Origin of the sequence: Curtobacterium sp. PhB146 (assembly GCF_004342995.1) — a bacterium.
Classification (GTDB): domain Bacteria; phylum Actinomycetota; class Actinomycetes; order Actinomycetales; family Microbacteriaceae; genus Curtobacterium.
The window spans coordinates 450,105-561,039 of record NZ_SMBN01000002.1; the positions used below are offsets into that span (position 1 = coordinate 450,105).

Below are 110,935 nucleotides of genomic sequence, written 5' to 3' on the forward strand. Positions count from 1 at the left end.
ACTACCCCTGGTTCCAGACGAACCTGCGTCGGAAGATCGAGCAGGGCGGGTTCGCACTGTCGCTGTCCGACCAGCCGACGTACCTGCGGTACCGCAAGTTCACGGGCCACTTCGACTTCGCGACGAGCGTCGGGCTGCACATCGCCGGCGTCGAGACCCTGCCAGCGGGCATCTCCGACCACCGTCCGATCCTGGTGCGCGCGCACTACGAGCACCCCGGAGCGACCGGCACGATCGAGACCGTGGAGTCCCCGGCCGCCTGACCCGCGGGCATGTCGTCGACTGGTCAGCAAGTGTCGGCCGGCGGTCCGGCAGACGACACGTCGTGACCACTCGGCGGGCGACGGCGGGAAGTCGTGACTGCTCGGCGGGCGACGCTGGGCGCGCCGGTGGAGCCGGCAACGCACTGGAGGCCTGGTGCCGGTCTCGTGTACCGGCGCCGGGCCTCCAGTCGGTTGCGGCCACAGCACGTGGCGAGGCGGCGAAACGCGCCGCGCCCGCCGTCGCGTGGTCACGAACTGTCGGCCAGCGTTCCGCCGAGCGACACGTCGTGACCACTCGGCGGACGTGAGCGGGGAGTCGCGACCCGTCAGCGACGCAGGGTCGCGCGCGCCAGCCGGTTGCCGACGAACTGGCCGAGCTGCACGATGACGACGATCGCCGCCACCGACACGTACACGATCCACCAGTCGTACCGCTGCGATCCGTAGGTGATCGCGTACTCACCGAGTCCACCGCCACCGATCAACGCACCCTGCGCCGTCATGTCGACGATGCCGATGTAGATGAACGTGTAGCCGAGGATGAGCGGCCCGAGGCCCTCGGGGATCAGGACGGTCAGCAGGATCGAGATCGGGTGAGCGCCCGACGCGCGAGCCGCCTCGACGACGCCGGGGTCGACCGCGAGCAGGTTCTGCTCGACGATGCGCGACACCGCGAAGGCCGCTGCCAACGAGATCGCGAAGGTCACCGCGGGCACGCCGATCGTGGTCTGCACCACGACGCGCGACAGCGGGGCGATCGCGGCGAGGAAGATCACGAACGGGATCGGCCGGACCAGGTTCACGACGACGTTGATGATCGTGTACGCGGTGCGGTTGCCGAGCAGGTTGCCCGGCCGGGTCGCGTAGAGCAGCAGCCCGAGGGCGAGCCCGATGACGCCGGCGATGACGAGTGACACGAGCGACATCACGATGGTGTCGCGCATGGCGGCGAGGAAGACGTCGAACGTGTCGATCAGGCTCTGGAACGAGTTGTTCACGCTGCTGCCTCCTCGTCGGTCGTGACGCCGTCGGCGCGCAGGGCGGCGACGGCGCGATCGATGGCGTCCGGTGCACCAGCACCAGCACCAGCACCAGCACCGGCGTCGGCGACCCCGCCGGCCGTCAGCTCGTACGTGAGCGAACCGATCCGGCGCTCGCGGATCTCGCCGACCCCGCCGTAGACGAGCTCGGCGGTGACCCCTGCGGACCGGAACACCGCGTCGATCCGGTTCTGCAGCCCGGCCTCGTCGGTGATCTGCACGGTCACCAGACGACCGGGGTGGCGTTCGCGCAGGCGAGCGAGCGTGTCGACCGAGGGGCGGTCGTGCAGCGCGGTGCGGACGAACCGCTGCGCAGCGCCCGTCTTCGGCGCGGAGAACACGTCGTAGACGTCCCCGACCTCGACGACGCGTCCCTGCTCCATCACGGCGACGCGGTCGGCGATCTGCCGGACGGCGTCCATCTCGTGCGTGATGACGATGATCGTCACGCCGAGTTCCTTGTTCACCCGGCGGAGCAGCCCGAGCACCTCGGACGTGGTCTCCGGGTCGAGGGCGCTGGTGGCCTCGTCGGCGAGCAGCAGGTCGGGCGACGCCGCGAGGGCCCGCGCGATGCCGACGCGCTGCTTCTGACCGCCGGACAGCTGCTCCGGGTAGGCGTGGGCGCGCTCGAGCAGCCCGACGAAGTCGAGCAGCTCGGCCACGCGACGGTCCCGCTCCTCCTTCGGCACACCAGCGACCTTGAGCGGGTACGCGACGTTGCCGGCGATGGTGCGGGACCGGAACAGGTTGAACTGCTGGAAGATCATCCCGATGTTGCGACGCGCCAGACGGCGATCCCGCTCGGGGATCGCCGTCAGTTCCTTGCCCGCCACGGTGACGGTCCCGGAGCTGGGGAGCTCGAGGGCGTTCACCAGACGGACCAGGGTGGACTTGCCGGCACCGGAGTACCCGATGACGCCGAGGACCTCTCCCTGGTGCACGTCCAGGGAGACGTCCTCGACGGCCACCACGGTCTCGCCGGTGTCGGCGCGGCGGTAGTGCTTCGAGACGCCGCGGAGTTCGACGAGGACCGGCACTACTCCGCTGCCGCCTTCGCGTCGGACTCGACCGTGGTGAGCTCCTTCTGCAGCGAGGCGGCGCTCTCGTCGCTCGGGACGGCGTCCGGGTAGTCCTTCGCGAAGACCTTCTGCACGGCGTCGTCCTGGAACAGCTTCGCCAGGTCGAGGTACGTCTTGTTGGTCTTGTCGGCGTCGCGGACGGCGAAGACGTTCACGTACGGGGCAGCCGAGGCGCTCTTCGGGTCGTCCTGGAAGATCGCGTCCTTGGTGTCGAGCCCGGCCGAGGTGGCGTAGTTCACGTTGACGATCGCGCCCTCGACGGAACCCTGCTGCAGGGCGTTCGCGGTCTGCGAGGCGTCGAGCGTCTGCACGTCGACCTTGTGCGAGGTGATGTCGGCCGTGGTCGAGAAGGCGTTGCCGCCGTCCTTGAGCTCGAGCAGGTCGGCGGCCTGCAGGACCAGGAGCGCACGGGCCTCGTTGATGGCGTCGTTCGGGATCGCGACCTTCGCGCCGTCCTCGAAGTCCGCGACGTCGGAGACCTTCGTCGAGTACAGCGGCAGCGGGTAGACGGCCGTCGCGCCGATCGGCTGCAGGTCGTCGTCCGAGGTGACGTTGTAGTTCGCCAGGTACTGGATGTGCTGGAACTGGTTGATGTCGATCTGCTTGTCCTTGAGCGCAGGGTTCGGCAGCGAGTAGTCCGAGAAGTTCTGGAGCTTCACGGTGACGTTGAGCTGCTCCTTGGCGGCCTTCACGTACGTGTTCCAGTAGGGCAGCGACTTGTCCGAGACACCGATGGTGACGGTCTTCGGCGCAGCGTCACCGGCGGCAGCGCCACCGCTGTCGCCACCGGAGCGCACGACTCCGACGATGACGGCGACGACGATCGCCACGACGACGATGACGGCGGCGATGATCCAGCCGATCGGGCGCTTGCCCTTCGGCTTCTCGGGCAGTGCGGGGGCTGCGGACATGCTGGTGCTCCTCGTGGGCCGTGCTGTGCGGGGGAGCCGCGGTGGTCCGCGGCGTGGAGTCGAGTGTGACGGGAGCGGGTCCCCGGTGCGAGTTCCGTTCCGCCGTGTTACATCGCCGTCACGGGGTGCATTGGTTCACTCGGTACGTGCGCAGCATCGAACTCGTCCTCGACGGCCCCTCGGACGCGGCGGTACGGGCACTCTGGCAGACCCTCGTCGCCGCGGAGCTGCCGAGCCTCGGCCACTCGGGGACGAACGACCCGCACGTCACCCTCGTGGCCGGCGAGACCCTGCCCGTCCCGACAGACCTCGACGTCGCGGTGCCCGAGGCCCTGCGCGTCGCCGGTGTCCTGCTCTTCCCCGCCGGCCCCGGTCGGCACGTGCTCGGCCTCGGCGTGGTCGTCGACGAGCCACTGGCCCGCTTCCACCGCGCGGTCGACGCCGCCGCTCCGGGCTCGGTCGACTCGTCGCTGCCCGGTCGGTGGGCGCCGCACGTCACCCTCGCTCGGCGGATCCGCGACGTCGACCTGCCGGCGGCGCTCCGGGTCCTCGCTGCGGACGGGCCCCTGCCCGAGGTGCTCACCGTGGGCGGTCTCCGGCACTGGGACGGGGGTGCGAAGGTGGTCACCCGCCTGCGCTGACGCACGCTGCGGACCGGCACCGGGCCTCCCGGACGCGAGGTCGGCAGGGTCGGCAAGGTCGGCAGGGTCGGCAAGGGCCCGCGGAACCAGGTTCCGGACACGGAACTGCGCGATCGCGGGGTGCTGTGTCCGGAACCTGGTTCCGGGGCGCGGGGTGCGCGCGTGCGCGGGTGCGGGTGCGGGGCGCGGGGGCGTCGGACTGGAGGCGCGGGTCAGGCCCGCAGCACCCGCTCGCCGAACGCGGATGCGAACGTCCGGTCCGGGTCGGCTCGTGCGATCAGCTCACGGACGTCCGCCACCCGCGGGTACAGCTCCGCGATCGCGTCGCCGTCGAGCGAGCTCATCTTGCCCCAGTGCGGTCGCCCGTCGAACGGAGCGAGCCGCGCCTCGAGGTCGGGCAGCAGCGCAGCGACCGCCTCCGGGTGCTTCTGCCAGGTGAACGCGATGCAGAGCACGTCCTCGCCCTGGGTCGGGCTCAGCCAGAGGTCATCGGCCGCCATCGTCCGGAGCTCGCACACGTGCAGGTGCGGCTGGATGCGGTCGGCCAGCCCGCGCAGGGCGTCGAGCGCCGCCGCCGCGTGCCGGAGCGGGACGAAGTGCTCGCTCTGCACCTCGGACCCGTGGCTCGGCACGGACTCGATGGGGAAGTGCGGCAGCCGGTCCCACCAGGGGCCCACCGACCCGTCGCGGGCCGTGTGGTGGCCGTCGCCGGGGGAGCCGGGCAGCCGGGGAGCGCCGAACAGGTCGTCCGGCACGGCGGTGTCGTCGGCGCCGTCGGGGACCCGGGACTTCACGAGCGCCTCGCTGATCTCGTCGCCGAACACCGTGTAGGCGCACACCGAGTACCCGGCCGCGTGGACCGCGGCGACGTGGTCGGTGAACGTGCTCCACGGGAACGGCCCGTACGAGTCCTGCCGCATCCGGTACGTGGGTTCGAGGTCGAGCGTGACCCGGGCCACGATGCCGAACAGCCCGAGGTGCAGGGCGGTGCCGGGGAACGCCGGGTCGGTGCGGTCGACGGTCCGGAGCGAACCGTCCGGGCCGAGCAGTTCGAGGGACCGGACCGCGGTGGTCAACGAGCCGAGGGTGGTGCCGGAGCCGTGGGTGCCGGTGGCGACCGCGCCGCCGACGGAGATGTGCGGGAGCGACCCCATGTTGTGCAGCGCGAACCCGGCGCGGTCGAGGTCGGGCGCGACGACGCCGTACCGGGTGCCGGCTCCGAGGGTCGCCGTCCGCCGCTCGGGGTCGACGACCAGGTCGGTGGGGACCGCGGTCAGGTCGAGCAGGACCCCCGGGGCGTCGGCGGAGTCGTTGAACGAGTGCCGGGTGCCGAGCCCGTGCACCCGCGGGGAGCGTGCGACGACCTCGGCTGCCTCGTCGATCGAGCCCGGTCGGAGCACCTGCTCGGCCGTGTAGGTGACCGTGCCGGACCAGTTCAGTTCGCTCGCCGTCGACCGCATGCCGCCCACGATGCCACGTGGACCCGTGGGCGGCACCGCGGTCAGTGCGCGGGCGGGGGCGTCGGCGCGCCCTCGGGCACCGCCGGACGGGTGACGAAGACCGATGCCAGGATGCCGAACAGCGAGATCACCGCGCCGACCATGAACGCGGTCTTCACGCCCGAGGCGGTCGCTGCGGCCACGGCGTCCGCACCCGCGCCGGTCGCTGCCGTGGCGGCGCCGATCGTGAGCAGGGTGACGAACAGGGCGGTGCCGGCGGCTCCGGCGAGTTGCTGCGCCGTGCCGAGGACCGCGCTGCCGTGCGAGTAGAGCTTCGGGGGCAGGCCACCGAGCGCCGCCGTGAACAGCGGGGTGAAGGTGAGCGCCAGGCCGATGCTCAGCACGACGTGCGCCCCGAGGACGAACCACACGCTGGTGTCCACGCCGACCGTGGAGAGCGCCCAGAGCACCGCGCTGACGATGATCGAGCCGGGGATGAGCAGCACGCGCGGTCCGCGACGGTCGTAGATGCGTCCGACGATGGGGGAGAGGAGCCCCATGAGCAGCCCGCCGGGGAGCAGCAGCAGTCCGACGTTCAGGACCTCGAGCCCGAGGACGCGCTCCAGGTAGATCGGCAGCAGGATGAGCGTGCCGAACATCGCCATGAAGCTCAACGCCATCGCGACGATCGGGACGGTGAAGCCGCGGGTCTGGAAGGTGCGCAGGTCGAGCAGGGCGCTGTCGGTGCGCTGCAGTCGGGTCTGACGGAGGATGAAGACCGTCAGGGCGACGGCACCGACGACGAGCGCGGTGACCGGGACGAACAGCCCGGTGGTGCCGGCCTCGCCGATGCTGGACAGGCCGTAGACGATCCCACCGAACGCGAACGCGGACAGGATCACCGAGACGACGTCGAGCGGTGCCCGGCGGGGCGTCGAGACGTTGCGGACCTTCACCATGCCGAGGATGAGCGCGGCGATCGCGATCGGCAGGACGAAGCCGAACAGCCAGCGCCACGAGAACGCGTTGAGGATGAGCCCGGAGATCGTCGGGCCGATGGCCGGCGCGACCGAGATGACGATCGAGATGTTGCCCATGATGCGGCCGCGGTGGGCCGGGTCGACGAGGGTGAGCACCGTCGTCATCAGGAGCGGCATCATGATCGCGGTGCCGCTGGCCTGGACGATGCGGCCGACGAGCAGCAGCGTGAACCCGGGTGCGAGCAGGGCGATCAGGGTGCCGGCCGAGAACAGGCCCATCGCCCAGACGAAGACGGGGCGGGTGTTGAACCGCTGCAGCAGGAACCCGGTGATCGGGATGACGACCGCCATGGTGAGCAGGAAGCCCGTGGTCAGCCACTGCCCGGTCGCCGCACTGATGTCGAGGTCGTCCATGAGCCGCGGCAGCGCCACGCCCATGATCGTCTCGTTGAGGATGACGACGAACGCGGAGACGAGCAGCAGCCCGATCACGAGACGGGTCTCGGCAGCGGTCGGTTGCGAGACGCTTGCCGTGCGGGGGGCGGAATCGACGGCCTGGGTCATGCGGGAGCTCCTGGTGGATCACGACTGGTGGAACGAGGTGGCGCAGAACGCGCAGACAGGGCAACCGCCTGAGTGGATTCGATTATTCCGCTCCGCACCGACATCCGCACGTGAACGGTCGGTGCGACCGGGTCAGTGCAGGATCGCGAACCCGTCGGCGTCGCCGTGCGGCACGACCGGCCGGAACTCGACGTCCGTCACGGTGGCCGACGGCGGCCCGCTCCGCAGGCACTCCATCAACGTCTCGACCGCGACCGACGGCCCCTCGGCCTCGACCTCGACGGTGCCGTCCCAGAGGTTCCTGGCGTACCCGACGAGGTCGAGCCCGTCGGCCTTCCGTGCCGTCCAGTACCGGAACCCGACCCCCTGGACGGTCCCCGACACCACGGCATGCATCCTCGTCACCGTCGTCATGATCCTCACCGTATCCACGCGGGGCCTCCCGGAGTTTTCGGCCTCGTGACGATCTGTTTCCGGTTCGTGACGACCCGGAGGCCCTCACGGGCGCAACACACCGCGAAGCGGTGATAGTGTCATCGCAACCCGAACACTTCGAGTCAGAATGACATTAAGGCCCACCATGGACGAAGCAGGCACCCGCGTCGCGGTCTCGACCGTGATCGTCGCGCTGCGCCCGCACCCCGACACCGGGGCGCCGGCGCTGTGGATGCCGCTGGTGCGCCGGGTCGCCGAACCGTTCGAGGGGTCGTGGGCGCTGCCCGGCGGCTGGGTCGGCGTCGACGAGGGACTCGAGGACTCCGCCGCGGCCCGACTGCGCGAGACGACGAACGTGCAGCCCCGCTACCTCGAACAGCTCTACGCGTTCGGCGACGTCGGCCGCTCACCGAGCCGGGTGGTGTCGATCGTGTACTGGGCGCTCGTGCACCCGGACGAGGCGAACGTCGTGCCGGACGACTGGAACGTCCGCTGGTTCCTCGCCGACGAGCACCCGCCGCTCGCCTTCGACCACGACCGGATCGTGGAGTACGCGCTCTGGCGGCTCCGCACCAAGATGTCGTACTCCCGCATCGCCCAGGCCTTCCTGGGGGACCGGTTCACCCTCGCCGAGCTGCGCGGGGTGTACGAGGCGGTGCTCGGGCGCGCGCTCGACCCCGCGAACTTCCGTCGGCAGGTCGAGAAGACCGACGCGATCCTGCCGACCGACGAGACCACGAGCGGGGGTCGGCACCGTCCGGCCCGGCTGTACCGCTCGAACCCCGACCTGGCCTACGCGGACAACGGCCCGCTGCAGCAGGGCACACGACCGCAGAACCGATAGGAACCACCGTGTCCATCGCGACGACCATCGACCTCATCTCGAACGGCAAGGCCGGCGGCAGCACCTGCACGCCCGACCTCGCCATGCCCACGTGGGACTTCGACTCCCGGCCCGGGTACGGCCCGGGCTCGTCGATGACCGACGTCATCCCGACGAGCGCACCGCGGCAGGGCGTGCTGCCGGACGAGTACAAGACCGCGCCGACCGACGAGCTGCACGAGCGCATCGAGCGGGCGAAGGCGACGCTCGGCGACCGGGTCGTCGTCCTCGGGCACTTCTACCAGCGCGACGAGGTCGTCCGGCACGCGGACTTCCTCGGCGACTCGTTCCAGCTCGCCAACGCGGCGCTGACGAAGCCCGACGCCGAGGCCATCGTGTTCTGCGGCGTCCACTTCATGGCCGAGACCGCCGACATCCTGGCCCGCGACGACCAGCGCGTCATCCTGCCGAACCTCGCGGCCGGCTGCTCGATGGCGGACATGGCCGACATCGACAGCGTCGAGGCCGCCTGGGCCGAGCTGACCGCCGTCTACGGCACCGAGCCCGACGCCGACGGCCGGGTGCCCGTCATCCCCGTCACCTACATGAACTCCGCTGCCGACCTCAAGGCGTTCTGCGGGCGCAACGGCGGCATCGTCTGCACCAGCTCGAACGCCGCGACGGTGCTCGAGTGGGCGTTCGAGCGCGGGCAGCGCGTGCTGTTCTTCCCCGACCAGCACCTCGGTCGCAACACCGCCAAGGCCATGGGGATCAGCACCGACCTGATGCCGATGTGGAACCCCCGGAAGCCCCTCGGTGGCAACGAGCAGAGCGACCTCGAAGCGGCGAAGGTCATCCTCTGGCACGGCTTCTGCTCGGTGCACCGCCGCTTCACCGTGGACCAGATCGACCAGGCCCGACGCGAGCACCCCGGTGTCCAGGTCATCGTCCACCCGGAGTGCCCGATGGCCGTCGTCGACGCCGCCGACCACGCCGGCAGCACCGACCTGATCCGGAAGACCGTCGCCGCGGCCACCGAACCGACCACGTTCGCGATCGGCACCGAGATCAACATGGTGAACCGGCTCGCCGCTGAGTACCCGCAGCACACGATCTTCTGCCTCGACCCGGTCGTCTGCCCGTGCTCGACGATGTACCGGATCCACCCGGGCTACCTCGCCTGGGTGCTCGAGGCCCTGGTGCGCGGCGAGGTGCTCAACGAGATCGTCGTGCCCGCCGAGGTCCAGACCGACGCCAAGGTCGCGCTCGAGCGCATGCTCGCGGCCAAGCCCCGCGGCTGAGCCCGAACCCGAGCCCGAGCCCGAACCCGAACCCGAACGACCGAGGGAGACCACCGTGCACGTCGTCATCGTCGGCTCCGGCATCGCCGGACTGACCGCAGCGATCCGTGCCAGCGCCGTCCACGACGTCACGCTGGTGACGAAGGGCGCGCTCGCCGACAGTGCCACCGCGTACGCCCAGGGCGGGGTGGCGGTGGCGCTCGGTGCCGACGACTCGCCGGCACTGCACCAGGCCGACACCCACGTCGCGGCGGCCGGCAGCGCGGACGCGCGCGCCGTCGAGGTCGTCTGCACCGACGGGCCGGCCCGGGTCCGCGACCTGCTCGCCCTCGGTGTGCCGTTCGACCGCTCGACCGACCCGTCGGCCCTCGACCGGTACGGCGACGACCTGGCCCGCGGGCGCGAAGCCGCGCACGGACGCTGGCGCGTGGTGCACGCCGCCGGCGACGCGACCGGCGCGGCGATCGAGCGCACGCTCATCGACGCGCTGCACCGTCAGCACGTCACGATCCTCGAGCGCACCTGCCTCACCGACCTCGTCGTCCGCGACGGCACCGTCGTCGGCATCGACGTCCTCGACCTGCTCGGCGAACCCCGACGGATCGACGCCGACGCCGTCGTGCTCGCCTCCGGGGGAGCGGGACACCTGTACCGCGAGACCACCAACCCGCTCGTGGCGACGGGGGACGGCGTGGCCGCCGCGTGGCGTGCCGGAGCGGTGGTCGCCGACCTTGAGTTCGTCCAGTTCCACCCGACCCGCCTCGCCGTGCCGGACGGCGGGCTCGTCTCCGAGGCCGTCCGTGGCGAGGGAGCCGTCCTCCGCGACGCGCGCGGACGCCGCTTCATGACGGCGGTGCACCCGGACGCCGAGCTCGCTCCGCGCGACGTCGTCGCCCGCGGCATCGCCGCCGCCGTCCGCGACCAGGGCGGCGCACCCGTGCTCCTCGACGCCACCGGACTCGGCGCGGACTTCCTGACCGGACGGTTCCCCGGACTCACCCGGGCCACCCGTGCGGCCGGTTTCGACTGGACCCGACAGGGTGTGCCGGTGTCCCCGGCGGCCCACTACTCGATGGGCGGCATCGCCACCGACGCCGAGGGGCGCACCAGCCTCCCGGGGTTGCTGGCCATCGGCGAGGCTGCCTGCACCGGGGTCCACGGCGCGAACCGACTGGCCTCGAACTCCCTGCTCGAGGGACTCGTCTTCGCGGTCCGCGCAGCGGACGCGGTCGCCGGACCCCGGCCCGGCCTGCTCCGCCTGCGGGGGAACGCAGACCTGCGCGTCACCAGCGTTCCCCGAGCGGCGGACGTGATCCGCGCCTCCCGTCAGACCCTGCCTGGAGGCGCGACCCACCTCCACGACGTCGGTGCCGTCCGGCAGGCGGTCCAGGCCGTCATGACCGACCGCGTCGGGCTGCTGCGCGACGCCGACGGACTGGCGAGCGCCCGGCGGGACCTCGACGCGCTCACCGCGCCCGCCACCGGCGGCGTGCGCGAGCACGAAGACCGCGCACTGCTCGACCTGGCACGGCTGGTGGCGCTCGCCGCCGAGACCCGCACGGAGTCCCGCGGCGCCCACGCCCGCACCGACCACCCCGACACCGATCCAGCAGCCCCGGCCTCGTACGCCTGGGTCGCCGAGACGGTCACTCGACACATCGCCGTTCCGCAGGAGGTTCCCGCATGACCATCGACCCCGGCACCATCCCGCCGCACGCCCTGCGCCGCGTCATCGAGACCGCGCTGGAAGAGGACGCGCCCTGGGGCGACGTCACCAGCGAGACGCTCATCCCGGCCGACGCGACCGCGACGGCGACGCTCGCGGCCCGTGAACCCGGAGCACTGAGCGGCGGGACCGTCTTCGTGGCGGTCATGCACGCGGTCGACCCGTCGATCCGGGCGACCCTGCACGCCGACGAGGGGTCCGCGTTCACCGCCGGCGACACGCTCGCCACCGTGACGGGGTCGGCGCGTTCGGTGCTCCGCGCCGAGCGGGTCGCGCTGAACCTGGTGCAGCGCATGTCGGGCATCGCCACCGCCACCGCGGCCCACGTCGCGGCCGCTGCGGGCACCTCGGCGCGGATCGTCGACACCCGGAAGACCACGCCAGGGCTCCGTGCGCTCGAGCGGTACGCCGTGCGCTGCGGCGGCGGGCACAACCACCGCACGTCGCTGTCCGACGCCGTGCTGGCCAAGGACAACCACCTGGCCGTGCTGCTCGCCGGCGGCATCGGCATCGGTGACGCGATCACCGCAGCACGGCAGCGACTCGGGCACACCGTGCACGTCGAGGTCGAGGTGGACCGCATCGACCAGATCGAGCCCGTCGTCGCGGCGGGCGTCGACACGATCATGCTCGACAACTTCACGCCGGCCGAGCTCGAGACGGGTGTCGGCATCGTCGCGGGTCGCGCACTCGTCGAGGCGTCGGGCGGAGTGTCCCTCGACACCGTCGCGGCCATCGCCGCGACCGGGGTCGACGTCATCTCGGTGGGGGCGCTCACGCACTCGGCCCGGGCGCTCGACCTCGGGCTCGACATCGCGGTGGCGGCCGGGGACTGACCGTGTTCTACCTGGACCGGGCGGCCACGACCCCCGTCCGCCGCGAGGTCCTCGAGGCGATGTGGCCGTACCTGACTGGGGTGTTCGGCAACCCGTCGTCGACGCACGGTGTCGGGGACGAGGCCGCGCGCGGGCTCGCGGCCGCACGGACCACGGTCGCCGGCGTGCTCGGCTGCCGACCGGCCGAGGTCGTCTTCACCACGGGTGGGACCGAGGGTGCGAACACCGCGGTCAAGGGGATCGCGCTCGCCGCCCCACGCGGACGCCACGTCGTCACCAGCGCGATCGAGCACGAGGCCGTGCTCGAGAGCTGCGCGTACCTGGCACGCTTCCACGGCTTCGACGTCACGGTGCTGCCGGTCGCGTCGGACGGCCTGGTCGACCCGTCGGTGCTGCGCGCGGCGCTCCGGCCGGACACGACCCTCGTGTCGATCGCGCACGCCGACAACGAGATCGGCACCGTGCAGGACGTCCCGGCGCTCGCCGCCGAGGCCCACGCGGTCGGCGCGCGCTTCCACACCGACGCCGTGCAGTCCGCGCCGTGGCTGCCGGTCGGGCTCGACGTCCTGGGCGTCGACGCACTGTCGCTGTCCGGGCACAAGCTCGGGGCGCCGAAGGGGACCGGCGTGCTCGCGGTCCGGTCGGGGGTGTCCGTCGAACCGTTGCTGCACGGCGGGGGACAGGAGCGGGGCCGACGCTCCGGCACCGAGGACGTCGCCGGCGCGGTGGCGGTCGCGACGGCGCTCGGGCTGGTGGCTGCCGGCGGTGCTGCTGCCGCCGGTGGTTCTGCTGCCTCCGGTGGTTCTGCTGCCTCTGGTGCTGCTGCTGCCTCCGCCGCCGCGACGACCGTCCGTGACGCCGTGCTCGACGGGGTGCTCGCCGCCGTCCCCGGCGCGTTCGTGACCGGGTCGCGCGCGCACCGGCTGCCCGGGCACGCGTCGTTCTGCTTCCCCGGGGTCAACGGCGAGACCGTGCTGCTCGAGCTGGAACAGCGCGACGTCGTGTCCTCGTCCGGCAGTGCCTGCGCCGCCGGCAGCACCGAGGCGTCGCACGTGCTCACCGCGCTCGGGATCCCGGACGAGGTCGCTCGCACCGCGCTCCGACTCACCTTCGACGGTTCCCTCGGCGCCGAGGACGTACCGGTCGTCGTCGGAGCCGTCGCGGACGCCGTGGCCACCGTCCGCGCACTCGGCTGACGTGTCGAACGTACGGTGTACTAGACGTTCTACTCCATGAGTGGGGTCGTGTCCCCCCTTATGCGGACACGGAATCTGCGCCAGAGTGTCCACATGGCAAACGTGATGATGACCCGGACACGACGGGACGACCGCTTCCGAGCGGTGCAGCTCCTGCCTGCACCGGCGACCCTCGTCGCGCTCGCCCTGGCTGCGCAGCACGACCTCGGCACCGCCCCCCTCGGGCTGATCGCCGCCGTCGGAGCCCTCGCGACCGTCGGGAGCGCCCTGCTCCCCATGATCCGACCCGCCGCCGCTCGACGGTCGATGCCCGCACCGATCGAGACGGACCGGTACCGAGAGGACACCGAACACCCTTGAGGTCCGACACCGCCCGGCTCCTCCCGTGACCCGGCCGGTGCCCCAGACCGGATGCCGATACCCCTGATCGACATCCGGAGCGGGGCGCGACGTTCCCCCTGTCGTCGCGTCCCGCCACACACCGCGACCCGCCGTGGGCCGACGTCGACCCCCTGAACGACGTCAGTTCCCCTGCAGCCCACGGCGGGCTCCCGGTGTCTCCCGCTCCCGCTACCGTCGGAGCATGCCCTCGTACCGTGTGACCCTGGCGATCGGCGCGCTCGCCGCCGGCACCGCGCCCGACGCCGTCCTGCCCGCTGCGGCCCGGCTGGTCGCCGAGCACGCCGTGGTCGAGGCGCAGGACGTCCGCCTGCTGCGCGGTGTGCCGTGCGCGGTCGTCCGGTTCGAGTCCGACGACGACGCCACGGCAGCGGTCGTGCGCGACCGGGCCGTGCACGGCCTCCGCGACGTGGTCGAGATCCGCTCCGACGTCGTCACGCGACGCGACGGTGCGCGGTGGATCCCGGTGGCGTGACGGCTGCGGCCGTGCTGCCCGGGGCGTGCGGCGCGCCCGGTGCGTCCCGCGTGCCCGGTGCGTCCGGCGTGCCCGGCCAGACGTAGTCGAGGTCGTCGGGCGCGTCCGGGAACAGTGCGCGGTAGTGCTCCGGCGCCTTCTGCACCAACTTCGAGCGGTGTGACGCGTGCAGGGCCTCGTCGTCGTTCCACGGCGGGATCGGGACGTCGCCGCGCTCGTACGCCGCCAGGTCCTCCGGGACCCGCCCGAGGTCCAGCAGCGTCTTCTCCAGGCAGGTGTCCACGTGCCCGCGGTCGAGCCAGACGCGGCACGTCGCCTCCTGGTACGCCATCAGCGCCGGACGGTAGCCGCGCCACATCGCGGTGACCGGGTGGTGCTGCCAGCCGTACCCCGGCAGTGTCAGCGCCCGCATCACCTGCAGGGTCTCCACGCGCTGCTTGCCGAGACGTCGGTCGTCGAGGACCTCGGCAGAGGCCCGGAAGTCGGCGTACGGCAAGAACGTCTGCATGCCGCGGGACGGTACCCGTGGGGCCTGGCACCCGACACATGTCGTCACACGCGGACCGCCCCGGCGGCAGGCGTGTGAGCATCGACCGCATGAGTGGAGAACTGGTCGTCGGCGTCAGCGGTAGCCCTTCGGACCCCTCGAGGACGTCCACCCTGGTCGCGGCCACGGTGGCGCGCCTCGGGCAGGAGATCGAGGGAGCCCGCACCGAGACCATCGAGATCGGCCCGCTCCTGGCCGACCTCGGTGCCGCGTCCTCGCGCGAGGCGATGTCCGAGCGCACCCGGGCGGCACTCGAGACCGTCGAGGCCGCCGACGTGCTCGTCGTCGGCAGCCCGGCGTTCCGCGCCGCCTACTCCGGCGCGTTCAAGCTGTTCTTCGACTGGATCGGGCAGTACGACCTCGTCGACACCCCGGTCCTGCTGACCGCGACGGGCGGCAGCGACCGTCACGCCCTGCTCGTCGAGCACCAGATGCGCCCGCTGTTCGGCTTCTTCCAGTCGACGACGCTGCCGATCGGGGTGTTCGGCAACGAGCGCGACTTCACCAAGCGCGAAGGTGGCTACGACATCGGCAACGTCGACCTCGAACTCCGCATCGACCAGGCCGTGCGCCGGGCGATCCCGATCATCCGCGGGGGCTTCGCCACCGCCGGCCTGGCCGACGTGCGGCGCCCCGCGGACTTCTGACACGGGGCCGCCGCTCTCCCGCGCGTTCCTGGTCGATTCGGGCGTACCTGGTCTGGAGTTCTCACCAGGTACGCCCGAATCGACCTCGCATCGCAGATGTCGTGGGAAAGAACGCCTACGGAGCGGGGACGGTGACCGTCTCGCCCGACACCGCCGACCGGCGCGCCGCGTCGAGCACCTCGACCACGTGCACCGCGTCGTCGACGGGCACCGGCACCGGACCGAGCCCGCGGACGGCACGCGCGAACCGCTCGTAGTAGTCCGTGTAGGAGCTCTGCGCCGACGGGACGTCGACCGTGCCGGACTCCGTCGTGAGGGTCCCGGGCGAGGGCTCGACTCCCCAGGTCGACCGGTCGTCGGCAGGTGACGCACCCGCCACGGCTGCCTGTGCCTGCACGTCGGTGCTCGTGGCCTCGTACGTCCCGTCGACGCCGTCGAGGCGGAGCTGCCGTGCACCCAGCCACCCGGCCTTGTTCGACGTCAGGACGGACTCGACACCGGACACGTGCGTCGCTGCGAGCGTGAAGCCGGCGTCGATCTGGCCGTCCTGGTCACGGCCGAGCGAGCGGGCATCGCGAACGTCGAGCGTGCAGGACACCCGGGCGATCGGTCCGAACAACGACACGGCCTGGTCGACCAGGTGCGAGCCGATGTCGGAGAGCACGCCGCCGCCGATGCCGGTCGCGATGCCGTGCCGCTCGACCATGTCGAAGCGGGACCAGAAGCGCAGTGGCGTCCCGACCCGTCCGGCGTCCAGCACGCTCCGGAGGGTCGTGAGGTCGGTGTCCCAGCGGCGGTTGTGGAAGGGCGTGATCACGACGCCGGCGTCGGCCGCGGCCTGCCGGATCTCGCGCGCGGTGGCCGGGTCCGGGGCGAACGGCTTGTCCGCGACGACGGCGACCTCGGCGGCGATCGCCTGCAGGACGAGTTCGCGGCGGGTGGACGGGGGAGTGGTGACGACGACGGCGTCGACGCCTGCGGCGATCAGGTCACCGAGGGAGTCGTGCACGGTGACGCCGGGCAGGTCGGTCGCGAGCTGCTCGCGCTTGGCGGCCGAGCGGGCGACGACGCCGACGAGGTCGATGCCTGCCGCGTCCAGCAGGAACGGGCGGTGGAATGCCCGCCCTCCGATGCCGTAGCCGACGAGTCCGATGCGCACTTTGTCCATACATGTGAACCTAGCGCGTCCAGCCAGCGTTGGGAACGTTCCAACGAGGCGGACGGGAGGCCCGTGACGGCCCCGCCACGGGCCTCCCGTCCGCCTTTTGCGCACGTGTCGGGCGCGACGTGCGCGCGCGACGGGCGCGACGTGCGCGACCGCCAGGTTCCACGACTTGCCGTCCGCGTGACGCCGAGGTTCCACTCCGAGGCGGCAGCGGCGCCGAGGTTCCGAGATCTCGGAACCTCGGCGGGGCGAGAGACGCCCGTGCGGCGTGACGGGCGTCAGGCGATGAGGGACGCGACGTGTGCGACCGCCAGGCGGTAGCCGTCGGCGCCCGCGCCGGCGATGACCGCCGTCGCAGCGGTGGCGACGTGGTCGACGTGCCGGAAGGGCTCGCGCTTCCACGTGTTCGACAGGTGCACCTCGACGACCGGGACGGACAGCGCCTCGACCGCATCGTGCAGCGCGACCGAGGTGTGTGCGTAGGCCGCGGGGTTGATCACGACCGCGGCGAAGTCGTCGAGGGCCTCGTGCAGCCACTCGACCAGTTCGCCCTCGCGGTTCGTCTGGCGGAAGTCCGCGTCCAGCCCGTGCACGGCTGACTCGGTGTGCACGATCGCCTCGAGCTCGGCGAGCGTCACGGTGCCGTACTGCTCCGGGTCGCGCCGCCCGAGGATGTCGAGGTTCGGTCCGTTGAGGACGAGGATGCGCGCCTGGTCGGTCATGGGGCGAGCCTAGCGATCGCGGGCCACGGGGTACCGCCGGCAGACACATGCCTCGGCTATGTGAACGGTCACAATTCGGTGTAACGTCTCCGTCCGGGTCGGCGGAGTTGTCGACTGCAACACACTGACGTGGAGATGTTGAATGGTTCTCGCTGCAGCGAACGAAGGGATCCGGCTCGACTTGGGCTGGGTCGACTACCTGATGGTCATCGTGTACTTCGCGGTCGTCATCGGGATCGGGTTCACCGCCCGCAAACAGGTCCGGACGAGCATGGACTTCTTCCTGTCCGGGCGCTCGATGCCGGCGTGGATCACGGGCCTGGCCTTCGTGTCCGCGAACCTCGGTGCGACCGAGATCCTCGGCATGGCCGCCAACGGTGCCCAGATCGGCATGGCGACCCTGCACTACTACCTGGTCGGCGCGGTGCCGGCCATGGTGTTCCTCGGGCTCGTGATGATGCCCTTCTACTACGGCTCCAAGGTCCGGTCGGTGCCGGAGTTCATGCTCCGCCGGTTCGGCAAGGCCCCGCACCTCGTGAACTCGATCGCGTTCGCGGTGTCGAACGTGCTCATCGCTGGCATCAACCTCTACGCCATGGCCATCGTCATCGAGGCGATGCTCGGCTGGCCGGAGTGGCTGGCCATCGTCGTGTCCGCCGGCTTCGTGCTCGTCTACATCACCCTCGGCGGGCTCTCCAGCGCGATCTACAACGAGGTCATGCAGTTCTTCGTGATCATCGCCGGGCTCATCCCGCTGACGATCGTCGGTCTGCACCGCGTCGGTGGCTGGGACGGACTGTCGTCTGCCATCGTGAAGACCCAGGGCGTGCAGCACCTGCAGGCGTGGGCCGGCACCGGCTTCGGTGATGTGACCAACCCGATCGGCGCCAACTGGCTCGCGATCGTGCTCGGCCTGGGCTTCGTCCTCGGCTTCGGCTACTGGACCACCAACTTCACCGAGGTGCAACGCGCGTTCTCGGCGAAGAACATGTCCGCGGCACGCCGGACCCCGCTCATCGCCGCGATCCCGAAGCTGTTCATCCCGGCCATCGTCGTGATCCCCGGTCTCATCGCCGCGGCGGTCGTCGGCAACCAGTTCGCCGACGGCTCGCTCACCTACAACGACGCGATCCCGAAGCTCATCCAGATGTACCTGCCGACCGGTGTCCTCGGCGTCGCGGTGACCGGCCTGCTCGCGTCCTTCATGGCCGGCATGGCGGCCAACGTCTCGTCGTTCAACACCGTCTTCACGTACGACATCTGGCAGCGCTACATCAAGCCGAACATGCCGGACATCCACTACCTGAAGACCGGTCGCTGGGTCACCGTCGTCGGCGTCCTGGTGGGCATCGCGACCGCGTTCATCGCGGCCCAGGCGTCGAACATCATGACGTACATGCAGACGCTGTTCTCGTTCTTCAACGCGCCGCTGTTCGCCGTCTTCATCCTCGGTCTGCTCTGGAAGCGGATGACCACGCAGGGTGCGCTCTGGGGCTACGTGCTCGGCATCGTCACGCCGACGATCACCTGGATCGCGTACCTCGTGAACCCGGACCTGTTCGCCACGGCGACCGCCGAGACCCTGTACGGCGCGATCATCTCGTTCGTGACCGTCCTGATCGTCGGGTTCGTCGTCTCGATGTTCACCACGCCCAAGGACGAGAAGGAGCTCGGCGGTCTGGTCTACGGCATCGGCAAGATCGACCTGCACGGCGACTCCGTCGCGACCGACACCGCCTGGTACCGCTCGCCCGCACTGCTCGGCACCGTCGCACTGATCCTGTGCGTCGTCCTGTACCTGCCGTTCCTCTGATCCGCGAAGGAGATCACCGACCATGAGTGACACCACCACCCCCGGCGCGCTGACCGAGGAGCAGAAGGCCGCCCTCGTCCGCTCGACCCGTCGTCTCGACCTGCGCCGCATCCTCGGCGGCCTGTTCGTGCTCTACGGCGTCATCGTGACGATCGTCGGCATCGTCCACTGGGACACCGACCCCGAGAAGACCGGCGGCATCCACATCAACCTGTGGGTCGGACTGTCGATGCTCGTCGGCGGCCTGCTGTTCTTCCTCTGGGACCGCCTGAACCCGGTGCCGGCCGAGGACATCATCGGCCAGGCCGAGGCCGAGGCCGACCAGAAGGCCGCAGGCGAGGGCCGCGCGTCCGCCTGACCTCGGTCGCGCGCCACTGAGCCGACCCGGGGCGACGAAGCCGCTGTCGCACGACAGCGGCTTCGTCGTTCCGAGTCGATGAACGCGGGCGGTTGACGCCCTCGCGGAGCGGCAGTAGTATTGATATGTCGATCGGGTGCTGCTCGGTCGAAAGTGATCCCCGGATGTCCTGCAGCCAGCGCGGGCCCGGGGATTTGCGTTTTCCCGACGGTGCCGCAAGCGCGTCACGACACGATGAGCGCGCTCGACAGGTCGTGGGGTGCAGGCATCGCCGCGACATGGCCGCCGCACGCTACGTCGGCCAGCGCGAGGAGCGGTTCATCAGACGGAGAAGCGTGCTCGAACCGGAGCTCCTTGCCGATGCCCCGGTCTCGCAGAGCGTCGAACATCGCTCTGTCGTCGGCATCGCGAGCCGGCCCCCGAGTCTCGAGGATCACCTGGTGGACCTGTCGGAGTTCGAGCTCGTGCGCGAGTCGTTCGATGCAGCGCCGTCGTCGGCGTTCGGTACGTGCCACCGCGCCGTCGTAGCGCACGACCAGGACCGAGACGGCGTGTCGGAGGAGGTCGAGCCACGAGAGCCGCTGACCGGGGAGGGCTTCGTACCAGTGCAGCTTCCGCATCCGCCGCGGTGTCGCTGCCCGCACGTCCAGACGTGCCGCTTCGCAGGCGGATGCCGTGATGACCACGGCCGCCATGACGTACGTCGTGTGATCGCGCCCGCCGCCCGGCTCCGATTCATCGACGTACGCCCGCATCGGTCCAGAATATCGCGTATCAGTCCGTACCGCGACGGAACGGTTGCGCATCACCGCGCCACGGGCCAGGTTGAGCGTGACGAAAGGAACCTCCCTATGGACACGATGGTCTTCATCAACCTGCCCGTCACCGACCTCGACCGTTCGAAGGCGTTCTACGAAGCCCTCGGCTACTCGATCAACCCGATGTTCAGCGACGACACCGCTGCGTGCATCGTCATCAGCGACACGATCTACGTCATGGTGCTCACCCACGCGAAGTTCGCCGACTTCACCGACAAGACGATCGCCGACGCCGGCACCGTCGAGGTCATCAACTCGCTCACCGCCGGGTCGAAGGACGAGGTGCACCGCATCGTCGACGCCGCCGTCGCGGCCGGCGGGAGCGAGGACCGCGCGCCGATGGACCTCGGCTTCATGTTCCAGCGGAGCTTCACCGACCCGGACGGCCACCGGTGGGAGTACGTGTGGATGGACCCGCAGGCCGCCCAGGACGGCCCGCCGGCCGAGTGACCACACGGTCGGCAACGAGGGTATCGGCGGCGCACGCCAGGATGGTGCGATGAGCACCGAGCCCGCAGCCACCGAGCCCGCGCCCCACTCCGACCTGGTGATCGGCGACGACGGACTCGCCCGGCCGGTGTGGGCATCGACGGACGAGCTGCTCCGCGACTACTACGACACCGAATGGGGCATGCCCGTCCGGGACGAGCGCGGGGTGTTCGAGCGGCTGTCACTCGAGGCATTCCAGTCCGGCCTGTCCTGGCGCACGATCCTGGCGAAGCGTCCGGCGTTCCGTGCGGCGTTCGCGGACTTCGCCCCCGACACCGTCGCGGGCTTCGGCGAGGACGACGTCGCTCGGCTGATGGCCGACGCCGGCATCGTCCGGAACCGGGCGAAGATCCTCGCGACCATCACGAACGCGAACGCGACGGTCGCCCTGCGGCAGGACGGCGGGCTGTCCGACTTCGTCTGGTCGTTCCGTCCGGCGACGACGCCCGAACCGGAGTCGTACGCCCAGGTCCCGACGACCTCCGACGAGTCCGTCGCACTGTCGAAGGCACTGCGGAAGCGCGGCTTCGCGTTCGTCGGTCCGACCACGATGCACGCCCTGATGGAGGCGCTCGGCATCGTCGACACGCACCTGCTCGGCAGCCACCGGCGCGGGACCTCGGGCGTCTGGAACTGACCAGGACGCCGACCCCACCGCCGGCGAGGGCACCGGGCTAGGGTCGCGGCATGAGCACCGACCAGCCGAACCCGCGCGTGCGTCCTGTCCACCCGGTCGACGCCGACGTCGTCGACGTGCCCGTCGACGTGCCCGCCCCCGCGCCGGACACGGCCGGGGACGCGGCGACGGCGCCGGGTCACGACCCCGCCGAGGTTCGGATCGCCTTCCTGCTCTTCCCGGACCTGACGCAGCTCGACTTCACCGGCCCGGCGCAGGTGCTCTCCCGGGTGCCCGGCGCACGCGTCGAGTACGTGGCGGCGACGCTCAACCCGGTGCCGACCGACTGCGGGTTCGCGCTGGTCCCGACGACGACCATCGCCGACGCGGGTCCGGCGGACGTCCTCGTGGTCCCCGGCGGTGACGGTGCCTTCGACGCGATGCTCGACCCCGAGGTCATCGGGTTCGTCCGGCGCGAGGCCGAGCGCGCCACCTGGGTGACCTCGGTCTGCACGGGCGCGTTCGTCCTCGGTGCCGCGGGACTCCTCGCCGGCAAGCGTGCGACGACCCACTGGGCGTCGAAGCCGATGCTCGAGGCGTTCGGTGCGCAACCGGTCGACGAGCGGATCGTCGACGACGGTGCCGTCGTCACGGCGGCCGGCGTCAGTGCGGGCATCGACATGGCGCTGTGGCTGGCGGCCGAGCTCGCGGGGCAGGCAGCGGCCGAGGCGATCCAGCTGCAGATCGAGTACGACCCGCAGCCGCCGTTCGACGCGGGCTCCGCGGAGCGCGCCGACGCCGTCGTGGTCGCCCGTGCACGGGCTGCGGCCGAGGCAGCGCGCGGGGACCGGGTCACCCGCGCAGCGGCTGCCGTCCTGCCGTGACGACGCAGCTGCCCTGACGAAGCACCTGCCGCGACGACGCGGCTGAACCCAGCGGCAGAACCCTCAGGCCAGCGGCTTCTGCATCTGCGTCGCCGTGACCTCGTACCCGAGCGAGGCGTACAGGTCCTGCGCGCCGGTGTTGTAGCCGAACACGTTGAGCCCGATGCTCGTCGCGCCGTGCTCCGCTGCGGCCTGGTGGCCGAGCTCGAGCGCACGTCGGGCGTATCCGCGACGACGGTGCGGTTCGTCGATCTCGACGTCGAACACCCACCAGTCGGTCCCGCCCGGAGCCAACGGCCCGATCCAGAGGTACCCGACCGTGGTGTCGTCCTGGTCGAGGACGTCCCACACCAGGTGCCCGTCGGCCGGGGACCCGCCCGGGAACCACTGGTCGAGCGACTTCTGCTTGTTCGCCTCGGCCTGTTCGCGGGTCTCGCCCGCCTGCATCCGTGACGCCACGTACTCGGCCATGGTCCGGTCGAGCCAGGCCGGGAGGCGCGTGGCCGGCATCTCCTGCAGGCGCGTGTCCGTCATCGGTTGCCCTTCGAACCCCGGCTCGGCTTGCCGCGCATCTTCCCGCGGCCGGGGGTTGGGCCCTTGCCGGTGTTCGACTTCTTGCCGCTGCCGGACTTGCCGCTGCCGGGCGACTTGGCCTTCGCCTTGCCGCCGGCGCCTCCGGCACCCGCTCCGCCCTTGGCCGACCCGCCCTTGCCTGCTGCGCCCTTGCCCGACCCGTCGGAGCCGCCACCGGCCTTGGAACCGCCGCCTGCCGCACGCAGGGCCTCTTCGACGTCGCGATCGGTGCCGGTCGGCTGGTTCCGCGAACTGTTGGCGGTGCGTCCGCGCACCACGCCGATGAACTCCTCGGTGGTCTCGGTGGCGTCCTCGTCACGCCAGACCAGCGCGATCTGCGTGCCGGGGGCGCCGAAGAGCGGGCGCGCGACGAGGTCCTTGCGGCTCGCCGCGCGGAAGAGCGACTGGGGGAGCACGACCACGCCGACGTTCGCCTCGACCAGGTCGAGCGCGGCGGCGATGTCGGCCGGCACCGGACCGGCGTCGACGACGTGCACCTCGGCGTCGGCGAGGTCCACCTCGGCCAGGTCGGCGAGGGGGGAGTCCTTCGGCATCGCGACCACGGCGGTCTCAGTCCAGAGCGGGATGGCGTTGTGCTGGTCGGAGACGGGCATGCGTGCGAAGACCATGTCGACCTCGCCGGCGAGCGTGTCGTCGACGTCGTCGGACCCGATCGGCCGCAGTCGCAGCTCGATCGAGGGGTGTCGATCCCGCCAGACACGGGCCCACTTGGCCGGGGAGACCCCGGGCACGAATGCGATGGTGAGTGCCGCGGTCATGCAGACGAGCATAGGGGCCGTACTCTAGGGGGCATGGCGCAGGAACAGACCATGAAGCCCGAAACGGCTGCGAAGAAGCTCGGCATCTTGCTGGCGGCCGCTCCGGAGTCCTTCCAGGGCGCTCCCGTCACACGGACCGCCTTCGACGAGCTCCGGACCGAACCCCCGACGTGGCTCGAGGACCTCCGACGCGACGGCCCGCACCCGCGACCCGTCGTGGCGCAGAAGCTCGGCATCTCGATCTCGGGGCTGACCCGTGCGGGGATCGACGACGCGCTCACCACGGCGGAGATCAAGACGCTGCTCGAGCAGAAGCCCGAGTGGCTCGTCCGTGAGCGCGAGACGCAGGCCGCCGTGCACGTCGAGAACGCCCGTGTGAAGCAGGAGCGCGCCGCCAAGGCCGCTGCCCGCGCCGAGGACTGACCCGCCCGGCACCGCGCCGCCGCAGCTGAGGACCCGCCGTGCACGAGACCGTCGCCGACGCCATGCTCGTCGTGCCGCAGTTCGCGTCGGTGTGCTGCATCGTCGGTGACCGCTACCGACCGCGCCCCGGCGTGATCGTGCCGGCTGCGGTGATGCTCGTCGCGATGCTCATGCCCGTGGTGCACGCGGGTGCGGTGTGGACGCTCTTCGCGGCGACGCTCCTGCTGTTGCTCGCACCGCTGCCGGTGATGCGCCGACGCCGTGCCGACGGCCGCCGCGCCGAGCCGATGGACGTGCACCGCGCGCTGTCGGCGGTCGTGATGGCCGGCATGCTCCTGATGGGCCACGCGACCGGCGTCGCCGACGGGCACGCGGGACACGGCATCGCGTTGTCCGCGGTGCTCGGTGCCGGCGTGATCGGCTACTGCGCGTTCAGCGGGTGGCTCCTGCGGTACGAGTGGGCGCAGGAGGACCGCCGGGCCGTGCGCAGCGGCGAGGTCTTCGCGATGACGGTCGCCGTCGTCGGCATGACCCTCGCGATGTAGCGCTCGAGCGCTGTCGGGGCTCAGTCGGTCGTGGGCGACGCGTCGCCCGTGTGCGTGACACGGTCCTTCGCTGCGCGGAGGGTGTCCTTCGGCACCGGCGGCACGCCCCGTCGGATGCCTCGGAGTCCGACGACGAACAGGATCGCGGTTACGACGGCGAACACGATGAACGTGATCCCCGTCGCGGCCCAGATCGGCAGTGCCAGGGCCAGGAGCGCCACCACGAGGCCGGCAAGCAGCACGAGTGTGGTCAGTGCGAAGGCCACCGCGGCGCCGGTGAGCACCAGCCCGGTCTTCGCGCCGTTCGCCCGTTCGCTGATCTCCCGCCGAGCCGAGGCCACCTCGTCACGGACGGCGCGCAGCACGGGTTCCAGCGCCTTCTGCACCAGGCCGGCGGTGACCGTGTCGCGGAAGGACGGCTTGCTGCTGGTCGTGGTGTCGTCGTGGTCCGTGGTGCTCATGGGTCTCCTGTCCGGGGCGCGGTGATCGCGTCCACCTGCTGTGACGCGTCCGGTCCGATGATCGTCACGTCGGCGGCGGCGTGCTCGGTCGCTTCCCAGCTTGCGGAGCCGCCGGTGGCGGTGGGCGCGACCGCCGGGAGGCCCGCCCCGCGTCGACGACGCAGGACGGGCCTCCCGGGGTGGTCGGGCCGAGAGCCCTACTCGGCGATCTCCTCGAGGTCGTCGATGCCACGGGCCGCCGCCGCTGCGCGGCGCGCGCGCATCGACGGGGCCGCGAGCGCGGCGAGCACGGCGAGGACCGCCACGCCGGTGCACGCCCAGAACCCGATGGTGAAGGCGTCGTCCGTCGGCAGACCCTGCGGGGTGCTGTGCGAGGTGATGAGCGCCGCGATGACCGCGGTGCCGACGCTCGAGCCGATCGTACGGACGACGGTGTTGGCGCTGATGGCCTCGCCGGTCTGGTTCGCGGGGACGCTCTCGATGATGGCGTTCGAGCACGCGGCGAGGGCCAGGCCGATGCCGATGCCGGTCAGGACGCCGGAGACGACGACCTGCCAGAGCTCACCGTGCGCGATCGCGGGCAGCAGGAACGCCGCGACGATGGCGATCCCGCCGAGCAGCATGGGCGGCTTCGGACCGACCTTGCGGACGAGGATGCCGGCGATCGGCCCGGCGACGATCATCATCAGGACGGTCGGCAGCAGGAAGAGACCGGCCTGGGTGACGTCCTTGCCGAAGCCGTAGCCGAGTGCGCTCGGCAGCTGCAGCAGGGTCGGCACGAGCACGAAGGTGCCGAACATCGCGAAGCCGAAGACGAGCGCGACGACGTGGGCCGTCCAGACGCCGCGGACGGCGAACAGGCGGACGTCGATGAGCGGTTCGGCGACGCGGAGCTCGACCAGGACGAACGCGACCAGTGCCACGGCGCCGAGGACCAGCAGGCCGATGGTCTTGCCGTCACCCCAGCCCCAGGTCTCGCCCTCGCTGACGGCCAGCAGGATCGACACGAGCGAGACGGCGAGGACGAACGTGCCGACCATGTCGAGGCGGCCGGGCTTGCGGACCGGCGACTCCGGCATGCCGAAGATCGCGCCGAGCAGGGCGATGACGACGAGCACGGCGGGCAGCCAGAACAGCCAGTGCCACGACAGATGCTCGACGATCGGGCCGGCGGCGACGATGCCGACGCCAGCGCCGATGCCGAAGATCGCGGAGAGCAGACCGATCGTGACGCTGACCTTCTCCTTCGGCAGCTCGTCGCGGACGATGCCGATCGACAGCGGCATCACCGCGCCGGCGGCGCCCTGCAGCGCACGGCCGACGATGAGGACGCCGAGGTTCGGTGCCAGCGCGGCCAGCACGGCGCCGACGAGCAGGATCGACAGCACGACGATCAGGACCTTGCGCTTGCCGATCATGTCGCCGAGGCGACCGAGGATCGGCGTGAGCACCGACGCGGAGAGCAGGTAGGCGGTGAGCACCCAGCTCGTCGCGCTCGTCGAGGCGCCGAGGTCCTGTCCGATGGTCGACAGCGCCGGGGCGACGAGCGACTGCAGGACCGCGAACGACAGACCGCCGAGGGACAGGTAGACGATGATCGCCGTGCTGTTCGGCCGGTGTCCGGCGGTGGTGGGGTGCGAGCCCGTGCGGGGGCTCTGCATGGTGTCGGTCATCGTGCTCCGTGTCTCGGGTGATGTAAACAATTGCTGACTCGACGAGGGTACGCAGTTCTCACGCGATGTCAACACTTGCTTACATCCCGGTTCTGGCCGGTACGCTTCGACCCATGAGCAAGGACGCCGCCGCCACCCGACTGCTGCTCGTGCGTGCGGCGCGGCACCGGTTCGCGTTCGACGGGTACAAGGCGACGACGGTGCGGGACATCGCCGCCGACGCCGGGGTCAACGTCGCGCTGATCAACCGCTACTTCGGGTCGAAGGAGGGGCTGTTCCGCGCCTGCCTCGACCGGGTGGTGCAGGACCTCGGGGCCGAGCAGCCCGTCGAGCGCGGCCTCGAGCGCGCGCTGGCCGGCCTGGTCTCGCACGTGGTCCGCGCGCCGACCGACGACGACTCCCTCCAGCTCATGCTGCTGCTCCGGTCCTCCGGCGACGACGGTGCCGACGCCATCCGCCGCGAGACCCTCCGCCGGTACGCGGAACGGCTCGCCACGGCCGTCGGCGGCGAGGTCACCGAGGAACTGCTCGTCCGGGCCGAGATCGCGCTGTCGGTGGTGCTCGGGATGACGATGCTCCGGCGGTCCACCGCGGTGGAGCCGCTCGCGTCGGCCGACGACGACGTCGTGGCCGGGGCACTCGACGACGCGCTCCGCGCCCTGCTCGCACCGTCGCGGTAGCGTCGAGCCGTGTCCGACCGACCAGCCCGCCGTCCCGACCCCGCCCCGCGCCTCGACGAGGTCGACGAGCGCATCCTCTGGACCCTGGCCGGCGACGCCCGGATCCCGAACAACCGGCTCGCCGCCGCGGTGGGCATCGCGCCGTCGACGTGCCTGACCCGGGTCCGGGCCCTCGAGGACGCCGGGGTGATCCGCGGCTACCGGGCCGAGGTCGACATCGCGCGCCTCGGCTTCTCGATCGAGGCGATGGTCTCCGTCCGGGTCCACGCTGCGGCCCGCCACGAACTCCGGGACTTCGCGAAGCGACTGCTCCGGGTGCCCGTCGTGCAGGACGTCTCGTTCCTGGCCGGCGACAAGGACTTCCTCGTGCACATCGCGTGCGAGTCGACCGAGCAGCTGCGGGACTTCGTCGCCGACGAGCTCAGCGGCGACCCGTCGGTGGCGACGACCCAGACGAACATCGTGTTCGAGCGGCTCGTCGCCGACCGGTCCACGCAGGGCCGCTCGTTCGACGAGCTCCGCCGCTGGCGCGCCTGACGAGCCCGCCCACGCGGACGCGCCTGACGCGCCGGTCCGGTCAGCGCTGCCGGGTCATCGGGACGTGCGGGATCCGGTCCTCGAGGTACTCGTCCCCGGAGCGCACGAACCCGAAGCGGGCGTACCACTGCTCGAGGTGCGACTGGGCGCCGAGGGCGATGCTCGCGGAGCGGGACTCGGCGATCGCGGCCTCGATCAGCTGCCCCGACAGACCCTGCCCGCGGGCGTGCGCCGCCGTGACGACCCGGCCGATGCGCTCGGTGCCGTCGGGTTCGCGCAGGAGCCGGAGCGTGGCGTCCACCGAGCCCTGACCCGCCCAGAACTGCACGGTGCCGGGCTCGAGGTCACGCCCGTCGATGTCGCCGTACGCGGCCCCCTGCTCGACGACGAAGACGTCCTGTCGCAGGCGGAGGATCTCGTGCAGCGTGACGATGTCCAGGTTGCGGGTCGGGGCGGAGAAGATCGAGACCACGGACGGCCTTTCCTGAGAATTTCTTCCAGAACGGGGTGCGTTCCGGAGCGGACCGGCGTACATTGCCGGTCAACCACTCTACGTGCGCAGCCGAGTTCAGGAGGTGAGCGCATGGACACGACGTCGCGCGCCCCCTGGCTCGCGGTGCTCCGGATCGCCCTGCTGGGCGTCGGGACCCTCGCTGCCCTCGTGCTGCTGTCCCTGGCGTTCGGGGCCCGTCCGGCCTCGGCTGCCGAGGCCGCGTCCACTCCGCCCGCCCAGACGCAGCAGCGCGGGATCGTCAGCGGTGTGGTCGACGGGCTCGGCGAGACCGTGCACGACGTGTCCGGCGGTGTCGGACAGGTCGTCGGCGGCGTCGTGGACCCCGTCCGCGCAGCGGTTGCGCCAGCTCCGAAGCAGGCACCAGCACCAGCACCGGCACCGGCACCGGCACCCCCGAAGCCGGCCCCGGCACCCCCGGCAGCGCCCGCGCCCGCGCCGGCTCCCGTCGCCCCCGCCCCAGCAGCTCCGGCTCCCGCAGCTCCGGCCCCCGCCGCTCCGGCGACCGCGCCCGCGGTGCCGGCCACGACCGCCCCTGCGGCCGAGCCGGCCACGCACCTGGTGCAGGGCGTCGTCGAGCACGTGGGCACCGCCTCCCGGCCCGTCACCGACACCGTCGCGACGGCACTGCGCCCCGTCACCGGGACCGTGCAGACGATCGCCGACGCGCGACCCGTGACCACGGTCGTCGACACTGTCGACCACGTGGTCGGCAGCGTCCCGGTGGTCGGCCCCGTCGTCGGCGGCGACACCCTCGGCACGGTCACCGCTCCGGTCACCGGCCTGGTCGACGACACCCTCGGCGGTGTCGGCACGATCGTCGGACAGGTCCCCGACGTCGTCGCGGGCGTGGTCCCGTCGGTCGGTGGCGTCCTGCCAGGAGGCACGGATCCCGTCATCGACGTCCCCGCACCTCCGGTCGTCGTCGGCACCACCCCGTCCGGCGTGCCCGGCTCAGCTGTCCCGTCCGCGCGACCGCCGCTGGCGGCCGCCCCGGCGAGGACCCCGTCCGTGCCCACGGTCGCGTCGACGGGCGCGGACGGAGCGTCCGTTCCTGACGCCGGACGCCGGTCGGGCGTGACCACGCCGTCCACCTTCGTGACCGGACCGCTCGCCGGCCCCGTCGCTGGTGCCGTGCAGGACGCGACGCTGGGCGGCACCGCCCTGCTCGTCCCCGAGCCGGGCGACGGCCACGGAGCGCCGTCCGACCGCCAGGGCGGCGCGGGCGTCCTCGGGGGCAGTGCCACCTCGACTCCCGGCGGCGTCGCAGCCGTCGGCATCGTCGGCTCGACCGACGACATCGTCTCCCTCGCCGCGGGGTCTCGCGGCACGCTCTCCGACGACGCGGTCCCCGCATCGGTCGTCGGCGAGCACGACGTCGCCCCTGACTGAGATCGGTGCGCCTGTCCGGCACGGCAGGCACGCACACACACCGACCCGCGACCGCGGTCGGCCAACGATCTCGATCAGGGAGTACGACCATGAACAAGTACGTCTCGAGAGGGCTCTGGTTCGCCCTCTTCGTCGGCGGCCTCACGCTCGGAGGGGCGGCAGCGGCGAACGCTGCCACGACCTCCGGAGCGGACGGCGCCGTGTCCGGAACCCAGGTGGTTCCGTCGGTGGACGCTCCGGTGTCCCTCACCGGCAACGCCCTCGGGGTGCTCGGCGACGCGGTGTCGTCGGTGACCTCGCCCGCCGCGGCGCCCGCGGCTCCTGCAGCTCCAGCCGCCGCTCCTGCACCGGCCCCAGCTCCCGCGCCGACGACCTCGGGCGCCGACGGCACGGCCTCCGGCACCCAGGTGGCGCCGGCGGTGACCGCCCCGGTCTCCGTCGGTGGCAACGCCGTCGCCGTCGGTGGCGACGCGGTGTCGGCCCCGGCTGCTGCTCCGGCTGCGCCTGCTCCGGCTGCTCCGGTTCCGGCTGCCGCCGCTGCTCCGACCACGTCCGGTTCGGACGGCACCGGCTCGGGGACCCAGATCGCCGGCGCCGTGACCGTCCCCGTCACGGTCGGTGGCAACGCGGTCGCCGTCGGCGGTGACGCGGCGTCGACCACGACGCCGCCCACCCCGGCGGCCTCCACCCCGGCAGCACCGGCCGAGCCCGCTGCTCCGGCACCGGTCACCTCGGGTGAGGACGGCACAGCCTCGGGGACCCAGGTCGCCCCGGTCGTGTCGGTCCCGGTGACGGTGTCCGGCAACGGCATCGGGGTGCTCGGGGACGGCACCGCTGCGGGGTCCGGCCCGGCGGCGACGCCGGCACCGGCCGCTCCGGCCACGACCACGCCGAGCACGTCCGGCGACGACGGGCTGCTCTCCGGCACGCAGGTCGGCGGACTGGTCGACGTCCCGGTCACGATCGGCGGCAACGGCATCGGGCTACTCGGTGACGGCACCTCGGCGGGCACGACGCCCGCCGCGGGCACCGGCACGGCTGCCGGTCCGGCTCCGGCTGCCGGTGGCACGACGGACGGGGCGGACGGCACCGCCTCGGGCACCCAGGTGGCCCCGGTGGTCGCGGTCCCGATCACCATCGGCGGGAACGGCATCGGCGTGGTCGGCGACGGCACCAGCACCGGCGGGGCGACCCCGGCGGGCACCACCCCGAGCAGCACGACCCCGTCCGCCGGGGGTGCGACCTCCGGTGACGGTGGCCTGCTCTCCGGCACCCAGGTGGTCCCGGTGATCAGCCTGCCGATCACCATCGGTGGGAACGGCATCGGCGTCGTCGGCGACGGTACCGCCACCACGCCGGGCACCGGCACGACGCCCGGCGACGGCACAGACCCGGGTACGGACCCGGGCACGACCCCGGGCGACGGCACGGACCCCGGTACGGACCCGGGCACCGACCCCGGTACGGACCCGGGCACGACCCCCGGTGACGGGACGGACGCCGGCGACGGCACCGTGCCCGGAACCGTGACCACCCCGGCCGGTGCCACCGGCGCGGACGGGCCGACCCGGGCCTCCACGGAGGGTGTGGTGACCACCACGGCCGCCGCGACCAGCGGGATCTCGGCCGTCACTCGGACGGTGGCCGACACGGTGAGTGCCGCCGGTGACGGCGCGACCGCGCTCGCCTACACGGGAGCGACCTCGCCGGTCGTCCCCGTCGGGTTCGCGCTCCTGCTGCTGCTCGCCGGGGCGGGCACGCTCGTGCTCCGTCGCCGGCACTCGGCGGTCGACACCGACGGGACGCGCTGACAGCAGGTGACCGAGGGGCGTCGCACCGCCGGCGCCCCTCGTCACCGTGCCCGGAGTTGTCCGAACGGCCGGCCGGCACCACCATGAGGGGGTGCGCTCCGCCCTCGTCCGGCATCCGGTGACGGCCGCCATCACGTTCCTCGTGGTCGCGACCGCGGTCTTCGGCATCGTCGTCCGGGTGCTGCACGGTGCCGACCCGGCCTCGTACGGGCCCTTCCGGATCTTCGCGGCGTCCACCGGCGCGGTCGCGTTGCTCACCACGATCGCCGGCGTCGTCGTCCTCGTCGGTGCCGCCGAGCGGCTGATGGGGTCGTGGCGGACCGCCCTGGCGTTCGTCGTCACCACGGTCGTCGGCACCGCGGCCGGCGCGCTCACCGCGTTCGTCGACACGGACGGCCGCGACCTCACCGGCCTGCTGCTCGGGCGGGCGACGGCCTTCGACCCCTGGACCGCGATCGTCGGGACGATCGTCACCGCGAGCGCGTTCGCCGGACCGCTCTGGCGACGACGCATCCGGGTGAACGCGCTCGCCGTCGTGGCCGCGCTCCTGCTCTACGCCGGACACGCCTCCGACCTGTACGCGGTGCTCGCCGCCGCCGCGGGGTGGGTGCTCGGTGAGCTGCTCCGCCGCACCCCGGAGCGCGGCGGATGGGTGCGCAGCTCGCACCGCGAGACCCGGGTCCTGCTCGGGACGGTCGTGCTGGTGTCGGCGATCGGCCCCGTGGTGGCGCTCGTCTCCCGCGCACGGATCGGATTGCTCGCGCCGATCGCCGCGGTGCTCGGCACCGGGCCGGTCACCCCCGTGAGCGGCTGCGGCACCGACGGGGCCGCTGGGCAGTGCCTCCGCGCGCTGCTCGCGTACCGGGCGACGGACCCGTGGACGCTGCTGCTCGCCATCGCGCCGCTGCTCGTCCTCGTGGTGGGCGGCCTCGGGCTCTTCCGGGGCAGCCGGTTCGCCGTCTGGCTCGTGGTGGCGGTCGACGTGGTGACGGCGGTCGCGGCCGCGGTGACCTACGGGGTGCTGCCGGCGCGGGCCGGTGGGCTGCAGGGCACCGCCGACGAGTTCGTCACGGCGCTGTCGGTCGGTGCGTCGATCGTGGTGCCCCTCGCGACCGCGGCCGTCCTCGTGCTCCGGCGCCGGTCGTTCACCGTGCTGCCCTCACGGCGGCGTGTGGTCGCCTTCGCGGTGACCGTCGTCGCGGCGGTCGCCGTCGTGGTCGGCACCGTCGCGGTGTTCGCGGCGTCGGCCCCGGAGCACGTCGAGGACCCGCTCCGGCTCGCCGTCGCCGCCCTCGGCCCCCTCTCGCCGCTGACCTTCTGGGAGCAACTGCCCTCACTCGGCACGGCGCTGCGCATCGTGATCGGACTCGCCGGCCCCGTGCTCTGGTTCGTCGTCGCGCTCGCCGCGGTCCGGCCCACCGGCGCAGTGGAACCCGACACCGACGCGGACGGCTCCCGGTCCGACCGCGAACGGGCCCGGGCGCTGGTGCTCGCCGGCGGCGGCGACACCTTCGGGTGGATGACGACCTGGCGCGGCAACGCCTACTGGTTCGCGGCCGACGGGCGCGCCGGGGTGGCGTTCCGGCGCAACGGTGGGGTGGCCGTCACCGTGGGTGGCCCGTTCGGCTACCCGGATGCCCGCGCCGCCGCGATGACGGACTTCGCCCGGTACTGCGACGACAACGGGTGGACGACGGTCTTCTACGGCATCGACGCCGGGACGGCCGAGCTGCTCACGACGCAGGGGTGGTCGACGTTGCCGGTCGCCGAGGACGCCGACCTCGACCCCCGCACGTGGACGACGACGGGCAAGCGCAAGCAGGACGTCCGCACCGCCGTGAACCGGGCCCGCCGCGAGGGCATCACCGCCACCTGGTCGTCCTGGCAGGACCTGCCGCCGTCGACGGCACGGCAGATCGAGGCGATCTCGGAGGAGTGGGTCTCCGAGCGCGAGCTCCCCGAGATGGGCTTCACGCTCGGCGGGGTGGACGAGATGCGCGACCCCGCCGTCCGGACGCTCGTCGCGCAGGACGCCACCGGGCGGGTGCTCGCCGTGACGAGCTGGTTGCCGAGCCACCGCGAGGGGCGGGTCGTCGGCTGGACCCTCGACGTCATGCGCCGGACCGAGGCCGCGCCGAACGGCGTGATGGAGTTCCTCGTCGCGAGCGCCGCCGAACGGATGCGCGACGACGGCGTCGAACGACTCAGCCTGTCGGCGGCACCGCTCGCGCAGGCGGGCGAGAACGCTGCACCGAGCGACGGCGTGCAGAGCCTGCTCGAGCTCGTCGGGGGAGTCCTCGAACCGGTCTACGGCTTCCGGTCGCTGCTCCGGTTCAAGCAGAAGTTCGGCCCCGACTTGCACCCGCTCGTCCTCGCCTACCCCGACCCGGTCGCGCTGCCGTCGATCGGCCTCGCGGTCGTCCGGGCGTACCTGCCGGACCTGTCCCTGCGGCAGGCGGTCGCGCTCGCGCGCGGACGCGGCTGAGGCGGCACGGTCGACGGGCCGGTGCGGTGGACGCGACCGGGCGGCGGACGGGAGGCGCGGTGCGGGCCCGCCCCGGGCTCCCGGTCGTGCGCCGCGTCGCCCCGTTACGTGCCCCGCTCCGGCCCGACGCGTCGGTCACCGGTCTGGGGTATCGTTCCGACTACGCAAGCGCTCCGGGGTCGGTGCAATTCCGAACCGGTGGTGACAGTCCACGAACTGATGACGGGTGCGAACCCGGCAGAGGTTGACTCGGTGAAACTCCGGGACCGACGGTGAGAGTCCGGATGGGAGGCGCGCTGGCGGACGAGACGACCCATCCTGCGTGGGACGACCCGTCCGTCGATGCCGACGATCGTCGAACACCCCCGGAGTCCCGTTGAGAGGACACCAGTGTTCACCGGCATCATCGAGGAACTCGGCACCGTCACCGCCGTCGAGCAGCACGGCGACTCCGTCGCGCTCACCGTCCGCGGGCCGATCGTGGTCGCGGACGCCAGCCACGGCGACTCCATCGCCACCAGCGGCGTCTGCCTCACCGTGGTCGAGCAGACCCCCGACTCCTTCACCGCGTTCGTCATGAAGCAGACGCTCGACATGAGCGCGCACGGAGCGTTGCGGGTGGGCGACCGCCTGAACCTCGAGCGCGCGGCGTCGGTCGGCGACCGGCTCGGCGGCCACATCGTGCAGGGCCACATCGACGGCACCGCCACCGTGCTCGAGACCGCGGACGGCGACGGCTGGCGGCGGGTGCGGTTCTCGCTCGCGCCGGCGCTCAGCCCGCTCGTCGTCGACAAGGGGTCGATCGCGCTCGACGGCGTCTCGCTCACCGTCAGCGCCGTCTCGCCCGAGGACACCGCGCCGGACGCCGCCTGGTTCGAGGTCAGCCTGATCCCGGAGACGCTCGAGGCCACGACCCTCGGCCTGCGCGTGCCGGGGGACCGGGTGAACGTGGAGACCGATGTGCTCGCGCGGCACGTGCGCCGGATGCTGCGGCTCGACGCCGCGGTCGGTTCGCTCGAGCCCGCGGGCTCGCTCGAGCCCGCGGGCTCGTCCGAGCCCGTCGGCTCGTTCGAGCCCGTCGGATCGGAGGCCCGGTGATGGTCGCCTCGGTCCCGCAGACGCTCGGCTCGTCGAGCATCGAACTCGCGATCGCGTCGGTCGCGGCCGGCCGCCCGGTGATCGTCGTCGACGACGAGGACCGCGAGAACGAGGGCGACGTCATCCTGTCCGCCGAGCTCGCGACGCCGGAGTGGATCGCCTGGACCGTGGCGCACTCGTCGGGGTTCATCTGCGCGCCCGTCAGCGTCGAGATCGCCGACGCCCTCGACCTGCCGCCGATGGTCCAGCACAACGAGGACGTCCGCGGCACCGCGTACACCGTCACCGTCGACGCAGCCGTCGGGGTCACCACGGGCATCAGCGCCCACGACCGAGCGCGCACGCTGCGGGTCCTCGCCGACCCGACCTCCGTGCGCGACGACCTGCACCGCCCCGGCCACGTCGTCCCCCTGCGGGCACGACCGGGCGGGGTCCGCGAACGTGCGGGACACACCGAAGCCGCGATCGAGCTCGTCACCGCAGCCGGGCTCCGGCCTGCCGCGGCGATCTGCGAGATCGTCGACGAGGACGGCAGCATGATGCGGCTGCCGGCGCTCGTCGCACTCGGGGCGCGCGAGGGCGTACCCGTCATCACCATCGCCGCGCTCGTCGAGTGGCTGGACGCGGCAGACCGGACAACGGCAGCAGCTGCCCTGTCCACGGAAGGAACAGCACGATGAGCGGAGCAGGCGCGGCGGACCGCGACCACGTCGACGGCACCGGGATCCGGGTGGCCATCGTCGCCGGGCAGTGGCACGACACGATCGCGGCGGGCCTCCTCGCCGGGGCGCAGCGCGAGGTCGAACGGCTCGGCGCCACCGCGTCGGTGTTCCCGGTCCCGGGGAGCTTCGAGCTGCCCGTCGTCGCGAAGACCGCCCTCGAGGCCGGGTTCGACGCCGCGGTCGCGCTCGGCGTGATCATCCGGGGCGGCACCCCGCACTTCGAGTACGTGTCCGACGCCGCCACGAGTGGGCTCACCCGCGTGGCGATCGACACCGGCAAGCCCGTCGGGTTCGGCGTGCTGACCCTGGACGACGAGCAGCAGGGCATCGACCGGGCCGGGCTGCCCGGCTCGAAGGAGGACAAGGGCGCCGAGGCCGTGCACGCCGCCGTCGCGACCGCGGTGACGCTGCGCTCGCTGCGCGTGCTCGCCTAGCGCGGCTGGTTCACACGGCGCCCGCACTCGGAACGGCCCCGCACCTCGAGAGGTGCGGGGCCGTTCTGCGTCGGCGGAGTGGTTACCGCTTGCCGAACACGTGGATCGGCAGGAAGAAGGAGAGGGTCATCAGGATGAGGCCACCCATGAAGATGAACGCCTGGCCTGAGTCGACCTGGAACGCGAACCCGAACAGGTACATCGACACCAGCAGCAGCAGGATCGAGAAAACAGCGGCGATGACGCGGCCCACGGGATACCTCCGGGTGTCGACGAGTGGAACGTCGCCAAGTCTATCCCCAGGAACGGGGATGGTCGTTCACGCGCCGGGCTTCGTCGCGATCAGACGGTCCACGACGGCGAGGAGCGCCTCCATGTCGACGGTGCTGCGCTTCGGTCGACCGTCGCTCGCGGCACCGAGGGAGGCCTGGTGGTACAGGCCGTCGCCGAGGAGCTTGACCGCCTGGGCGGTGGGCTCGTCGTGGAGGGCGTCGACGAGGGTCACGAGCCACGCGTTCTCGGTGTCGTCGAGGGTCCGGCCCGCTTCTTCGTAGCCGGCCTGCTGCAGGCGGCTCGCGGCGAGGAGCGCGAGGTCGAGCTCGCTGCCGACGAACAGGCAGTTTCGGACGAAGTAGCGGGCGGCACCGTCCTCGGCCTCGGCCATGCGCTCGACGTCGATCGCGGACAGGTCGGAGAGACGCTCGCACAGCCCCTCGACCAGGGCCGCCTTGGAGCCGAAGTGGTACAGCAGCCCGCCCTTGGAGACACCGGCGCGGGCGGCGACGGCGTCGAGCGTCGCGGGACGTTCGCCGTCTTCGCACACGATGGCGACGAAGCTGTCGAGGACGCGGTCGCGGGCACTGGCCATGGGCACGAGTCTAGGAGGAGTTGTGCACGAGCAGGTGCAGGCGTCGCGGGCCGTCCCGCGACGCCTGCACCCTGCCGGTCGGGGCACTCGGCCCGTCAGCCCTTCAGCGCTCCGGCGGCGATGTTGGCGATGAAGTGGCGCGAGCCGATGATGAACACGCCGATGAGCGGGAACACGCTGATCACGGCGCCGGCCATCACCGCCCCGAGGTCGGTCGCGTTCACCGAGCTCAGTCCGGCCAGGGCCACCTGCAGGGTCTGTCCCTTCGGGTCGATGAGGACGATGAGCGGCCAGACGTAGTCGTTCCAGGCGGTGATGAAGGTGAAGATGCCGAGGAACGCGAGCCCGCCGCGGAGCATCGGGACCGCCACCGACCACCAGGTGCGGAAGAAACCCGCTCCGTCCACCCGGGCCGAGTCGATGACCTCGTTCGGGATCGACGAGGTGGCGAACTGCCGGAGCAGGAAGATGCCGAACGCGTTCGCCGCCCCCGGGATGATGAGCGCCTGCAGACCACCGATCCACCCGAGGTTCGCCATGAGCACGAAGCTCGGCACCAGCGACAGGCTGCCGGGCACCAGGAACGTGGCGAGCATGACGGTGAAGAGCGTGCGCTTGAACGGGAACTCGTACTTCGCGAACGCGAACGCAGCGAGCGAGTCGAACAGCATGACCAGGACGGCGGTGCTGCCGGCCACGAGCACGGTGTTCAGGAGTGCCCGCAGCATGTCCACGTTGCTGAAGACGGACGCCACGTTCGCGAGGGCGTTGTCCCCGAACCAGAGCGACGGCGGGTAGCCGAAGATCTCGGCGTTCGTCGACGTCGACATCACGAGGAGCCACCAGAACGGGAAGATCGACAGCAGCACCCCGATGATCAGGCAGAGGTGCGTGACGGCGGTCCCGAGCCAGCCGCGGCGGAACCCGCGGCCGCGGTCGTTCCCTGCGGCCCCCGGTCGGCCGAGTGCCGCGGCGGTGTTGGTCGTCGTCGTGGTCGGTGTCGCGGTCATGCGTCGACCCCCTTCGTGCTGGTGCGGACCGTGCGGGCCACGCGGAGTCGTCGTGGGGTCTTCAGGCCGTCGCGTTCACTGAGCAGACGCCAGTTGATGATCGCGAACACCACGGAGAACAGGAACAGCACCCAGGCGATCGCCGAGCCGTACCCGAAGTCGAACTGGTTGAACGCCTGCTCGTACTGGTAGAGCACGATCGTCATGCCGGCCTCGTCGGGGCCGCCCACCGCTTGTCCGTTGAACAGGATCTGCGGCTCCGTGAAGAGCCCGAGCCCACCGATCGTCGACGTGATGAGGGTGAACAGGATCACCGGGCGCAGCAGCGGCACGGTGATGCGCGAGAAGATCTGCCACGCGTTCGCGCCGTCCACCTTGGCGGCGTCGTACAACTCGGTCGAGATGGACTGCAGTCCGGCCAGGTAGATGATCGCGTTGTAGCCCGTCCAGCGCCAGATCACCATCACCGAGATGGTGACCTTGATGCCCCAGTACGACGACAGCCACCCGACCGGGTCCGCGCCGAGTGCGCGCAGTGCCGCGTTCACCAGGCCGAAGCCGTCGGAGAACACCGAGCCGAACACGATCGCCATCGCGACCATGCTCGTGACGTTCGGCACGAAGAACGCGACGCGGTAGAAGCCCTTCGCCCGGATGTTGCCGTGCAGCAGGAACGCGAGCACGAGCGCGAGGAACAGCATCGGGATCGTCGACATGACCCAGATGAGGAACGTGTTGCCGACGGCGTTCCAGAACCGCGGGTCGCCGAGCAGGTACTGGTACTGGGCCAGACCGACGAACGCGGGGGAGCCGACCCCGTCCCAGTCGGTGAACGACAGCACGATCGAGAACACGATCGGGAACAGCCCGAACACCAGGAAGAGCACGTAGAACGGCGCGATCGCGACGTACTGCGGCCAGAACCGGCGGAACCCGTACCGTTTGCCGGTCGCTGCGGTGGTGATGGAGGACGTCGGGGTCCCGACGACCGCGGGGATGCTCGTGGTCGGTGGTGCCTGCTTGGTGCTCATGCGCGGACCCCCCGCTTGTCGAGGACCCGGTTGGTCTGGTCGACGGCGTCCTGCCAGGCGCGGTCCGGGTCCTTGCCCCCGGCTTCGACGTTCGTGATCTCGGTCGCGAACGCACCGATGAACCGTTCGGAGTTGGAGATGTACGTCACCGGGACGTCCATCGCCGAGGCGTTGAAGAACGCCAGCGGGTCCTGGTCGCCGAAGTAGTCGCCGGGCTTCCGCATGATCCCGTTATCGAACGACGCCGGGGTGGAGGGGAACAGCTGGATGTCGTTGTACGTGTGCGACTGCACCTCGGGCGAGGTGATCCACTGCGCGAACGCGGCGGCCGCGGCCGGGTCCTTCGAGGTCTTCGGGACGGCGAGGAACGACCCGCCGCTGTTGCCCGGGCGATCCGGTTGCCGGGCGACCCGCCACGTACCGGCGGCGTCGGGAGCAGTGTCGTGGATGACCTGCGTCCACCACGCTCCCTCGATCTGTCCTGCGACCCGGCCGGACACCCACCCGGCGTTCTGGTCAGTGCCGGACTGCAGGTTGCCGGTGAGGCCGGAACGGACGCAGGCGACGGCGTTCTCCCACGCCTGCCGCACCGAGCTGTCGTCCTGCTCGAAGACCGGCTGGTCGTCGCGGTCGAAGTACCGCGTGGGGCTGGCGTAGATGTACTGGTTGAAGAGCTGGTTTGCGGTGATGACCGTCGCGGCGTCCGCACCCTTCCGGATCTTCGCGCCGAAGGAGCGGAACCCGTCCCACGTCGCGATCGCGTCGGAGACCTCGTCCGGGTCGGTCGGCAGCCCGGCCTTCGCCAGGACGTCCTGCCGGTAGAAGAGGCCGGTCGGTCCGGTGTCGACGGGCCAGAAGCACTGCCGGCCGCTCGGCGTCCGGCCGAGCGCGCTCTTCCAGTCGTAGTACTCGTCCCGCTTCGCCGCGCCGCCGTGGTCGTCGAAGTCGGTGAACAGGTCTTCGTCGGGGAAGTACAGCCAGCAGTTCGAGTTGACCATGAGGACGTCGGGGATGAACGCGTTCCCGGCGAGTGCCGTCCGGAACTTGGTGTCGTACGAGGCGCCGCCGATCAGGTCGGGGCGGAGCCGCTTGGACCCCTGCCCGGCGATCCCCCCGGCGGCCTGCCGCAGGAACTTCGGGTCGAGCGACCGGTTCCAGTACCAGAGGACGAGTTCGTCAGGGTCCTTGGAGATGGCGGTGCTCGTGGAGCACCCGGCCAACAAGGCGGTGGTGGCGAGGGCTCCGAGGGCACCTGCGCCGGCGAGGAACCCCCGCCTGCTGAGACTGATCGATGGAGATGACGTCACGAAACTACCTGCTCTCGTCGTTGAGATCGGGTTGGAAACAGCGATACCGGGTCCCCGGAGCGTTCGACCGTGAACGCTCACGAAGTGGTCCAGAGCATCCTCTGTGAGACACGCCGTGTCAAGCACTTCCGCATTGATCCGCCGGGCGTGTGGCACTAGCGTCGTCGTGACCGTGAAGGTTCACGAGACGACAAGGATCCGCATGTCAGCGCAGACCGCGAACACCGCCAGCACCCCGACTCCGACGGTCGCCGACCGCCCCGGCTGGGCCGTCCTCGGCCCCGGGGGCATCGCCCGCCGCTTCCTCTCCCAGCTGCCCGCGAGCGGTGGTGCCCTGGTGGCCGCCGGCAGCTCGTCCACCGAGCGGGCGCAGACCTTCGCCGACGAAGCCGCGCAGCTCGGGTTCGCCGACGTCTCCGCTGCGACCTACGACGAGGTCCTCGCCGACCCGCGCGTCGACGCCGTCTACGTCTCGACCGTGCACACCGGGCACGCGCGGCTCGTCCTCGCCGCGCTCGAGGCCGGCAAGGCCGTCCTGTGCGAGAAGCCCCTCGCCCCGAACCACGGCACCGCCATGGCGCTCGCCGACGCCGCACGGCAGGCCGGTCTGCCGCTGGTCGAGGCGTTCATGTACCGCTTCCACCCGCAGACCGCCGCACTGCTCGACCTCGTGCGGGACGGCGTGATCGGCGAGGTCACGCACATCGACGCCTCGTTCGCGTTCCGGACCGGTGAGCGGACCGGCCGACTGTTCGACGTCGACACGGCCGGCGGCGGGATCCTCGACGTCGGCGGGTACCCGGTGACGATGGCTGCCGCGATCGTGCAGGCCGCGACCGGGGTCGCCGTCGCCGAGCCGACGGAGCTCACCGCCACCGGCACCCTCGGGCCGACCGGTGTCGACGAGTGGACCGTCGCGCAGCTGACCTACCGCGGCGGCATCACGGCGTCCGTCCGCACCGGGGTTTTCGTGCAGGACGACAACGCGGTCGCGGTGTACGGCACGCGCGGTCGCCTCCTGCTCGCCGACCCGTGGACCCTCGGCGCCGACCCGACGATCGAGGTGCACACCGTCGACGAGGATCCGCGCACGCTGTCCTTCGCCGGCGAGCACCCCTACGCACGTGAGGCCGACGCCACCACCGACGCCCTGCGTGCCGGTGCGGTCGAGGCAGCACAGATGACGATCGACGAGTCGCTCGCGACCGCCCGCACCCTCGACAAGTGGCGCGCCGCGATCGGCCTGCGCTACCCGTTCGAGGCTGAGTCCGCCGACATCCCCACCGTGAGCGGTCGGCCGCTCCGGGTGCAGGACGGCAACCCCATGCAGTACGGCGAGATCCCGGGTGTCGGCAAGCGGCTGTCGCGCCTGGTGATGGGCGTCGACAACCAGCCCGACCTCGCCCACGCCAGCGCGATCTTCGACCTGTTCGTCGAGCAGGGCGGCAACGTCTTCGACACCGGCTACATCTACGGCGGCGGTGTGCTCGAGGGTCGGCTCGGCAAGTGGATCCAGAACCGCGGCATCCGCGAGGACGTTGTCGTCATCACGAAGGGTGCGCACACGCCGTTCTGCGACCCGGAGTCCCTGACGAAGCAGCTGCTCGAGAGCCTCGAGCGCCAGGGCACCGACTACGCGGACATCTACATGATGCACCGCGACAACCCGGACATCCCGGTGGGGGAGTTCGTCGACGTCCTCGACGAGCACCGCCGCGCTGGCCGCATCCGCGTGTACGGCGGGTCGAACTGGACGCCGGCACGCTTCGACGAGGCCAACGCCTACGCACGGGCGAACGGGAAGCACGAGTTCGAGGTCCTCAGCAACCACTTCGGCCTGGCCGAGGCCTACGACGTGCCGTGGGACGGCTGCGAGCACGCGACCGACGCCGCGTCGAAGGCGTGGCTCGAGGAGCGTCAGGTCCCGCTGCTGCCGTGGTCGTCGCAGGCCCGCGGCTTCTTCACCGGCCGTGCGACGCCGGAGGACACCAGCGATGCCGAGCTCGTCCGCTGCTACTACAGCGACGAGAACTTCGAGCGGCTCCGTCGCGCGCGGGAGCTCGGCGACCGGTTCGGCGTCCCCGCCACGGCGATCGCCCTGGCGTACGTGCTCAACCAGCCGTTCCCGACGTTCCCGCTCTTCGGACCGCGTACGATCGCGGAAGCCCGATCGTCCATGACGGGCCTCTCCGTCGACCTCACCCCGGAACAGGTGGCATGGCTGGACCTCCGCGACTGACCCAGTCGCCACCGGACGGCCCGCACTCCGGCGGCCGCGCGACGATCATCGACGTCGCCGCGGCCGCCGGGGTGTCCCGGCAGACCGTCACCCGCGCGATGAACGGCATGTCCGGCATCAGCGCGACCACGAAGGAACGGGTGCTCGCCGTCGCAGCGTCGCTCGACTACCGGCCGTCGCGGTTCGGCCGCGGGCTGGTGACCGGCGGCGACCACCAGCTCGGGCTCGTCGTGAACGACCTGCGGAACCCGTACACGCCCCAGCTCGCGTCCGCCGTGTTCCGGCTCGCCGCCGAGCAGGGGTGGAACGTCATGCTCGCCGACGTCGACCTGGCGAGCGACGCCGACCGGATGGTCCAGGCGCTCGGTGCGCAGACCGACGTGGTCATCGGTTACCTCGGCTCGCGCCGGCACCGGTGGAGCGAGCTCCTCGGCAACGTGCCGATGGTCGAGCTCGACCCGTCCTCCGACCCGCCCACGGCAGCGGTGTGGATCGACCCCGCCGACGCGATCGAGGCCCTTGCCGACCACCTGGTGGCGACCGGGGTGCGGCACCCCGTCGTGCTCGACAACTCGTCGCCGGACCACACGAGCGCGCGCGGCCTGCTCATGCTGGACGCGCTGCGCCGCCGCGGCTACCTGCCGGAGCTCGTGCACGCGCCGCACGGCACCGCCGAGTGCGGTGCCGACGAGACGGTGCGGATCCTGGCTCGGAAGCGCCGACTCGACGCGATCCTGGCCTTCAACGACGTGATGGCGCTCGGCGTGCTGCAGGCCTGCCGCCGCGCGGGCGTCGACGTCCCCGGTGAGGTCCGGGTCGTCGGCGTCGACGGCCTGCCGCTCGGCGCTCTGGTGTCGCCGATGCTGACGACCCTGGCGGTCGACCTCGACGCCGTCGCGCGCGAGGCCCTCACGCTCGCGCTCGGCATGCTCGCCGGTGAGCTGCCACGGCACGGCGCCGCAGTGCAGCGCACCGTGCGCCACAGCCTGCTGGTCCGCGACTCCGCCTGACGACGGCCGGCCCGCACGCCCCGCCCGCCCGCCCAGCCCCGCCCCGCCGGCCCAGCCTGCCCCCGAGGTTCCGAAATCTCGGCATGTCGGCGCTCAGGCCGCCCGACATCGGAACCCGGGCGGAGACCACGCGGCGTGTTGTGGAACCCCGGCACCGGAACCCCGGCACCGGAACCCCGGCACCGGAACCCCGGCACCGGACGCAGGTCGTGCCGTCGCCCCAGCCTCCCGCCCTGGGCGGGACCAGCCGTCGGACGGGAGGCCCGTGGCGCGCCCGCCACGGGCCTCCCGTCCGCTTGATGGTTGCATTTGCAACCATCACCGTCCAGACGGTACACTGACGGAGTCCTGACGGGGCGCGTGTCCATCCCGCGTCCCGTCTCGTCTGCCCCACGCACCGCCCGCCGTCGACCAGGTCCGGCTCGAAGTCCCAGGAGTCCGCCGTGTCCGCACTGCTCACCAGCCCCATCGCCACCCGCGTCACCGGCAGCCGCGCCCGACGGTTCCTCGCGCTCGCCGTGCTGATGCTGCCGGTCCTGCTCATCTCGGTGGACAACACCGTGCTGAGCTTCGCGCTGCCGTCGATCAGTCGTGCGCTCAACCCGGACGCCACCACGCAGCTCTGGATCGTCGACGCGTACCCGCTCGTCCTGGCCGGGCTGCTCGTCGTGATGGGCAGCATCGGTGACCGCATCGGCCGCCGTCGGATCCTGGTGATCGGGGCCACCGGCTTCGCGCTGTTCTCCGTCGCCGCGGCCTTCGCGACCGACGCCTGGATGCTCGTCGCCGCACGGATCGCGATGGGGGTGTTCGGGGCGATGCTCATGCCCGCGACGCTCTCGATCATCCGCAACGTCTTCGTCGACGCGGGGGAGCGGCGGATGGCGCTGGCCGTCTGGTCGACCATGTTCGCGGCCGGCAACGCCCTCGGTCCGCTCGTCGGTGGCACGCTGCTCGCGCACTTCCACTGGGGCAGCGTCTTCCTGGTCGCGGTGCCGATCCTCGTGCTCATGCTCGTCGGCGTCCCGTTCTGCGTGCCGGAGTCGCGCGACCCGATGCCCGGGCCGGTCGACGTGCCGAGCATGTTCCTGTCCCTCGGTGCGCTGGCGCCGATCGCCTGGGCGATCAAGTCGTTCGTGCACCCGGAGGAGCGCGGGTTCGCCGTCGCGATGCTCGCCGTCGGCGTCGTGTGCGGTATCGCGTTCGTCCGCCGACAGCTGCGGTCCCGTACGCCGATGCTCGACCTGCGCCTGTTCCGCAGCACGGCGTTCACCGGCAGCGTGCTCATGAACCTGATGGCGATGTTCTCGCTGACCGGCTTCCTGTTCTTCATCGCGCAGCACCTGCAGCTCGTGGCGGGGCTCGACCCGTTCGCCTCCGGCGTCGTGCTGATCCCCGGATCGGTGCTCACGATCGTCGCCGGCCTCGCGGTGGTGCCGGTCGTCGCACGGGTCGCACCGCGCTGGGTCGTGTCGGTGTCCCTGCTGTTCTCGGCCGCGGCGTACGCCCTCGTGGCGGTCCTCGGACACCACGCGTCGATCGCGGCACTGGCGTTCGCGTTCGTGCTGCTCGGCATCGGGATCGGCGCGTCCGAGACCGTCACGAACGACCTCATCATCTCGACCGCTCCGGCGGACAAGGCCGGTGCGGCGTCCGCGATGTCCGAGACGGCGTACGAGATCGGTGCGGTCCTCGGCACGGCCGTCCTCGGCACGATCCTGGCGAGCACCTACCGGGCGCACGTCGTGGTGCCGGGCGGCCTGAGCTCGACGGCGCACACCGCTGCCCAGGAGACGCTCGGCGGTGCGGTGTCCGCCGCGTCGTCCCTCGGCGGCGGCGCCGGCCAGGCGCTCCTCGAGTCGGCGCGGGCGGCGTTCGACTCCGGCGTGACGATCACGGCCGGCGTCGCCGCGGTGCTCATGGTGATCGCTGCCGCGGGTGCCGTCGTCATGCTCAAGCGTCGCTGACGCGCGCCGCTTCGTGAGCCGCTGACGCGCGCCGCTTCGTGAGCGGAAATGGTCGGGTTGCGCCACGCGACCCGACCATTTCTGCTCACGAAGTCATCGCCACGGCGCGCCCGGGAGCCGTCGAACCTGTGAATCGTTGACCTCAACCATGGTTCAGGTCATACGTTGGGACATGCCCGCCCAGTGACGGCACACCCCCGCGCGAAGGAACGACGACGAACACCATGCCCGACGAAGCCCCGGCGAACATCGCCGAAGCGTACAAGTCCGCGTTCCGCGGGCACCCGGCCGGCGTCGCCGTCATCACCGCCGAGGGGCCGGACGGTCCGACCGGACTCACCGCCTCGAGCGTCGCGAGCGTGGCTGTGGACCCGCCGGTCCTCGTCTTCTCGCTGTCCACGAACTCCGGGTCCGCCGGGGTCGTGCTCGGCGCTCCGGTCTTCGTCGTGCACCTGGTCGACTCGCTCAGCGTGGCGCTCGCCCGGCGGTTCGCCTCGACCGGCAGCCCGACCGCTGACGACCCGATCTGGGGCACCCTGCCCTCGGGTGACCGCTACCTGCCCAGTGCCGCGAGCGCGCTGCGGTGCCGCCCGCTCTCCACGACCCCGATCGGCAGCTCGACCGTCGTCGTCGCCGAGGTCCTCGACATCGTCGTCGGCCTCGAGCACGGCGAGCCGCTGGTCTACCACAACCGGGAATTCCACTCCCTCACCGATCGTTCCCGGCTCTCGTGAGCCGCGGAATCCCATCCGCAACCCACTGATCGAAAGGACCTCACATGGCTGAGTACACCCTGCCGGAGCTGCCGTACGACTACGCCGCACTCGAGCCGCACATCAGCGGCAAGATCATGCAGCTGCACCACGACAAGCACCACCAGGCCTACGTGACCGGAGCGAACACCGCGCTGCAGCAGCTCGGTGAAGCGCGCGAGTCGGGCAACTTCGGTGCGATCAACAAGCTCGAGAAGGACCTGGCGTTCCACCTCGGTGGCCACGTCAACCACTCGATCTTCTGGACCAACCTCGGCCCGGACACGAAGGTCCCCGAGGGTGAGCTCGCCGCGGCGATCGACGAGTTCTTCGGCTCGTTCGACACCTTCAAGGCGCAGTTCGCCGCCGTCGCGAACGGCATCCAGGGCTCCGGCTGGGCCGTCCTGGCCTGGGACACCGTCGGCCAGAAGCTGACCACGTTCCAGCTGTTCGACCAGCAGGCCAACGTGCCGTTCGGCCTCGTGCCGATCTTCCTGCTCGACATGTGGGAGCACGCCTTCTACCTCGACTACCTCAACGTCAAGGCGGACTACGTGAAGGCCGTCTGGAACATCGTCGACTGGGAGAACGTCGCGGCGCGCTTCGCCAACGCGAAGTCGCAGTCGTTCGTGACGCTCTGATCCACCGATCGCGGGTCGCGTGACGCGACCGACGGACGAACGGGAGGCACGGTGCCAGCTGGCACCGTGCCTCCCGTTCGTGCATCACGCCGCGGTGACTGCCGCGCCGGCGGCGAGCCGGTCGGCGATCGCCCGGAGCGCGGCGTCGGTGTCGGCGCGCTCGCGGTCGACGATCGCGGTCCACTGGGCACCGCGGGCAGTCGTCACGGCGTCGCGTGCGACGCGCTCGGCGGCCTCGGCGTCGTAGCCGTGTGCGAGGCACCACGCGGCGACCGCTGCCACGTGGTCCCGGTGCAGACCGCGTTGCTGGACCCGGCCGTCCATCGCCTCGACGGACCCGAGCTCGAAGGTGAGCCGGGCCGCGAGTGCTCGGTGCGGGTCGTCGAGGCGACCGAAGCTGGTCACCAAGTAGTCAGCGAGGGCGGAGCGGTCTGCAGCGGGATCGAGCGCAGCGTGGCAGACCGTGTCCGCCAGGTGCACGACGACCGAGTCGATGAGGGCGTCGCGGGAGCCGAAGTGGTAGACGATCGGGTACGCACTGGTGCCCAGGATGCGCCCGAGGCTGCGGACCGAGACGTCCTCGAGCTTGGTGTCCAGCAGGTGCAGGGTGACCTTCTCGAGGATCGCCGGCTTGAGCGTCGGGTCGGGCTTCCGGGGCATGGCATCTCCGTCGGATCGTCGGCGGCGGGCACAGGACCCGCCACATGGTGGCATTGCGTATGTTACCGGTCGGGCAGTGCGATTGGCCACCACGACGAGGGTCCGTGCGGTCCCGAAAACGGAGCTTTACTCGGTTCCCCGTACACTGGGGCAGATGTCCATGCCGCAAGAGGCCTCCGTGCCCGTGTCGCAGCCCGAGGGGACCCGTGCCGGACGGGTGGTCGCGGGCCGCCGTCGTGGCGCCGGAAAACGGTTCCTGGTCATCGGCGACGTCCTGGACGGGGTGCTCGTGCAGACGACCGCGCACACCATCGGGGTGCACGACCCCGCCGCCGTGATCCGCCACCGACCGACGGGTGCCGCCGGCAACACCGCCGCCTGGCTCGGCTGGCTCGGTGCCGAGGTGGACCTCGTCGCGCGGGTCGGCGTCGACGACGTCTACCGGCACGAGCGCTCGTTGGAGGACGCCGGTGTCCGCCCGCACCTGCGCTACGACGCGATGACCTCCACCGGGGTCGTGGTGTCCGTGCGCAACGACAGCGGCCGCACGGCGATGTCCGACCCGGCCGCGAGCGGGAAGCTCACGGCTGCCGACGTCCCCGAGGCCGTGGCCCGACGCGCGGACATCGTGCACCTGACCGGGCACGCGATGCTCGGTGGTGGCGCCGACCGCATCGCGTCCCTGGTCGCCCGCGCCCGGACGGGATCTGCCCGGGTGTCGCTCGACCCGTCCTCGGCAGCGATCGTCCGGTCGGTCGGTGCCCCCGCCTTCCTCGAGGCCCTCGTCGGCGTCGACGTCCTCTTCCCCGGCCGGCAGGAGGCCCTCGAACTGACCGGGACGACCGACCTCGACGACGCGGTGCGGCGACTCACCGAGCACGTGCCGCTCGTGGTGGTCACGGTGGGCGCCGACGGCGTGCTGGTGGGGCGACGCGGACGGAGCGTGCACCGCGTCCCCGCGACGCCGGCCACGGTCGTCGACACGGTCGGCGCCGGTGACGCGTTCGCCGCGGGCTTCGTGCGTGCCTGGGCGACCGATCCCGTGCGCGTCGGAGCGGCTGCACGTGAGGGCACCCGCGTCGCGGCCCGAGCACTCGGGTTCGTGGGTGGTCGTCCACCGGTGTGACGGGCAGTCGCCAGACCGGCACCGACACGGACTTGGCCGGCCCGTCGCGTGGGGTCCGGTGTGTCAGTGCTCGGCGGGCTCCGCCACGACGGTGAGGGTCTGGACCCGTCCTGCCGCTCCAGGGGCGAGCCGGATCTCGACGCGCAACCGCCCGCAGGTGCCGGGCAGCCACCACCGCAGGTGCGACGGCGTCGACGACTGCTCCGCGACGGGAGCGGCGGTCAGGTCGGCACCCACCTCGGCCACCGCCGCCGCGATCGCCCGCCGGCGTCGGTCGTAGGGGACGTCCATCGCCACGTTCGGCGTGCAGACCACGTCCGCTCCGTCGTCCTGCCAGTCGGCCAGGAGGCCCGTCACGGCAACCTGCGCGGCTCGCGTCGCCCGGATGGTCGGCTCGGCGCCGGGGCGGCGCACCGGTCCGGTCGTCGTGTCGCCGTGCCCGTCGGACGCCGCCGGACGCGTTGCGTCCAGGAGCAGGTCGTGTGCCTGCTGGGCAGCGGTGGAGACCTTCGCCTGCGTGGCGTTCTCGAACGCGACGACACCGAGACCCGTCTGCGCGGACCAGCGCATGTGTGCCGAGAACCCCGGGTAGCCGCCGGAGTGCGAGACGAGTTCGCCGAACCGGTCGTCCTGTTCGACGAACAGTCCGAAGCCGTAGGCCGTGGCGCGTGACGAGCCGGGGACGACGGACGACGGCACGACCCGCATCGCCTGCTGCATGAGCCGGCGGTCGGCGGGGGAGACCGGGCCGGGTTCCGGAGCATCGGAGGACGCCGACCCGAGGTGCGTGGCCCACCGTGCGAGGTCGCGGACGGTGGAGAACAGTCCGCCGATCGACGAGAACGCACCCGGGCCGGTCATCGGCAGGGGCTCCCAGTCGCCGTCGTGCGGGCGGAACCCGGTGACGACCGGTCCCTGCGCCTCGGCCGCGCTGAACACCGTGTGGTCGAGACCGAGCGGTCGGAGCACGGTGTCATGTGCTGCCTGGGTGAACGGACGGCCGGTGACGACGGCGACGACCCGACCGAGCAGCGCGTAGCCGAGGTTCGAGTACGCGAACCGGGTGCCGGGCACGGAGTCGAACAGCAGACCGCCGCGCAGGACGTCGTCGAGCTCGGCGTCGCTGATCGACTCCTGCCGGTCCGCCCAGGGGTCGTCGGTGGGGAAGCCGGCCGACATGGTCAGCAGCATCCGCACGGTCGGCACGGGGGAGTCCGGTGTGGGCAGGGGCACCGCGCCGAACGCCGGGACGAACGCGGTGATCGGCGCGTCGAGGTCCAGTCGGCCGTCGGACACCAGCGTCAGCAGCGTCGCCGCGGTGACGCTCTTCGTGCACGATGCGATCCGGTAGACGGTGTCGGCGTCCGGCCGCTGCCCGTCGCCGCGGTCGCCGTGGCCCCCGGAAGTGACGAGACCCGTCCGGTCGAACACACCCCACGCACTGCTCGGCGCGACGCCACGGTCGACACGGTCACAGAAGAGCGCGTCGACCTGCGCGACGGCGGTGTCCCACGGGCTCATGACCGACGCATCTCGGCGTACGCGTCGAGCGCGCGCTGCCGGGTCGCCTTGAGGTCGACCATCGGCTCGGGCCGGAGCTCCTCCGACGGCACCCACCGGTGCACGTACTCGCGGTGCGGGTCGAAGCGCTCGAGCTGCCGGTCGGGGTTGAACACCCGGAAGTACGGCGCCGCGTCGAAGCCCGACCCGGCGACCCACTGCCAGTTCGCGGCGTTGTTGGCGGAGTCGGCGTCGACGAGGGTGTCCCAGAACCACTGCTCGCCCACCCGCCAGTCGACGAGCAGGTTCTTGACGAGGAAGCTCGCGGTCGCCAACCGGACACGGTTGTGCATGGCGCCGGAGTGCCACAGCTCGCGCATACCGGCGTCGACGAGGTCGAACCCGGTCGTCCCGGTGCGCCACCGGTCGACCTCGGCATCGGGGGCGTCCCGCCACGGGAACGCGTCGAACTCACGACGCACGTTCACCGTCGTGATGTCCTCGCAGTGGAAGTACTCGTTCCAGTTGAACTCGCGCCAGGCCAGCTGTCGCAGGAAGGCGGAGGCGTTCTGGCGCTGCTCGGGCTCGAGCGCTCCGTGCAGCCGGTGCCACACCTGGTACGGGCTGACCTCGCCCCAGCGCAGGTGCGGGGACAGGTCGCTCGTGGCGGCCATGGCGGGTTCGTCGCGCTGGTCGTAGTCCTCGAGCGCATGGGTGACGAAGTGCTCGAGCCGCTGGTGTGCGCCGTGCTCGCCGGGCTCCCAGGCATCGCGGAGTCCGCCGGCCCAGTCGGGGCGGGTCGGCAGGAGGTCCCACTGGCTCAGGTCGTCGCTCGCGACGCGGGCAGGGGCGGGCAGGTCGCGGGGCTTCGGGAGCGGGTGCCGTGGTTCCGGCATCGCCTGGGCAGCGCGCCAGAACGGGGTGAACACCTTGTACGGCTCGCCCTGTCCGGTGCGGACGGTCCACGGTTCCCAGAGCAGGCTCGCCGCGAAGCTGTGCGCCTCGATGCCGCGGTCGTGCAGGGCGCTCTTGATGCCGGCGTCGACCTCGCGCTCGGCCGGACCGTACCGACGGTTCCAGAACACGGCGTCGGCACCGGTGTCGGCGACGAGGGTGTCGATCACCGCGGCGGCCGCACCCCGTCGCAGCACCAGCCGCGAGTCACGGTCACGCAGTTCGCCGTCCAGCGCGGTGAGCGAGTGGTGGAGCCACCAACGGCTCGCCGCGCCCGCGGGACGGATGCCGGGGGATTCGTCGTCGAGGACGTAGACCACCGTGACGTCGCCGCCGTGGTCGATCGCGGCACGAAGTGCGGGGTTGTCGGCCAGCCGCAGGTCGTCGCGGAGCCAGACCAGTGCGCCGGTCACACCGCTGCCGGGTCCGACTCGGAGACCGACCGCGCGACGGCCCGTCGGCCCGGGGCGGTGCCGACCGCGAGGCGCAGCTTCGTGCAGAGCTCGGTGAGCGTGCGGAGTTCGGCGTCGGACAGTCCGGCGCCGACCTGCTGCGCGATGCTCGCCGCGTGCTGCACGGCCACCTGGCGGTAGACGTCGAACCCGTGCGGGGTGAGGGCCACGATGACGCCGCGGGCATCGGACGGATCCGGCTGCTTCTCGACGATCCCGCGGGCGAGCAGGCGATCGACCAGACGGCTCACGCTCGGCTGGGTGAGGAGCAGGTGGCCGGTGAGGTCACGCATGCGGCAGCGTCGACCGGGCTGCGTCGACAGGTTGAAGCAGACGTCGTACTCGTTGAAGGAGATCTCGCCGCCGGGGAAGTCCGCGTTGAGGCTCCGCATCACGGTGACCTGGGCGCGGAACAGTGATTCCCAGGCAGCGACGGCGGTCGCCTTCTCGCTGCGGCGTGACTCGCTCACGATGGCGCTCCCCTCTGGTCGGACGGTCCGTCCACACTACCGACGGCCCCCGACAGGCGCGGGTTCGACATGCATGCGCTCCGACATGCACGAGGGCCGGCCGCTCTTCCGAGCGACCGGCCCTCTCCCTTGCACCAAGAGTTTCCTGCAATCACATTCCGCAGGCGGTGCCACAGCAAACACCGTCTGCACCACCGACTGTATAACGAAGCGGTAACGGCGCGCTAGCCTCCCCGTGCGTCGTTCGCTGCGAGTTCACCAAGAGCGACCGATCAGGATCAGAAGAGGTCGGGCGACGGCGTCGAGGCGTAGCGCACGGCCACGTCGGCGTGCCGGTCGAACCGGTAGCCCACGCCGCGGACGGTGCGGACGATCTCCTCGAACGCGCCGAGCTTGGAGCGGAGACGACGCACGTGCACGTCGATGGTGCGCTCGTTCGGGGTCTCGTCCTCGCCGTCCGACCACAGGCCGTCGATGATGGCCGAGCGGTCCACCGTCTGGCCCTCGCGCAGCACCAGGAACTGCAGGAGTTCGAACTCCTTGTAGGTCAGGGGTGCTGCGTCGCCGTCGAGCGTGACGCGCTTGCGGGAGATGTCGATGACGACCCCGGTCTCCTCCGGCTCGGGCTTCTCGGCCTGCTTGCGGGCGGCGACCGCGGACCGGTCCTGCAGGGCCAGTCGGACGACGTCGACGTCACGGCCACCGGACTGCTCCGCGGCGACGGCGACGGCCGCGTAGGTCTCCGAGTTCGGCACCAGCTGCGCGGTCAGTGCCTTCAGCTGCTCGACGACGGCTGCGAGCGTCGTGCCGGCCGCTGCCGCCTTCGCCTCGTCGATCCCGACGTAGAGCGCGAAGCCACGGGCCTCGGTGCCCTCGGGCAGGGAGCGGTTGCGCTGCGGTGCGACGACCGGGCTGGTCGGCACGCTCGTCTGTCCGGTCGTGGCCGGTGTCGCGGGACGCGGACGGATCGGGGTGACCGTCCCGAGGTCGGTCGGCGCCGGAGCGGCGGTGCGGAGCGCGGTGCGGGGCTGGGCGATGGTGAGCGACATGGTGGTTCTCCGGGCGATGTGGCCGGTGCGCGTGTGGCGCTGGCGGCGGTGTCGAATGCGTCGACCCGGGTACGGCTGGATGCCGATGTGCCCTGCGGTCCTGCTGCGGACCGGGGCGGACCCGGGGGAACGGGAGACAGACCTCGTGACGTGGTGCGCGTCGCCGACGGTGTCCGTCACCCGGGGATCACACGCTCGCGACCGGGGTGGTGTCGCGGGGGATCCGGCTGGAACGGGTGCCGATCAGGCACACATTCGACAACGCATGACGGCGACCGGCATCATCATGCCGGCAGTCCCCTGGACCTCGGAGAGGACGCGGGTGGACACGGTTGCAGTCATGGGACGAGTATCGGCGGTATACCAAGGTGGTGTCAACCGTCCGAGCAGACGGTGCGTTCCGCGCACCGGTGGCGGTGGACCGGGCTGACGGACGACGGGAGGCCCGTGGCGGTGTCGCCACGGGCCTCCCGTCGATCGTCGGTGACGTCGACTGCCTACTCGGCCAGACCGTAGAGGCGGTCGCCGGCGTCGCCGAGACCGGGGACGATGTACCCGTTCTCGTCGAGCTTCTCGTCGAGGGCACCGAGGACGATCGAGACGTTGCGGTCGCCGACGGCCTCTTCGACCATGGCGAGCCCCTCCGGCGCACCGAGGATGCACACGCAGGTGATCTCCTCGGCACCGCGTGCGAACAGGAAGTCGATGGCAGCGGCGAGGGTCCCGCCGGTGGCCAGCATCGGGTCGAGCACGAAGCACTGACGGCCGGACAGGTCGTCGGGCAGGCGCTCGGCGTAGGTCTGCGGCTCGAGCGTCTCCTCGTTGCGGGCCATGCCGAGGAACCCGACCTCGGCCGTCGGCACGAGCTTGACCATGCCCTCGAGCATGCCGAGGCCGGCACGCAGGATCGGGACGACGAGCGGACGCGGCTTGGCGATCGAGACGCCCATGGTGTGCGCCACGGGGGTGTCGATCGGCGTCGCGGTGACTCGGACGTTCCGCGTGGCCTCGTACGCGAGGAGCGTGACGAGCTCTTCGGTCAGGGCGCGGAACGTGGGGGAGGGTGTGGTCCGGTCGCGGAGCACCGAGAGCTTGTGGGTGATGAGCGGGTGGTCGGCGACGTGGACTCGCATAGGGTCGAGCCTACCGTGCTGCCGACCACCTGGAGGTCCCGTGGAAGCGCCCGCTGCCCGTCCGTTCGTCCCGGCGATGGAGCGCGCGCTCGACGAGGCCCGGGCCTGCCTGGCGACCGGCGACGTGCCCGTGGGCGCGGTGGTGCTCGACCGCGACGGCGTCGTCGTCGCCGTCGGCCGGAACGAGCGCGAGGCGCTGCAGGACCCGACCGCCCACGCCGAGGTGCTCGCGCTCCGCGCGGCCGCCGCGGTCACGGGGGACTGGCACCTCGACGAGCACACGCTCGTCGTGACCCTCGAGCCGTGCCCGATGTGCGCCGGGGCGATCCTGGCCGCGCGTGTGCCGCGCGTCGTGTTCGGCGCCTGGGACCCGAAGGCGGGCGCGACCGGCAGCGTCTACGACATCGCCAGGGACCGTCGGCTGCCGCATCGTTCCGAGGTCGTCGGCGGCGTGCTCGAACGCGAGTGCGCCGCGCTGCTCGACGCGTTCTTCAGTCAGCGGCGAGGATGACGATCGCCTCGGTCGGCGGGCGCGGACCGGTGCGGAGCACGTCGGGCTCGACGTAGATGACCCGGGCGATCGGCACCGCGGAGCGCACCCGCTGCTCGACCGTGTCGATGCCCGCGGCGACGTCCCCCAGGCGGCGGTCGCCGTCGACGGCGACCTTCACGCCGACCATCAGCTCGTCCGGGCCCAGGTACAGGGTCTTGATGTGGATGATCGAGTCGACCTCCGGGCCGTCGAGCACCGCGTGCTTGATCCGCTCGACGTCGGCGGCGGTCGCGCCTTCCCCGACGAGGAGGCTCTTCGTCTCGATGCCCAGGACGACCGCGACGGCGATGAGCAGGGCGGCGATGAAGATCGTGCCGATCGCGTCGAAGACGCCGTTGCCGGTGATCGCGGTCAGCCCGACGCCGAAGAGTGCGAACACCAGGCCGAGCAGTGCCGCGGTGTCCTCGAGCATGACGACGGGCAGCTCCGGGGCCTTGGCGCGGCGGACGAACTGGACCCAGCTGAGCGTGCCCTTCTGCGGCCGGGCCTCCTTCAGCGCGGTGCGGAGCGAGAAGCCCTCGAGCCCGATCGCGATGACGAGCACGACGAGCGGCAGCCACCAGTTCTCGAGCGGGTGCGGGTGGGCGAGCTTCTCGATGCCCTCGTAGAGCGAGAAGACGCCGCCGACGGAGAACAGGATGATCGAGACGACGAAGGCGTAGACGTAGCGCTCGCGGCCGTAGCCGAACGGGTGCTCCTCGTCGGCGGCGCGGCGCGCCCGGCGACCACCGAGCAGCAGGAGGAGCTGGTTCGCGGAGTCGGCCAGGGAGTGCACGCCCTCGGCCAGCATCGACGCGGACCCGCTGATCGCCGCCGCGACGAACTTCACGATCGCGATGCCGACGTTCGCACCGAGTGCGGCGAGGATCGCCTTCGTGCCTCCTGAAGCGCTCACAGCTGTACCCTTCTCCCGATCTGGAAGACGATCCTAGGCGAGGCCGGTCGGTAGGGTCGGGAGCATGACGATCGACCTGCCCCGTACCGCCCTGCTCGGCGTCGGCTCCATGTCCGGCTCGGTCCTCGACGGCCTGCTCGCCGCCGGACTCGACCCGGCGACCGTGACCCTCACGACGAAGTCCGAGGCGTCGGCGGCCGCCCACCGGGAGCGCGGGCTCGACGCCACCGCGAGCGACACCGACCCCGACGCGAACCGCTCGGCCGTCCGTGGCGCGGCACTCGTCGTCGTCGGTGTGAAGCCGTACGTGATCGCGGACCTGCTCGACGAGGTCGCCGCCGACCTGGAGCCCGGTGCGGTGCTGGTCAGCGTGGCGGTCGGCACCACCACCGCGAGCATGGAGGCGCGGGTGCCGGCCGGGGTCCGCGTCGTCCGAGCGCTGCCGAACACGCCGATCGGCGTCGGCCACGGCGTCACCGGGATCAGCGCCGGGGCATCGGCGGACGCCGAGGCCGTCGCGCTCGCGTCGTCGGTGTTCACGGCGTCAGGACGGGTGCTCGAGGTGCCCGAGGCGCAGCTCGACGCCCTGTCGGCGGTGTCCGGCTCGGGCCCGGCCTACGTCTTCCTGCTCGTCGAGGAGTGGCAGCGTGCCGCGGAGGCGCTGGGCTTCGCCCCCGAGCAGGCGGCCGCGATGGTGCAGGGCACGCTCCGGGGTGCCGTCGAGCTGCTCGACCGGTCGGATCGCGGACCCGCAGACCTGCGGCGTGCCGTCACGAGCCCGAAGGGCACCACCGAGCGGGCCGTCGCGGTGCTGCAGGACGCCGACCTGGCCGACACGTTCCTGCGCGCGTCGCGCGCGGCGATCGCTCGCGCGGAGGAGATCGCGGCGTCGTAGCCGCGGTCGGGACTACTCGTAGGCGGCGAAGCGCTCCAGGTCCGTCTCGGACCCCGAGACGATGATCACGTCGTTCTCGCCGATGATGCTCTCCGGCGTCGCAGGCACGAACGGGCTGCCCGGCGGCTTGATGCCGAGCACCGTCAGGCCGAACCGCGTGCGGATCACCGTGGTCGCGAGGTCCTTGCCGCGCACCGCCCGCGGCGGGAACATCTTCACCACCGCGAAGTCGTCGTCGAACTCGATGAAGTCGAGCATGCGCCCGGACACCAGGTGCGCCGTGCGCTCGCCGGCCTCGCGCTCCGGGTAGACGACGTGGTTCGCGCCGATGCGGGACAGGATCGTGCCGTGCGACCGGCTGATGGCCTTCGCCCAGATCTGTGGGATACCGAGGTCGACCAGGTTCGCGGTGATCAGCACGCTCGACTCCAGGTCGCTGCCCGTGCCGACGACCGCGATCGCGAAGTCCTGCGCACCGATCTGGCGCAGGGCGTCGATGTCCGTCGCATCGGCCTGCACGGCGTGCGTGACCCGGTCCGACCACTTCTGCACCAGGCCCGGGTCGGTGTCGACGACCAGCACCTCGCGGTCCTGCCGTTCGAGCTGACCGGCGGTGGCGGCGCCGAACCGGCCGAGGCCGATGACGAGCACGGGTGCGTCGTGACTGATCGCACCCATCGGGTGCGGGGGACGGGTTCGGTCAGCCAACGATCGGCCTCTCCTCGGGACGGCGGAACAGTTGCCGGCTCTGACTCGCGGCCAGGGCTGCGGCGATGGTCACTGTACCGACCCGGCCGAGGAACATGGTGGCGGCCAGGACGTACTTGCCGGACTCGGGCAGGTTCGCGGAGACACCCGAGGACAGCCCACTGGTGGAGAACGCCGAGATCACCTCGAACAGGACACGGTCGAGCGAATCGTCCGTGATCTGCAGGAGCACCACGGTCGCGACGGCCACGATCGTCGCCCCCCAGAGCACGATGGCGACCGCGACCCGCAGCACGTCGCTCGGGATGCGGCGGCCGAACGCCTCCATGCTCTGCCGCCCCCGGGCCTCGGCGACCGCGGCGAGGAACAGCACGGCGAGCGTCGTGACCTTGATGCCGCCGGCGGTCGAGGCCGACCCGCCGCCGATGAACATGAGCATGTCGGTGACGAGCAGGCTCGAGCCGTTCAGCTGGTCGAAGTCGACGAGCGAGAAGCCACCGGACCGCGTCATCGTCGACAGGAAGAGGGCCTGGAACGCGGTCCGGCCGGCCCCTTCCTCGCCGAAGGTCGTCGGGTTCGACGCCTCGAGCGCGGTGTAGACGATCGCACCGCCGATGAGCAGGACGGCGCTCGTGGCCAGCGTGAGCTTGACGTGGATGGGCCAGCGGCGCGGCGTGCGGAGCTGCTTCGTCAGGGTGCGGATGACCGGGAAGCCGATCGACCCCGCGACGACACCGATCATCAGGAGCGTCAGGAACCAGTAGTCGTGGGCGAACGGGTCGAGGCCGTCCGCGTTCGGTGAGAAGCCGGTGTTCGTGAACGCCATGGCGGCGTAGTAGAAGGAGTCACCGACCGCGGTCCAGAACGGGATGCCGGCGATCAGCACGGACGGCAGCAGCAGCAAGCCGAGGACGATCTCGATCGACAGGGTGCTCACCGCGACCGTGGCGAGCAGGGTGCCGACCTCGCCGAGGCGGACGGCCTGCCCCTCGGGGACCGCCCCGTGGTGGGTGCGGAGCGGGTTCGAGTCGCCGGCGGCCATCAGCTTCGCGCGGAGCCCGAGCTTGCGGGTCACGAAGAGCCCGAGGATCGACGCGAAGGTCAGGACGCCCACCGCACCGATCTGCGTCCCGATCACCACGAGGACCTTGCCGAACACCGACCAGTGCGTGGCCATGTCGACGGTCGCGAGGCCCGTGACGCAGACCACCGACGCCGCCGTGAACAGCGCGTCGGAGAAGTGCGTGCCGGTCCCGTCGGCTGCCGCCCACGGGGTCATGAACAGCGATGTGAACACGAAGATGAGGGCGACGAACACCAGGATCGCCAGACGTGACGGCGACGAGCGCAGGACCGTCGCGATCCGTCCGCCGCGTCGTCGGGTGACGGTCACGTGCCGCGGGAGCGGCTCGGTACGGTCGAGCATCGTATGCCTCCGAGGACATGGGCCGGGACGGTTCGTCATGGTACATCCGTGGTGCCCCGGCTAGCCTTGCCCGCATGGCCGACATCTTCTCCGTCGTGGCGGACCCCACGAGGCGCGAGCTGCTCGGGACCCTCCTCGCCGCGTACGGATCGGACGTCACCGGCGGGGAACTCAGCGTCGGGCAACTGGTCGAACGACTGGGCGTCAGCCAGCCGACGGTGTCGAAGCACCTCCGGGTCCTGCGCGACATCGGACTCGTCACCAGCCGTGAAGAAGGGCAGCACCGCTTCTACCGGCTCGACCCGGAACCGCTCGTGTCGCTGGAGGACTGGGTCTTGCCGTTCACCGGCGCGGTCGACGCCGACGGCATGCCCGCGACCACGGCCTGGACCCCCGACGGTCAGCCCGTGTCCGTCCGCCGGAACGGTGCTGCCGGCAAGACCACCGTCGAGGTCGGGACCGAGCTCGGGCGTGTCATGGCCGAGGCGTCCTACCGGGCCACCGCGGCGATCTCCGGTGCGCAGCAGGGCTGGGAGCGTGTCGTCGACCGCAGCCGCAAGCGCTTCACTCGCCGCGGCGACGAAGACTGAGCCTGGACACTGGGTCGCACGCGCCTCTACAGTTGCCAGTGACCACACAGGTCACACCAAACCCGTGCGCGGATCGCGTGCGAGCCACCGAAGGCGGATCATGACCGGCAGTTTCGACGACGTGCGCTTCCTCACCGTCGCTGAGGTCGCCGAGATGATGCGTGTCTCGAAGATGACCGTGTACCGCATGGTCCACGCCGGTGAGCTCCCCGCCATCCGTTTCGGCCGGTCCTTCCGTGTCCCCGAGTCAGCCGTCGCCGACGTGCTGCGCGGCGGCATCGCAGACGTCGGCTGAGCGCACACCCGTCCGTTCCGGGCGCGTTCGACATCGCGTCAGCCCTCCGGTAGACTCGGCCGGGTTGATTTTCCGCGGTCTCGACGGCCCGGTGTCCGATACATCAGCACAGTCCGAGCGAGGTCCACATGGGTTCTGTCATCAAGAAGCGTCGCAAGCGCATGGCGAAGAAGAAGCACCGCAAGCTGCTTCGCAAGACGCGCCACCAGCGTCGCAACAAGAAGTAGGCCCCGAGCCTGCAGCGTCAAGCCCCGGTTCGCCGGGGCTTTCGCATTCCCCAGGGGACGCGGACCGCGGGCTACGCTGGAGCCATGCCCGCAGTGACGTTCCTGACGAAGCCCGGATGCCACCTCTGCGACGACGCACGGCCCGTGGTCGAACGCGTCGTCGCCGAACACCCCGGCGTGACCCTGCAGGAACGCTCGATCCTCGACGACGACGCCCTTCGCCAGGAGTACGCGGAGGACATCCCCGTCGTGCTGGTCGACGGGCGCGTCCACAGCAACTGGCACGTCGACGCCGACCGGCTCGCACGTGCCCTCGAGAAGGCCGGTTCCCCCGCATGATCTCCCACGTCGTCGCCTGGACCCTGCGCGAAGACCTCGACCGCGCCGCGACCATCGCCCGGATCCGCGAACTCCTGACCGGCCTGACCGGCACCATCGGGTCGATCCGTTCGCTCGAGGTCGTCGAGAACGTCGCTTACCCGGAGAAGAACAGCGACGTCGCCGTCGTCGCGTCGTTCGACGACCTCGCCGGACTCGACGAGTACCAGGTGCACCCGGACCACCAGGCTGCCGCAGCCGAGATCCGTGGACTGGTCACGGGGCGGGCTGCCATCGACTGGCAGAGCTGAGCCGGGCCTCCCGTCCCGCCCCCGGCGCTGCGTGCGCTGCGGCGCTTCGTGAGCAGAAATGGTCGCCTCCCGCATCGGGAGGCGACCATTCCTGTTCACCATGTGCGCTCGCGCGGGGCGCCGCGCGACGTGCGCTCGCGCGGGGCGCCGCGCGACGTGACTACGGCGTCAGGCGCGTCGGTCCACGGAAGAGGTACGTGACCTCACGGATGGACGGCTCACCCAACATGAGCATGAGCACGCGCGCAAGGCCCATGCCGAACCCACCGTGCGGCGGCACGCCGTAGCGGAAGAAGTCGAGGTACCAGCCGAGCTCCTCGGGGTCGAGGCCCTTCTCGACGGCCTGCGCCTCGAGCACGTCGACGCGGTGCTCGCGCTGTGCGCCCGTGGAGATCTCCGCGCCGTTGAAGATGAGGTCGTAGCTGTTCGTGAGCGAGGGGTCGCCCGGCTTGCGCATGTGGTAGTACGGCCGGATCGAGGCGTCGTACTCGGTGACGAACACGAACTCCGAACCGTGGTGCTCCTTCGCCCAGGCGGCGACGCGGCGCTCACCCTCGGGGTCCAGGTCGCCGTCGGCGCGGACGACGTCGTGGCCGCTGTCGGCCACGATCTTCCGGGCCTCGGCCAGGGTCACGCGGGGGAACGGCGTCGCGGGGACCTGCAGCTCGAAGCCGAAGACCTCCTCGATGTCCTTGCCGTGCTTCTCCTTGACCGCGGTGATGCCGGCGACCAGGACTTCTTCGTGCATCGCCATGACGTCTTCGTGGGACTCGATCCACGAGAACTCGGCGTCGACGCTCGTGAACTCGGTCGCGTGGCGGCTCGTGAAGGAGGGGTCCGCGCGGAACGCGTCGGCGATCTCGAACACGGCGCCGAAGCCGGCCGGCTGGGCCATCTGCTTGAAGTTCTGCGGCGACTGCGCCAGGTAGGCGGTCGTCTCGAAGTACTCGAGCTGGAAGAGCTCGGCGCGCGACTCGGACGCCGACGCCATCAGCTTCGGGGTGTGGATCTCGATGTAGTCGCGGTCCACCCAGTAGGTGCGGAACGCGTGCTCCAGGGTCGTCTGGATGCGGAAGATGAGGTTCTGCTTGCGGTTGCGCAGATCGAGGAAGCGCCAGTCGAGCCGCTTGTCGAGCGACGAGTCGTCGGCGATCGGGGTCTCCGGGATCGCGGCGCTCACCACCTCGAGCGTGCCGACCTTGACCTCGAGCCCGCCGAGCTTGACGCGCTCGTCGTGCTTCAGGGTGCCGGTGGCGTGGATGAAGGTGCCGTGGGCGAGGGCCGAGATCTCGGTGGTGGTGGCGAGCGCGGCCTGGGCGGCGTCGTCACCGTCCTCGGCCTCGCGCGTGGCGGGGTTCACGAGCTGGACGGCGCCGGATTCGTCGCGGAGGACGACGAACTGCACCTTCTTCTGGTCTCGGACGGTCTCGACCCATCCGGCCACGGAGACGGGGCCGTCGGGGAGGGCAGCGAGGTCGGCGATGCGGGTGCGTTCGATCACGGTGGTCGAGTCTAACCGTCTGCGTCCGGCGGCGTCGGTCCGCAGGGTGTTCCCCTCCACAGGGCGGCTCGCTTCCGGCGTCGTCCACAGGTCTGACCGGGAGGCCCGTGGGGCGTCGCGTGGGTCCGTAGCGTTCTCGACGTGGCCGGGTCGCGAGACGAGAGGGGGGACCGGGTGGGGACGGGGACGGGGGAGCTCGCGACCTGGCCGCCTGCGGCGATCGCGACGATCGTCGCGTCGTTGTTGGCGCTCGGAGGCACCACGACGGCAACGGTCTGGTCGTTCATGCGGTGGCGGCGAGAGCACCGTGCGATCGAGCGAGCGTACGTCTGGCAACAGGTTGTCTGGGCAGCGGAGATGGTGTCGTCCGACGACGTCGGCAAGGCCGAGATCGGACGGATGGTCGCGGGCGCGATGTACGACATGCAGATTCATGGACGGGTCGACGATCCAGGTGTGAGTGTCCTGGTACGAACACTCGGAGAAGAGGAACGCGATGCAACGCATGTTCATGCACATGACCGGTGAGGAACGCCGGCGTGCGCAGGTCCGGCTCAACCAGGTCATCCTCGACGCGTACCCGAAGCGGAAGGCGCGGAAGATGATCGCCATGTTCGAGCGGGTGGAGGCACGTCTGGAGTACTCCCCGGAAGAAGCAGCCGAGGCTGAGCGGCGATGGCTCGCGCGGTACGAGCGCTCAGGGAAGCGAAGCGCGGAGTGACCCCAGGGTGCCGATGAACTCCTCGGCCATGCCGGCGCGCTCGACGAGCTTGGCGTGCCGGGCCCGGGCATCGTCGAGGTACTCGTCGAGGCGTGCAGCCAGCGCGGGCTCGTCGTCGGGGTCCTTCGCCGCCAGCGCATCGACGACCCGCAGCAGGTCCGCCATCTCGTCGAGCGTGAACCCGAGTGGCTTCATGCGGCGGATCACGAGCAGCCGGTCCAGGTCCTGCGCGGTGTAGACCCGGAACCCGCCCGTGGTGCGGCCGCTCGGCACGAGCAGCCCGACCTCGTCGTAGTGGCGGATCGTCCGCAGGGACATGCCGGCACGGTCCGCCAGCTCGCCGATGTGCATCGTGTCCGGGGTGTCGGTGGTGCTCACGGTGCACAACTCTACCCTCACGTGAGGGTAGAGTTCCGATCGATGTCCGTGATCACACACGCGCCGGCGGCCCCGAGCGTCCTCACCGCCCTCCGCTCACCCCGCATGCTCACCCGCGAGGTCCTCGCCGGTGTCGTCACCGCGCTCGCGCTCATCCCCGAGGCGATCTCGTTCTCCGTCGTCGCCGGGGTCGACCCCGCGGTGGGCCTGTTCTCGAGCGTCATCATCGCGGTCGTCATCTCGATCGTCGGCGGCCGTCCGGCGATGGTGTCCGCCGCGGCCGGTTCGGTGGCCCTGGTCATCGCGCCGCTCGTCCGCGAACACGGCATCGAGTACCTCGTGCCCGCGATCGTCCTCGGCGGCGTGTTCCAGCTCGTGCTCGGGTTCCTCGGGGTCGCGCGCCTGATGCGCTTCATCCCGCGCAGCGTCAACGTGGCGTTCGTCAACGCGTTGGCCATCCTCATCTTCACCGCGCAGCTGCCCAACCTGCTCGGCCCCGACGTCCCGTTCGTCGTCTGGCCGCTCACCGCCCTCGGCATCGCGATCATCGTCGGCTTCCCGTTCCTGACCAAGGCGGTGCCCGCGCCGCTCATCGCGGTCGTCGTGATCACCGGCATCACGATGCTCTTCAGCGTCGTCGTCCCCACGGTCGGCGACGAGGGCGAACTGCCCACCGCACTACCCGGGTTCAACGGCATCGTCACCCCGTTCTCCTTCGAGACGCTGCAGATCATCGCGCCGTACGCGTTCGGCGTCGCGATCGTCGGCCTCATCGAGACCCTGTTGACCGCGCAGCTCGTCGACTCCATCACCGAGACCGGCTCGAGCAAGTGGCGGGAGTCCTGGGGGCAGGGCGTCGCCAACATCGCGTCGGCGTTCTTCGGCGGGACGGGTGGTTGCGCGATGATCGGCCAGACGGTCATCAACGTGAAGACCGCGGGCGCACGGACCCGGATCTCGACCTTCGTCGCCGGTGCTTCCGTACTCGTCCTGACGATCGTGCTGCACGACCTCGTGGCCGAGATCCCGATGGCCGCGCTGACCGCCGTGATGCTCATGGTGTGCGTGGCGACCTTCGACTGGCACAGCATCCGTCCGCGCACCCTGCGGCGGATGCCCCTCGGGGAGACCGCCGTCATGCTCATCACCGTCGTGGTGGTCGTCGTGACCGAGAACCTCGCGACCGGCGTGCTCGTCGGGGTCGTCGTCGCAGCACTGGTCTTCGCTCGCCGGGCGGCCCACGTCGTCACCGTCGTCCGCGAGCCGGTCGACGAGCACACCGTGCGGTACCGGGTGCGCGGCGCCCTGTTCTTCGCGTCGTCGAACGACGTCGTCACGCGGTTCTCCTACGCCGAGGACCCGGAGCACGTGGTCATCGACCTGTCCGACGCGCACGTCTTCGACGCCTCGACGGTCGCGGCACTGGACGGCGTCGAGCAGCGGTTCGCCAAGCACGGGTCCACGGTCGAGGTCGTGGGCCTCAACACCGGGTCGGTGGCCATCCACGGGCGGTTGTCGGGCGAGCTCGGCTGAGCGCTTCCGCATCCGGTGAATCGGCTGTGGGGCCGGTGAGCACCGGTGGGCGACCTACACTGGAACCCATGCCCGCCACCCGACTCCACCTCGTCCGGCACGGTGAGGTGCACAACCCCGACCGCGTCCTGTACGGGCGGCTCCCGGGCTTCGGACTGAGCGACCTCGGCAAGCAGATGGCCCTCGCCTCGGCGACCGCGTGGAAGGACGCCGGTGTCGACGTGCGCCGGATCGTCGCCTCGCCGCTGCAGCGCACGCAGGAGTCCGCGGCGCCGTGGTCGGCTGCGTACGGGCTCGACGTCACGCTGGACGAGCGCCTGATCGAGCCGACGAACCGGTACGAGGGGCAGCCCCCGGGCTTCACGAAGCGTTCGCTCGGCCGTCCGGCGGAGTGGCCCTGGATCGCGAACCCGTTCCGGCCGAGCTGGGGCGAGGCGTACGAGTCGATCGCGAACCGCATGCTCGCCGCGATGACCACGGCGTGGGAGAGCGTGGACGGCGGCGACGTCGTCCTGGTCAGCCACCAGCTGCCGATCTGGACGGTCCACCGGAAGCTCGCGGGGGAGTCGCTCTGGCACGACCCACGCAAGCGCCGCTGCGACCTGTCGAGCATCACGACCGTCGAACGGGTGCCCGCCACGTCGACCGGTCGGTTCACCGAGGTCGGGTACACGGATCCCGCGCAGGAGCTGCGCGCGACCGCCATCGACGAAGGAGCAGTGTGAGCGTCATCAGCAAGCGGTTCGCGGTCCTCGCAGCGACGGCGGTCGCCGCGGCGCTCGTCCTGTCCGGGTGCTCGTCGGACAACGGTGGCCTCGCCAAGCAGTACGGCAACGGCACCACCCAGAACTACATCTCCGGCGACGGCGCGGTGACCGAGGTCACCGCCGACAAGCGGTCCGACGCGGTCGACTTCGAGGCGAAGGACTCCGACGGCGACACCGTCTCGTCGAAGGACCTCAAGGGCAAGGTCGTCGTCCTGAACTTCTGGTACGCGAGCTGCCCGCCGTGCCGCGCCGAGGCGAAGTACCTCAACGAGGTGCACGAGTCCTACGCCGGTGCCGACGACGTCGCGTTCATCGGCGTCAACGTCCGCGACGAGGCAGCGACCGCAGCCGCCTTCGAGCGCACCTTCGGCGTCGACTACCCGACGGTCCTCGACCAGAAGACCGGCACGATGCAGCTCGCCCTGTCCGGTCAGATCGCCCCGAACGCCGTGCCGGCCACGATCGTCCTCGACACCAAGGGCCGCGTGGCTGCCCGGGTGCTCGGCGCCGTCGACGGCACGAGCATCCTGAAGACCCTGATCAGCGACGAAGTCGACGCCGGCAAGGCCTCCTGACCCGTGGCCTCCAACCCCTTCGCCGAGGCGATCCTCAGCGGCCAGATGGCCGTCGCGCTGCCCGTGGCGGCGCTCGCGGGGCTCGTCTCGTTCCTGTCGCCCTGTGTGCTCCCGCTCGTGCCCGGCTACCTCGGGTACGTCGGTGGGATCGCCGAGGGCGGGCAGCGCCGAGGGCGGGTCGTGCTCGGCGTGCTCCTGTTCATCCTCGGCTTCACGGCGGTCTTCGTCGCGTACACGACGGTGTTCGGCGCGCTCGGGTTCTGGCTCGTGCGGTGGCGCGACCTCATCACGCAGATCCTGGGCGTCGTCGTCATCGCGATGGGGCTGGTGTTCGTCGGCCGGTTCACGTTCATGCAGCGCACCATCAAGCCGAGCTGGACACCCGCGACCGGACTCGTCGGCGCCCCGCTGCTCGGCATCGTGTTCGGCCTCGGCTGGACCCCGTGCCTCGGCCCGACCCTCGCCGCCATCAACCTGCTCAGTGTGCAGTCGGGCAGTGCCTGGCAGGGCATGTGGCTCGGCGTCGCGTACTGCCTGGGCCTCGGCATCCCGTTCGTCCTCGTCGCCCTCGGGGCCGGCTGGGCGACCGGTGCGATCCGCGCCGTGAAGCGGCACATGCGCACCGTCAACATCATCGGAGGAGCGATCCTGATCGTCATCGGTCTGCTCATGGTCACCGGAATCTGGTCGGCCGTCATGTCGAGCGTCGGGGCGGTGATCCAGAGCTTTGTCCCCGCGGTCTGATCCCGAAACCGAAGCGACGGGCGCCGACACCGCGTCGGACCCGCAGCGACCGTCCGACCACGTCGACGGCTCCGGACCCGGCGACGCCGGCATCAACCAGCCGAAGCTCGGCTTCGTCGGCACCCTCCGGTTCTTCTGGCGACAGCTCACGAGCATGCGCACCGCGCTGTTCCTGCTCATGCTGCTCGCCCTCGCGGCGATCCCGGGCTCGCTCGTGCCGCAGCGCACCGCCGACCCGAACGGTGTCGTCCAGTACAAGGCCGACCACGCCACGCTCTACCCGATCCTCGACAAGCTGCAGGTCTTCGACACCTACACCTCGGTGTGGTTCTCGGCGATCTACCTGCTGCTGTTCGTCTCCCTGATCGGCTGCATCGTGCCGCGCACGAAGCACCACTGGCAGGCGCTCCGCACCCGTCCGCCCCGGACCCCCGTCCGCCTGACACGACTGGCGGGCTTCCGCACCGTGGCGGTGCAGCCCGACGCGATGATCGACGGCACCACCGGGATCGACGTGACCACGGGCCTCCCGTCCAGCGAGCACGCGGTGACGCGCGCGATGGCGATCCTGAAGCGCTCCGGGTACCGCGTCGAGCGCTTCGGTGACTCGGTGAGCGCGGAGCGCGGCTACCTGCGCGAGACCGGCAACCTGGTGTTCCACGCGGCGCTCGTCGGTGTCCTGCTGGCCGTCGGTGTCGGCGGCGGGTTCGGGTTCACCGGCCAGCGGCTGCTGGTCGAGGGGCAGACGTTCTCGAACGTCCTCGGCTCCTACGACTCGTTCAACCCGGGTCGCTGGTTCCAGCAGACCGACCTCAAGGGCTACAACCTGACGCTCGACAAGTTCGTCACGAAGTACGAGGAGCGCAACCTCGACGCCCTCGGCCAGGCGCTCGACTACTCGGCGACCGTGACGAGCAAGGAGAAGGGCGGCGAGTCGACGACCAGCCGCCTGGGCGTGAACGACCCGCTGCACGTGGGCGGCACCAACGTCTACCTGCTCGGCAACGGCTACGCGATGAACGTCACGGTGCGCGACGGCGAGGGCAACGTGGCGTTCCAGGACGTCGTGCCGTTCCTGCCCGAGGACGCCAACTACACGTCCACCGGCGTCATCAAGGTGCCGGACGCGCTGCCGGACCAGCTCGGCATGGTCGGGTTCTTCTACCCGACGGCGTCGAAGCTCGCCTCGGGTGCGTACACGAGCGCCTACCCGGACACGCAGAACCCGCTGCTGACGCTGCAGGTCTACACCGGCGACCTCGGCCTCGACAGCGGCGTGCCGCAGAGCGTCTACACGCTCGACACCAAGGGCCTCACGCAGATCGCCGGCCGTCAGTCCGACACGGCGAGCATCGCGCTCGAGCCCGGGCAGACCAAGAAGCTGCCGAACGGTGCCGGGTCGATCACCTTCGACGGCGTCAAGCGCTACGTGTCGCTCGACGTGCACCACGACCCGTCGCAGGCGTGGGTCGCCGCCTTCGCGCTGCTCTCGACGCTCGGGCTGCTCACGTCGCTCTTCGTCCCGCGCCGACGCGTGTGGGTGAAGGTCGTCCCCCGCAAGGGCGCAGAGCACGGCGAGTACGACTTGGAGTACGCGGGCCTCGCCCGCGGTGAGGACCCCAACCTCGAACGGGCCGTCGCGGACATCGCACAGCGCCACACGTCGGACCTCGGAGTTAGGATGCCCCAGTGAACGACATGACCACGAACCTCGCGACCTACTCGGTCGTGCTGACGTACTCCGCGATGGCGGTCTACGTCATCGCGTTCATCTCGTTCGCGCTGGACATGGCGAAACGCTCCGGCGAGGTGACGGCAGCGGCGAAGGACGCTGGTGCGGACTCGGACGACGCTGCGGCGACCGCCTCGGTGGGCGCGGCCCGCTCGACGAAGACCGTCGCCACCGTCCGGGGCGGCACCGTCGTGCTCGAACCGGTCGCGGCACCCCCGGCGAACGCCGGCGGCTCGGCCGCGCGCGGCACGAAGTTCGAGCGCGTCGGCATGGCCATGACGATCCTCGCGCTGGTGCTGCACGTCGCATCGGTGGTCCTGCGCGGCATCGCGGCCGACCGTGTGCCGTGGGGCAACATGTTCGAGTTCTCGCTCACCGGCACGGCGCTCATCACGCTCATCTTCCTGCTCGTGCAGTTCTGGCAGAACCTGAAGTTCCTCGGCGTCTTCATCACCGGGCTGACGATCATCCTGCTCGGCATCGCGACGGTGAACTACTGGGTCCCCGTCGTGCCGCTGCAGCCGGCGCTGCAGTCGTACTGGCTCGTCATCCACGTCTTCGTGGCGATCGCGGGCACCGGGTTCTTCGCGCTCGGTGCGGGGCTCGCGGTGGCGCAGCTCGTGCAGACGTACCGCCAGGGCCGGACCGCCTCGGGCAAGCTCCGCTTCATGGCGACCCTGCCGGACGCCGACCGCCTCGAGGTCCTGACCTACCGCGTCCTGCTCGTCGGCTTCGTCCTCTGGACCTTCACCCTGATCGCCGGTGCGGTCTGGGCGGAGCGTGCCTGGGGCCGGTACTGGGGTTGGGACACCAAGGAGGTCTGGACCTTCATCATCTGGGTCGTCTACGCCGGGTACATCCACGCCCGTGCGACCCGCGGCTGGCGCGGTGCGCGGTCGTCGTGGCTGGCGCTCATCGGCTTCGCCGCCGTGATGTTCAACTTCTCGGTCGTGAACGTCTTCTTCAAGGGCCTGCACAGCTACTCGGGCCTGTGAGCGACGCGCGTCACTGACGCGGCTCTGGTCGCGACCAGGACCGGACGGGAGGCACGGTGCCAGCTGGCACCGTGCCTCCCGTCCGTCGTCCGGTCGCGTGCAGGGCCAGGGAGACGGGTCTACGCGGCGGCAAGTACGGCGTGCACTCGCGCCACCCGCGCGAGCCACCATGCCGTCCGCTCCGGCGACGCGGCGTTCCGGTCGAGCAGGTCCGCCGACACCGCGACCCGTCGCACCGGCACGCGGCCCCCGACCGGCAGCAGCGGGTCCGCGGTGACGTCGGACGCGAACATCGCGGCGGTCCCGAGCCCGGCGGCGTACCCCGGGGACATCGCAGCCGCGGCGAGGAACGCGCCCATGCCGAGCCCCACCGAGGTGTCGAGCGCGCTGGAGACCACGCACGGCAACCCGGCCTCGGCGATGACCGTACGCGCCGCGGTGACGCCCCCGAGCGGTTGTGCCTTGACGACCAGGACGTCGGCCGCTCCGGCTCGTGCGACGGCGAGGGGGTCAGCGGCCTTGCGAACGCTCTCGTCCGCGGCGATCCGCACCCCGAGGCCGTCGATCCGTGCCCGCAGCGCGGCGAGCTCCGGCACGGTCCGACAGGGCTGCTCGGCGTACTGCAGGTCGAAGGGAGCGAGGCGTTCGAGCGCCTCGGTGGCCTGGTCGACGCTCCACAGTCCGTTGGCGTCCACCCGGACGGCGGCCCCGGGGCCCATCACCCGTCGGACCTCGGCGACCCGGGCGACGTCGTCGTCGACGGTGGTACCGGGTTCGGCGACCTTGACCTTGGCGGTGGTGCACCCGGGGTAGCGCGCGAGCAGTGCGGCGACCTGGTCCGGGGCGATCGCCGGCACCGTGGCGTTCACCGGCACCGAGTCGGCGGCGGCCTCGTGCTCGGTCCAGCCGAAGTCGATCGCGCCCCGGAGCCACGCGGCGGCCTCGGTGTCGTCGTACTCGACGAAGGGTGAGAACTCGGTCCAGCCCGAGGGGCCGCGGAGGACGAGCGCCTCGCGCGTGGTGATGCCGCGGAACCGCACCCGCATGGGCAGGGCGACCACGTGCGCGTCGGCGGTGAGTTCGGCGAGGTCGGGGAGCACGTCGGCCATCCTCCCACCGCACCCAGGGCACCTGCCGGTTCCTCGGAGGGGACCGCCAGGGCAGGGCATTAGCATGCATCGGTCGGCCTCGGTCGGCACTGGTCACGACCCGGATCGAACCGTCCGGAACGAGGGAGGCGCGGTGGCGCGGGAACCGCAGCAGCGTGCGCAGCGCCCCGGTCGCGACACCGACGAGTTCGCGCGGCTCATGCAGCAGAACACCGTCGACGTCCGCCAGACGGCGGGTCGGAAGCGCCGCAGCCCGATCGTCGGCAAGATCGCCCTCGGCCTCGCGGTGGTGTCCGCTGCGGTGGACGCCAGCGCCTTCGCGGTCTTCATGGGCGGTGACACCGAGTTCGCGTTCGGGATCTGCTTCGTCGTGGTGTTCCTGACCCTCATCGCGGCGGTGCTCGGCTTCGTCGCGGCCGTCGGTGGCCTCGGCCGGTGGTACGGGGCGATCGGTGTCGTGGTGGCCTTCTTCGCCAACCCGGTGATCCTCATCGTGATCCTGGTGTTCGTCGCGCCCGAGGTCCTGACCGGCATGGGCGCCTGACGGCGGCGGTACGTTGGGGGCATGGCTGCTCCCGTCTCCGACCTGTTCGACCCCGACGTCTGGACCGCGGCTCCGATCGCGGAGCAGTTCACGGACATCACGTACCACAAGCACGTCTCGAAGGGGATCGTCCGGGTCGCGTTCGACCGGCCCGAGGTGCGGAACGCCTTCCGTCCGCGCACCGTCGACGAGCTCTACCGGGCGCTCGACGACGCCCGCCAGGACCCCCGCGTCGGCGTCGTCCTGCTGACCGGCAACGGTCCGAGCCCGAAGGACGGCGGCTGGGCGTTCTGCTCCGGCGGCGACCAGCGCATCCGGGGGCGCAGCGGCTACCAGTACGTCGGCGACGAGGGTGCGCCGCCCGAAGGAGTCGACCCCGCCGCCGCGCAGGCGTCGATGGGACGACTGCACATCCTCGAGGTGCAGCGCCTGATCCGCATGATGCCCAAGGTCGTCATCGCCGTGGTCCCCGGCTGGGCAGCCGGCGGCGGGCACTCGCTGCACGCGATCTGCGACCTGACCATCGCGAGCGCCGAGCACGGCAGGTTCAAGCAGACCGACGCCGACGTCGGGTCGTTCGACGGCGGGTACGGCAGCGCCTACTACGCCAAGCAGATCGGCCAGAAGTTCGCGCGCGAGGTCTTCTTCCTCGCGCAGGAGTACTCGGCGCAACGTGCGTACGAGATGGGTGCGGTGAACGCGGTCGTCCCGCACGAGGACCTCGAGCGCGAGGCGATCCGCTGGGGCGAGATCGTCCTCGGCAAGTCCCCGACGGCGATCCGGATGCTCAAGTACGCGTTCAACGCCGTCGACGACGGCATGGTCGGGCAGCAGGTCTTCGCGGGCGAGGCGACGCGGCTCGCCTACGGCACCGACGAGGCCGTCGAGGGCCGCGACTCGTTCCTCGAGAAGCGCGCCCCCGAGTGGACGTCGTTCCCGTGGCACTACTGAGCCCGGCGGTGCCGGCATGAGCCGTCCGCTGGTCGCGCTGGGCACGTCGGATCCGCTGGCGGTGCTCCGCGGCCTGGAGGCAGCGCTCGCCGGCGGCCCCGCGCTGCTCCCCGTCGCCGAGGGAGCACCGGCGCTGCCGACCCTGCCACCGGCCGAGGTCCGGCAGCGGGTCGCCCTGGTGGTCGAGACGAGCGGGTCCACCGGCACCGGCAAGCGCGTGGCCCTCTCGTCCGAGGCGCTCCTCGCCGGTGCCGCAGCGGCGGACGCAGCGCTCGGCGGACCGGGCAGCTGGGTGCTGGCGCTGCCCACGCACTACATCGCGGGCCTCAACGTCCTGACCCGCTCGATCGCCGCGGGGACGACGCCGGTCGTCGTGGCACCGGGGCACTTCGACGCCACGGCGTTCGCGGACGCCGCGGACCAGCTCGTCACCGGCCCTGCGGCGCCCCGTCGCTACACGTCGCTCGTCCCCGTGCAGCTCGCCCGCGTGCTCGACGACGACCGCGCGACGGCTGCGTTGGGCAGGTTCGACGCGGTCCTCGTCGGCGGGCAGGCGACCCCGGCGGCGCTCCGCGAGCGAGCGGTCGCCGCAGGCGTGCGCATCGTGACGACCTACGGCGCCAGCGAGACGAGCGGCGGCTGCGTGTACGACGGCGTGCCGTTCGGGACCGTCCGCACCGCGGTGGTGGACGACGAGCTCCAGTTGGCGGGTCCGATGCTCGCCGAGGGGTACCTCGGCGACGAGGACCGCACGGCCGCGACGTTCGGCGAGCGCGACGGCCTGCGCTGGTACCGCACGGGGGACGCCGCCACGGTGTCGGACGGGGTGGTCCGGGTGCTCGGACGCCTCGACGACGTGGTGATCTCCGGCGGCGAGAAGGTCCGGCTCGGCGCGGTGGAGCGGCTCGTGCGCGACCTGCCCGACCAGCACGGCGCAGTCGTCACCCGACGGGCCTCGGGGGAGTGGGGCGAGGTGCCGGTCGTGGTCACCGAGCGACCGCTCGACCTCGACACCGTCCGGTCCCACGTGGGCGACGCCCTCGGCCGAGCCGCACGTCCGGCCGCGGTGGTGGTGGTCGACCGGCTGCCGATGCTCGCGTCCGGCAAACCCGACCGGCGGGCGATCCAGGACCTGGCGTCCTCGTAGGCCCGCGCGTCGGCACCGCGGTGCAGTGCGACGCGGCGCGGATAGGATCGGTGGTCGTGGCACGAACGAAGAACACGACGCACAAGCAGGGCCGCTCGGGCAACCCGGCGAAGGCTGCGACCCCGGTCCGCTCGAAGCGCCGGGCGACCGCGCGGGACTGGATCGGCGGGGCACGACTCCGCACGCTGACGCTCGGCGTCGTCCCCGTGGTGCTCGGCACCACCGTGGGCTTCGTCGACAGCGGCACCACGGGCGACTTCGGCGCGTTCCTGGCGCAGGACGGGCACCTCGCCATCGCGCTGCTCGCCCTCGCGGTGGCACTGTTCCTGCAGATCGGCGTGAACTACAGCAACGACTACTCCGACGGGGTCCGCGGCACCGACGAGTACCGCGTCGGCCCCGCTCGACTGACGGGGGCCGGCCTCGCGAAGCCCGGCACGGTGCTGACCGTCGCGCTGACGTTCTTCGGGCTGGCTGCCGTCGCCGGGATCGTCATCGTGGTGCTCACCCAGCTGTGGTGGCTGCTGCTCGTCGGCGCCGCGGCCATCGTCGCCGCGTGGTTCTACACCGGCGGCAAGAAGCCCTACGGGTACAACGCGCTCGGCGAGGTCTTCGTCTTCGTGTTCTTCGGACTCGTCGCCGTGCTCGGCACCCAGTACGTGCTCATCGGCCAGGCCACCACGAGCGGGTGGGCCGCCGCGGTCGCCGCCGGGTTCTTCGCCTGCGCGGTCCTGATGGTGAACAACATCCGCGACATCGACGAGGACCGTCTCGCCGGCAAGCGCACCCTGGCCGTCGTCGTCGGACGACCGGTGGCACGGGTGCTGTACGGCCTGTTCCTGCTGCTGCCGTACGTCGTGCTGCTCTGGTTCGTCCTGCTCTACTTCCGCACGGGCTTCACGTACTTCTCGCTGCTGCTGGCCCTGCCGGCGCTCGCGATCGGGGTGTCGTCCCGCAAGCCCCGTGAACTCATCACGGCACTGCAGCTGTCGTCGTTCGCCTCGCTGGTCTTCGGCGTCGTGCTCGGCATCACGCTCGCCGTCCAGCCGTAGGACTCCGCCGGACTACTCCGCGTCGGTGTCCCGGCGCGCGGCGTGCCGGTCGGCGTCCGACACCGGGCGCACGGTCGGCGTGTCCGCGGCGTCGGTGTCCGCCGCGTCGACGAAGTCGTCCTCGAAGTCGGTGTCCGCATCGCGCTCCGGGCCACCGCGGCGGTTCGCCAGGCTCAGGGCGACCTTGGTGCGGAGTCCGGCGAGCGCGATGTAGGACACCAGCAGCCCGACGAGGGCGGCGATGATCGTCGCCCAGTACCAGGGCATCGGGGTCAGGAGCCGGAGGAGCACGAGCGCCGCCGCGAAGATGCCGAGCCGGGCCAGGGTGTACAGGAGCCACGCTTTCACCCTGCGAGTCTACGGACGGCCGACCGGCAGGGTCGTCACAGGCTCGCGACCTAGACTCCTGGGCATGGTCCGCTTGTGGTTGATCGTCGTCGTCGCCGCTGTCGCCTTCACGGTGTACGCGGCCATCGACTGCGCGACGATGCCCCGCGAACGTGTCCGATCCCTCAGGCGGGGTGTCTGGATCCTCCTCGTGATCGTCCTCCCCGTCCTCGGTGGGGTGCTCTGGTTCCTGCTCGGCCGCTCGCCGGCGTCCCCGGGCACGACAGCCCGGTACCGTGGACCCGAAGACGACCCGGACTTCCTCGGCACCACGCCCGTTCCGGGGGACACCCTCACGGACAAGGACCAGGACGACGCGACCCTCCGAGACCTCGAAGACCAGTTCCACGACCGAGACGACGACGGCCGCACCGATCGCTGACGGTCCCGCCGGATCGGGCAGTCCGGCGACGGACGCTGCCCTGACGCTGCTGCAGGAACTCGTCCGCGCCGGCGTCACCGATGTCGTCGTCAGTCCGGGCTCGCGATCCCAGGCCCTGGCGCTCGCGGCCGTCGCCCTCGAGCGAGCCGGCGGCCTGACCGTCCACGTCCGGCTCGACGAGCGCACCGCCGGGTTCTTCGCCCTCGGGCTCGCGGTGGAGTCCGGTCGACCGGCCGCCGTCGTGACGACCTCGGGCACCGCCGTCGCCAACCTGCACCCTGCCGTCCTCGAAGCGCACCACTCCGGTGTGCCGATGATCGTGCTGAGCGCCGACCGGCCGGACGAGCTCCGCGGCATCGGCAGCAACCAGACCACCGTCCAGCCGGGGATGTTCGGCGACGCGGTCGCCTTCGTCCGCGACGTCGAGGCGCCCTCTGCGCACGGAGCCGACGCCTCGGTGCGTGCAGCGCTCCGCGACCTCGCCCGCCAGGCAGTCGCCGCGGCCGCCGGACACACCGGACAACCGGGGCCAGCGCAGCTCAACGTCGCGTTCCGTGAACCCCTGTCCGCCGGCCTCGACGCCGAGCGCGTGCAGGGCGTCTCCGACGACGAGGTCGACACCGCGTTCGCCACCCGTCGTGCGCACGGCGGACTCCCGGTGGCCGAGCTGTCGCCGGACGATGAGCCGGGCACGGTCGTCATCGCCGGGCACGACGCCGGCGAGGACGCCGAGCGCATCGCGTGGGAGCTCGGGGCGCCCCTGCTCGCCGAGGTCTCCAGCGGCGCACGGTTCGGCCGGAACCTCGTCGTCACCTACCGCGAACTCCTGCGCGACCAGGACTTCGGCGGAGCGGTCCGTCGTGCCGTCGTGCTCGGCCACCCCACCCTCAGTCGCGAGGTCCCGGCGCTCCTGCAGCGGCAGGGGGTCGAGACGTTCGTGGTCCGCGGACACGCGGCCGACCCCTTCGACCCAGCCCGCGCCTCCCGGCCCTCCGACACCACCTTCGTGTCCGACGTCCGCGTGACGGGCCGGACCCGGCCGGAGCACCGTGCGTGGGTCGGCCGCTGGGTCGGCGCGAGCCGTCAGCTGTTGGGCGATGGTGACGCCGGACCCGACCTCGGCGCCAAGCGGTCCCCGGACCGTGCCGAGCGCAACAAGTTCCTGCGCGACGAGGTCGCCCTCCGCCGCCGACCCGTCGACCGCGCGATGCTCGCCGACGCCGTGTGGGGCGTGACGTGGCCGCACGACCGGCTCGTGTTCGGCGCCTCGCAGATCATCCGCGTCGCCGACGGGCGCGTGCTCGGCAAGAAGATCCGGGTGCACGCGAACCGTGGGCTCGCCGGCATCGACGGCACCGTGTCGACGGCGCTCGGGATCGCCGCGGCCCTCGAACAGTCGTCGGCGTCGGTCGGCACCACGCGCGTGCTGCTCGGCGACCTGACCCTGCTGCACGACCTCGGGGCGTTCGTCACCGGGACAGAGGAGCGCACGCACCGGGTCCAGGTCGTCGTCGGCAACGACCACGGCGGCGCGATCTTCCGCGGGCTCGAGGTGGCACGCACCACTCCACCAGAGGACATGCGCCGGATGATGTCGACCCCGCAGCACGTCGACGTCGAACGGGTCGTGACCGGCCTCGGTTGGGAGTACCGCCGCGCGGAGACGTGGGGCGACCTCGAGCGGGTGCTCACCGACCCGGCCGAGCGGGTCGTGATCGAGGTCCCGCTGGCCGACTGACGCGGCGCTCAGGCCAGCGCGTCGGTGACCGGTCGGAACTTCAGGGCGGTCTCGGCGACCTCGCGCGCCGGTTCCGACCCCGCGACGACGCCCGCACCCGCCCAGGCCCGGACGGTGCCGTCGTCGTCGATCCGGGCGCTGCGGAGCGCCAGCATCCACTCACCGTCGCCGGTGGCGCTCATCCAGCCCACCGGGCCGGCGTAGCGACCGCGGTCGACGCCCTCGAGCTCGGCGACGAGCCGGACGGCCACGTCGGTGGGGGTGCCCGCGACGGCGGCCGTCGGGTGCAGGGCGTCGGCGACGTCGAGCGAGGTGGTGTCCGGCGGCAGGGTCGCCTGCACGTCGGTCGCCAGGTGCCACAGGTTCGGCAGCTGCAGCCGGAACGGCTCGGGGTCGGCGCGCAACTCGGTCACGAGCGGGCGGAGCGAAGCGAGCAGGCTGTCGATCGCGAACGCGTGCTCCTCGACGTCCTTCGCGCTGGCGGCAAGGGCTTCGGCAGCGGCACGGTCCGACACCTCGTCTTCGCCGCGTGCGGCGCTGCCGGCCAGCACCCGCGCCGTCAACCGGGTGCCGTCGGTGCGGGCGAGCGTCTCGGGGGTCGCACCGACCAGGCCGTCGACCGCGAAGGTGACGCACTGCGGGTAGGCGGCGGCGAGGTCGAGCAGCAGGGCGCGGTGGTCGGCGTCCGCTGGCATCTCGCCGACGAGGTCGCGGGCGAGGACGACCTTCTGCGCGCTCCCGGCGGCGATGCGTCGCACGGCCTCGGCGACGTTCGCGGCGTAGGCGGCCTCGTCGATCCGGCCGGGGTGCAGCGCGACGGAGACGTGTGGTCCGACGTGGGGGACCGGCACCGAGGTCCGCGTGAACGTGAGCGGCTCGGCGCCGACGGTCGTGTCGATCGCCGTGAGCCAGGCCTTGCCGCGCCGACGGCCGATGACCACGCGCGGGACGATCAGGACGCTCTCGTCGGCGGAGTCGTCGGCGAAGGCGAAGGAGCCGAACGCGACCAGGCCGGAGCCGCGCAGCTGCACCGGGTCGTCGACGACGGCCGACTCCACGACGGTGCGCCAGACCGCGGCGGCGTCGCGCATCCGGTCGGGGCCGGTGAACGTGAACCGCAGCGCCTCCCCGATGCCGACGATGCCGTCACCGTTCCGGACGAAGGCCAGGGGACGGTCGCGCAGGGTGTGGCGGAGGACGGTGCCCGGGTCGTCGAGGATCCGGGTGGAGACCGTCAGCGGGGGCGCCGCCGTGGTGGTTCGGGTCACGGCTCCGATGCTACGCGCGGTCGGTGGACCACCTGGCCGCGCGCTCGACGAGTGGGCCGTTGCTGCGAGTCCGGTGAACGTACGGTCGGGACCTCTAGGATTGGTCGGGTGAGCAGAGCGGACCTGAACAAGCGGCCGGACGAGGTGGCGGCGATGTTCGACGACGTCGCGGCCAAGTACGACCTCACGAACGACATCCTGTCGGCGGGCAACGCACCGCTGTGGCGTGTCGCCACGGTGCGGGCGGTCGACCCCCAGCCCGGCGAGAAGGTCCTCGACATCGCCGCGGGCACCGGGACGAGTGCCGCGGCCTTCGCGAAGAAGGGGGCCGAGGTCAGCGCGCTCGACCTCTCCGCCGGCATGATCGCGGTCGGTCGCGAGCGGCACCCCGAGATCACCTTCGTCGAGGGCGATGCCGAGCACCTGCCCTTCGACGACGACACGTTCGACGCCGTCACGATCTCGTTCGGGCTGCGCAACGTGAACGACCCGAAGCAGGCGCTCGCCGAGATGCTGCGGGTCCTCAAGCCCGGCGGCCGAGTGGTCATCTGCGAGTTCTCGACCCCGCCGCGTGCGCTGCTGCGCCTCGGCTACGGCACCTACCTGAAGCGCGTGCTCCCGGGCATCGCGAAGCTCTCGAGCAGCAACCCCGCCGCCTACCGCTACCTCGCCGAGTCGATCGACGCGTGGCCGGACCAGCAGGTCCTCACCCAGTGGCTGCGCGGCGTCGGCTTCTCCGTGGTCGCCTACCGGAACCTCACGGCCGGTATCGTCGCACTGCACCGTGGTCGCAAGCCCGTCGCCGACACGGTGCGCGAGTCCGCGGCCCGTCGTGCGAAGGCACGCCGCGACCACCAGACCACCGGCGAGCAGCCGCGCGTCGACCCGGCCGACGACTGACCGGTCACCATCCCCCGAAGACGGAGCAGCACTTGAATCCGAGCGTCCCGGTCGCACGTCGCGCGCCGAGCCTCCGCGCCTCGCTGGGCATCGGCGAGCGGTTGTTCGCCACGCCCGCCGACCGCCGCTTCATCGCCGCCGTCGACGACGGTCTCGAACTCGTCGAGCAGGGGCTCGAGGACGCCATGCGGTCCACGGACACCCTCGCCGACACCACGAGCCGCTACCTGCTGTCCGCGGGCGGCAAGCGGATCCGTCCGACGCTGACGCTGCTCATCGCGCAGCTCGGCGACGGGGTGACCGACGCCGTGGTCAAGGCCGCCGTCAGCATCGAGACGACCCACCTGGCGTCGCTCTACCACGACGACGTCATGGACGAAGCGCCCGTCCGCCGCGGGGTCCCCGCAGCGCAGATCACGTACGGCAACAACGTCGCGATCCTGACCGGCGACCTGCTCTTCGCCCGCGCCAGCCTCATCACCGCCGACCTGGGCACCGACGGCATCCGGATGCAGGCCGAGACCTTCCAGCGCCTCTGCATGGGGCAGCTGCACGAGACCACCGGCCCGCAGCCCGACGACGACCCGGTCGAGCACTACATCCAGGTGCTCAGCGACAAGACCGGCTCGCTCATCGCGACCGCCGCCCGCGCCGGTGTCATGTTCTCCGGCGCCGACCGTGCCTACCTCGACGCCGTCGGGACCTTCGGCGAGAAGGTGGGCGTCGCCTTCCAGCTCGTCGACGACGTCATCGACCTGGCACCGGCGACGGACAAGACCGGCAAGATCGCCGGCAACGACCTCCGAGCCGGCGTCGACACGCTGCCGATGCTGCACCTGCGTCGGCACGCGGCGACCGACCCGGCGGGGCAGAACCTCGTCCTGCGCATCGAGCGCGACGTGAACGGCGCCCCGGACGACGCGGTCGGCTCCGTGCCGTACCAGTCGGCCGTCGCCGCTCTGCGTGACCACGAAGCGACCGCGTCGACGCGCACGGTCGCGGTCCGCTGGGCCCGCGAAGCCGTGGACGCCCTCGCCCCGCTGCCCGACGGCACCGTCAAGCGGGCACTCACCCGCTTCGCCGACTCCGTCGTCGACCGCAGCCGCTGAACACCACCCGCGACCGGACGACCCCACGGTCGCCGCGCGGGACGCACCACCGGGAGCACCCCACCCGAACGAACTGGAGACGATCAGTGCCCACCCTCCGAATCGCCATCGTCGGCGCCGGACCCGCCGGCATCTACGCCGCGGACATCCTGCTGCGCGAGGCCCACGGACACGACGTGTCGATCGACCTGTTCGAGCAGCTCCCCGCGCCGTACGGACTCGTTCGCTACGGCGTCGCACCCGACCACCCGCGGATCAAGGGCATCGTCAACGCCCTGCGCGACGTACTCGACCGCGGTGTCGTCCGGCTGTTCGGCAACGTCCGCTTCGGCGAGGACATCACCCTCGAGGACCTCAAGAAGCACTACAACGCGGTCGTCTTCTCGACGGGCGCGATCAAGGACGCCGACCTCGACGTCCCCGGCGTCGACCTCCGGGGCTCCTACGGTGCCGCCGACTTCGTCAGCTGGTTCGACGGCCACCCCGACTTCCCGCGCACCTGGCCGCTGACCGCGGAGAGCGTCGCGGTGATCGGGGTCGGCAACGTCGCGCTCGACGTCTCCCGCATCCTCGCGAAGCACGCCGACGACCTGCTGCCGACCGAGATCCCGGCGAACGTGTACGAGGGCCTCAAGGCGTCGCCCGTCACGGACGTCCACGTCTTCGGCCGCCGTGGTCCCGCCCAGGTCAAGTTCACGCCGCTCGAGCTCCGCGAGCTCGGCGAGGTCCGTGACGTCGACATGGTCGTCTACGACGAGGACTTCGACCACGACGAGGCGTCGAAGACCGCGATCGCCACGAACAAGCAGGTCATGGTCATCAACCGGGTGCTCGAGCAGTGGCGCACCCGCGAGACCGGCCAGGCGAGCCGGCGGCTGCACCTGCACTTCTACGCGAAGCCGACCGAGTTCGTCGGCGACGAGCAGGGCAACCTCACCGCGATCCGGTACGAGCGCACCCGGCCGAACGGCGAGGGCGGTGTCGAGGGCACGGGCGAGATCCGTGAGATCCCGATCCAGGCGGCCTACCGCGCCGTCGGCTACTTCGGTTCCCCGCTGCCCGGGCTGCCGTTCGACGAGCGCCACGGCGTCATCCCGAACCACGAGGGCCAGGTCCTCGACGACGACAACCAGCAGATCCCGGGCGTCTACGCCACCGGGTGGATCAAGCGCGGTCCGGTCGGGCTCATCGGGCACACGAAGTCCGACGCCATGGAGACCGTGCAGCACATCGTCAACGACCAGGCGAGCTGGTGGACGCCGGAGGACCCCTCCGAGGGTGCGATCCCGGCCCTGCTCCGCGAGCGTGGCGTCGAGTACACCGACCTCGAGGGCTGGCACCACCTGGACACCCACGAGCTCGCGCTCGGTGCTGCCGAGGGCCGTGAGCGCATCAAGGTCGTGCCCCGCGACGAGATGATCGACGTGTCCCTCGGTCGCGTCGACGTGCCCACGAACTGACACCGATGACCGACACGCGCCCCGTCCCGCCCACCGCGGTCCGGGGCGCGTCCGTGTCCGGCGTGCGACTGCAGGGCGTCGACGTCGCGCGGGCCGTCGCGTTGCTCGGCATGATGGCCGCGCACATCGGCGGCATCGCGGACCAGCTCGACTGGTCCGATCCCTCGACGTGGTCCGCGGTGGCGCACGGGCGCCCGTCCACGCTGTTCGCCGTCCTCGCGGGGGTGTCGATCGGGCTGACGAGCGGTCGCACGACTCCGCCAGGACCCCCGACGATCGGGCGGGTCCGGGCGCGCCTGGCGGTCCGCGCCGCGGCCGTCGTCGGCATCGGGTTCGTGCTCATCGCGTTGGACACCCCGGTCTACGTCATCCTGCCGACGTACGGGGTGCTGTTCCTGCTGGTGATCCCGGTGCTCCGGGTCCGCCCGGCGTGGCTCCTCGCCATCGCGGGCGCCTGCGCCGTACTGTCGCCGATCGTCGCCGTCGCGACCGCACCGGCCTACGCCGATTCGGGCATGGTCGGACAGCAGCTCGGCCTGGTTTACCCCGTGGTCACCTTCCTGGCGTACGTCCTGGTCGGTCTCGCCGTCGCCAGGTCCGGTCTGGGCCCACGCCGCCGGCAGGTCGCGCTCCTCGCATCCGGCGCACTGGTCGCCGCCACCGCGTACGTCGTCGGCACGGTGCTGGCGCCGCTGCCGGCCGGGGCCGCGTTCGCGTTCCCGGGCGTCCCGTACGCCGCCGAGGGCAGCACGCCGGCCGAGGCCCTCGCCCAGCTCTTCCTGTCACCGCGCGACCACTCGTCGACGACGGTCGACGTGATCGGCACCGCGGGGGTGGCGGTGGCGGTCATCGCCCTCTGCACCCTGGTGTTCGACGGGCGCGGGCGGGTCGCCGAGCGGATCGCGTTCCCGCTCGCCGCCGTCGGGTCGATGCCCCTGACGATCTACTCGGGACACCTCCTGGTGATCGCGATGCTTCCCGAGTACCCGGAGTCGGCCGAGGCGTGGGGCTGGTTCGCGCTGGGCTCGGTCGTGTTCGCGATGGTCTGGCGCCGGTTCCTCGGCCGCGGCCCGCTCGAGCGGGCCGTCGCGGCCCTGGCGTCCACCGTCCCGATGCGCTGAGCGCCCCTGCCGGGGCCGAGCCGCGCCTCCCGGTCGTCCGCTACTGCAGCGCTGCCGTGAGCCGCGCGACGTTGTCGAGCACCTTGGACCGGCGCGGACGGTCGACCCACTCGTCGAGCGTGAGCTCGAAGCTGTGCTCCTTGTAGGCGTCCTGCACCTTGCGCAGGGCGTCGACGAAGCGGTGGCCCCGGACCATCACGGAGACCTCGAGGTTCAGGCTGAACGAGCGCATGTCCATGTTGCTCGACCCGATCACCGACACCTCGTCGTCGATGGTGAAGTGCTTGGCGTGCAGGATCGTCGGTGCCCGGTACAGCCAGATCCGCACGCCGGCGCGGAGGAGTCCCTCGTAGTACGAGCGCTGCGCGTGCCACGTCATGGCGTGGTCGCCCATCTCGCCGACGAAGAGCTCGACCTCGACGCCGCGCTGGGCGGTCGTCGTGATGGCGTAGAGCATCGAGTCGTCCGGCACGAAGTACGGCGAGGTGATCGACACCTTCTTCTGCGCCGAGTAGAGCAGTGCGTTGAACAGGCGCAGGTTGTTCTCGCCGTCGAACCCGGGCCCGGACGGCACGACCTGGCAGTCGAGGGCGTCGCCGCGGTCGGCCCGCTGGACGGGGTCGCTCTCACGGAGCAGCAGTTCGTCGGTCTCGCTGTACCAGTCGGTGACGAACAGTGCGTTCAACCCCGCGACGACCGGTCCCTCGAACCGGGCGAACAGGTCCTTGTAGACCATGCCCTTCTCGATGTGCGACTTGATGTCGTACGAGGGGTCGATCAGGTTCTGCGACCCGGTGAACGCGACCGAGCCGTCGATGACCATGATCTTCCGGTGGTTGCGCAGGTCGGGGCGCTGGAACTTCCCCTGCAGTGGCAGCAGCGGGAGCATGAGGTGCCACTCGATGCCGGCGCGGTCCATGAACGCCAGCGTGTCCTTGTACCCGGGGTAGCCGCGGCTGGCCCAGTGGTCGAGCAGGAACCGGACGGTGACGCCGCGGGCCTGTGCACGGGCGAGCGCGTCGAAGAACGGTCGCGTGGTGTCGTCGAGCGTGGCGATGTAGAACTCGACGTGCACGAACCGGCGCGACTGGTCGATCGCCCGGGTCATCTCCGCGATCGACTCCTCGGAGTCGGGGTAGAGCTCCGCCGAGTTGCCGCCGACCAGCGGCATCGCGCCGAGTTCGCGGTTCAGCGTGGTGATGCTCTCGAGCCACAGCGGCCACGGGTGGTCACGGCGCACGCGTTCGATGCCCTCGGTCTGTTCGAGGATGTACGCGTTGATCTCGGTCTGCTTCTCACGCCGTGCACGCGGCAGTTTCGTCGACCCGATGACGAGGAAGACGATGAAGCCGATGTAGGGGATGAGGAAGATCGCGAGCAACCAGGCGGTCGCCGTCTGCGGCTTCCGGTTGATCGGGACGTAGATGATCGAGAAGACGCGGATCGCCAGGTCCAGCAGGACGGCCAGGACCGTGATCGCGACGGTGAGCCAGTGCTCCACGGACGTCAGCGGAAGTTGATGTACTGCAACGGGACGTCGAACTCTTCACCCTTGAGGAGCTGGATCGTGTTCTGGAGGTCGTCGCGGCTCTTCGAGGAGACCCGCAGTTCGTCGCCCTGGATCTGGCTCTTCACGGTCTTCGGGGCGTTGGCGCGCAGGAACGCGCCGATCTTCTTCGCGACGTCCTGCTCGATGCCGTTCTTGAACTTCACCTCGATGCGGTACTCCTTGCCCGAGGGGTAGGGGTCGCCGGCGTCGAGGCTCTTCAGGCTGATGTTGCGCTTGATCGCCTTGCTCTGCAGGACGTCGAGGACGGCCTTCGCGCGCTCTTCCGAGTTCGCCTTGATGAGGACGTCCTCGCCGCTGAAGGCGACCGACGCGTCCGCGCCCTTGAAGTCGTACCGCTGCTCGATCTCCTTGGCCGCCTGGTTGAGGGCGTTCTCCGCCTCCATCTTGTCGACCTTGCTGACCACGTCGAAGGAACTGTCTGCCATGCCGGACAGCCTAACGGCGGACGGGAGGGCCGGTTCGGCTCCGGCGGTCGGCTCGCGGTGGTCACGACCACCGTTCCGGATCCGCTATGCTTTTGTGCGCGCCTTCGGTTGGTGATCACACCGGCTGGGTGCGCATGGCAAGTTACCCAAGCGGCCAAAGGGATCTGACTGTAAATCAGCCGGCGTAGCCTTCGGGGGTTCGAATCCCTCACTTGCCACCATCGCGAAGCCCCGTCCGACCCGGACGGGGCTTTCGTCGTCCCTGGCAGGATCGGTGCATGGCATCCGACTGCACACCGTCCCAGTTCGCCGACCTCGCCGAGACGATCGCGCGCGAAGCGGCCACGCTCGCCGCACGACGACGGGCCGAGGGCGTCGAGGTCGCCGACCGGAAGTCGAGCATCGTCGACGTGGTCACGGCGGCGGACCGCGAGGTCGAGGCGCTCATCCGCGCCCGGATCGCCGAGGCCCGGCCGGACGACGCGTTCCACGGCGAGGAGTCCGGCTCGGCGTCGGGGGAGTCGGGCATCACCTGGGTCGTCGACCCGATCGACGGCACGGTGAACTACCTGTACGGCAGCGCCGAGTACGGCGTGAGCATCGGCGTCGTGCGGGGCTCCGCCGACCCGATGACGTGGGAGCCGATCGCCGGCATCGTGGTGGCCCCCGCGACCGGGGTGGTGTTCCGTGCCGCCGCCGGACAGGGCGCCACCCGCGACGGCGTCCCCCTGTCCGTCAGCGCTCCGGCCTCGCTCGCCGAGACACTCGTGGCGACGGGCTTCGGGTACACGGCCGACCGGCGCCGCGAGCAGGTGGCGGTGCTCGCCGGACTCATCGGCGAGGTGCGGGACATCCGGCGCGGGGGAGCGGCGTCGCTCGACTGCTGCGCGGTAGGAGCCGGGGTCGTCGACGCCTACTACGAGCGCGGGATCAACCCGTGGGACATGGCCGGCGGCTCCGTCGTCGCGCGCGAGGCCGGAGCGTCGGTCCGCATCTGGGAGGCCGGCGGCACCCGTTCCTTCCTGTTCGCGAGCCCCGCGGTGGCCGACGACCTCGAGGCGCTGCTGCGCGGGCTGGAAGCCGAGGCGCTCGGCGTCTGAGGTCCGTCGGTCCCTCGGTCTGGGGGTGCCCGGTGGACATGACCACGACTGGCGACGTGCGACGACGTTTGCTACCGTGCTCAGGTCCCGTTATCTGCTCGTTACCAACGAGCGCGCCCCTTCCCCGATCAGGATCGCCACCGCACGCATGCCCCACTCCCCACTGACGTCCGTCCCCACCGGTCCCGTCGACGCCGCCACCCCGGTCGTCCACCTGACCCGACGAGCACGGATCGAGGCGGAGCGAGCGGCTGCGAAGGGCGCTCCCGTCACGCAGGACCACGCGCAGGACGTCGCACCCGACCGTGCCGCGGGCCCGTCGTTCGACGAGGTCGTCGGGCTGACCACACCGTCGTCGGCCGCGGCTCCCGTGTCGCCGATCGACCTCGCGCCGGTGTCGCCCGCGCTGCCCGAGTCGGCGGTCCGTCCGGCCTCCCGCATCACGACGCCGCCGGCTCCCACGTCGCCGGACGTCCGCGCCACGGCGCCGCGCACCGCGACGGCTGCAGCGGAGTCCATCGCGCCCCAGCCCCGCCGTGTCATCGGCCAGGTCCCGGCGTCCCGTCGGCGGACCGGCCGTGCCGCACCGGCCGTGCAGGTCGACCGCGCCACCCGGCACATCGCGGCCAGCCGCACCGCTGCCGCGCCCGCCCCGGCTGCTGCTGCCCGGAAGCAGGGCGCCTCGTTCCGCCGTGCGGCCTCGCGCGTGACGGCCGTCGGTGCGCTCCTCTTCGTCGCCGGCCTCGTCGTCTCGACGTCACTGCCCGCCCAGGCGCTCTACGTGCCGGAGACCGGCTCGACCGCGGCCCGGTCGACGGCGAGCGGTGCGACCCAGTCGATGAGCGTCAGCGCCGCAGCCGACGGATCGACGAGCCGCGACCAGTACACGGTGTCGGACGCCACGCAGTACAAGAACGTCGACGCCTCGAGCTTCACCAACGACCCGACCGGCACGATCCAGTGGCCGTTCCTCACCGGCGTCCCGATCACCTCCGGCTTCGGCGGTCGTCAGGTCGCGGGCTGCTCGTTCTGCTCGACGAACCACATGGGCGTCGACTTCGCTCCCGGCGAGGGCACCCCGATCCGGGTCATCGCCGCCGGCACCGTCATCAAGGTCCAGGCGAACGACGGCGGCTTCGGCAACGACGTCTGGGTGGAGCACGACGTCGACGGCAAGCAGTTCGTCAGCGTGTACGGCCACATGGAGGACAACTCCTTCAAGGTGGTCACCGGTCAGCAGATCGAGGTCGGCGACGAGCTCGGTCTCGTGGGCAGCACGGGCAACTCCACGGGCCCGCACCTGCACCTCGAAGTGCACGTCGACGGGGTCCCCGTGGACCCGCTGGCGTGGCTCCAGACCAACGCGAACTAGCGGTCGCCGACGCGGCACGCCCGGGCGTCTCGCCCGGTTCCGGAGCAGCGTCGGAGGTCTGCTATCCTCGTGTGGTGCCGTTCGCGGCACATCGCCCCGATAGCTCAGTGGTAGAGCACCTCCATGGTAAGGAGGGGGTCGTCAGTTCAATCCTGACTCGGGGCTCCGACCCGGTGCGCGTGTCGCTCCGGATCTCTGGCGGGGTAGCTCAGTTGGTTAGAGCACACGACTCATAATCGTGGGGTCGCGGGTTCAAGTCCCGCCCTCGCTACAGCAAGCCCGGCGATCTGTTCGCCGGGCTTTCGTCGTTCCCGGGCTGCGTTGTTCCCGGGCTGCGTGCACAGCGGTGCGGACGCACTTCGGCTGTGCGCTGGACCAGGTGCGTGCCAGGAGGCACGTGGCGGACGCACACCGGGCCTCCCGTCCGCCCTGGGGCCGGCCCTACAGCGCGGAGTGCGACCCGGTGTCGGTCCGCGTCTGCAGCACGCCGGCCGCGCGCAGCGCGCGCTCGATCGCCGCGTTCACCTCGTGCCAGGCGGCTCGTCGCCGGCTCGCGCCGATGCTGCCGCCGGAGACGGCCGTGCCGTGTCCGCGGTGCCGCAGCGTGATCGTGGTGGACGCCCCGGTGACGGTCGTCGACAGCTCGTAGCGGCGGAACTCGCGGGACGGGTGCACGAGCGCGCCGAGCAGGATCGTCAGCAGCCGGTTGCCGGTCGTCGCGGTGAGGGTCCCGCCGGTCGACTCGACGTGGTGTCCCGCCGTGCGGAGTGCCGCGCCGGCGACCTCCATCGCGGTGCACCGGTCGCCCGTGTGCACGGCGAACTCGGTCCTGGTGTCCATGGTTGCTCCCCCGTCCCCTGATCCGGTGTCGCGACCGGACCGCCGATTCCCCCGAACCGGCCCGGCAAGCCTAGCCGATGCATCCTCAGCATCGACAGGCCCCCGGACGGGCGTCGGTAGACTGCCGACGTGTCAGTGAACCCCGAGCTCGTCGGCAGGACGTTCCCGCCGGCCCAGCCCTACCTGGTCGGTCGCGAGAAGGTGCGCGAGTTCTCGCGCGCGGTGTTCGCGACCAACCCCGTCCACCACGAACCCGACGCGGCCCGCGCCGCCGGGTACGCCGACGTCGTCGCCCCGCCGACCTTCGCGGTCGTCGTGCAGGAAGCCACGCTCGCGCAGCTGCTCGCCGAGCCGGACGCCGGCATCGACTTCTCCCGTGTCGTCCACGGCGAGCAGTCCTTCACCTACGACCGGCCCATCGTGGCCGGTGACGAACTCACCGCGACCCTGACCGTCACGAGCGTCAAGACGCTCGGCGGCAACGCGATGGTCACGGCCCAGAGCACCATGAACGACGCCTCGGGGGAGCACGTCGTCACGGCGACGTCCACCCTCGTGGTCCGAGGAGACGACGCATGACCGCCGCACCCGCCACCGCGATCGAGGTCGGCACGGTCGTCGCCGAGCGCGAGGTGCACGTCACCCGCGACTCGCTCGTCCGCTACGCCGGCGCCTCCGGTGACTTCAACCCGATCCACTACCGCGACGACGTCGCCGCCTCGGTCGGTCTGCCCGGCGTCCTCGCGCACGGCATGCTCACGATGGGCCTCGCCGTGCAGCCGGTCTCCGAGTGGCTCGGTGACAGCGGTTGGGTCGCGGGCTACGGCGTCCGCTTCACCCGCCCCGTCGTCGTGGACCCGGAGCAGGGCGCGACCATCGGCATCGTCGCCAAGGTCGGAACCGTCGACGACGACGGCCGACCGAAGCGCATCGACCTCACCGTGACCGCCGGCGGGCAGACCGTGCTCGGCAAGGCGCAGGTCACGGTGGCGTTCCGCTGACCGTGCACGAGCCGGTGCTCGCCGACCTCACGACGCTCGGCGTCGGTGGGGCGGCCGCGCGGCTGCTCACGGCCACGACGACCGACGAGCTCGTTGCCCACACGCGCACCGCATGGGACGACCACGAGTGGCTGGTCCTCGGCGGCGGCAGCAACGTGCTGGTCGCCGACTCCGGCTTCGACGGCACCGTCGTCCTGGTCCGCACCACGGGGGTGGACGCCGACACGGACGCCGACGGCGTCACCGTCCGCGTCGCCGCCGGCGAACCCTGGGACGCGTTCGTCGCCACCACCGTCGCGAACGGCTGGACCGGCCTGGAGGCCCTCAGCGGCATCCCGGGCACCGTCGGCGCCGCCCCCGTGCAGAACATCGGCGCCTACGGGGTCGAGCTCTCCGACGTGCTCACCCGGGTCGAGTTCCTCGATGCGGCCACGGGGGAGCGCACGTGGGTGCCCGCGGCCGAGCTGGCGCTCGGCTACCGCACGTCAACCCTCAAGCACGGACGCCGCGGTGTCGTGCTGACGGTCGAGTTCCGGCTCGGCACGGCGGGGGAGCACGGCGTGCCGGTGCGGTACGCCCAGCTCGCCGGTTCGCTCGGGGTCGACCTCGGTGCCCTCGTGGAACCCACGACGGTCCGTGACGAGGTCCTGCGCCTCCGCGCCTCGAAGGGCATGGTGCTCGACGCCGACGACCGGGACACCTGGAGCGCCGGGTCGTTCTTCACGAACCCGATCGTGTCCGCGGCCTTCGCCGAGACCCTCCCCGCCGACGCGCCACGGTGGCCGGCCGGCGACGACGTCAAGCTCAGCGCCGCCTGGCTCATCGAGCACGCGGGGGTGCACCGTGGCTACGCCGTGCCGGGGTCGCGCGCGGCGATCTCGTCGAAGCACACCCTGGCCCTGACCAACCGTGGCGGCGCGACGGCGGCCCAGGTGGCCGAGCTCGCGCGGTACGTGCAGGTCACGGTCCTGAACCGCTTCGGGGTGTCGCTCGTGCCGGAGCCCGTCGTGGTGGGGGACCTGCTCGACTGAGCGCACGGGCACGGGCACGACCCGGCCACGGGCCTCCCGGAACGCAGAACGGGCCACCTCGACGAGGCGGCCCGTTCTGCGTTCTGCGGGGTGTCGTGGGCGCGGGGACTACGCGAAGAACTTCGCCAGGCGGGCCACACCCTCGGCGATGTCGTCGTCGCCGAGCGCGTACGACAGGCGCAGGTAGCCGGACGGACCGAAGGCCTCGCCCGGGACGACCGCGACCTCGGCGTGCTCGAGGATCAGGTCGGCCAGCTCGAGGGTCGTCGTCGGGGTCGAGCCCGCCCACTCGCGACCGAGCAGTGCGGTGACGTCGGGGTAGACGTAGAAGGCGCCCTGCGGGGTCGGCGTGACGAAGCCCGGGATCGCGTTGAGCCCGGCGACGATGGCCTGGCGACGGCGGTCGAAGGCCTCGCGCATGGCCGCCACCGGCTCCTGCGGCCCGGTGAGCGCGGCGATCGCGGCGCGCTGGGACACGTTCGACACGTTCGACGACAGGTGCGACTGCAGGTTCGACGCGGCCTTGACCGCGTCGGCGGGACCGATGAACCAGCCGACGCGCCAGCCGGTCATCGCGTAGGTCTTCGCGACGCCGTTGACCAGGATCGTGGTGTCGGCGAGGGCCGGCACGGCGTCGAGGATGCCGGTGAAGCGGAGTCCGTCGTACACGAGGTCCTGGTAGATCTCGTCGCTGATCACCCAGATGCCGTGCTCGAGTGCCCACTCGCCGATGGCCGTGGTCTGCTCGGCGGTGTAGACGGCGCCCGTCGGGTTCGACGGCGAGCAGAACAGCAGCGCCTTCGTCTTCGGGGTGCGCGCGGCCTCGAGCTGCTCGACGGTGACGAGGTAGCCCTGGTCGCTGCCGGCGAAGACCTCGACCGGCTCGCCACCGGCCAGGCGGATGGCCTCGGGGTAGGTGGTCCAGTACGGGGCGGGGAGCAGGACCTCGTCGCCGGCGTCGACGATCGTCTGGAACGCCTGGTAGACGGCCTGCTTGCCGCCGTTGGTGACGATCACCCGCGACGGGTCGACGGTGATGCCGGACTCGCGTGCGGTCTTCTCGGCGATGGCCTGCTTCAGCTCCGGCAGACCGGTCGCCGGCGTGTACCGGTGGTTCTTCGGGTCCTGTGCGGCCTCGACCGCGGCGACGACCACGTGGTCGGGCGTGGCGAAGTCGGGCTCGCCGGCGGCGAAGGAGATGACGGGTCGGCCCGCGGCCTTCAGGGCCTTGGCCTTCGCGTCGACCTTGAGCGTCGCGGACTCGGCGATCGCCGCGATGCGGGACGCGATGCGCGGCCGATCGGTCGGCGCGGCGGCGGGGGTTGCGGTGGACTCGGGGCCGGGGGCTGCGGTGCTCACGGGTGCCAGCCTATCGGCGCGGCACGCCGTGGAGGGGGCCAAGTGGACACCGTGTGACGGACTCCCGTACACTCGACCACCGGAACACGATCGGTGACGGACGTGCTCTGAAGGGCGGTGGCTCAATTGGTAGAGCAGCGGTCTCCAAAACCGCAGGTTGCAGGTTCGAGTCCTGTCCGCCCTGCAACTCTGGAAGGGTAGAAGTTGGCGAGCAAAGACATGGAGACGACGGCGGACGACGTCGTCGCCAAGGCGAAGCAGGACCGGGCCGAGCGCCGGGGTCCGATCGCTGCCATCGTGCTCTTCATCCGTCAGGTGATCGGCGAACTGCGCAAGGTCGTGACGCCGACCCGCAAGGAGCTCTTCAGCTACACGCTGGTCGTGCTCGTCTTCGTCGTCGTGATGATGATCCTGGTGTCGATCCTCGACTTCGTGTTCGGTCTCGGCGTCGGGTACGTCTTCGGCAACGGGCCCACGGCCTGACCCGGACGTCGACTGCCGAGTGCGGCAGTCCACTGGAGTACGGTCGCCCGAGACGGTGCCGATCGTGACCAGGACCGTCCGCCATCCCGACCCGCACCACCGAACGGAAAGAATCGACTGTGTCTGACTACTCCCGCGACGACATCGACCTCGCGACGGCTGCCGAGCAGTCCTCCGAGGTCGAGGAGAACCAGGAAGGCGACGTCGAGACCGGCGAGGAGCGCTCCGCCGAGTCCGCCGAGGAGCGCGCGATCTCCGTCGAGTCCGAGGACGACGAGTCCCTCGGCATCGACGAGGAGCTGACGGCACTGCAGGAGTCCAAGGACCCCGAGGCCGACGCCGTCGTCGAGGACGCCCTCGAGATCGACTCCACCGACGAGGCCGAGGCCGCGGTGGAGGCCGTCGAGGACGAGGAAGAGATCGAACTCGAGTCCGAGACCGCCGAAGAGGCGAACGAGACCCTCGCCGCCGACGAAGCGATCGACGCCGAAGACGACGACGCCGAAGAGGCCGAGGTCGACCCGTACGAGGCCTTCAAGGTCGAGCTGCGGATGAAGCCGGGCAAGTGGTACGTCATCCACTCCTACGCGGGCTTCGAGCGCCGCGTGAAGTCGAACATCGAGAACCGCATGGTGTCGATGTCGATGGAGGAGTCGATCTACCAGGTCGAGGTCCCGATGGAGGACGTCGTCGAGATCAAGAACGGGCAGCGCAAGCTGGTCACCCGCGTCCGGATCCCCTCGTACGTGCTCGTCCGCATGGACCTCAACGAGGACTCGTGGTCCGTCGTCCGGCACACCCCCGGTGTCACCGGCTTCGTCGGCAACGCCCACAACCCGACGCCGCTCCGTTTCGACGAGGCGTTCGGCATGCTCAAGTCCCTCGTGCAGGTCGCCGAGGCCGCCCCGACCAAGGGTGGCTCGAAGTCCGGCGGTTCCCTGCAGGCGCAGCCCGCTGCCGAGGTCGACTTCGAGGTCGGCGAGACGATCACCATCAAGGAAGGCTCGTTCGCGGGCCTGCCGGGTTCGATCTCCGAGATCAAGCCGGAGAGCGGCAAGCTCACCGTCCTCGTCTCGCTGTTCGAGCGCGAGACCCCGGTCGAACTCAGCTTCGACCAGGTCACGAAGCTCTAGTCCAGGTCTCCCCATTCGGGTAGACTCATCGAGTTTGGGCCCGCACGCCTCGTGCGTGTGGGCCTTCACCGCGGTCCGGAACGGCCGGACCAGCGGGAGAGTGCACGGATCCCCGTGCGTTCGATTCCAGGAGGAAGACAAGTCATGGCACCGAAGAAGAAGGTCACGGGCCTGATCAAGCTGCAGATCAACGCGGGAGCCGCCAACCCGGCCCCGCCGATCGGTCCGGCACTCGGTCAGCACGGCGTCAACATCATGGAGTTCTGCAAGGCGTACAACGCGGCGACCGAGTCGCAGCGTGGCAACGTCGTGCCGGTCGAGATCACCGTCTACGAGGACCGTTCGTTCACGTTCGTCCTCAAGACCCCGCCGGCCGCTGAGCTCATCAAGAAGGCTGCTGGTGTGCAGAAGGGGTCCGCGACCCCGCACACGGTCAAGGTCGCGAAGATCTCGATGGACCAGGTCCGTCAGATCGCCGAGACCAAGCAGGCCGACCTGAACGCCAACGACATCGAGCAGGCCGCGAAGATCATCGCCGGCACCGCACGCTCGATGGGCATCACGGTCGAGGCCTAAGCACCGATCGGGCTCCGGCCCACACCCAGACACCTTTCCGTGGGAGAGCCGCGCCGGCTCGTCAACCACGTATCTCGCAAGGAGACCACCATGGCGAAGAAGTCCAAGGCCTACGAAGCCGCGGCCGCGAAGATCGAGGCCGACAAGTTCTACACCCCGACCGAGGCAGTCGCCCTGGCCAAGGAGACCGGCTCTGCGAAGACCGACTCCACGGTCGAGGTCGCACTGAAGCTCGGCGTCGACCCGCGCAAGGCGGACCAGATGGTCCGCGGCACGGTCATCCTGCCGCACGGCACGGGCAAGACCGCCCGCGTCATCGTGTTCGCGACGGGTGCAGCGGCCGAGGCCGCGATCGCAGCCGGCGCCGACGAGGTCGGTGGCGACGAGCTCATCGCGAAGGTCGCCGAGGGCTACACGTCCTTCGACTCCGCCGTCGCGACGCCCGAGCTCATGGGCAAGGTCGGTCGTCTCGGCAAGGTGCTCGGCCCGCGTGGCCTCATGCCGAACCCGAAGACCGGCACCGTGACCCCGAACGTGGCGCAGGCCGTCAACGACATCAAGGGCGGCAAGATCGAGTTCCGCGTCGACAAGCACGCCAACGTGCACTTCGTCGTCGGCAAGGCCTCGTTCACGCCGGAGCAGCTCGACGAGAACATCTCGACCGCGCTCGAGGAGATCAACCGCCTCAAGCCGAGCTCCTCGAAGGGCCGTTACGTCATGAAGGGCGCCGTCTCGACGACCTTCGGCCCTGGCATCCCGCTGGACGTCAACAGCATCTGAGTCCACTGACTCCGAGTCACTGACTCGCAGAAGGGCCCGCACCGGCAACGGTGCGGGCCCGTTTCGCGTGCAGGGGCGCGCGTCCCGGTAGCGTGGTCTCGTGCGCACCCTCGTGAACTCGCTCCGGTTGATCGCCGTCATCGCCGTCGTCGTCGCGATCGTCGCCCAGTGGCTCGTCAGCTCGAAGACGGACGTCTACAACCCGTGGAACTTCTTCGGCTACTTCACGATCCAGTCGAACGTCATCATCGCCGTGGCCCTGGCGGTGACCCTCGTCGCCTCGGCCCGCCGCAAGCGTGGGGACCTGCGGGTGAGTCTGCTCCGGGGCGCCGGCACGGTCTACATCGCCACGACCGGGATCGTCTACAACACCCTGCTGACGAACGTCGACGTGTCGGCGAGCGTCCAGTGGTCGAACGACGTGCTGCACAAGGTCATCCCCGCGTACGCGGTCCTCGACTGGCTGCTGTTCTCCGACCGGTCGAAGCTGCTCCTCCGCCACGTCTGGTGGTTCCTGGTCTACCCGGCGGTGTGGACGATCGTCATCCTGATCCGGGGCGCGACCGACGGCTGGGTGCCGTACCCGTTCCTCGACCCCGCGCAGGGGTACGGCGTCGTGGCGATCTACTGCGTCGGCGTGGGCGTCTCGATCGGGTTGCTCGGCGTCCTGGTCGTGGGGATGAGCCGGCTGAGACTCGTCAAGGTCTGAGCTGACGGGCTACGAGCGGAAGTCGCGCAGCTTGTCGAGCACCAGGTCGGCGAGCTGCACGAGTCCGCGGATCTGGTCGTCGTCACGGTCGACCCAGCGGCACTCGGGCTCGTCGGCGACGGGGACGAAGCCGTCGTGGCGCTCCCAGACGAACAGGGTGCGGTCGGCACCGAGCACGTACTGCTGCCACCAGATCTGCCGCAGGTAGTGCCGGGGGATGCTCCGCCAGCCCTTCGCGGTGGTCTTGATCTCGGCGAGCACCACCCGCGAGCCCTGGACACCGACGCCGTCGGGGGTCGCGAGGTGCGCCCGGTTCGCGGCGGCGTGGAACAGGTGCGCCGAGGGCTGGATGCCGTGCGTGGCCGCGACCCAGGCGGCGATGTGGGGCTCGCGGTCCTTGCCGTGCTCGGTGAACGCGTTGCCGGAGAACCGTGAGCCGTAGCGCTTCTCGGTGACGACGGCCTCGACCGCGTGCAGCGAGGCGAGCCGAGCGACGTCGGTCGCGGTGATGCCCGCGGCGCGGGCGCGGAGCCAGGCGAAGCGGTCCGAGGAGTGCGCGACGATCCGCTCGGTGTGGCCGCGCAGGGCGGTGAACGCGTCGCGCCCGGGGACCGCAGCCGGCGTGGCGGAGGCAGACAGCTCCTCCAGTCCGGGGTCCAGGTCGCCCCACAGGGTGGGCTGCACGATCGTCACCCGTCGATTCTCCCCCCGACCACCGGCAAGACCGAATCCGACGCGCTCACGAGGCGCAGCGCACACGTCAGGAGACCAGCTCACGCCCCTCGGCGTAGGCGACCAGCTCGTCGACCCCGGCGGGGGAGAGCGCGTAGCCGATCGCGAGCGCCGCTGCGCCCTGCAGCGCGGCGAGCGACCCCGCACGCGACTGGGCGATGACGAGGTGCTCGGTGGCGAGCGGCATCGACCGCGAGTAGACGACCTCGCGGACGCCGGCGAGCAGGTGCTCACCAGCCTGCGTGATCGAGCCGCCCAGGACGATCACCGACGGGTTCATGAGCGAGACGCACGTGGCGAGCACCTCGCCGATGTCGCGGCCCGCCTGTCGGACGGCGTAGATGGCGTCGAGGTCGGTGCGGTTCACCAGGTCCAGCACGTCGGCGCCAGTGTGGGCGTCGTGCCCCTTCGCACGCAGGGCACGGGCGATCGCCGGACCGGACGCAACCGCCTCGAGGCACCCGGTGTTGCCGCAGTGGCAGGGGACGTCGCCGGCACGGGACACCCGCACGTGGCCGATGTCACCGGCGGTGCCCTGGGCGCCGCGTTGCAGTTCGCCGTCCGACACGATGCCGGACCCGATGCCGGTGGCGACCTTGACGAACAACAGGTGGTCGACGTCGGGCCAGCCGTGCTCCCGTTCGCCGAGGGCCGCGATGTTCACGTCGTTGTCGAGCAGGACGTGCGCCGCGATGTGCTGGCGGAGCCACGACGGCACGTCGAAGCCGTCCCACCCGGGCATGATCGGGGGGTTCGCCGGGCGTCCGGTCGAGAACTCCACCGGACCGGGCACGCCGATGCCGATGGCGATGACGTCCTGTCGGGCGCGGCCGACCTCGTCGAGCAGCTCGTCGATGGTGGCGACCAGCCACGACAGGGTCTCCACCGGGCCGGCGGCGATGTCGATGCGCGTTTCGCGGGTGGCGAGCGGGGCAGCGACCAGGTCCGTGACGGCGACACGGCCGTGCGAGGCGCCGAGGTCGGCGGCGATCACGAGCCGGGCGCGGGGCTTCAGCGCCACCTGGGCCGGCGGCCGTCCTCCGGTGGAGACGGCGGTGTCGACGGGGCCGACGAGACCGACCTCGATGAGGGAGTCCAGGCGCACGCCGATGGTGGAGCGTGCGAGTCCTGTCAGTGCGGCGAGCTCGGCCCGGGTCCGCGGCACGCCGTCGCGGAGGATCTGGAAGAGCTCGCTCGTCCCGACCGGAGGCGACGCTGCCGTCCGAGTCAAGTCGACCATGGGGGGAGTGAAGCACACATCGAACGCGCCACGCAACGAAGTTCGTCGACCTTCCACGAACTTCTGCTTGACCGCCGACAGAAGTGGTCATAGTGTGACGCTCGGTCAGTGACGACCGCACCATCTCGACGAGGAGAACCCCTGGTGACCCAACCGATCTCGGTTCAGCTCTACACCGTCCGCGACGCCCTCTCGGCCGACCTGCCCGGCACGCTCCAGCGCATCGCCGACATCGGCTACACGAACGTCGAGGCCTTCGGCTTCGTCGACAACGCCGACGAACTCGCCGCCGCGCTCCGCGACGCCGGCCTCGCCGCCCCGAGCGGACACGCACGACTGCTGGACGCCGGCGAGCAGGACCTCGAGCGGATCTTCCACGCGAGCGTCACCGTCGGACTCGGCACCCTGATCGACCCGCACATCGACGAGGCCCGCTGGACCACCCGCGAGGACGTCGAGGCCATCGCCCGCGAACTGAGCGCCCTCGCACCCCGCGCGGCCGACCACGGCCTGGTCCTCGGCTACCACAACCACGCGTTCGAGTTCTCGAACCGCATCGACGGCGTCAGCGCCTACGAGGTCTTCGCCGACGCGCTGTCCGACGACGTCGTGCTCGAGCTCGACACCTACTGGGTCAAGGTCGGCGGTGACGACCCGGTGGCGATCATCGGCAAGTACGGCGACAAGATCGAGTTCCTGCACGTCAAGGACGGCGACGGCTCCCACGACGACGACAAGCAGGTCGCCGTCGGCAACGGCATCATGCCGATCCGCGAGATCCTCGCCGCCGCACCCGACGCACTCCACGTCGTCGAGCTCGACGGCCACGAGGGCGACGTCTTCCAGGCGGTCGCCGACTCCTACACGTTCCTCGAGGGGGCCCGCGCATGACCGACACCACGGCGTCCACCGCCCTCGACAGCAGCACCCGGACCGGCCGCGTCGGCGTCGGCGTCATCGGCGCCGGGGTCATCTCCGACCAGTACCTGTCGAACCTCACCGTCTTCCCCGACGTCGAGGTGCGCTTCATCGCCGACATCGACCTGCCGCGCGCAGCCGCCCAGGCCGAGAAGTGGGGCGTCGCCGGGTCGGGCACCGTCGAGGAGCTCCTGGCCGACGACGACATCGAGATCGTCGTCAACCTCACGATCCCGGCCGCCCACGTCGAGGTCGCCCTGCAGGTCCTCGCCGCCGGCAAGCACGTGTGGGGCGAGAAGCCCTACGCCCTCGACCGCGAGAGCGCGACCGAACTCCGTGACGCCGCACGCGCCGCGGGCAAGACCGTCAGCGTCGCACCCGACACCTTCCTCGGTGCCGGCCTGCAGACCGCGCTCCGCACCATCCGCGACGGCCGCATCGGCAAGCCGCTCAACGGCCTGACGCTCTTCCAGAGCCCCGGCCCGGAGTCCTGGCACCCGAGCCCCGAGTTCCTCTTCGCGTACGGTGCCGGCCCGCTGTTCGACATCGGCCCGTACTACATCACCACCCTGGTGCAGACGTTCGGTCCGGTGAAGAAGGTCACGGCGACGGCGTCGAGGTCCCGCGCCACGCGCACGATCGGCTCCGGCCCGAAGGCGGGCACCGAGTTCCCCGTCGACGTCCCGACGAACCACTCCGCGCTGATCGAGTTCGAGGACGGCGGGAGCGCGCAGAGCGTCTTCTCGTTCGAGTCGGACCGCGGTCGCACGGGCGTCGTCGAGATCGCGGGCGAGACCGGCACCGTCGTGTTCCCGGACCCGAACAACTTCGACGGCGACACCGAGCTGTACGCGCTCGGCGCCGAGGAGCCCGAGACGATCCCCGCGGTCGGCTCCACCTACTCGCGCGGCACCGGCGTGGTCGACCTCGCCCGCTCGCTCCGCGCAGGCGACGAGAACCGGGTCCCCGGTGCCCTCGCCTTCCACGTCCTCGACGTGATGGTCTCCATCGCCGAGGCGGCAGAACGTGGCGAGGCGGTGCTCGTCGAGAGCACCGTGTCGCCCTCCCAGACCCTCCCAGAGGGTTGGGACCCCGCGGAGCAGACCCTGGCCTGACCGGCCCGGATCCGCCCCGCACACCACAGCAGCACCCGAAGATCCATCCCGCACCACCCCTGCACCATCCCTGCACCATCTCAACGACGAGAAAGTAGAGAGTCATGCGCACTGCCATCCGCGCACTGGCCATCACCGCGGCCGCCGCACTCACCGTGACCGGCCTCGCAGCCTGCTCCTCCGGATCGTCCGGTTCCTCCGGCGACTCCAAGACGCTCACCTACTGGGCGTCCAACCAGGGCACGTCGCTCCAGAACGACAAGGAGGTGCTGACCCCCGTCCTCAAGAAGTTCACGAAGGAGACCGGGATCAAGGTCGACCTCCAGGTCATCGGCTGGAACGACCTGCAGACGAAGATCCAGACCGCCGTCACCTCGGGCCAGGGCCCGGACGTCGTCAACATCGGCAACACCTGGGCCACCTCGCTCCAGGCGACCGGTGCGTTCCAGGAGTACGGCGACTCCGAGATGAAGGCGATCGGCGGTGCCGACAAGTTCGGCAAGGTCGCGCTCTCCACCGGTGGCGCCCCCGGCAAGACCGTCACGAGCGTCCCGCTCTACGGCCTCGCGTACGGCCTGTACTACAACAAGTCCATGTTCAAGGACGCCGGCCTCGAGGCACCGACCACGTGGGAAGACCTCACGGCGGACGCCAAGAAGCTCACGACCGGCGGCAAGTACGGCTTCACCATCGCCGGTGGTTCGTACACCGAGAACTCGCACTTCGCGTTCATCACCTCGGCGCAGAACGGTGGCGAGTGGTTCGACAAGGACGGCAAGCCGACCTTCACCGACAAGGCGAACGTCGACGGCATCAAGCGCTACCTCGACCTGATGCAGTCCGACAAGGTCGTCAACACCTCGAACGCGCAGTACGACAACGGCACGCAGGCCGTCTCGGACTTCGCGAACGGCAAGGCCGCGATGATGCTGACGCAGAACAACGCGAACGCGACGATCACCTCGCAGGGCATGAAGACGGACGAGTTCGGCGTCGTGCCGTTCCCGACCACCGCTGACGGCGCGGACATCGCGTCGTTCCCGGCCGGCATCAACCTGTCGATCTTCAAGAACACGAAGAACAAGGACGGCGCGCTCAAGTTCGTCAAGTACATGACGAGCGCGGACACGCAGACCACGCTCGACAAGCCGTACTCGGCCCTCCCGGTGCTCGCCGCCGCGGCTGACTCGGTCACCGACGAGCAGACGAAGACGTTCCTCGACATCTACAACAACAAGGCCAAGCCCCTCCCGCTGGTCCCCGCCGAGGACCAGTTCGAGTCCACCGTCGGCAAGGCGATGAACGACATGTTCGCCAAGATCGCCACCGGCGGCTCCGTGTCCGACAGCGACATCAAGACCGCGCTGCAGACCGCCCAGGACCAGGTGTCCCAGGCGAACGGCTGATCCAGCCAGGAGGCCCGGGGCGCGTCCGCAAGGACGCCCCCGGGCCTCCACCCCTCGCGTCCACAGCCGGACGCGCCGGGGCAGGTCGTCACCGGCCCCACAGCCCCAGAGCCGGCCATCCGCCGGCAGTGAGCGTCCCGTCTCACGCACGCCGTGCCTCCCGTCCGCTGCCACGGACCGGAGTGCGAAGCACCCGAACCCCCTCCTGCCGAAAGGCCCCCGCCCATGTCCACGACGGTCCTGCCCGATGCGGAGCGCATCGACCTGACGCACACGAAGGGCTCGACGCTGTCGGGCCGTCCGCCAGGTCGCAAGCGCAAGACCAACTGGCTGCCCTACGCGCTCGTCGCGCCGGCCATCCTGTTCGAGCTGCTCATCCACATCGTCCCGATGCTCACCGGCATCTGGATCTCGTTCATCCAGCTCACCAAGTACTTCATCGCCAACTGGGGCGCTGCACCCTTCGCGGGACTGCACAACTACTCGGTCGTCGTCGACTTCGACCAGGCGATCGGCAAGGGCGTCCTGCACTCCTTCCTGATCACCTGCGGCTTCACGGTGCTCGTCGTCGGCCTCTCCTGGACCTTCGGCATGGCCGCCGCGGTCGCACTGCAGAAGCCGTTCAGGGGCCGCGGGCTGTTCCGCACCCTGTTCCTGGTGCCGTACGCGCTGCCGATGTACGCCGGCATCATCACCTGGAAGTTCATGTTCCAGCGTGACTCCGGCGCCGTGAACCACGTCCTGGTCGACCAGTTGCACCTGTTCAACGGCACCGGCCCGTTCTGGCTGATCGGCTCGAACGCCTTCGTCTCCGTCGTCGTCGTGGCGATCTGGAAGACCTGGCCCTTCGCCTTCCTGATGCTGATGGCCGGCCTGCAGTCCGTGCCGAACGACGTGTACGAGGCCGCCTCGGTCGACGGTGCGAAGCCGTTCCGGCAGTGGCGCTCGATCACGCTACCGATGGTCCGCCCGGTCAACGTGACGCTCGTGCTCGTGATGTTCCTCTGGACCTTCAACGACTTCAACACGCCGTTCGTGCTGTTCGGCTCGACCGCGCAGCCCCCGGCCGCGGACCTGCTGAGCTTCCACATCTACAACGCGTCCTTCATCACCTGGAACTTCGGCTCCGGTGCCGCGATGAGCGTCCTGCTCCTCATCTTCCTGCTCATCGTCACCGGCATCTACCTCGCCGTGACCAACCGGAGGTCCGTCCGTGCGTGAGACATTCGGCGCCAAGTCCTTCAAGGTCGTGACCCTGGTCATCCTGACCCTGTTCACGGTCGTGCCCCTCTACGTGATGATCACCACGGCCATCAAGCCGCTCGGTGACGTGCAGAACGACTTCACGTGGATCCCGACCAACATCACCATCCAGCCGTTCATCGACATGTGGTCGACGGTGCCGCTCGGCAAGTACTTCGTGAACTCGCTCGTGGTCTGCACGGTCGCCACGGTGTTCTCGCTGATCATCGCGACGTTCGCCGCCTACGGTGTCTCGCGCTGGAACTTCAAGGGCAAGAGCACCTTCACCACCGCGGTGCTCTCCACCCAGATGTTCCCCGGCGTGCTGTTCCTGCTCCCGCTGTTCCTCATCTTCACGAACCTCGGGAACTCGCTCGGCATCCAGCTCGTCGGCAGCTGGACCGGCCTGATCATCACGTACCTGACCTTCACGCTCCCGTTCTCGATCTGGATGCTCGCCGGCTACTTCGAGACCATCCCGCGTGAGCTCGACGAGGCCGCGATGGTCGACGGTTCCGGCCCGATGGGTGCCCTGTTCCGGGTCATCCTGCCCTCGGCCCGTCCGGGTCTGGTCGCGGTCGGCATCTACTCGTTCATGACGGCCTGGGGCGAGGTGCTCTTCGCCTCGGTCATGACCAACGGCGACGGGCAGACCCTGGCGGTCGGTCTGCAGCAGTACTCCACGCAGACGAACGTGTACTGGAACCAGATCATGGCCGCGTCCCTGGTCGTGTCCATCCCCGTGGTCATCGCGTTCCTCATCGTGCAGCGCCAGTTCGTGGCCGGCCTGACCGCCGGTGCGGTGAAGTAGGCAGCTGGCTCGACCCCAGCTCCAGCTCCAGCTCCAGCTCCGCGAAAGCGACAGATTCCCGGCGAACATCGCCGGGAATCTGTCGCTTTCGCGTACCGGTCCGTGCCGCCCGGGCAGGATGGGGCGCATGAGTGGAGCGCGCGGGCGGCAGCTGCTGCCAGGACAGACCAGCCGGGTGCACGTGTACGACGTGGCGTCGCGGACATCGCGGCTGGTGTTCGAGTCGAGGACGGTGCTCGTCGAGGCGCCGAACGTGCTCGACGACGGCACCCTCGTGCTGAACGGGAACGGCGACCTCTGGCTGCTGCCGCGCCCCGACGGCGGCACGGTGCTCGACGAGACCGCCCTCGTTCCGGTGCCGATGCCCGGCGTCCCCGAGATCAACAACGACCACGTGCTCGACCCCTCGGGCAAGTCGGTCGTGGTGAGCGGCCGCGACGGGGACCTGTACCGGGCGCCCGTACCGGCCGGGGGAGCGGCCGCGACCCTCACCGACGTCACCACCGCGCTGCCGGTCGTCCGGAAGTTCTACCTGCACGGCATCGCCCCGGATGGGGAGACCCTCGCGGCGATCGTCGGGGAGCGCACCGAGGCGGGCGTCTGGACCACCGACGTCGCACTCGTCGACCCCGCCACCGGCGAACCGACGTTCCTGACCCGCGACGAGCACCCCGACGACGGCGTCTCGTTCGCGGGCGAGATGCTCGTGTGGAACTCGGAGCGGTTCACGCCGGGCACCGCGCAGCTCGTCGCGCTCTGGCCGGGGGCGACCGACCCGGTCCGGATCACGAACGACGACCGGGTGAACTGGTTCCCGCACGTCTCGCCGGACGGGGAGCACCTGCTCTACCTGTCCTACGAGCCGGGGGTGCAGGGCCACCCGGCCGACCACCGCGTGGAACTGCGGCGGCTGCCCGGGGTGCTCGTCCGCGGCGCCCGGATCATGCCGGTGCCGGAGACCCTCGTCGTGCTCGACGGCGGCCAGGGCACGGTCAACGTCCCGCCGTGGTCCCCGGACTCGCGCTGGTTCGCCTACTGCGACTACCCCGTGGGTCGAGACTCGGTCTGAGCGACAGTCCTCGGGCTCGTGGCAACGAGGACTGTCGCCCGCCGCGAGACTCGGGTCACCTCAGACCTCGCGCACCTGCCCCTGCTTGAGGTGCAGGCGACGCTCGGCCCGCTTCGCCACCCACGAGTCGTGCGTGACGATGACGACCGTCAGCCCGCGTTCCTTCCACTGCTTCTCGATGAGCCCCATGATCTCGTCGCGGGTGCCCTCGTCGAGCGCGCCGGTCGGCTCGTCCGCCAGCAGCACGCTCGGGTTCTTCACCAGGGCACGGGCGATCGCGACGCGCTGCTGCTGCCCGCCGGAGAGCTCGGCCGGCAGGTGCTCCATCCGCTCGCCGAGCCCGACCTCGCGGAGCGCCGCCGTGGCCCGCTCGCGGATCTCCGAGCGTGCTCGGTTCGCGAGCGACCCCGCGAACGCCGTCTCGACGTTCTCGAGCGCCGTCAGCGTCGGGATGAGGTTGAAGCTCTGGAACACGAAGCCGATCTCCGTCGCCCGCAGGTCGGTCAGCGCACGGTCGCCGAGCTTCGCCACGTCGCGGTCGCCGCCGAGGTGGATCGAGCCGGCCGTCGGCCGGTCGAGCGCTCCGAGCATCTGCAGCAGCGTCGACTTTCCGCCGCCGGTCGGCCCCTGGATCGCCACGAGCTGTCCCTGCGGGATCGTCAGGTCCACGTTCGTCAGGGCGGTGACGGTGCGGTTCTTCTGCTTGTACGTCTTGCTGACGTTGGTCAGCCGGTACATCGGACTGGAGGCGCGGCTCGCCTCCGCCTTGCCGGGTGCGGTGTCGGTGCTGGTCACGGTCACTCCTTCTGGTCGCGTGCTCGGGGTCGGTGCGGGTCCGGCGGTCGGCACCGCGCCGGTGGCGGGGCCGGGCATCAGGCCACGCTCCGCAGGGCCTCGGCCGGACGGAGCTTGCTCGCGCGCCAGCCGCCGAGTGCGCCGGCGATGAGGCCACCGAGGATCGCGAGGCCGATCGCCAGCAGGATCACCTCGACGGTCACCGGGGCGTGCAGCGCCACGTCGGTCGTCGACGCGGTGCTCGCGCCGCCGCCGAAGCCGCCGGCCGGGGCGCCGCCCGTCGTGCCGCTGCCCGCGGCCGCGGTCGCCGCGCCACCGGGCATGCCACCGCCGCCACCTGCGCCGCCGCCACCGGTCGTGCTCGAGGCGCTCGCCGAGATGGTCGGGCTGATGATGTTCACCACGAGGATGCCGATCAGACCGGCTGCTGCGCCGAGGACACCGCCGATGAGGCCCTGCACGAGGGACTCGCCGGCGACCTGCCGGGTGATGCGGCCGTTCGACCATCCGATGGCCTTGAGGGTGCCGAACTCGCGGGTGCGCCTCGTGACGCCGGAGATCGTGAAGAGGATCGCGATGAGGAACGCCGCCGCCAGCACCACGATCGACAGCCAGGTGCCGAGGTTCGAGACGAGGCTCGACGCGGTGCTCAGCGAACCGGAGACACTCGACGCCAGGTCGGACTCGGTCGAGACCGTGGCGGTGGTGAGCTTCTGCTGCAGGGCGGTCTTGATCGCGCTGACGTCCGACGAGGACTCGGCGGACACGTAGATCGAGGTGACCTTGCCGTCGAGGTCCGCCAGCGCCTGCGCGGTGTCGAGGGGGATGTAGGTGTTCGAGCCGGTCGTTGACGACGAGCCGGTCGAGGTGACGATGCCGATCACCTCGAAGTCGGTGCCGCCGATGTCGACGGTGTCGCCGACCGCCTTCGACTCGCTCTTCGCGTAGGACGCGTCCAGCACGACGACGTCCTTGCCCGCGTCCTTCGCGGTGAACGTGCGGCCCTTGGTGAGCTCGGTGCTGGTCAGGGGGCCGACGGCGTCGCCGGAGACCGGGATGCCGGTCACGGTGAACGAGTCGACGTTGAACGAGCCGCCGCCGAAGCCGCCGCCCTGGCCGGAGTCGCCGCTCGGCGGGCCCTGCTGGGTGGAGCTGTCCGTGCTGCTGCTGTCGGAGCTGCTGCTGTCCGTGCTGCTGCCGTCGGTCGACTGCTGGACCTGCCCCGAGAACGTGCTGTTCTCGAGGGTCAGGACACCGGTCGCCGCCTTGACGCCGTCGGTGCCCGTCACGGTCGTGAGGTTCGCGGCGCTGAGCGTGCTCGTGCCACGGGCGACGGCGAGCCGTGACTGCGACAGGTCGGTCGAACCGCTGCTGTCGCTGTCGTCACCGCTCTGGCTGCCGAAGTCGAAGCTCGGCCGACCGGAGCCCGACGCGCTCGGGGTCGTCGTCTTCGTGACGGTGATGTCGGTGCCGACGCCGTACACGGACTGCAGGACGCTGGACTGGGCCGCCTTCACGCCGCCCGCGATCGAGGACACGATGACCACGAGGGCGATGGCCAACGCCATGCCGATCGCGATGATGACGGTCTGCTTCTTGCGGTTCGTGAGTTCGCGCCTGAGGTACGTCAGGAACATGGTTCTCCTCGGTGGTGGCCGGCTGGGGTCACCGGCCGCGCAGAGCGCACGGCGGGGCCGACGGAGGAGAACGTAGGCAGCCGGTCAGTGGCCGCCCCATCGGCAGCCTATGAGCTGTCTAAGGGGCCCTCAGCTCGCGTCGCCGTACTCCCGGCGCAGGTGCTCCGCGTAGCCGCCGGGCGTCCGGCCGGCGAACCGACCGCTCGTCACCACCGGCAGGTCGACCGTCGCATCGACGCGGAACCCCATCGCGTGCGCCCGCTCGACGAGCCGGACGTCCTCGTGCTCGGGGACGGGGTCGAACCCGCCGAGCGCCAGGTACGCCGATGCCAGCACGCCGAGGTTCGCGCCGTGCACGTGCCCGAGCGCGGCACCGGGCGGGTGCGCCTGCGTCCACCGGGCGAGCACGACGGGGTCCAGGTCGTCCGGGTCGGGGACGACGGCGCCGACGAGCACGTGCGCCCCGGACCGGAGGGCGTCGGCCTGCTGGACCAGCCAGCCCTCCGGCACCCGCGAGTCCGCGTCGGTGTGGGCGAGCCAGCGGGACGCCGGGTCGGCAGGATGCTGCCGGAGCGCGTGCGTGGCCCCGATGGTGCGCGCCCGACCGACGCCGACGTGGGCGGTCGCGACGACGTCGACGGGGAAGCGCTCGACGACCGTCGCCGTGTCGTCGGTGCAGCCGTCGAGCACGACCGTCACCGAGACCGCCACGTCGGGGTGCTCCTCGGCGAGTCGGGCGCGGGCGGCGAGCAGGGCGTCGAGGCAGGCGGCGATGCGGTCTTCCTCGTCGTGGGCGGGCAGCACGACGTCGATCCGCGTGACGCCGGAGGGCGCGGTCACCGGACGAGTCCCTCGGCCCGTGCGACCGACACCACGCCGGGGCCGGGCAGCACGCTCAGCACGAAGTCCGGTTCGACGTGGCGGACGAGCGCCGGTCGTGGCCACCGTTCCGCGAGCCGGGCGTCCACCGCGTCACCGCTCGACACCGCCTCGTCGTCGGGGTGGCGCCAGTGGCAGGAGACCAGCACGCCGTCGTCGTCGAGCGACGCCAGCACCCGGTCGATCGTCTCGTCGAGGTCGGCGGGGGACAGGTAGTAGCCCACCTCGGACATCACGACGAGGTCCCACCGACCCGTCGGCCACTCGGCGGGCAGCGAGGCCTGCACGAACCGGGCCCCCGGCGCACGGACGGCAGCCCGGGCCAGCGGCGCTGCCGAGATGTCGGTGCCGAGCACGGCGTCGGCCCGTTCGGCGAGCGCTGCGGTGAGGACGCCCGTGGCGCAGCCGAGCTCGAGCGCGGACCGGTACCGCTCGCGGGGGAGCGCGGCGAGCGTCACCGCCCGCTTGCGGCGTTCGTACCAGGAGCGCTCGAAGTCCCAGCCCTCCGGCTTCCGCTCGTAGTGCGCGTCGAACGACTCCCGCGAGCGCGATGCCGTCGGCTCGGGCGTGAAGAACCACTCGGTCGACCGCAGGTGGTGCGCGGCGTGCCGGTCGTCGATGATCGCCTCGTCCCCGGCGGCACCGGACAGCGGGCGGACCTGCGAGGCGTAGGCGTCGAGGGCGGCGCGCTTTCGCTTCCGGACGGCGTCGGCCAACGGCAGGACCGTAGCTCGGTCCCACGGCTGTGCGGACGCAGACGGGTCGTCCCAGTGCCACGCCCAGATCGGGTACGTCAGCAGCGACACCTCGTCGGCCTCGGCGGTGACCGCTTCGGCGACCTCACCAGCGATGCGGTGGTCCCGGTGACCGTCCCCGCGCCACGGCGCCACCACGAGCGTCGGCCGCACCGCGTCGTCGAGCGCTCGCCGCAGGGCGTCGGTGACCTCGTCCCGGTGCTCCCGCGTCCCGCCGTCGGGGATCCCGACCGACGACGCCGTCGCCCCGGGGTGCAGCGTGGCGAGGGCCCGGGTGAACTCGTCGTCGCGCACGATGGCCAGCTCCGACGCCGTCGTGGTGGGGGAGTCCGGGTGCGAGCGCTCGCCGCGGGTGAGGAGCACGACGTGGGTGGGGAGTCCCGCGTCGGCTGCGGTCGCGATGAGCCCGCCGGCACCGAGGGTCTCGTCGTCGGGGTGCGGCGCGAGGACCACCACGGAGCCGATGCCGTCCAGGTCGAGGGGTGTGGCCGACAGTGTGTCGAGGAACGGTGTCCACGCCGCGGGGTCGGTGCCCGGCTCGCGGTGGTCGAAGCTCACCACGCGACACCGCCGCGCTCCGTCACGATGCGGCCGATCCGGGCGAGGTCGCGGGCCCCGTGGTCCTGCAGCACGTAGAGCTCGAGGTCGGCGACCCGCGCCGCGACCGCGGGGTCCGAGGTCAGGGGAGCCGGTCCGACGGTGGCGACGACCCGCTCACGCACGGCGTCCACCGCCCGACGCACCCGGGAGCGCACCGTCTGGGCGAGCAGCGGCCAGTCGACCTCGGCGGCGTCGGGCTCCCCGGACCGGTCGATCCGTGCGGCGGCGTCGGCGAGGGCGTCCTCGGCGTCCGCGAGGTCGAGCACGGTCGCACCGAGCGCGGCCTGCAGCAGTTCGGACTGCGGGTGGGCCGCAGCCAGCGCGCGCAGGACCCGGCCGAGGCCCACCGCACCGCCCCACCAGCACGCGGCGACGCCGATGCCGCCCCACGCGAAGCCCGGTCGCCGCAGGTACCAACCGGGTGCACCGACGAGCCGTGCCGTGGCACCGTCGAAGTCCACCGGGCCGCTCGGCACGTCGGGCATGCCCCGGGCGACCCAGGCCTCGTCGTGCGCGGTGACGCCGTCCTGCCGCAGGTCCACCGCGACGAGGACACGGTCGTCGCCGGCGTGCGCGGTCACCAGCGCGTGCGACAGCGTCGACGCGAGGGAGCACCACGGCTTCGTGCCGGTGAGGAGCGCCGTGCCGTCGTCCTGGAGCGCGGCCTCGAGGCGGAGTCCCGGCCCCTCGGCAGCGAAGACGCCCCAGGTCGAGTCGGCGGGGACCGGCACGTCGGCCTGCTGCAGGATGCCGAGCGCGTCGAGGTGGGGTTCGACGGTGCGGGCGGTCGCGACGTCGCCCGCGGCGACGGCGGCGAGTGTGGCGAGGAAGCCGCCGGCGGTCCCCGCGGACAGGAGCGGGGTGGTGGCGGCGAGTGTGCGCGCGGCCGTCAGACGCTCTGCCGGGCTCGAGCCGGGCCTCCCGGCCGTCTCCTCGATCCCCGCGGTGTCGACGTGCCTGGCGGACGGTGGCCAAGCGGAGGATCGCAGCATCCCCCCAACCTACGAAGGAGCGGCCGAGTGCCCTCGGAGCGATCCACAGAGCGCGGAGGGGCGGTCCACAGACAGCTCATAGGAATTCCTCGATACTCGAAGACGTGACCATCTCCCAGCCTGCAGCAGCCCCGCGCCTCACGCGTGCCGACGGAACCCCGTTGCGCATCCTGGTCGTCGACGACGAAGCCAGCCTCACCGACCTGTTGTCCATGGCGCTCCGCTACGAGGGCTGGGACGTGAAGAGCGCGAACGGCGGGCAGGACGCCCTGACGACGGCGCGGGAGTTCAAGCCCGACGCGATGGTGCTCGACGTGATGATGCCGGACCTCGACGGCCTGCAGGTGCTCAGCCGGCTGCGGCAGAACAACGACGACACCCCGGTGCTGTTCCTCACCGCGAAGGACTCCGTCGAGGACCGCGTGACCGGGCTCACCGCCGGCGGCGACGACTACGTCACCAAGCCGTTCTCCCTCGAAGAGGTCGTGGCGCGACTGCGAGGCCTCATCCGCCGCTCGCAGATCTCGATCTCCGAGGCCGGCGACTCCCGCATCGTGGTCGGCGACCTGGTGCTCGACGAGGAGTCGTACGAGGTGCACCGTGCCGGCCGGCCGATCGAGCTGACCGCCACCGAGTTCGAGCTCCTCCGCTTCCTGATGCGCAACCCCCGTCGCGTGCTGTCGAAGGCGCAGATCCTGGACCGCGTGTGGTCGTACGACTTCGGCGGCAAGTCCTCGGTCGTCGAGATCTACATCTCCTACCTGCGCAAGAAGATCGACGCCGGTGAGACCCCGATGATCCACACGGTGCGCGGCGTCGGGTACGTCATCAAGCCCACCTCGTGACCCTCCGGCGTCGGCTCGTCCTGAGCATCGTCGCCCTCGTCGTCGCCGTCAGCGCGGTGATCGGGGCGGTGAGCATCATCGCGCTCTCCTCGATCCAGACGGGTGCGATCGACAAGCAGATCACCAGCGCCACCCACCGTGCGCAGCGCTACCTCGAGCAGAACCAGAGCGGGCAGCCGAGCATCGACCTGTCCCGTCCGTCGGGGCAGGCCGCGGGGACCCTGACCGCCTACTTCGTGGACGGGCAGGTCGTCATCGCGAACGTCCTCGACGACTACGGGCGACCGAGCTCCATCACGCAGTCGAGTGCCACGGCCCTCGGCCAGGTGCGCGTGGGCGGCGACCCGGAGACCGTCGACCTCGGTTCGGACATCGGGCGCTACCGGCTCACCGCCGTCACCGTCGGTCCCGCCGTCCTGGTCGTCGGACTGCCGATGGCCCCGGTCTACGCCAGCGTCTGGTCGCTGTTCTGGGTGGTCGTCATCGTCGTCGGCACCGCGCTGCTCGCCGCGTCGATCGTCGCCGCCGTCGTGGTCCGGCGTTCGCTGCGCCCGCTCGAGCGCGTCGCCGAGACCGCCTCGACCGTGGCCCGGATGCCCCTCGACCGCAGTGACGCCCTGGACGGCGTCCGCGTGCCCGACACCGACCCCCGCACCGAGGTGGGCCGGGTCGGCAGCGCCTTCAACCGGATGCTCGGGCACATCGGCAGCGCGATGCAGGCCCGGGAA

118 protein-coding genes, 5 tRNA genes and 1 riboswitch (2 of these 124 only partly in view) are annotated in these 110,935 nt (G+C 71.3%); of the genes, 78 read left to right on the forward strand and 45 right to left on the reverse strand.

The features are described from left to right. Positions 1-263: the end of an endonuclease/exonuclease/phosphatase family protein gene (locus EDF33_RS10560; protein ID WP_111084345.1), read on the forward strand. The gene continues 514 nt to the left of window position 1, outside the view; only the last 263 of its 777 coding nucleotides appear in the window; the start codon falls outside the window, past its left edge; the stop codon is at positions 261-263. 326 nt (positions 264-589) lie between these two features. Here EDF33_RS10560 and EDF33_RS10565 read toward each other — a convergent pair whose 3' ends face one another. The 3 genes from EDF33_RS10565 to EDF33_RS10575 are packed head-to-tail and all read right to left on the reverse strand — an operon-like array spanning position 590 to position 3,293. After that, positions 590-1,207, reverse strand: a complete 618-nt coding sequence (locus EDF33_RS10565; RefSeq protein ID WP_111084480.1) for an ABC transporter permease subunit — start codon at positions 1,205-1,207, stop codon at positions 590-592. 50 nt (positions 1,208-1,257) lie between these two features. Beyond that, positions 1,258-2,340, reverse strand: coding sequence for a methionine ABC transporter ATP-binding protein (locus EDF33_RS10570; RefSeq protein WP_123938573.1), 1,083 nt, complete (start codon positions 2,338-2,340; stop codon positions 1,258-1,260). Further along, positions 2,340-3,293, reverse strand: a complete 954-nt coding sequence (locus EDF33_RS10575; RefSeq protein ID WP_123672400.1) for a MetQ/NlpA family ABC transporter substrate-binding protein — start codon at positions 3,291-3,293, stop codon at positions 2,340-2,342. The genes EDF33_RS10570 and EDF33_RS10575 overlap by 1 nt, the downstream gene beginning before the upstream one ends. A gap of 146 nt (positions 3,294-3,439) precedes the next feature. Between EDF33_RS10575 and EDF33_RS10580 the strand changes: the two genes are divergently transcribed. Continuing rightward, on the forward strand, positions 3,440-3,934 hold the full coding sequence (locus EDF33_RS10580) for a 2'-5' RNA ligase family protein (protein ID WP_132100026.1): 495 nt from the start codon (positions 3,440-3,442) through the stop codon (positions 3,932-3,934). A gap of 212 nt (positions 3,935-4,146) precedes the next feature. On the opposite strand, the gene EDF33_RS10585 is transcribed toward EDF33_RS10580, so the two are convergent. The 3 genes from EDF33_RS10585 to EDF33_RS10595 form a co-directional block, all read right to left on the reverse strand. After that, a complete protein-coding gene (locus EDF33_RS10585; protein WP_132100027.1) occupies positions 4,147-5,394 on the reverse strand; it encodes an FAD-binding protein in 1,248 nt (415 codons plus the stop codon). A 41-nt stretch (positions 5,395-5,435) separates the two neighbouring features. Then, the gene (locus EDF33_RS10590) at positions 5,436-6,917 is read right to left on the reverse strand and encodes an MDR family MFS transporter (RefSeq protein WP_132100028.1); all 1,482 of its coding nucleotides are present in this window, start codon (positions 6,915-6,917) and stop codon (positions 5,436-5,438) included. 132 nt (positions 6,918-7,049) lie between these two features. Further along, the gene (locus EDF33_RS10595) at positions 7,050-7,331 is read right to left on the reverse strand and encodes an acylphosphatase (protein ID WP_228504877.1); all 282 of its coding nucleotides are present in this window, start codon (positions 7,329-7,331) and stop codon (positions 7,050-7,052) included. Between the two features lie 166 nt (positions 7,332-7,497). Between EDF33_RS10595 and EDF33_RS10600 the strand changes: the two genes are divergently transcribed. The 7 genes from EDF33_RS10600 (at position 7,498) to EDF33_RS20170 (ending at position 13,998) form a co-directional block, all read left to right on the forward strand. Then, positions 7,498-8,196 (forward strand): NUDIX domain-containing protein, encoded by a 699-nt coding sequence (locus EDF33_RS10600; RefSeq protein WP_123292041.1) that lies wholly within the window; start codon positions 7,498-7,500, stop codon positions 8,194-8,196. Between the two features lie 8 nt (positions 8,197-8,204). Next, positions 8,205-9,476: a quinolinate synthase NadA gene (gene nadA, locus EDF33_RS10605; protein ID WP_132100029.1), complete on the forward strand. Its 1,272-nt coding sequence runs from the start codon at positions 8,205-8,207 to the stop codon at positions 9,474-9,476. A gap of 55 nt (positions 9,477-9,531) precedes the next feature. Continuing rightward, the gene (gene nadB / locus EDF33_RS10610; protein WP_132100030.1) at positions 9,532-11,163 is read left to right on the forward strand and encodes an L-aspartate oxidase; all 1,632 of its coding nucleotides are present in this window, start codon (positions 9,532-9,534) and stop codon (positions 11,161-11,163) included. Beyond that, on the forward strand, positions 11,160-12,038 hold the full coding sequence (gene nadC / locus EDF33_RS10615) for a carboxylating nicotinate-nucleotide diphosphorylase (RefSeq protein WP_131921778.1): 879 nt from the start codon (positions 11,160-11,162) through the stop codon (positions 12,036-12,038). The genes nadB and nadC overlap by 4 nt, the downstream gene beginning before the upstream one ends. 2 nt (positions 12,039-12,040) lie before the next feature. Continuing rightward, positions 12,041-13,234 (forward strand): cysteine desulfurase family protein, encoded by a 1,194-nt coding sequence (locus tag EDF33_RS10620; protein WP_132100031.1) that lies wholly within the window; start codon positions 12,041-12,043, stop codon positions 13,232-13,234. Positions 13,235-13,327: 93 nt separating this feature from the next. Then, positions 13,328-13,594 carry a hypothetical protein gene (locus tag EDF33_RS10625; RefSeq protein WP_131921776.1) on the forward strand — a complete coding sequence of 89 codons (267 nt, stop codon included), beginning with the start codon at positions 13,328-13,330 and terminating at the stop codon, positions 13,592-13,594. A gap of 322 nt (positions 13,595-13,916) precedes the next feature. Further along, positions 13,917-13,998 (forward strand) — tRNA-Ser (locus tag EDF33_RS20170). A 69-nt stretch (positions 13,999-14,067) separates the two neighbouring features. Here EDF33_RS20170 and EDF33_RS10635 read toward each other — a convergent pair. Next, positions 14,068-14,616, reverse strand: a complete 549-nt coding sequence (locus tag EDF33_RS10635) for an MSMEG_6728 family protein (RefSeq protein WP_243692433.1) — start codon at positions 14,614-14,616, stop codon at positions 14,068-14,070. A gap of 89 nt (positions 14,617-14,705) precedes the next feature. On the opposite strand from EDF33_RS10635, the gene EDF33_RS10640 reads away from it, so the two are divergent. Next, positions 14,706-15,302, forward strand: coding sequence for an NAD(P)H-dependent oxidoreductase (locus EDF33_RS10640; RefSeq protein ID WP_165901113.1), 597 nt, complete (start codon positions 14,706-14,708; stop codon positions 15,300-15,302). Positions 15,303-15,417: 115 nt separating this feature from the next. On the opposite strand, the gene EDF33_RS10645 is transcribed toward EDF33_RS10640, so the two are convergent. Both EDF33_RS10645 and aroQ read right to left on the reverse strand, forming a co-directional pair. After that, complete coding sequence (locus EDF33_RS10645; protein ID WP_132100032.1) at positions 15,418-16,470, reverse strand: Gfo/Idh/MocA family oxidoreductase; 1,053 nt, start codon at positions 16,468-16,470, stop codon at positions 15,418-15,420. Between the two features lie 275 nt (positions 16,471-16,745). Beyond that, positions 16,746-17,189, reverse strand: coding sequence for a type II 3-dehydroquinate dehydratase (aroQ, locus tag EDF33_RS10650; protein WP_111084329.1), 444 nt, complete (start codon positions 17,187-17,189; stop codon positions 16,746-16,748). Between the two features lie 142 nt (positions 17,190-17,331). On the opposite strand from aroQ, the gene EDF33_RS10655 reads away from it, so the two are divergent. Together EDF33_RS10655 and EDF33_RS10660 are read left to right on the forward strand one after the other, a co-directional pair. Next, positions 17,332-19,002, forward strand: a complete 1,671-nt coding sequence (locus EDF33_RS10655; protein ID WP_132100033.1) for a sodium:solute symporter family protein — start codon at positions 17,332-17,334, stop codon at positions 19,000-19,002. A gap of 22 nt (positions 19,003-19,024) precedes the next feature. Next, entirely contained in the window at positions 19,025-19,360 is a 336-nt protein-coding gene (locus tag EDF33_RS10660) for a hypothetical protein (RefSeq protein WP_111084327.1), read from the forward strand. Positions 19,361-19,584: 224 nt separating this feature from the next. Here the strand turns inward: EDF33_RS10660 and EDF33_RS10665 are convergent, their stop codons facing one another. After that, positions 19,585-20,115, reverse strand: coding sequence for a DUF3800 domain-containing protein (locus EDF33_RS10665; RefSeq protein WP_132100034.1), 531 nt, complete (start codon positions 20,113-20,115; stop codon positions 19,585-19,587). A 96-nt stretch (positions 20,116-20,211) separates the two neighbouring features. Between EDF33_RS10665 and EDF33_RS10670 the strand changes: the two genes are divergently transcribed. From EDF33_RS10670 to EDF33_RS10680, 3 genes are read left to right on the forward strand one after another with little or no spacing between them, the layout of a single operon-like run. After that, positions 20,212-20,628, forward strand: a complete 417-nt coding sequence (locus tag EDF33_RS10670; RefSeq protein WP_131845730.1) for a VOC family protein — start codon at positions 20,212-20,214, stop codon at positions 20,626-20,628. Positions 20,629-20,677: 49 nt separating this feature from the next. Next, entirely contained in the window at positions 20,678-21,304 is a 627-nt protein-coding gene (locus EDF33_RS10675; protein ID WP_131879351.1) for a DNA-3-methyladenine glycosylase I, read from the forward strand. A 50-nt stretch (positions 21,305-21,354) separates the two neighbouring features. Further along, complete coding sequence (locus EDF33_RS10680) at positions 21,355-22,167, forward strand: DJ-1/PfpI family protein (protein WP_207906677.1); 813 nt, start codon at positions 21,355-21,357, stop codon at positions 22,165-22,167. A gap of 63 nt (positions 22,168-22,230) precedes the next feature. Here the strand turns inward: EDF33_RS10680 and EDF33_RS10685 are convergent, their stop codons facing one another. Both EDF33_RS10685 and EDF33_RS10690 read right to left on the reverse strand, forming a co-directional pair. Beyond that, positions 22,231-22,701, reverse strand: a complete 471-nt coding sequence (locus tag EDF33_RS10685) for a GNAT family N-acetyltransferase (RefSeq protein WP_131879349.1) — start codon at positions 22,699-22,701, stop codon at positions 22,231-22,233. Continuing rightward, positions 22,698-23,519 carry a LysR family transcriptional regulator substrate-binding protein gene (locus tag EDF33_RS10690; protein WP_159573285.1) on the reverse strand — a complete coding sequence of 274 codons (822 nt, stop codon included), beginning with the start codon at positions 23,517-23,519 and terminating at the stop codon, positions 22,698-22,700. Before EDF33_RS10690 ends, EDF33_RS10685 begins: the two co-directional genes overlap by 4 nt. A 33-nt stretch (positions 23,520-23,552) precedes the next feature. Here EDF33_RS10690 and EDF33_RS10695 point away from each other — a divergent pair, with 33 nt between their 5' ends. Both EDF33_RS10695 and EDF33_RS10700 read left to right on the forward strand, forming a co-directional pair. Further along, a complete protein-coding gene (locus EDF33_RS10695) occupies positions 23,553-23,942 on the forward strand; it encodes a DUF5997 family protein (RefSeq protein WP_123292059.1) in 390 nt (129 codons plus the stop codon). A gap of 38 nt (positions 23,943-23,980) precedes the next feature. Continuing rightward, a complete protein-coding gene (locus EDF33_RS10700; RefSeq protein WP_123292060.1) occupies positions 23,981-24,487 on the forward strand; it encodes a hypothetical protein in 507 nt (168 codons plus the stop codon). 20 nt (positions 24,488-24,507) lie between these two features. On the opposite strand, the gene EDF33_RS10705 is transcribed toward EDF33_RS10700, so the two are convergent. Together EDF33_RS10705 and EDF33_RS10710 are read right to left on the reverse strand one after the other, a co-directional pair. Beyond that, positions 24,508-24,948 carry a phage holin family protein gene (locus tag EDF33_RS10705; RefSeq protein ID WP_131845725.1) on the reverse strand — a complete coding sequence of 147 codons (441 nt, stop codon included), beginning with the start codon at positions 24,946-24,948 and terminating at the stop codon, positions 24,508-24,510. Between the two features lie 197 nt (positions 24,949-25,145). After that, entirely contained in the window at positions 25,146-26,621 is a 1,476-nt protein-coding gene (locus tag EDF33_RS10710) for an MFS transporter (protein WP_123292062.1), read from the reverse strand. A gap of 113 nt (positions 26,622-26,734) precedes the next feature. Here EDF33_RS10710 and EDF33_RS20700 point away from each other — a divergent pair, with 113 nt between their 5' ends. Next, a complete protein-coding gene (locus EDF33_RS20700; protein WP_132100035.1) occupies positions 26,735-27,301 on the forward strand; it encodes a TetR/AcrR family transcriptional regulator in 567 nt (188 codons plus the stop codon). 9 nt (positions 27,302-27,310) lie between these two features. Continuing rightward, entirely contained in the window at positions 27,311-27,838 is a 528-nt protein-coding gene (locus EDF33_RS10720; RefSeq protein ID WP_123292064.1) for an Lrp/AsnC family transcriptional regulator, read from the forward strand. Between the two features lie 40 nt (positions 27,839-27,878). On the opposite strand, the gene EDF33_RS10725 is transcribed toward EDF33_RS10720, so the two are convergent. Continuing rightward, complete coding sequence (locus tag EDF33_RS10725) at positions 27,879-28,310, reverse strand: GNAT family N-acetyltransferase (protein ID WP_111084314.1); 432 nt, start codon at positions 28,308-28,310, stop codon at positions 27,879-27,881. A 111-nt stretch (positions 28,311-28,421) separates the two neighbouring features. Here EDF33_RS10725 and EDF33_RS20175 point away from each other — a divergent pair, with 111 nt between their 5' ends. From EDF33_RS20175 to ribH, 6 genes are all read left to right on the forward strand, one after another. Continuing rightward, a complete protein-coding gene (locus EDF33_RS20175) occupies positions 28,422-29,741 on the forward strand; it encodes a hypothetical protein (RefSeq protein ID WP_131879343.1) in 1,320 nt (439 codons plus the stop codon). Between the two features lie 89 nt (positions 29,742-29,830). Then, the gene (locus EDF33_RS10735; protein ID WP_132100036.1) at positions 29,831-31,552 is read left to right on the forward strand and encodes a hypothetical protein; all 1,722 of its coding nucleotides are present in this window, start codon (positions 29,831-29,833) and stop codon (positions 31,550-31,552) included. A gap of 91 nt (positions 31,553-31,643) precedes the next feature. Continuing rightward, a complete protein-coding gene (locus EDF33_RS10740; RefSeq protein ID WP_123938591.1) occupies positions 31,644-34,037 on the forward strand; it encodes a DUF2156 domain-containing protein in 2,394 nt (797 codons plus the stop codon). A gap of 165 nt (positions 34,038-34,202) precedes the next feature. After that, positions 34,203-34,337, forward strand: a riboswitch (FMN riboswitch). Positions 34,338-34,427: 90 nt separating this feature from the next. Continuing rightward, a complete protein-coding gene (locus tag EDF33_RS10745) occupies positions 34,428-35,135 on the forward strand; it encodes a riboflavin synthase (RefSeq protein ID WP_131879339.1) in 708 nt (235 codons plus the stop codon). Beyond that, positions 35,135-35,815, forward strand: coding sequence for a 3,4-dihydroxy-2-butanone-4-phosphate synthase (ribB, locus tag EDF33_RS10750; protein WP_123292069.1), 681 nt, complete (start codon positions 35,135-35,137; stop codon positions 35,813-35,815). The genes EDF33_RS10745 and ribB overlap by 1 nt, the downstream gene beginning before the upstream one ends. Further along, positions 35,812-36,291: a 6,7-dimethyl-8-ribityllumazine synthase gene (ribH, locus tag EDF33_RS10755; RefSeq protein WP_123292070.1), complete on the forward strand. Its 480-nt coding sequence runs from the start codon at positions 35,812-35,814 to the stop codon at positions 36,289-36,291. Before ribB ends, ribH begins: the two co-directional genes overlap by 4 nt. An 82-nt stretch (positions 36,292-36,373) precedes the next feature. Here the strand turns inward: ribH and EDF33_RS20180 are convergent, their stop codons facing one another. From EDF33_RS20180 to EDF33_RS10775, 5 genes are all read right to left on the reverse strand, one after another. Further along, entirely contained in the window at positions 36,374-36,544 is a 171-nt protein-coding gene (locus EDF33_RS20180; protein WP_159574085.1) for a hypothetical protein, read from the reverse strand. 66 nt (positions 36,545-36,610) lie between these two features. Further along, positions 36,611-37,159: a TetR/AcrR family transcriptional regulator gene (locus tag EDF33_RS10760; RefSeq protein WP_123292071.1), complete on the reverse strand. Its 549-nt coding sequence runs from the start codon at positions 37,157-37,159 to the stop codon at positions 36,611-36,613. Between the two features lie 95 nt (positions 37,160-37,254). After that, on the reverse strand, positions 37,255-38,169 hold the full coding sequence (locus EDF33_RS10765) for a carbohydrate ABC transporter permease (RefSeq protein WP_123292072.1): 915 nt from the start codon (positions 38,167-38,169) through the stop codon (positions 37,255-37,257). Further along, the gene (locus tag EDF33_RS10770; RefSeq protein WP_132100037.1) at positions 38,166-39,200 is read right to left on the reverse strand and encodes a sugar ABC transporter permease; all 1,035 of its coding nucleotides are present in this window, start codon (positions 39,198-39,200) and stop codon (positions 38,166-38,168) included. The genes EDF33_RS10765 and EDF33_RS10770 overlap by 4 nt, the downstream gene beginning before the upstream one ends. Further along, positions 39,197-40,507: an extracellular solute-binding protein gene (locus EDF33_RS10775; protein ID WP_243692434.1), complete on the reverse strand. Its 1,311-nt coding sequence runs from the start codon at positions 40,505-40,507 to the stop codon at positions 39,197-39,199. Before EDF33_RS10775 ends, EDF33_RS10770 begins: the two co-directional genes overlap by 4 nt. Positions 40,508-40,709: 202 nt before the next feature. On the opposite strand from EDF33_RS10775, the gene EDF33_RS10780 reads away from it, so the two are divergent. The 5 genes from EDF33_RS10780 to EDF33_RS10800 all read left to right on the forward strand — a co-directional run bounded on the left by EDF33_RS10780 (position 40,710) and on the right by EDF33_RS10800 (position 47,116). Continuing rightward, the gene (locus tag EDF33_RS10780) at positions 40,710-42,746 is read left to right on the forward strand and encodes an aldo/keto reductase (RefSeq protein WP_123292074.1); all 2,037 of its coding nucleotides are present in this window, start codon (positions 40,710-40,712) and stop codon (positions 42,744-42,746) included. Further along, complete coding sequence (locus tag EDF33_RS10785) at positions 42,725-43,756, forward strand: LacI family DNA-binding transcriptional regulator (protein ID WP_123672380.1); 1,032 nt, start codon at positions 42,725-42,727, stop codon at positions 43,754-43,756. Before EDF33_RS10780 ends, EDF33_RS10785 begins: the two co-directional genes overlap by 22 nt. Before the next feature lie 443 nt (positions 43,757-44,199). Continuing rightward, on the forward strand, positions 44,200-45,723 hold the full coding sequence (locus EDF33_RS10790; protein WP_132100038.1) for an MFS transporter: 1,524 nt from the start codon (positions 44,200-44,202) through the stop codon (positions 45,721-45,723). Positions 45,724-45,947: 224 nt separating this feature from the next. Continuing rightward, positions 45,948-46,457 carry a flavin reductase family protein gene (locus EDF33_RS10795; protein WP_111084301.1) on the forward strand — a complete coding sequence of 170 codons (510 nt, stop codon included), beginning with the start codon at positions 45,948-45,950 and terminating at the stop codon, positions 46,455-46,457. Between the two features lie 44 nt (positions 46,458-46,501). After that, positions 46,502-47,116: a superoxide dismutase gene (locus tag EDF33_RS10800; RefSeq protein ID WP_111084300.1), complete on the forward strand. Its 615-nt coding sequence runs from the start codon at positions 46,502-46,504 to the stop codon at positions 47,114-47,116. A gap of 84 nt (positions 47,117-47,200) precedes the next feature. Here EDF33_RS10800 and EDF33_RS10805 read toward each other — a convergent pair whose 3' ends face one another. Beyond that, a complete protein-coding gene (locus EDF33_RS10805; protein ID WP_132100039.1) occupies positions 47,201-47,776 on the reverse strand; it encodes a hypothetical protein in 576 nt (191 codons plus the stop codon). Between the two features lie 154 nt (positions 47,777-47,930). Here EDF33_RS10805 and EDF33_RS10810 point away from each other — a divergent pair, with 154 nt between their 5' ends. Next, positions 47,931-48,902: a PfkB family carbohydrate kinase gene (locus EDF33_RS10810; protein ID WP_165901360.1), complete on the forward strand. Its 972-nt coding sequence runs from the start codon at positions 47,931-47,933 to the stop codon at positions 48,900-48,902. A gap of 63 nt (positions 48,903-48,965) precedes the next feature. Here the strand turns inward: EDF33_RS10810 and EDF33_RS10815 are convergent, their stop codons facing one another. The 5 genes from EDF33_RS10815 to upp form a co-directional block, all read right to left on the reverse strand. Next, positions 48,966-50,423: a serine hydrolase domain-containing protein gene (locus EDF33_RS10815; RefSeq protein WP_132100041.1), complete on the reverse strand. Its 1,458-nt coding sequence runs from the start codon at positions 50,421-50,423 to the stop codon at positions 48,966-48,968. Next, entirely contained in the window at positions 50,420-51,769 is a 1,350-nt protein-coding gene (locus tag EDF33_RS10820; protein ID WP_131879322.1) for a deoxyribodipyrimidine photo-lyase, read from the reverse strand. Before EDF33_RS10820 ends, EDF33_RS10815 begins: the two co-directional genes overlap by 4 nt. Further along, positions 51,766-52,278, reverse strand: coding sequence for a MarR family winged helix-turn-helix transcriptional regulator (locus EDF33_RS10825; protein ID WP_123338832.1), 513 nt, complete (start codon positions 52,276-52,278; stop codon positions 51,766-51,768). Before EDF33_RS10825 ends, EDF33_RS10820 begins: the two co-directional genes overlap by 4 nt. 278 nt (positions 52,279-52,556) lie before the next feature. Continuing rightward, positions 52,557-53,327 (reverse strand): winged helix-turn-helix domain-containing protein, encoded by a 771-nt coding sequence (locus tag EDF33_RS10830; RefSeq protein WP_123292081.1) that lies wholly within the window; start codon positions 53,325-53,327, stop codon positions 52,557-52,559. A gap of 497 nt (positions 53,328-53,824) precedes the next feature. Further along, a complete protein-coding gene (upp, locus tag EDF33_RS10835; protein WP_111084293.1) occupies positions 53,825-54,460 on the reverse strand; it encodes a uracil phosphoribosyltransferase in 636 nt (211 codons plus the stop codon). Positions 54,461-54,536: 76 nt separating this feature from the next. On the opposite strand from upp, the gene EDF33_RS10840 reads away from it, so the two are divergent. Then, complete coding sequence (locus tag EDF33_RS10840; protein WP_123938773.1) at positions 54,537-54,971, forward strand: nucleoside deaminase; 435 nt, start codon at positions 54,537-54,539, stop codon at positions 54,969-54,971. Here EDF33_RS10840 and EDF33_RS10845 read toward each other — a convergent pair. Then, positions 54,952-55,908 carry a cation diffusion facilitator family transporter gene (locus EDF33_RS10845; RefSeq protein WP_123292082.1) on the reverse strand — a complete coding sequence of 319 codons (957 nt, stop codon included), beginning with the start codon at positions 55,906-55,908 and terminating at the stop codon, positions 54,952-54,954. The genes EDF33_RS10840 and EDF33_RS10845 overlap by 20 nt on opposite strands. 64 nt (positions 55,909-55,972) lie before the next feature. Between EDF33_RS10845 and proC the strand changes: the two genes are divergently transcribed. Continuing rightward, positions 55,973-56,803 carry a pyrroline-5-carboxylate reductase gene (gene proC / locus EDF33_RS10850; protein ID WP_123292083.1) on the forward strand — a complete coding sequence of 277 codons (831 nt, stop codon included), beginning with the start codon at positions 55,973-55,975 and terminating at the stop codon, positions 56,801-56,803. A gap of 12 nt (positions 56,804-56,815) precedes the next feature. On the opposite strand, the gene EDF33_RS10855 is transcribed toward proC, so the two are convergent. Together EDF33_RS10855 and EDF33_RS10860 are read right to left on the reverse strand one after the other, a co-directional pair. Continuing rightward, a complete protein-coding gene (locus EDF33_RS10855) occupies positions 56,816-57,481 on the reverse strand; it encodes a TrkA family potassium uptake protein (protein WP_111084290.1) in 666 nt (221 codons plus the stop codon). A gap of 22 nt (positions 57,482-57,503) precedes the next feature. Further along, on the reverse strand, positions 57,504-58,937 hold the full coding sequence (locus EDF33_RS10860) for a potassium transporter TrkG (protein WP_123938603.1): 1,434 nt from the start codon (positions 58,935-58,937) through the stop codon (positions 57,504-57,506). Between the two features lie 74 nt (positions 58,938-59,011). Between EDF33_RS10860 and EDF33_RS10865 the strand changes: the two genes are divergently transcribed. The 5 genes from EDF33_RS10865 (at position 59,012) to EDF33_RS10885 (ending at position 60,678) form a co-directional block, all read left to right on the forward strand. Then, positions 59,012-59,527: a metalloregulator ArsR/SmtB family transcription factor gene (locus EDF33_RS10865; RefSeq protein ID WP_123292085.1), complete on the forward strand. Its 516-nt coding sequence runs from the start codon at positions 59,012-59,014 to the stop codon at positions 59,525-59,527. A gap of 100 nt (positions 59,528-59,627) precedes the next feature. Next, positions 59,628-59,822, forward strand: a complete 195-nt coding sequence (locus EDF33_RS10870) for a helix-turn-helix domain-containing protein (protein WP_022902482.1) — start codon at positions 59,628-59,630, stop codon at positions 59,820-59,822. 128 nt (positions 59,823-59,950) lie between these two features. Further along, positions 59,951-60,049: an AURKAIP1/COX24 domain-containing protein gene (locus EDF33_RS10875; RefSeq protein WP_003792170.1), complete on the forward strand. Its 99-nt coding sequence runs from the start codon at positions 59,951-59,953 to the stop codon at positions 60,047-60,049. 84 nt (positions 60,050-60,133) lie between these two features. After that, the gene (locus EDF33_RS10880) at positions 60,134-60,388 is read left to right on the forward strand and encodes a glutaredoxin family protein (RefSeq protein WP_123338836.1); all 255 of its coding nucleotides are present in this window, start codon (positions 60,134-60,136) and stop codon (positions 60,386-60,388) included. Further along, a complete protein-coding gene (locus tag EDF33_RS10885; protein WP_123292087.1) occupies positions 60,385-60,678 on the forward strand; it encodes a Dabb family protein in 294 nt (97 codons plus the stop codon). Before EDF33_RS10880 ends, EDF33_RS10885 begins: the two co-directional genes overlap by 4 nt. A 160-nt stretch (positions 60,679-60,838) precedes the next feature. Here the strand turns inward: EDF33_RS10885 and aspS are convergent, their stop codons facing one another. Further along, positions 60,839-62,179, reverse strand: coding sequence for an aspartate--tRNA(Asn) ligase (gene aspS / locus EDF33_RS10890; RefSeq protein WP_132100042.1), 1,341 nt, complete (start codon positions 62,177-62,179; stop codon positions 60,839-60,841). Between the two features lie 141 nt (positions 62,180-62,320). Between aspS and EDF33_RS10895 the strand changes: the two genes are divergently transcribed. Both EDF33_RS10895 and EDF33_RS10900 read left to right on the forward strand, forming a co-directional pair. Beyond that, the gene (locus tag EDF33_RS10895; RefSeq protein ID WP_132100043.1) at positions 62,321-62,707 is read left to right on the forward strand and encodes a hypothetical protein; all 387 of its coding nucleotides are present in this window, start codon (positions 62,321-62,323) and stop codon (positions 62,705-62,707) included. After that, positions 62,697-62,900 carry a hypothetical protein gene (locus EDF33_RS10900; RefSeq protein WP_132100044.1) on the forward strand — a complete coding sequence of 68 codons (204 nt, stop codon included), beginning with the start codon at positions 62,697-62,699 and terminating at the stop codon, positions 62,898-62,900. The genes EDF33_RS10895 and EDF33_RS10900 overlap by 11 nt, the downstream gene beginning before the upstream one ends. Here the strand turns inward: EDF33_RS10900 and EDF33_RS10905 are convergent. Beyond that, positions 62,877-63,251: a MerR family transcriptional regulator gene (locus EDF33_RS10905; protein WP_111084475.1), complete on the reverse strand. Its 375-nt coding sequence runs from the start codon at positions 63,249-63,251 to the stop codon at positions 62,877-62,879. The genes EDF33_RS10900 and EDF33_RS10905 overlap by 24 nt on opposite strands. Positions 63,252-63,320: 69 nt before the next feature. Between EDF33_RS10905 and EDF33_RS10910 the strand changes: the two genes are divergently transcribed. The 6 genes from EDF33_RS10910 to ccsB all read left to right on the forward strand — a co-directional run bounded on the left by EDF33_RS10910 (position 63,321) and on the right by ccsB (position 69,624). Continuing rightward, positions 63,321-64,811, forward strand: coding sequence for a SulP family inorganic anion transporter (locus EDF33_RS10910; protein ID WP_132100045.1), 1,491 nt, complete (start codon positions 63,321-63,323; stop codon positions 64,809-64,811). A gap of 68 nt (positions 64,812-64,879) precedes the next feature. Continuing rightward, positions 64,880-65,536, forward strand: a complete 657-nt coding sequence (locus tag EDF33_RS10915; protein WP_123292091.1) for a histidine phosphatase family protein — start codon at positions 64,880-64,882, stop codon at positions 65,534-65,536. Next, entirely contained in the window at positions 65,533-66,153 is a 621-nt protein-coding gene (locus EDF33_RS10920) for a TlpA disulfide reductase family protein (protein ID WP_123339052.1), read from the forward strand. The genes EDF33_RS10915 and EDF33_RS10920 overlap by 4 nt, the downstream gene beginning before the upstream one ends. 45 nt (positions 66,154-66,198) lie before the next feature. Further along, positions 66,199-66,897, forward strand: a complete 699-nt coding sequence (locus tag EDF33_RS10925; protein WP_123292336.1) for a cytochrome c biogenesis protein CcdA — start codon at positions 66,199-66,201, stop codon at positions 66,895-66,897. Next, on the forward strand, positions 66,881-68,590 hold the full coding sequence (locus EDF33_RS10930) for a cytochrome c biogenesis protein ResB (RefSeq protein ID WP_235036025.1): 1,710 nt from the start codon (positions 66,881-66,883) through the stop codon (positions 68,588-68,590). The genes EDF33_RS10925 and EDF33_RS10930 overlap by 17 nt, the downstream gene beginning before the upstream one ends. Before the next feature lie 5 nt (positions 68,591-68,595). Further along, positions 68,596-69,624 (forward strand): c-type cytochrome biogenesis protein CcsB, encoded by a 1,029-nt coding sequence (ccsB, locus tag EDF33_RS10935; protein WP_131879561.1) that lies wholly within the window; start codon positions 68,596-68,598, stop codon positions 69,622-69,624. A gap of 119 nt (positions 69,625-69,743) precedes the next feature. On the opposite strand, the gene EDF33_RS10940 is transcribed toward ccsB, so the two are convergent. Further along, positions 69,744-70,733 (reverse strand): o-succinylbenzoate synthase, encoded by a 990-nt coding sequence (locus EDF33_RS10940; RefSeq protein ID WP_131879306.1) that lies wholly within the window; start codon positions 70,731-70,733, stop codon positions 69,744-69,746. Positions 70,734-70,866: 133 nt separating this feature from the next. Between EDF33_RS10940 and EDF33_RS10945 the strand changes: the two genes are divergently transcribed. Genes EDF33_RS10945 through EDF33_RS10960 form a run of 4 tightly spaced genes read left to right on the forward strand, consistent with a single transcriptional unit; the run spans position 70,867 to position 74,427 of the window. After that, positions 70,867-71,277, forward strand: a complete 411-nt coding sequence (locus tag EDF33_RS10945; RefSeq protein ID WP_123292094.1) for a hypothetical protein — start codon at positions 70,867-70,869, stop codon at positions 71,275-71,277. 21 nt (positions 71,278-71,298) lie between these two features. After that, positions 71,299-72,228 (forward strand): 1,4-dihydroxy-2-naphthoyl-CoA synthase, encoded by a 930-nt coding sequence (locus tag EDF33_RS10950; RefSeq protein WP_111084280.1) that lies wholly within the window; start codon positions 71,299-71,301, stop codon positions 72,226-72,228. A 16-nt stretch (positions 72,229-72,244) separates the two neighbouring features. After that, a complete protein-coding gene (locus tag EDF33_RS10955) occupies positions 72,245-73,375 on the forward strand; it encodes an AMP-binding protein (protein ID WP_123938610.1) in 1,131 nt (376 codons plus the stop codon). 50 nt (positions 73,376-73,425) lie between these two features. Further along, on the forward strand, positions 73,426-74,427 hold the full coding sequence (locus tag EDF33_RS10960) for a 1,4-dihydroxy-2-naphthoate polyprenyltransferase (RefSeq protein ID WP_131879304.1): 1,002 nt from the start codon (positions 73,426-73,428) through the stop codon (positions 74,425-74,427). A 12-nt stretch (positions 74,428-74,439) separates the two neighbouring features. Here the strand turns inward: EDF33_RS10960 and EDF33_RS10965 are convergent, their stop codons facing one another. Next, on the reverse strand, positions 74,440-74,775 hold the full coding sequence (locus EDF33_RS10965) for a DUF4229 domain-containing protein (RefSeq protein ID WP_123292098.1): 336 nt from the start codon (positions 74,773-74,775) through the stop codon (positions 74,440-74,442). 64 nt (positions 74,776-74,839) lie between these two features. On the opposite strand from EDF33_RS10965, the gene EDF33_RS10970 reads away from it, so the two are divergent. Then, on the forward strand, positions 74,840-75,196 hold the full coding sequence (locus EDF33_RS10970; RefSeq protein WP_131921755.1) for a PLD nuclease N-terminal domain-containing protein: 357 nt from the start codon (positions 74,840-74,842) through the stop codon (positions 75,194-75,196). 49 nt (positions 75,197-75,245) lie between these two features. Beyond that, positions 75,246-76,934: a 2-succinyl-5-enolpyruvyl-6-hydroxy-3-cyclohexene-1-carboxylic-acid synthase gene (gene menD, locus EDF33_RS10975; RefSeq protein ID WP_347812766.1), complete on the forward strand. Its 1,689-nt coding sequence runs from the start codon at positions 75,246-75,248 to the stop codon at positions 76,932-76,934. An 8-nt stretch (positions 76,935-76,942) separates the two neighbouring features. On the opposite strand, the gene EDF33_RS10980 is transcribed toward menD, so the two are convergent. Continuing rightward, on the reverse strand, positions 76,943-78,202 hold the full coding sequence (locus EDF33_RS10980) for an isochorismate synthase (protein ID WP_131879301.1): 1,260 nt from the start codon (positions 78,200-78,202) through the stop codon (positions 76,943-76,945). A 108-nt stretch (positions 78,203-78,310) separates the two neighbouring features. Between EDF33_RS10980 and EDF33_RS10985 the strand changes: the two genes are divergently transcribed. The 4 genes from EDF33_RS10985 (at position 78,311) to EDF33_RS11000 (ending at position 82,792) form a co-directional block, all read left to right on the forward strand. Then, complete coding sequence (locus EDF33_RS10985) at positions 78,311-79,102, forward strand: demethylmenaquinone methyltransferase (protein ID WP_111084274.1); 792 nt, start codon at positions 78,311-78,313, stop codon at positions 79,100-79,102. A 32-nt stretch (positions 79,103-79,134) separates the two neighbouring features. Beyond that, entirely contained in the window at positions 79,135-80,211 is a 1,077-nt protein-coding gene (locus EDF33_RS10990) for a polyprenyl synthetase family protein (protein ID WP_132100046.1), read from the forward strand. Between the two features lie 86 nt (positions 80,212-80,297). Beyond that, positions 80,298-81,671: an FAD-dependent oxidoreductase gene (locus EDF33_RS10995; protein WP_132100047.1), complete on the forward strand. Its 1,374-nt coding sequence runs from the start codon at positions 80,298-80,300 to the stop codon at positions 81,669-81,671. A 5-nt stretch (positions 81,672-81,676) separates the two neighbouring features. Further along, positions 81,677-82,792 (forward strand): heparan-alpha-glucosaminide N-acetyltransferase domain-containing protein, encoded by a 1,116-nt coding sequence (locus EDF33_RS11000; RefSeq protein WP_132100048.1) that lies wholly within the window; start codon positions 81,677-81,679, stop codon positions 82,790-82,792. 40 nt (positions 82,793-82,832) lie between these two features. Here the strand turns inward: EDF33_RS11000 and cls are convergent, their stop codons facing one another. Together cls and EDF33_RS11010 are read right to left on the reverse strand one after the other, a co-directional pair. Next, positions 82,833-84,293, reverse strand: coding sequence for a cardiolipin synthase (gene cls / locus EDF33_RS11005; RefSeq protein ID WP_131879293.1), 1,461 nt, complete (start codon positions 84,291-84,293; stop codon positions 82,833-82,835). A gap of 5 nt (positions 84,294-84,298) precedes the next feature. Next, positions 84,299-84,787, reverse strand: a complete 489-nt coding sequence (locus EDF33_RS11010) for a YajQ family cyclic di-GMP-binding protein (RefSeq protein ID WP_111084269.1) — start codon at positions 84,785-84,787, stop codon at positions 84,299-84,301. A 136-nt stretch (positions 84,788-84,923) separates the two neighbouring features. On the opposite strand from EDF33_RS11010, the gene EDF33_RS11015 reads away from it, so the two are divergent. The 5 genes from EDF33_RS11015 to EDF33_RS11035 all read left to right on the forward strand — a co-directional run bounded on the left by EDF33_RS11015 (position 84,924) and on the right by EDF33_RS11035 (position 87,530). After that, positions 84,924-85,008, forward strand: a tRNA-Tyr gene (locus EDF33_RS11015). 57 nt (positions 85,009-85,065) lie between these two features. Next, positions 85,066-85,887, forward strand: coding sequence for an inositol monophosphatase family protein (locus EDF33_RS11020; RefSeq protein WP_131879291.1), 822 nt, complete (start codon positions 85,066-85,068; stop codon positions 85,885-85,887). A gap of 148 nt (positions 85,888-86,035) precedes the next feature. After that, positions 86,036-87,259: a M23 family metallopeptidase gene (locus tag EDF33_RS11025; protein WP_131879289.1), complete on the forward strand. Its 1,224-nt coding sequence runs from the start codon at positions 86,036-86,038 to the stop codon at positions 87,257-87,259. A gap of 93 nt (positions 87,260-87,352) precedes the next feature. After that, positions 87,353-87,424 (forward strand) — tRNA-Thr (locus tag EDF33_RS11030). A 32-nt stretch (positions 87,425-87,456) separates the two neighbouring features. After that, positions 87,457-87,530, forward strand: a tRNA-Met gene (locus EDF33_RS11035). 170 nt (positions 87,531-87,700) lie between these two features. On the opposite strand, the gene EDF33_RS11040 is transcribed toward EDF33_RS11035, so the two are convergent. Then, a complete protein-coding gene (locus EDF33_RS11040; protein ID WP_131845699.1) occupies positions 87,701-88,099 on the reverse strand; it encodes a hypothetical protein in 399 nt (132 codons plus the stop codon). Between the two features lie 129 nt (positions 88,100-88,228). On the opposite strand from EDF33_RS11040, the gene EDF33_RS11045 reads away from it, so the two are divergent. From EDF33_RS11045 to EDF33_RS11055, 3 genes are read left to right on the forward strand one after another with little or no spacing between them, the layout of a single operon-like run. After that, complete coding sequence (locus EDF33_RS11045) at positions 88,229-88,678, forward strand: MaoC family dehydratase N-terminal domain-containing protein (RefSeq protein ID WP_123292106.1); 450 nt, start codon at positions 88,229-88,231, stop codon at positions 88,676-88,678. Continuing rightward, entirely contained in the window at positions 88,675-89,100 is a 426-nt protein-coding gene (locus EDF33_RS11050) for a MaoC/PaaZ C-terminal domain-containing protein (RefSeq protein ID WP_123292107.1), read from the forward strand. Before EDF33_RS11045 ends, EDF33_RS11050 begins: the two co-directional genes overlap by 4 nt. A 14-nt stretch (positions 89,101-89,114) precedes the next feature. Continuing rightward, a complete protein-coding gene (locus EDF33_RS11055; RefSeq protein ID WP_243692435.1) occupies positions 89,115-90,131 on the forward strand; it encodes a UDP-N-acetylmuramate dehydrogenase in 1,017 nt (338 codons plus the stop codon). A 108-nt stretch (positions 90,132-90,239) separates the two neighbouring features. Here the strand turns inward: EDF33_RS11055 and EDF33_RS11060 are convergent, their stop codons facing one another. After that, positions 90,240-91,421: a pyridoxal phosphate-dependent aminotransferase gene (locus EDF33_RS11060; protein WP_131921844.1), complete on the reverse strand. Its 1,182-nt coding sequence runs from the start codon at positions 91,419-91,421 to the stop codon at positions 90,240-90,242. 180 nt (positions 91,422-91,601) lie between these two features. On the opposite strand from EDF33_RS11060, the gene EDF33_RS11065 reads away from it, so the two are divergent. The 6 genes from EDF33_RS11065 to EDF33_RS11090 all read left to right on the forward strand — a co-directional run bounded on the left by EDF33_RS11065 (position 91,602) and on the right by EDF33_RS11090 (position 95,171). Beyond that, a tRNA-Trp gene (locus EDF33_RS11065) sits at positions 91,602-91,674 on the forward strand. 20 nt (positions 91,675-91,694) lie between these two features. After that, positions 91,695-91,973, forward strand: coding sequence for a preprotein translocase subunit SecE (gene secE / locus EDF33_RS11070; RefSeq protein WP_111084262.1), 279 nt, complete (start codon positions 91,695-91,697; stop codon positions 91,971-91,973). 119 nt (positions 91,974-92,092) lie between these two features. Then, a complete protein-coding gene (gene nusG, locus EDF33_RS11075) occupies positions 92,093-93,106 on the forward strand; it encodes a transcription termination/antitermination protein NusG (RefSeq protein WP_123672358.1) in 1,014 nt (337 codons plus the stop codon). Positions 93,107-93,250: 144 nt separating this feature from the next. Continuing rightward, positions 93,251-93,682, forward strand: coding sequence for a 50S ribosomal protein L11 (gene rplK / locus EDF33_RS11080; RefSeq protein WP_022906459.1), 432 nt, complete (start codon positions 93,251-93,253; stop codon positions 93,680-93,682). 90 nt (positions 93,683-93,772) lie between these two features. Beyond that, positions 93,773-94,462 (forward strand): 50S ribosomal protein L1, encoded by a 690-nt coding sequence (gene rplA, locus EDF33_RS11085; protein ID WP_123292110.1) that lies wholly within the window; start codon positions 93,773-93,775, stop codon positions 94,460-94,462. 100 nt (positions 94,463-94,562) lie between these two features. Continuing rightward, a complete protein-coding gene (locus EDF33_RS11090) occupies positions 94,563-95,171 on the forward strand; it encodes a Pr6Pr family membrane protein (protein ID WP_123292111.1) in 609 nt (202 codons plus the stop codon). 9 nt (positions 95,172-95,180) lie between these two features. On the opposite strand, the gene EDF33_RS11095 is transcribed toward EDF33_RS11090, so the two are convergent. Both EDF33_RS11095 and EDF33_RS11100 read right to left on the reverse strand, forming a co-directional pair. Next, complete coding sequence (locus EDF33_RS11095; protein ID WP_123938623.1) at positions 95,181-95,864, reverse strand: YqaJ viral recombinase family protein; 684 nt, start codon at positions 95,862-95,864, stop codon at positions 95,181-95,183. 67 nt (positions 95,865-95,931) lie between these two features. Then, the gene (locus tag EDF33_RS11100; RefSeq protein ID WP_207906678.1) at positions 95,932-97,143 is read right to left on the reverse strand and encodes an ROK family protein; all 1,212 of its coding nucleotides are present in this window, start codon (positions 97,141-97,143) and stop codon (positions 95,932-95,934) included. 144 nt (positions 97,144-97,287) lie between these two features. On the opposite strand from EDF33_RS11100, the gene EDF33_RS11105 reads away from it, so the two are divergent. From EDF33_RS11105 to EDF33_RS11130, 6 genes are all read left to right on the forward strand, one after another. Then, positions 97,288-98,034 (forward strand): sugar phosphate isomerase/epimerase, encoded by a 747-nt coding sequence (locus EDF33_RS11105; protein WP_111084257.1) that lies wholly within the window; start codon positions 97,288-97,290, stop codon positions 98,032-98,034. Then, positions 98,031-99,176 carry a Gfo/Idh/MocA family oxidoreductase gene (locus EDF33_RS11110; protein WP_131879285.1) on the forward strand — a complete coding sequence of 382 codons (1,146 nt, stop codon included), beginning with the start codon at positions 98,031-98,033 and terminating at the stop codon, positions 99,174-99,176. Before EDF33_RS11105 ends, EDF33_RS11110 begins: the two co-directional genes overlap by 4 nt. Positions 99,177-99,280: 104 nt before the next feature. Then, positions 99,281-100,582, forward strand: coding sequence for a sugar ABC transporter substrate-binding protein (locus tag EDF33_RS11115; RefSeq protein WP_123938625.1), 1,302 nt, complete (start codon positions 99,281-99,283; stop codon positions 100,580-100,582). Between the two features lie 225 nt (positions 100,583-100,807). Further along, positions 100,808-101,803 carry a sugar ABC transporter permease gene (locus tag EDF33_RS11120; protein WP_111084254.1) on the forward strand — a complete coding sequence of 332 codons (996 nt, stop codon included), beginning with the start codon at positions 100,808-100,810 and terminating at the stop codon, positions 101,801-101,803. After that, a complete protein-coding gene (locus EDF33_RS11125) occupies positions 101,796-102,635 on the forward strand; it encodes a carbohydrate ABC transporter permease (RefSeq protein WP_111084253.1) in 840 nt (279 codons plus the stop codon). Before EDF33_RS11120 ends, EDF33_RS11125 begins: the two co-directional genes overlap by 8 nt. Positions 102,636-102,762: 127 nt before the next feature. Continuing rightward, positions 102,763-103,704 (forward strand): biopolymer transporter Tol, encoded by a 942-nt coding sequence (locus EDF33_RS11130; protein ID WP_132100049.1) that lies wholly within the window; start codon positions 102,763-102,765, stop codon positions 103,702-103,704. 60 nt (positions 103,705-103,764) lie between these two features. On the opposite strand, the gene EDF33_RS11135 is transcribed toward EDF33_RS11130, so the two are convergent. The 5 genes from EDF33_RS11135 to EDF33_RS11155 all read right to left on the reverse strand — a co-directional run bounded on the left by EDF33_RS11135 (position 103,765) and on the right by EDF33_RS11155 (position 109,362). Continuing rightward, the gene (locus EDF33_RS11135) at positions 103,765-104,442 is read right to left on the reverse strand and encodes an ABC transporter ATP-binding protein (RefSeq protein WP_111084468.1); all 678 of its coding nucleotides are present in this window, start codon (positions 104,440-104,442) and stop codon (positions 103,765-103,767) included. A 134-nt stretch (positions 104,443-104,576) separates the two neighbouring features. Beyond that, positions 104,577-106,136 (reverse strand): ABC transporter permease, encoded by a 1,560-nt coding sequence (locus tag EDF33_RS11140; protein WP_132100050.1) that lies wholly within the window; start codon positions 106,134-106,136, stop codon positions 104,577-104,579. A gap of 129 nt (positions 106,137-106,265) precedes the next feature. Further along, positions 106,266-106,976, reverse strand: a complete 711-nt coding sequence (locus tag EDF33_RS11145) for a glycosyltransferase (RefSeq protein WP_165918794.1) — start codon at positions 106,974-106,976, stop codon at positions 106,266-106,268. Continuing rightward, entirely contained in the window at positions 106,973-108,328 is a 1,356-nt protein-coding gene (locus EDF33_RS11150; RefSeq protein ID WP_243692436.1) for a bifunctional PIG-L family deacetylase/class I SAM-dependent methyltransferase, read from the reverse strand. The genes EDF33_RS11145 and EDF33_RS11150 overlap by 4 nt, the downstream gene beginning before the upstream one ends. Further along, the gene (locus tag EDF33_RS11155; RefSeq protein WP_132100053.1) at positions 108,325-109,362 is read right to left on the reverse strand and encodes an acyl-CoA/acyl-ACP dehydrogenase; all 1,038 of its coding nucleotides are present in this window, start codon (positions 109,360-109,362) and stop codon (positions 108,325-108,327) included. The genes EDF33_RS11150 and EDF33_RS11155 overlap by 4 nt, the downstream gene beginning before the upstream one ends. Positions 109,363-109,472: 110 nt before the next feature. Here EDF33_RS11155 and EDF33_RS11160 point away from each other — a divergent pair, with 110 nt between their 5' ends. Together EDF33_RS11160 and EDF33_RS11165 are read left to right on the forward strand one after the other, a co-directional pair. After that, complete coding sequence (locus EDF33_RS11160) at positions 109,473-110,207, forward strand: response regulator transcription factor (RefSeq protein ID WP_197068690.1); 735 nt, start codon at positions 109,473-109,475, stop codon at positions 110,205-110,207. Further along, a protein-coding gene (locus EDF33_RS11165) for a HAMP domain-containing sensor histidine kinase (protein ID WP_132100054.1) crosses the window boundary here: on the forward strand, positions 110,204-110,935 show its 5' portion. 780 nt of this gene lie beyond the right edge of the window; only the first 732 of its 1,512 coding nucleotides appear in the window; the start codon lies at positions 110,204-110,206; its stop codon lies off the right edge, out of view. The genes EDF33_RS11160 and EDF33_RS11165 overlap by 4 nt, the downstream gene beginning before the upstream one ends.

Coding starts and splice junctions, on each gene's coding strand:
- EDF33_RS10565 (WP_111084480.1), bottom strand. CDS start 1,207: ATGCGCGACACCATCGTGATGTCGCTCGTGTCACTCGTCATCGCCGGC.
- EDF33_RS10575 (WP_123672400.1), bottom strand. CDS start 3,293: ATGTCCGCAGCCCCCGCACTGCCCGAGAAGCCGAAGGGCAAGCGCCCG.
- EDF33_RS10585 (WP_132100027.1), bottom strand. CDS start 5,394: ATGCGGTCGACGGCGAGCGAACTGAACTGGTCCGGCACGGTCACCTAC.
- EDF33_RS10590 (WP_132100028.1), bottom strand. CDS start 6,917: ATGACCCAGGCCGTCGATTCCGCCCCCCGCACGGCAAGCGTCTCGCAA.
- EDF33_RS10595 (WP_228504877.1), bottom strand. CDS start 7,331: ATGACGACGGTGACGAGGATGCATGCCGTGGTGTCGGGGACCGTCCAG.
- EDF33_RS10600 (WP_123292041.1), top strand. CDS start 7,498: ATGGACGAAGCAGGCACCCGCGTCGCGGTCTCGACCGTGATCGTCGCG.
- nadC (WP_131921778.1), top strand. CDS start 11,160: ATGACCATCGACCCCGGCACCATCCCGCCGCACGCCCTGCGCCGCGTC.
- EDF33_RS10625 (WP_131921776.1), top strand. CDS start 13,328: ATGGCAAACGTGATGATGACCCGGACACGACGGGACGACCGCTTCCGA.
- EDF33_RS10635 (WP_243692433.1), bottom strand. CDS start 14,616: ATGCAGACGTTCTTGCCGTACGCCGACTTCCGGGCCTCTGCCGAGGTC.
- EDF33_RS10640 (WP_165901113.1), top strand. CDS start 14,706: ATGAGTGGAGAACTGGTCGTCGGCGTCAGCGGTAGCCCTTCGGACCCC.
- EDF33_RS10645 (WP_132100032.1), bottom strand. CDS start 16,470: ATGGACAAAGTGCGCATCGGACTCGTCGGCTACGGCATCGGAGGGCGG.
- aroQ (WP_111084329.1), bottom strand. CDS start 17,189: ATGACCGACCAGGCGCGCATCCTCGTCCTCAACGGACCGAACCTCGAC.
- EDF33_RS10655 (WP_132100033.1), top strand. CDS start 17,332: ATGGTTCTCGCTGCAGCGAACGAAGGGATCCGGCTCGACTTGGGCTGG.
- EDF33_RS10660 (WP_111084327.1), top strand. CDS start 19,025: ATGAGTGACACCACCACCCCCGGCGCGCTGACCGAGGAGCAGAAGGCC.
- EDF33_RS10665 (WP_132100034.1), bottom strand. CDS start 20,115: ATGCGGGCGTACGTCGATGAATCGGAGCCGGGCGGCGGGCGCGATCAC.
- EDF33_RS10670 (WP_131845730.1), top strand. CDS start 20,212: ATGGACACGATGGTCTTCATCAACCTGCCCGTCACCGACCTCGACCGT.
- EDF33_RS10675 (WP_131879351.1), top strand. CDS start 20,678: ATGAGCACCGAGCCCGCAGCCACCGAGCCCGCGCCCCACTCCGACCTG.
- EDF33_RS10680 (WP_207906677.1), top strand. CDS start 21,355: ATGAGCACCGACCAGCCGAACCCGCGCGTGCGTCCTGTCCACCCGGTC.
- EDF33_RS10685 (WP_131879349.1), bottom strand. CDS start 22,701: ATGACGGACACGCGCCTGCAGGAGATGCCGGCCACGCGCCTCCCGGCC.
- EDF33_RS10690 (WP_159573285.1), bottom strand. CDS start 23,519: ATGACCGCGGCACTCACCATCGCATTCGTGCCCGGGGTCTCCCCGGCC.
- EDF33_RS10695 (WP_123292059.1), top strand. CDS start 23,553: ATGGCGCAGGAACAGACCATGAAGCCCGAAACGGCTGCGAAGAAGCTC.
- EDF33_RS10705 (WP_131845725.1), bottom strand. CDS start 24,948: ATGAGCACCACGGACCACGACGACACCACGACCAGCAGCAAGCCGTCC.
- EDF33_RS10710 (WP_123292062.1), bottom strand. CDS start 26,621: ATGACCGACACCATGCAGAGCCCCCGCACGGGCTCGCACCCCACCACC.
- EDF33_RS20700 (WP_132100035.1), top strand. CDS start 26,735: ATGAGCAAGGACGCCGCCGCCACCCGACTGCTGCTCGTGCGTGCGGCG.
- EDF33_RS20175 (WP_131879343.1), top strand. CDS start 28,422: ATGGACACGACGTCGCGCGCCCCCTGGCTCGCGGTGCTCCGGATCGCC.
- EDF33_RS10735 (WP_132100036.1), top strand. CDS start 29,831: ATGAACAAGTACGTCTCGAGAGGGCTCTGGTTCGCCCTCTTCGTCGGC.
- ribB (WP_123292069.1), top strand. CDS start 35,135: ATGGTCGCCTCGGTCCCGCAGACGCTCGGCTCGTCGAGCATCGAACTC.
- ribH (WP_123292070.1), top strand. CDS start 35,812: ATGAGCGGAGCAGGCGCGGCGGACCGCGACCACGTCGACGGCACCGGG.
- EDF33_RS10760 (WP_123292071.1), bottom strand. CDS start 37,159: ATGGCCAGTGCCCGCGACCGCGTCCTCGACAGCTTCGTCGCCATCGTG.
- EDF33_RS10765 (WP_123292072.1), bottom strand. CDS start 38,169: ATGACCGCGACACCGACCACGACGACGACCAACACCGCCGCGGCACTC.
- EDF33_RS10770 (WP_132100037.1), bottom strand. CDS start 39,200: ATGAGCACCAAGCAGGCACCACCGACCACGAGCATCCCCGCGGTCGTC.
- EDF33_RS10780 (WP_123292074.1), top strand. CDS start 40,710: ATGTCAGCGCAGACCGCGAACACCGCCAGCACCCCGACTCCGACGGTC.
- EDF33_RS10785 (WP_123672380.1), top strand. CDS start 42,725: ATGGCTGGACCTCCGCGACTGACCCAGTCGCCACCGGACGGCCCGCAC.
- EDF33_RS10795 (WP_111084301.1), top strand. CDS start 45,948: ATGCCCGACGAAGCCCCGGCGAACATCGCCGAAGCGTACAAGTCCGCG.
- EDF33_RS10800 (WP_111084300.1), top strand. CDS start 46,502: ATGGCTGAGTACACCCTGCCGGAGCTGCCGTACGACTACGCCGCACTC.
- EDF33_RS10805 (WP_132100039.1), bottom strand. CDS start 47,776: ATGCCCCGGAAGCCCGACCCGACGCTCAAGCCGGCGATCCTCGAGAAG.
- EDF33_RS10810 (WP_165901360.1), top strand. CDS start 47,931: ATGTCCATGCCGCAAGAGGCCTCCGTGCCCGTGTCGCAGCCCGAGGGG.
- EDF33_RS10815 (WP_132100041.1), bottom strand. CDS start 50,423: ATGAGCCCGTGGGACACCGCCGTCGCGCAGGTCGACGCGCTCTTCTGT.
- EDF33_RS10830 (WP_123292081.1), bottom strand. CDS start 53,327: ATGTCGCTCACCATCGCCCAGCCCCGCACCGCGCTCCGCACCGCCGCT.
- upp (WP_111084293.1), bottom strand. CDS start 54,460: ATGCGAGTCCACGTCGCCGACCACCCGCTCATCACCCACAAGCTCTCG.
- EDF33_RS10840 (WP_123938773.1), top strand. CDS start 54,537: ATGGAGCGCGCGCTCGACGAGGCCCGGGCCTGCCTGGCGACCGGCGAC.
- proC (WP_123292083.1), top strand. CDS start 55,973: ATGACGATCGACCTGCCCCGTACCGCCCTGCTCGGCGTCGGCTCCATG.
- EDF33_RS10855 (WP_111084290.1), bottom strand. CDS start 57,481: ATGGGTGCGATCAGTCACGACGCACCCGTGCTCGTCATCGGCCTCGGC.
- EDF33_RS10860 (WP_123938603.1), bottom strand. CDS start 58,937: ATGCTCGACCGTACCGAGCCGCTCCCGCGGCACGTGACCGTCACCCGA.
- EDF33_RS10865 (WP_123292085.1), top strand. CDS start 59,012: ATGGCCGACATCTTCTCCGTCGTGGCGGACCCCACGAGGCGCGAGCTG.
- EDF33_RS10870 (WP_022902482.1), top strand. CDS start 59,628: ATGACCGGCAGTTTCGACGACGTGCGCTTCCTCACCGTCGCTGAGGTC.
- EDF33_RS10875 (WP_003792170.1), top strand. CDS start 59,951: ATGGGTTCTGTCATCAAGAAGCGTCGCAAGCGCATGGCGAAGAAGAAG.
- EDF33_RS10880 (WP_123338836.1), top strand. CDS start 60,134: ATGCCCGCAGTGACGTTCCTGACGAAGCCCGGATGCCACCTCTGCGAC.
- EDF33_RS10885 (WP_123292087.1), top strand. CDS start 60,385: ATGATCTCCCACGTCGTCGCCTGGACCCTGCGCGAAGACCTCGACCGC.
- EDF33_RS10900 (WP_132100044.1), top strand. CDS start 62,697: ATGACCGGTGAGGAACGCCGGCGTGCGCAGGTCCGGCTCAACCAGGTC.
- EDF33_RS10905 (WP_111084475.1), bottom strand. CDS start 63,251: ATGCACATCGGCGAGCTGGCGGACCGTGCCGGCATGTCCCTGCGGACG.
- EDF33_RS10910 (WP_132100045.1), top strand. CDS start 63,321: ATGTCCGTGATCACACACGCGCCGGCGGCCCCGAGCGTCCTCACCGCC.
- EDF33_RS10915 (WP_123292091.1), top strand. CDS start 64,880: ATGCCCGCCACCCGACTCCACCTCGTCCGGCACGGTGAGGTGCACAAC.
- EDF33_RS10925 (WP_123292336.1), top strand. CDS start 66,199: ATGGCCGTCGCGCTGCCCGTGGCGGCGCTCGCGGGGCTCGTCTCGTTC.
- ccsB (WP_131879561.1), top strand. CDS start 68,596: ATGACCACGAACCTCGCGACCTACTCGGTCGTGCTGACGTACTCCGCG.
- EDF33_RS10940 (WP_131879306.1), bottom strand. CDS start 70,733: ATGGCCGACGTGCTCCCCGACCTCGCCGAACTCACCGCCGACGCGCAC.
- EDF33_RS10950 (WP_111084280.1), top strand. CDS start 71,299: ATGGCTGCTCCCGTCTCCGACCTGTTCGACCCCGACGTCTGGACCGCG.
- EDF33_RS10955 (WP_123938610.1), top strand. CDS start 72,245: ATGAGCCGTCCGCTGGTCGCGCTGGGCACGTCGGATCCGCTGGCGGTG.
- EDF33_RS10970 (WP_131921755.1), top strand. CDS start 74,840: ATGGTCCGCTTGTGGTTGATCGTCGTCGTCGCCGCTGTCGCCTTCACG.
- EDF33_RS11000 (WP_132100048.1), top strand. CDS start 81,677: ATGACCGACACGCGCCCCGTCCCGCCCACCGCGGTCCGGGGCGCGTCC.
- EDF33_RS11010 (WP_111084269.1), bottom strand. CDS start 84,787: ATGGCAGACAGTTCCTTCGACGTGGTCAGCAAGGTCGACAAGATGGAG.
- EDF33_RS11020 (WP_131879291.1), top strand. CDS start 85,066: ATGGCATCCGACTGCACACCGTCCCAGTTCGCCGACCTCGCCGAGACG.
- EDF33_RS11025 (WP_131879289.1), top strand. CDS start 86,036: ATGCCCCACTCCCCACTGACGTCCGTCCCCACCGGTCCCGTCGACGCC.
- EDF33_RS11040 (WP_131845699.1), bottom strand. CDS start 88,099: ATGGACACCAGGACCGAGTTCGCCGTGCACACGGGCGACCGGTGCACC.
- EDF33_RS11050 (WP_123292107.1), top strand. CDS start 88,675: ATGACCGCCGCACCCGCCACCGCGATCGAGGTCGGCACGGTCGTCGCC.
- rplK (WP_022906459.1), top strand. CDS start 93,251: ATGGCACCGAAGAAGAAGGTCACGGGCCTGATCAAGCTGCAGATCAAC.
- rplA (WP_123292110.1), top strand. CDS start 93,773: ATGGCGAAGAAGTCCAAGGCCTACGAAGCCGCGGCCGCGAAGATCGAG.
- EDF33_RS11100 (WP_207906678.1), bottom strand. CDS start 97,143: ATGGTCGACTTGACTCGGACGGCAGCGTCGCCTCCGGTCGGGACGAGC.
- EDF33_RS11110 (WP_131879285.1), top strand. CDS start 98,031: ATGACCGACACCACGGCGTCCACCGCCCTCGACAGCAGCACCCGGACC.
- EDF33_RS11115 (WP_123938625.1), top strand. CDS start 99,281: ATGCGCACTGCCATCCGCGCACTGGCCATCACCGCGGCCGCCGCACTC.
- EDF33_RS11120 (WP_111084254.1), top strand. CDS start 100,808: ATGTCCACGACGGTCCTGCCCGATGCGGAGCGCATCGACCTGACGCAC.
- EDF33_RS11130 (WP_132100049.1), top strand. CDS start 102,763: ATGAGTGGAGCGCGCGGGCGGCAGCTGCTGCCAGGACAGACCAGCCGG.
- EDF33_RS11135 (WP_111084468.1), bottom strand. CDS start 104,442: ATGTACCGGCTGACCAACGTCAGCAAGACGTACAAGCAGAAGAACCGC.
- EDF33_RS11140 (WP_132100050.1), bottom strand. CDS start 106,136: ATGTTCCTGACGTACCTCAGGCGCGAACTCACGAACCGCAAGAAGCAG.
- EDF33_RS11155 (WP_132100053.1), bottom strand. CDS start 109,362: ATGCTGCGATCCTCCGCTTGGCCACCGTCCGCCAGGCACGTCGACACC.